The 94,098-nt window shown below is 53.2% G+C and carries 73 protein-coding genes, 11 tRNA genes, 1 rRNA gene and 1 pseudogene; 72 read left to right on the top strand and 14 right to left on the bottom strand.

Features of this window, described 5'->3' with window-relative positions; all coding sequences use genetic code 11:
* The 33 genes from AC0YNU_RS30405 to AC0YNU_RS30245 form a co-directional block, all read left to right on the top strand.
* Positions 1-109, top strand: a 23S ribosomal RNA gene (locus AC0YNU_RS30405); the annotation flags it as partial.
* 119 nt (positions 110-228) lie between these two features.
* Positions 229-304, top strand: a tRNA-Asn gene (locus tag AC0YNU_RS30400).
* A gap of 5 nt (positions 305-309) precedes the next feature.
* A tRNA-Thr gene (locus tag AC0YNU_RS30395) sits at positions 310-385 on the top strand.
* A 16-nt stretch (positions 386-401) separates the two neighbouring features.
* A tRNA-Glu gene (locus AC0YNU_RS30390) sits at positions 402-476 on the top strand.
* Between the two features lie 13 nt (positions 477-489).
* A tRNA-Val gene (locus AC0YNU_RS30385) sits at positions 490-565 on the top strand.
* Between the two features lie 10 nt (positions 566-575).
* Positions 576-651, top strand: a tRNA-Gln gene (locus AC0YNU_RS30380).
* Between the two features lie 5 nt (positions 652-656).
* A tRNA-Lys gene (locus AC0YNU_RS30375) sits at positions 657-732 on the top strand.
* Positions 733-764: 32 nt separating this feature from the next.
* Positions 765-844 (top strand) — tRNA-Leu (locus AC0YNU_RS30370).
* Between the two features lie 348 nt (positions 845-1,192).
* On the top strand, positions 1,193-2,029 hold the full coding sequence (locus AC0YNU_RS30365; RefSeq protein ID WP_475763338.1) for an ABC transporter ATP-binding protein: 837 nt from the start codon (positions 1,193-1,195) through the stop codon (positions 2,027-2,029).
* Positions 2,030-2,185: 156 nt separating this feature from the next.
* Positions 2,186-2,260 (top strand) — tRNA-Gly (locus AC0YNU_RS30360).
* A 5-nt stretch (positions 2,261-2,265) separates the two neighbouring features.
* A tRNA-Arg gene (locus tag AC0YNU_RS30355) sits at positions 2,266-2,342 on the top strand.
* A gap of 29 nt (positions 2,343-2,371) precedes the next feature.
* Positions 2,372-2,448, top strand: a tRNA-Pro gene (locus AC0YNU_RS30350).
* Between the two features lie 8 nt (positions 2,449-2,456).
* A tRNA-Gly gene (locus AC0YNU_RS30345) sits at positions 2,457-2,530 on the top strand.
* Positions 2,531-2,847: 317 nt separating this feature from the next.
* Positions 2,848-5,658, top strand: a complete 2,811-nt coding sequence (gene ppc, locus AC0YNU_RS30340) for a phosphoenolpyruvate carboxylase (protein WP_475763336.1) — start codon at positions 2,848-2,850, stop codon at positions 5,656-5,658.
* Positions 5,659-6,164: 506 nt separating this feature from the next.
* Positions 6,165-6,731: an RNA polymerase sigma factor SigW gene (gene sigW / locus AC0YNU_RS30335; RefSeq protein ID WP_475763334.1), complete on the top strand. Its 567-nt coding sequence runs from the start codon at positions 6,165-6,167 to the stop codon at positions 6,729-6,731.
* A gap of 129 nt (positions 6,732-6,860) precedes the next feature.
* Positions 6,861-7,490, top strand: coding sequence for a zf-HC2 domain-containing protein (locus AC0YNU_RS30330; protein ID WP_475763332.1), 630 nt, complete (start codon positions 6,861-6,863; stop codon positions 7,488-7,490).
* Between the two features lie 137 nt (positions 7,491-7,627).
* Entirely contained in the window at positions 7,628-8,470 is an 843-nt protein-coding gene (gene cdaA, locus AC0YNU_RS30325; RefSeq protein WP_475763330.1) for a diadenylate cyclase CdaA, read from the top strand.
* On the top strand, positions 8,463-9,941 hold the full coding sequence (locus AC0YNU_RS30320; protein ID WP_475763328.1) for a CdaR family protein: 1,479 nt from the start codon (positions 8,463-8,465) through the stop codon (positions 9,939-9,941). The genes cdaA and AC0YNU_RS30320 overlap by 8 nt, the downstream gene beginning before the upstream one ends.
* 20 nt (positions 9,942-9,961) lie before the next feature.
* A complete protein-coding gene (gene glmM, locus AC0YNU_RS30315) occupies positions 9,962-11,308 on the top strand; it encodes a phosphoglucosamine mutase (RefSeq protein WP_475763326.1) in 1,347 nt (448 codons plus the stop codon).
* 735 nt (positions 11,309-12,043) lie between these two features.
* Positions 12,044-13,876: a glutamine--fructose-6-phosphate transaminase (isomerizing) gene (glmS, locus tag AC0YNU_RS30310; protein WP_475763324.1), complete on the top strand. Its 1,833-nt coding sequence runs from the start codon at positions 12,044-12,046 to the stop codon at positions 13,874-13,876.
* A gap of 407 nt (positions 13,877-14,283) precedes the next feature.
* Positions 14,284-15,354, top strand: coding sequence for a Gfo/Idh/MocA family protein (locus AC0YNU_RS30305; RefSeq protein WP_475763322.1), 1,071 nt, complete (start codon positions 14,284-14,286; stop codon positions 15,352-15,354).
* Positions 15,355-15,366: 12 nt separating this feature from the next.
* The gene (locus AC0YNU_RS30300) at positions 15,367-16,512 is read left to right on the top strand and encodes an SGNH/GDSL hydrolase family protein (protein ID WP_475763320.1); all 1,146 of its coding nucleotides are present in this window, start codon (positions 15,367-15,369) and stop codon (positions 16,510-16,512) included.
* Complete coding sequence (locus tag AC0YNU_RS30295) at positions 16,509-18,977, top strand: hypothetical protein (protein ID WP_475763318.1); 2,469 nt, start codon at positions 16,509-16,511, stop codon at positions 18,975-18,977. The genes AC0YNU_RS30300 and AC0YNU_RS30295 overlap by 4 nt, the downstream gene beginning before the upstream one ends.
* Before the next feature lie 17 nt (positions 18,978-18,994).
* Positions 18,995-19,768: a sugar phosphate isomerase/epimerase family protein gene (locus AC0YNU_RS30290; protein WP_475763316.1), complete on the top strand. Its 774-nt coding sequence runs from the start codon at positions 18,995-18,997 to the stop codon at positions 19,766-19,768.
* Positions 19,769-19,890: 122 nt separating this feature from the next.
* Positions 19,891-22,230, top strand: a complete 2,340-nt coding sequence (locus AC0YNU_RS30285; RefSeq protein ID WP_475763314.1) for a helix-turn-helix domain-containing protein — start codon at positions 19,891-19,893, stop codon at positions 22,228-22,230.
* A gap of 179 nt (positions 22,231-22,409) precedes the next feature.
* The gene (locus AC0YNU_RS30280) at positions 22,410-23,312 is read left to right on the top strand and encodes an ABC transporter permease (protein ID WP_475763312.1); all 903 of its coding nucleotides are present in this window, start codon (positions 22,410-22,412) and stop codon (positions 23,310-23,312) included.
* A gap of 11 nt (positions 23,313-23,323) precedes the next feature.
* Positions 23,324-24,232 carry a carbohydrate ABC transporter permease gene (locus AC0YNU_RS30275; RefSeq protein ID WP_475763310.1) on the top strand — a complete coding sequence of 303 codons (909 nt, stop codon included), beginning with the start codon at positions 23,324-23,326 and terminating at the stop codon, positions 24,230-24,232.
* A 78-nt stretch (positions 24,233-24,310) separates the two neighbouring features.
* Positions 24,311-25,921, top strand: a complete 1,611-nt coding sequence (locus AC0YNU_RS30270; protein ID WP_475763308.1) for an ABC transporter substrate-binding protein — start codon at positions 24,311-24,313, stop codon at positions 25,919-25,921.
* A gap of 94 nt (positions 25,922-26,015) precedes the next feature.
* A complete protein-coding gene (locus tag AC0YNU_RS30265; protein ID WP_475763306.1) occupies positions 26,016-27,461 on the top strand; it encodes an L-arabinose isomerase family protein in 1,446 nt (481 codons plus the stop codon).
* 275 nt (positions 27,462-27,736) lie between these two features.
* Positions 27,737-28,570, top strand: coding sequence for a helix-turn-helix domain-containing protein (locus tag AC0YNU_RS30260; protein WP_475763304.1), 834 nt, complete (start codon positions 27,737-27,739; stop codon positions 28,568-28,570).
* A 126-nt stretch (positions 28,571-28,696) separates the two neighbouring features.
* Entirely contained in the window at positions 28,697-29,734 is a 1,038-nt protein-coding gene (locus AC0YNU_RS30255; RefSeq protein WP_475763302.1) for an ABC transporter substrate-binding protein, read from the top strand.
* Between the two features lie 196 nt (positions 29,735-29,930).
* Positions 29,931-30,356: a MarR family winged helix-turn-helix transcriptional regulator gene (locus AC0YNU_RS30250; RefSeq protein WP_475763300.1), complete on the top strand. Its 426-nt coding sequence runs from the start codon at positions 29,931-29,933 to the stop codon at positions 30,354-30,356.
* 87 nt (positions 30,357-30,443) lie between these two features.
* Positions 30,444-30,773 carry a DoxX family protein gene (locus tag AC0YNU_RS30245; protein WP_475763346.1) on the top strand — a complete coding sequence of 110 codons (330 nt, stop codon included), beginning with the start codon at positions 30,444-30,446 and terminating at the stop codon, positions 30,771-30,773.
* Between the two features lie 100 nt (positions 30,774-30,873).
* On the opposite strand, the gene AC0YNU_RS30240 is transcribed toward AC0YNU_RS30245, so the two are convergent.
* Genes AC0YNU_RS30240 through AC0YNU_RS30230 form a run of 3 tightly spaced genes read right to left on the bottom strand, consistent with a single transcriptional unit; the run spans position 30,874 to position 34,645 of the window.
* Complete coding sequence (locus AC0YNU_RS30240) at positions 30,874-31,962, bottom strand: GerAB/ArcD/ProY family transporter (RefSeq protein WP_475763298.1); 1,089 nt, start codon at positions 31,960-31,962, stop codon at positions 30,874-30,876.
* 38 nt (positions 31,963-32,000) lie between these two features.
* Positions 32,001-33,152: a Ger(x)C family spore germination protein gene (locus AC0YNU_RS30235; protein WP_475763296.1), complete on the bottom strand. Its 1,152-nt coding sequence runs from the start codon at positions 33,150-33,152 to the stop codon at positions 32,001-32,003.
* Between the two features lie 32 nt (positions 33,153-33,184).
* Positions 33,185-34,645 carry a spore germination protein gene (locus AC0YNU_RS30230; protein ID WP_475763294.1) on the bottom strand — a complete coding sequence of 487 codons (1,461 nt, stop codon included), beginning with the start codon at positions 34,643-34,645 and terminating at the stop codon, positions 33,185-33,187.
* A 364-nt stretch (positions 34,646-35,009) separates the two neighbouring features.
* Between AC0YNU_RS30230 and AC0YNU_RS30225 the strand changes: the two genes are divergently transcribed.
* The 4 genes from AC0YNU_RS30225 (at position 35,010) to fabF (ending at position 38,367) form a co-directional block, all read left to right on the top strand.
* Positions 35,010-35,672, top strand: coding sequence for an NAD(P)H-dependent oxidoreductase (locus AC0YNU_RS30225; protein ID WP_475763292.1), 663 nt, complete (start codon positions 35,010-35,012; stop codon positions 35,670-35,672).
* 82 nt (positions 35,673-35,754) lie between these two features.
* Complete coding sequence (locus AC0YNU_RS30220; protein WP_475763290.1) at positions 35,755-36,471, top strand: alpha/beta fold hydrolase; 717 nt, start codon at positions 35,755-35,757, stop codon at positions 36,469-36,471.
* 28 nt (positions 36,472-36,499) lie between these two features.
* Positions 36,500-36,946, top strand: coding sequence for a cupin domain-containing protein (locus AC0YNU_RS30215; protein ID WP_475763288.1), 447 nt, complete (start codon positions 36,500-36,502; stop codon positions 36,944-36,946).
* A gap of 182 nt (positions 36,947-37,128) precedes the next feature.
* Entirely contained in the window at positions 37,129-38,367 is a 1,239-nt protein-coding gene (gene fabF, locus AC0YNU_RS30210; RefSeq protein WP_475763344.1) for a beta-ketoacyl-ACP synthase II, read from the top strand.
* Positions 38,368-38,461: 94 nt separating this feature from the next.
* On the opposite strand, the gene AC0YNU_RS30205 is transcribed toward fabF, so the two are convergent.
* From AC0YNU_RS30205 to AC0YNU_RS30195, 3 genes are all read right to left on the bottom strand, one after another.
* Positions 38,462-38,989, bottom strand: a complete 528-nt coding sequence (locus tag AC0YNU_RS30205) for a nuclear transport factor 2 family protein (protein ID WP_475763286.1) — start codon at positions 38,987-38,989, stop codon at positions 38,462-38,464.
* Positions 38,990-39,022: 33 nt separating this feature from the next.
* Positions 39,023-39,661, bottom strand: a complete 639-nt coding sequence (locus AC0YNU_RS30200) for a nuclear transport factor 2 family protein (protein ID WP_475763284.1) — start codon at positions 39,659-39,661, stop codon at positions 39,023-39,025.
* A gap of 525 nt (positions 39,662-40,186) precedes the next feature.
* Positions 40,187-40,531, bottom strand: a complete 345-nt coding sequence (locus AC0YNU_RS30195) for a winged helix-turn-helix transcriptional regulator (RefSeq protein WP_475763342.1) — start codon at positions 40,529-40,531, stop codon at positions 40,187-40,189.
* A gap of 228 nt (positions 40,532-40,759) precedes the next feature.
* Here AC0YNU_RS30195 and AC0YNU_RS30190 point away from each other — a divergent pair, with 228 nt between their 5' ends.
* The 3 genes and pseudogenes from AC0YNU_RS30190 (at position 40,760) to AC0YNU_RS30180 (ending at position 43,940) form a co-directional block, all read left to right on the top strand.
* The gene (locus AC0YNU_RS30190; RefSeq protein ID WP_475763282.1) at positions 40,760-41,845 is read left to right on the top strand and encodes an NADH-dependent flavin oxidoreductase; all 1,086 of its coding nucleotides are present in this window, start codon (positions 40,760-40,762) and stop codon (positions 41,843-41,845) included.
* Positions 41,846-42,034: 189 nt separating this feature from the next.
* Positions 42,035-43,459 carry an MFS transporter gene (locus AC0YNU_RS30185; RefSeq protein ID WP_475763280.1) on the top strand — a complete coding sequence of 475 codons (1,425 nt, stop codon included), beginning with the start codon at positions 42,035-42,037 and terminating at the stop codon, positions 43,457-43,459.
* A 53-nt stretch (positions 43,460-43,512) separates the two neighbouring features.
* Positions 43,513-43,940, top strand: a pseudogene (locus AC0YNU_RS30180) (cupin domain-containing protein).
* Positions 43,941-44,128: 188 nt separating this feature from the next.
* On the opposite strand, the gene AC0YNU_RS30175 reads toward AC0YNU_RS30180, so the two are convergent.
* From AC0YNU_RS30175 to AC0YNU_RS30165, 3 genes are all read right to left on the bottom strand, one after another.
* Complete coding sequence (locus AC0YNU_RS30175) at positions 44,129-44,875, bottom strand: SDR family NAD(P)-dependent oxidoreductase (RefSeq protein WP_475763278.1); 747 nt, start codon at positions 44,873-44,875, stop codon at positions 44,129-44,131.
* 156 nt (positions 44,876-45,031) lie between these two features.
* Positions 45,032-45,523: a MarR family winged helix-turn-helix transcriptional regulator gene (locus AC0YNU_RS30170; RefSeq protein ID WP_475763276.1), complete on the bottom strand. Its 492-nt coding sequence runs from the start codon at positions 45,521-45,523 to the stop codon at positions 45,032-45,034.
* A gap of 189 nt (positions 45,524-45,712) precedes the next feature.
* Positions 45,713-47,251, bottom strand: coding sequence for a glycoside hydrolase family 31 protein (locus AC0YNU_RS30165; protein WP_475763274.1), 1,539 nt, complete (start codon positions 47,249-47,251; stop codon positions 45,713-45,715).
* A gap of 341 nt (positions 47,252-47,592) precedes the next feature.
* On the opposite strand from AC0YNU_RS30165, the gene AC0YNU_RS30160 reads away from it, so the two are divergent.
* The 7 genes from AC0YNU_RS30160 to AC0YNU_RS30130 all read left to right on the top strand — a co-directional run bounded on the left by AC0YNU_RS30160 (position 47,593) and on the right by AC0YNU_RS30130 (position 57,393).
* Positions 47,593-48,612, top strand: coding sequence for a LacI family DNA-binding transcriptional regulator (locus tag AC0YNU_RS30160; RefSeq protein ID WP_475763272.1), 1,020 nt, complete (start codon positions 47,593-47,595; stop codon positions 48,610-48,612).
* 239 nt (positions 48,613-48,851) lie between these two features.
* A complete protein-coding gene (locus AC0YNU_RS30155) occupies positions 48,852-50,378 on the top strand; it encodes an ABC transporter substrate-binding protein (protein WP_475763270.1) in 1,527 nt (508 codons plus the stop codon).
* A complete protein-coding gene (locus AC0YNU_RS30150) occupies positions 50,375-52,096 on the top strand; it encodes a sensor histidine kinase (protein ID WP_475763268.1) in 1,722 nt (573 codons plus the stop codon). Before AC0YNU_RS30155 ends, AC0YNU_RS30150 begins: the two co-directional genes overlap by 4 nt.
* An 18-nt stretch (positions 52,097-52,114) precedes the next feature.
* On the top strand, positions 52,115-53,731 hold the full coding sequence (locus AC0YNU_RS30145) for a response regulator transcription factor (RefSeq protein ID WP_475763266.1): 1,617 nt from the start codon (positions 52,115-52,117) through the stop codon (positions 53,729-53,731).
* 485 nt (positions 53,732-54,216) lie between these two features.
* Positions 54,217-55,548: an ABC transporter substrate-binding protein gene (locus AC0YNU_RS30140; RefSeq protein ID WP_475763264.1), complete on the top strand. Its 1,332-nt coding sequence runs from the start codon at positions 54,217-54,219 to the stop codon at positions 55,546-55,548.
* A 124-nt stretch (positions 55,549-55,672) separates the two neighbouring features.
* Positions 55,673-56,542 (top strand): carbohydrate ABC transporter permease, encoded by an 870-nt coding sequence (locus tag AC0YNU_RS30135; RefSeq protein ID WP_475763262.1) that lies wholly within the window; start codon positions 55,673-55,675, stop codon positions 56,540-56,542.
* A gap of 11 nt (positions 56,543-56,553) precedes the next feature.
* Positions 56,554-57,393 carry a carbohydrate ABC transporter permease gene (locus AC0YNU_RS30130; protein WP_475763260.1) on the top strand — a complete coding sequence of 280 codons (840 nt, stop codon included), beginning with the start codon at positions 56,554-56,556 and terminating at the stop codon, positions 57,391-57,393.
* 95 nt (positions 57,394-57,488) lie between these two features.
* Here the strand turns inward: AC0YNU_RS30130 and AC0YNU_RS30125 are convergent, their stop codons facing one another.
* Positions 57,489-58,139, bottom strand: coding sequence for an MOSC domain-containing protein (locus tag AC0YNU_RS30125; RefSeq protein WP_475763340.1), 651 nt, complete (start codon positions 58,137-58,139; stop codon positions 57,489-57,491).
* 227 nt (positions 58,140-58,366) lie between these two features.
* On the opposite strand from AC0YNU_RS30125, the gene pdxR reads away from it, so the two are divergent.
* The 14 genes from pdxR to AC0YNU_RS30055 all read left to right on the top strand — a co-directional run bounded on the left by pdxR (position 58,367) and on the right by AC0YNU_RS30055 (position 73,837).
* Positions 58,367-59,806 (top strand): MocR-like pyridoxine biosynthesis transcription factor PdxR, encoded by a 1,440-nt coding sequence (pdxR, locus tag AC0YNU_RS30120; RefSeq protein WP_475763258.1) that lies wholly within the window; start codon positions 58,367-58,369, stop codon positions 59,804-59,806.
* A gap of 381 nt (positions 59,807-60,187) precedes the next feature.
* Complete coding sequence (locus AC0YNU_RS30115; protein ID WP_475763256.1) at positions 60,188-61,384, top strand: epoxide hydrolase family protein; 1,197 nt, start codon at positions 60,188-60,190, stop codon at positions 61,382-61,384.
* A 129-nt stretch (positions 61,385-61,513) separates the two neighbouring features.
* Entirely contained in the window at positions 61,514-62,746 is a 1,233-nt protein-coding gene (locus AC0YNU_RS30110; protein ID WP_475763254.1) for an epoxide hydrolase family protein, read from the top strand.
* A 114-nt stretch (positions 62,747-62,860) separates the two neighbouring features.
* Positions 62,861-63,394, top strand: a complete 534-nt coding sequence (gene msrA / locus AC0YNU_RS30105; protein WP_475763252.1) for a peptide-methionine (S)-S-oxide reductase MsrA — start codon at positions 62,861-62,863, stop codon at positions 63,392-63,394.
* Positions 63,391-63,843 (top strand): peptide-methionine (R)-S-oxide reductase MsrB, encoded by a 453-nt coding sequence (gene msrB, locus AC0YNU_RS30100; RefSeq protein WP_475763250.1) that lies wholly within the window; start codon positions 63,391-63,393, stop codon positions 63,841-63,843. The genes msrA (AC0YNU_RS30105) and msrB overlap by 4 nt, the downstream gene beginning before the upstream one ends.
* 41 nt (positions 63,844-63,884) lie before the next feature.
* Positions 63,885-65,234: a dihydrolipoyl dehydrogenase family protein gene (locus AC0YNU_RS30095; RefSeq protein ID WP_475763248.1), complete on the top strand. Its 1,350-nt coding sequence runs from the start codon at positions 63,885-63,887 to the stop codon at positions 65,232-65,234.
* A 210-nt stretch (positions 65,235-65,444) separates the two neighbouring features.
* Positions 65,445-66,956 carry a spore germination protein gene (locus AC0YNU_RS30090; protein ID WP_475763246.1) on the top strand — a complete coding sequence of 504 codons (1,512 nt, stop codon included), beginning with the start codon at positions 65,445-65,447 and terminating at the stop codon, positions 66,954-66,956.
* Positions 66,953-68,056 carry a GerAB/ArcD/ProY family transporter gene (locus AC0YNU_RS30085; protein WP_475763244.1) on the top strand — a complete coding sequence of 368 codons (1,104 nt, stop codon included), beginning with the start codon at positions 66,953-66,955 and terminating at the stop codon, positions 68,054-68,056. Before AC0YNU_RS30090 ends, AC0YNU_RS30085 begins: the two co-directional genes overlap by 4 nt.
* The gene (locus AC0YNU_RS30080; RefSeq protein WP_475763242.1) at positions 68,053-69,204 is read left to right on the top strand and encodes a Ger(x)C family spore germination protein; all 1,152 of its coding nucleotides are present in this window, start codon (positions 68,053-68,055) and stop codon (positions 69,202-69,204) included. Before AC0YNU_RS30085 ends, AC0YNU_RS30080 begins: the two co-directional genes overlap by 4 nt.
* A 277-nt stretch (positions 69,205-69,481) precedes the next feature.
* Complete coding sequence (locus AC0YNU_RS30075; protein WP_475763240.1) at positions 69,482-70,732, top strand: sensor histidine kinase; 1,251 nt, start codon at positions 69,482-69,484, stop codon at positions 70,730-70,732.
* Positions 70,733-70,735: 3 nt separating this feature from the next.
* Positions 70,736-71,398, top strand: a complete 663-nt coding sequence (locus AC0YNU_RS30070) for a response regulator (protein ID WP_475763238.1) — start codon at positions 70,736-70,738, stop codon at positions 71,396-71,398.
* Positions 71,399-71,781: 383 nt separating this feature from the next.
* Entirely contained in the window at positions 71,782-72,921 is a 1,140-nt protein-coding gene (gene msrA / locus AC0YNU_RS30065; protein WP_475763236.1) for a peptide-methionine (S)-S-oxide reductase MsrA, read from the top strand.
* The gene (locus tag AC0YNU_RS30060) at positions 72,918-73,379 is read left to right on the top strand and encodes a DinB family protein (protein ID WP_475763234.1); all 462 of its coding nucleotides are present in this window, start codon (positions 72,918-72,920) and stop codon (positions 73,377-73,379) included. Before msrA (AC0YNU_RS30065) ends, AC0YNU_RS30060 begins: the two co-directional genes overlap by 4 nt.
* Positions 73,380-73,474: 95 nt before the next feature.
* Positions 73,475-73,837, top strand: a complete 363-nt coding sequence (locus AC0YNU_RS30055; RefSeq protein WP_475763232.1) for a DUF1304 domain-containing protein — start codon at positions 73,475-73,477, stop codon at positions 73,835-73,837.
* Positions 73,838-73,985: 148 nt separating this feature from the next.
* Here AC0YNU_RS30055 and AC0YNU_RS30050 read toward each other — a convergent pair whose 3' ends face one another.
* The 4 genes from AC0YNU_RS30050 to AC0YNU_RS30035 form a co-directional block, all read right to left on the bottom strand.
* Positions 73,986-75,482, bottom strand: a complete 1,497-nt coding sequence (locus AC0YNU_RS30050) for an FGGY-family carbohydrate kinase (protein WP_475763230.1) — start codon at positions 75,480-75,482, stop codon at positions 73,986-73,988.
* 10 nt (positions 75,483-75,492) lie between these two features.
* A complete protein-coding gene (locus AC0YNU_RS30045) occupies positions 75,493-76,428 on the bottom strand; it encodes a class II fructose-bisphosphate aldolase (RefSeq protein WP_475763228.1) in 936 nt (311 codons plus the stop codon).
* Entirely contained in the window at positions 76,425-77,123 is a 699-nt protein-coding gene (locus tag AC0YNU_RS30040; RefSeq protein WP_475763226.1) for a D-lyxose/D-mannose family sugar isomerase, read from the bottom strand. Before AC0YNU_RS30040 ends, AC0YNU_RS30045 begins: the two co-directional genes overlap by 4 nt.
* Positions 77,124-77,307: 184 nt before the next feature.
* The gene (locus AC0YNU_RS30035) at positions 77,308-78,324 is read right to left on the bottom strand and encodes a LacI family DNA-binding transcriptional regulator (protein ID WP_475763224.1); all 1,017 of its coding nucleotides are present in this window, start codon (positions 78,322-78,324) and stop codon (positions 77,308-77,310) included.
* Positions 78,325-78,541: 217 nt separating this feature from the next.
* On the opposite strand from AC0YNU_RS30035, the gene AC0YNU_RS30030 reads away from it, so the two are divergent.
* From AC0YNU_RS30030 to AC0YNU_RS29980, 11 genes are all read left to right on the top strand, one after another.
* Positions 78,542-80,254 carry a cache domain-containing sensor histidine kinase gene (locus tag AC0YNU_RS30030; RefSeq protein ID WP_475763222.1) on the top strand — a complete coding sequence of 571 codons (1,713 nt, stop codon included), beginning with the start codon at positions 78,542-78,544 and terminating at the stop codon, positions 80,252-80,254.
* Between the two features lie 60 nt (positions 80,255-80,314).
* Positions 80,315-81,613 carry a response regulator gene (locus tag AC0YNU_RS30025; RefSeq protein WP_475763220.1) on the top strand — a complete coding sequence of 433 codons (1,299 nt, stop codon included), beginning with the start codon at positions 80,315-80,317 and terminating at the stop codon, positions 81,611-81,613.
* 105 nt (positions 81,614-81,718) lie between these two features.
* Positions 81,719-83,467 carry an extracellular solute-binding protein gene (locus tag AC0YNU_RS30020; protein ID WP_475763218.1) on the top strand — a complete coding sequence of 583 codons (1,749 nt, stop codon included), beginning with the start codon at positions 81,719-81,721 and terminating at the stop codon, positions 83,465-83,467.
* Between the two features lie 89 nt (positions 83,468-83,556).
* Positions 83,557-84,507 (top strand): ABC transporter permease, encoded by a 951-nt coding sequence (locus AC0YNU_RS30015; protein WP_475763216.1) that lies wholly within the window; start codon positions 83,557-83,559, stop codon positions 84,505-84,507.
* 16 nt (positions 84,508-84,523) lie between these two features.
* Positions 84,524-85,414: a carbohydrate ABC transporter permease gene (locus tag AC0YNU_RS30010; RefSeq protein WP_475763214.1), complete on the top strand. Its 891-nt coding sequence runs from the start codon at positions 84,524-84,526 to the stop codon at positions 85,412-85,414.
* 52 nt (positions 85,415-85,466) lie between these two features.
* Complete coding sequence (locus tag AC0YNU_RS30005; RefSeq protein WP_475763212.1) at positions 85,467-86,582, top strand: glycosyltransferase WbsX family protein; 1,116 nt, start codon at positions 85,467-85,469, stop codon at positions 86,580-86,582.
* Between the two features lie 221 nt (positions 86,583-86,803).
* Entirely contained in the window at positions 86,804-88,540 is a 1,737-nt protein-coding gene (locus tag AC0YNU_RS30000) for a sensor histidine kinase (RefSeq protein WP_475763210.1), read from the top strand.
* A 13-nt stretch (positions 88,541-88,553) separates the two neighbouring features.
* Complete coding sequence (locus tag AC0YNU_RS29995) at positions 88,554-90,128, top strand: response regulator (RefSeq protein ID WP_475763208.1); 1,575 nt, start codon at positions 88,554-88,556, stop codon at positions 90,126-90,128.
* 156 nt (positions 90,129-90,284) lie between these two features.
* Complete coding sequence (locus tag AC0YNU_RS29990) at positions 90,285-91,205, top strand: ABC transporter permease (protein WP_475763206.1); 921 nt, start codon at positions 90,285-90,287, stop codon at positions 91,203-91,205.
* A gap of 42 nt (positions 91,206-91,247) precedes the next feature.
* Entirely contained in the window at positions 91,248-92,129 is an 882-nt protein-coding gene (locus tag AC0YNU_RS29985; RefSeq protein WP_475763204.1) for a carbohydrate ABC transporter permease, read from the top strand.
* 57 nt (positions 92,130-92,186) lie between these two features.
* Entirely contained in the window at positions 92,187-93,791 is a 1,605-nt protein-coding gene (locus AC0YNU_RS29980; RefSeq protein WP_475763202.1) for an ABC transporter substrate-binding protein, read from the top strand.
* Positions 93,792-94,098: the final 307 nt, after the last annotated feature.

The raw sequence follows: 94,098 nt of genomic DNA, 5'->3' as shown, positions 1-94,098 counted from the left end.
ATTTCCCAGTATGTAAGACCCCTTGAAGACGACGAGGTTGATAGGTTCGAGGTGGAAGCGCAGCAATGCGTGGAGCTGACGAATACTAATCGGTCGAGGGCTTATCCTAAAGGCTTTACGGAGTGAAAGCTTTACTTCGGAAGCATCGGTAATGTCAGCTAAGTAAAACCTTTCGCAAAGGTTCGTATCCAGTTTTCAGGGTGGAAGTTGCCCGAGTTTACATACCGTTCCCTGATAGCTCAGTTGGTAGAGCACTCGACTGTTAATCGAGTTGTCACAGGTTCGAGTCCTGTTCGGGGAGCCATTTTTGCTCTCATAGCTCAGTAGGTAGAGTGCATCCATGGTAAGGATGAGGTCACCGGTTCGATCCCGGTTGAGAGCTCCAGATTTTTTTTGTACAAGGCCCGTTGGTCAAGTGGTTAAGACACCTCCCTTTCACGGAGGTAACAGGGGTTCGAGTCCCCTACGGGTCACCATCTCTCTCATCCCGGAGGCTTAGCTCAGCTGGGAGAGCATCTGCCTTACAAGCAGAGGGTCGGCGGTTCGATCCCGTCAGCCTCCACCATTTTAATTAATGGGGATTAGCCAAGCGGTAAGGCAACGGACTTTGACTCCGTCATTCCCTAGGTTCGAATCCTAGATCCCCAGCCATTTTTGAGCCATTAGCTCAGTTGGTAGAGCACCTGACTTTTAATCAGGGTGTCGTAGGTTCGAGTCCTACATGGCTCACCATTTTCTTTATTGAAAATGGAACTATATAGCATGCGCGTATGGCGGAATTGGCAGACGCACCAGACTTAGGATCTGGCGGGCGACCGTGGGGGTTCAAGTCCCTCTACGCGCATTCATGGAAAGACCCTTTAAGGGTCTTTTTGTGTTTGTGTATAACTCTGTGGATAACGATGGCTGTAGCCACTGAAAGCCGCGGAAACACTGTGTTAATTACCCACAGCAGGTCTGGTGAAAAGAACAGGAATAGACATTTTTTTTGTTTTTTTTCATTAAAAAAGGTTGTATTGATTCAGTGAGTTGATGATGTAAATGTTTTTCCACATGAATAAATATATTTCTGTGTATAAGGTTCAATTTACTTGACGCATTTACTGAGAATGGTTATCATTATAGATGGATATTTTATGAGAACAGTTATCATTTAAAGCATGAGGAAGCTTAGCTTTAAGGAGTGGATGAGATGCAAGCGATGCATACGAATAATCTGAATATCGGCTACGAAGATCGGCTGATCGTTGAGGACTTGAATATAACGATTCCTAAAGGAAAAATAACCGCGCTTGTAGGTGCAAACGGATCGGGTAAATCAACGATTCTGAAAACGCTGGCAAGGCTGATGGCCCCTTCGAACGGTACGGTCATGCTGGACGGTAAATCCATTCATAAGCAATCCACGAAAGAAGTTGCGAAGCAGCTGGCGATTCTTCCTCAGAATCCTACGGCGCCTGATGGTTTGACCGTATCGGAGCTTGTTTCGTACGGACGCTTTCCTTACCAGAGGGGATTCGGCTCTCTGAATAAAGAAGACCGTTCCATCATTCAATGGGCCGTAGAGAGTACGGGGCTTGTAGAGTTCAAGGACCGTCCTATTGATCGTCTCTCAGGCGGCCAGCGGCAGCGTGCATGGATTGCAATGGCTCTTGCACAGCAAACTGACTTGCTTTTCCTTGACGAGCCTACGACGTACTTGGACATGGCACATCAGCTTGAAGTATTGGAGCTGCTCCAACAATTGAACGCAACGGCAGGCAGAACGATTATTATGGTCGTTCATGACCTGAATCATGCTTCCCGTTATGCGCAGCATATGGTTGCCATTAAGAAAGGGAAAGTCGTCAGTGTAGGCGCTCCTGATTCCGTTATGACTAAGGATGTTCTGCGCGAAGTATTCAATATCGAGACGGATATTATCCCGGATCCGCGCACCGGTGTTCCTCTGTGCTTCCCGTTCGCGCTGGCGGACAGTAAGCCGCAGCTTGTCGCAGAAACGATTCTTGAGCCTGTAAAAGTAAGCTAATTGCATTGCTATAGGTGTGAAAACGGGGCAGAAGACCATGAGCAGAGTGCTTCTCGAAAAAAGTTTAATTTTTTTCTATGAAGGGGTTGCATTCTGCTTGTGCCCATGATATATTATTACTTGTCGCGCTTGAGAAAAAGTGACTGACAATGAAATGCGGAAGTGGCTCAGCGGTAGAGCATCGCCTTGCCAAGGCGAGGGTCGCGGGTTCGATTCCCGTCTTCCGCTCCATAATTGCGCCCTTAGCTCAGCTGGATAGAGCGTTTGACTACGAATCAAAAGGCCGGGAGTTCGAATCTCTCAGGGCGCGCCATTTTCTTCTTTTAAGCAGATTATACATATCGGGACGTAGCTCAGCTTGGTAGAGCACCTGGTTTGGGACCAGGGGGTCGCATGTTCAAATCGTGTCGTCCCGACCATATCTTCTGCGGGTGTAGTTCAATGGTAGAACTTTAGCCTTCCAAGCTAATAGCGTGGGTTCGATTCCCATCACCCGCTCCATATTAACCATTCAAGCCTTGGGATTCCAAGGCTTTTTTATTTTACCTTTATTTCCTTTTCTTATGCCGGTGAAAAAGCTTCAACCGTTATTTGATTTGTAGTATGATGATGAGAGTTTAAAATCGCCGATATCGGTTAATTTGGCTTATGGTGAGGATTGCTGCAGGCAAAACTGAGGATAGGCCGTTATTATATACAAATAAGGTAGCGTATGGCATTAAAAACCGAAGATTATGCTTTTGCAGTGGTTTGCTCTGCTGACCATCGACGAAGCTTAAGATGTGGTTTCGCACCGCAAACCTTAAGGAGGATTAGGAATGTCGGAACAGGCTGGTACAACAATGACTACAAACCGACCGCAAGCAAACAACTTGCTGCGACGTGATGTTCGTTTCCTGGGGAACATTTTGGGGGACGTGCTCGTTCATCAAGGCGGTCATGAGCTGCTGGAAACCGTTGAGAAGATTCGTGAAATGAGCAAAACGCTGCGTGCGGAGTTTCTGCCTGAATTGGATGAAGAATTCAAACAGGTTATCGATGCCCTGACTCCTGCCACGCGTCATCAGGTCATTCGTGCATTCGCGATTTATTTCCAACTGGTGAACATCGCCGAGCAGAACCACCGGATTCGTCGCAAACGCGATTACGAGCGTTCTTCCGGCGAAGAAGTACAGCCAGGTTCCATCGAGAGCGCCATTCAAGTACTGAAAGATCAAGGCATCTCCGTCGATAACGTGAAAGCGATCATCGAGGATATTTCTTTGGAGCTTGTGATGACCGCACATCCTACGGAGGCTACACGTCGCGCTGTTCTGGATATTCATCAGCGCATTGCTGCTGACATGATGGAGCTTGACGATCCCACGCTCACGTTCCGCGAACGCGAGAAGCTGCGCGAGAGACTTCTGAACGTAGTGCTTACATTGTGGCAAACCGATGAGCTTCGCGACCGCAAACCGACTGTTATCGATGAAGTGCGCAACGGGATGTACTATTTTGACGAGACGTTGTTCGAAGTTCTTCCTAACGTATATGAAGAACTGGAACGCTGCTTGGACAAGTATTATCCATCCGATGATCACTGGCATGTTCCGACCTACCTTCGTTTCGGCTCGTGGATCGGCGGCGACCGTGACGGTAATCCTTCGGTAACGGCGAAGGTCACATGGGAAACGTTGAAGCTGCAGCGCGGCCTCGCGCTCGAGAAATATGAAGAGCTCTTGAAAGACGTTATGGGGCAGCTGAGCTTCAGCACGAACATCATCGATGTGTCGGAGGAACTGATCGTGTCCATCAAGAAGGACCGCGAGCAGATTGAGCTCCGCGGCGTCGATATTTGGCGCAATGAGAAGGAACCGTACCGTATCAAACTCGGTTATATGTTGGAGAAGCTGGCTAATGCGCTGGACGAATCCATGAAAGGTTCCGCGAAGCGTTATAACAGCGCGGAAGAGCTGAAAGAGGATTTGCTCGTTATTGACCGCAGCCTGCGTCATCATTTTGCCGATTATGTAGCAGATACGCTGATTCGCAAGCTGATTCGTCAAGTGGAGCTGTTCGGATTCCACCTAGCTGCGCTCGACGTTCGTCAGCATAGCAAAGAGCACGAGAACGCGATGACGGAAATTTTGGCCAACATGAATATCGTGGAAGATTACGCTTCTCTGTCTGAGGATGAGAAGATTGAATTGCTGCATAAAGTGCTGAACGATCCGCGTCCGCTCACTTCGCCGCATTTTGCTTATACCGAAGGCACGCGCGAATGCTTGGACGTCTACCATACGATCTACCGCGCGCAAGCCGAGTTTGGCGCTAATTGCATCTCCAGCTACCTGATTAGCATGACGCAGGGAGCAAGCGATATGCTGGAGGTTATGGTATTCGCCAAAGAAGTCGGCTTGTTCCGCAAAGAAGCAAACGGCAACATCACTTGCACGCTGCAAGCCGTACCGTTGTTCGAAACGATCGACGACCTTCATGAGGCACCGGGCATTATGGAAAAGCTGTTTGTCCTGCCGATTTACCGGCAAGCCGTCGAGGCTCGCGGCAATCTGCACGAGATCATGCTCGGCTACTCCGATTCCAACAAGGACGGCGGCGTCGTTACGGCGAACTGGGAGCTGCGCGTCGCACTGAACGCGATCACGAGCACAGCGAAGAAGTTCGGCGTGAAGCTGAAATTCTTCCATGGCCGTGGAGGCGCGCTTGGCCGCGGAGGCATGCCGCTTAACCGCAGTATTTTGGCACAACCGCCGCATACAGTAGGCGGAGGCATTAAGATTACGGAGCAAGGCGAAGTTTTGTCTTCGCGTTATTCCTTGAAGGGCATTGCGTACCGCAGCTTGGAGCAGGCGACTTGGGCGCTTGTGACAGCTTCGCGTTTGGCGAAGTACCCGGAGCAAGAAGAAGCCGCTACGGCGGAGTGGGAAGAGATTGCTCGCGGTATCTCGGAGACGGCGCTGACGAAATACCAAGATTTGATTTTCCGCGATCCAGACTTTATGACCTTCTTCAAGGAATCGACGCCGCTGCCTGAAGTCGGCGAGCTGAACATCGGTTCCCGTCCGGCTAAGCGCAAAGGCAGCGACCGCTTCGAAGATCTGCGCGCGATCCCATGGGTATTCGCGTGGACGCAAAGCAGATACTTGCTGCCGGCATGGTATGCAGCGGGCACGGCACTGCAGGGTTACGTTCAAGATGATGCAAAACGTTTGGACACACTGCGCGTTATGTATGAGAAGTTCCCGTTCTTTACGACGTTAATCGATAATCTGCAAATGGCGCTTGCCAAAGCAGATCTTCTGATCGCCAAGGAGTATGCGGGCATGATTGAGGATCAATCGATCCGCGATCGCATCTTCACTCAGATCGAAGAGGAGTATGCACGTACATCCTCGTTCATCTTGAAGATTACGGGGCAGGAAGAGATTTTGGATAACGTACCGGTAATCCAGGAATCGATTCGCCTGCGTAACCCGTATGTGGATCCGCTGAGCTACATGCAAGTTCAGTTGTTGAAAGAACTGCGTGAAAGCCGCGCCAAAGGCGTAGAGGACGATCTGGAGCTGCTTCGTGAAGTGCTTCTGACGATCAACGGAATTGCGGCGGGGCTTAGAAACACGGGTTGATCTGGACGATTGGTTTGCGCGGGCGCCAGACCGCGCAGCATTCGTCCGATAAGCTGATTGGTTTGCGAAAGCCGAGAGGGTTCGCAGCATTCGTCCGAAAAGGGCTGATTGGTTTGCGCGGGTGCTAAGCCGCGCAGCATTCGTTCGAAAAGGGACGATTGGTTTGCGAAACCGGGAGGTTCGCAGCATGTTGTGAATAACGATTAAAATTAAACCGGCTTCGGGATGGATAATATCCAATCCGAAGCCGGTTTTTGTTTGCAGCCAACCAGATATCCACAGTTTTTCGCGTAGTTGTGGGGAATATGTGGATAAACCTGTGGATAGTCGTTTCTGCTGCGCATTGTGAGTATGTGGATAGGCGTTCGTGATTGCATTATACAGACTATGAGTTCGCATTTTCTGCAATTGATTTCCTTTTCCGTTCTCATTCATTGCCTCCGCACGCTCATAACGGTATAATCAAAACGTCGTGTATTGGATACGGCGGGTTTGGAGGAGTCGCATTGATATCAGTAGAGGCGAGATTAGCGAGAATGGCACTGCAAGGCGATCAACGGGCGTTTGCCGAGATCGTCGAGCTTTACCAAGACAAGCTTTACCATATGGCTTACCGTATGCTGTACAACCGTCAAGAAGCAGAGGATGTCGTGCAGGACGTGTTCCTGCGTGTATATAAGAATTTGGAGCGTTACGACGAAACGATGAAATTTTCGACCTGGATTTATCGAATCGCAACGAACCTATGTATCGACCTTCTGCGCAAGCGCAAGCCTGTGTACTCACTGGACGCTGAATCGGGCGAGCATGAAGGGTTGGACGGATATGCGATGATCCCGAGCGATGACCGGACGCCTGAGAGCGAGCTGCTCCTGTCGGACACGCAGCGCATTATCCATCAAGCGATTGCAACGCTGCCAGCCAAATACAAATCGGTCATGGTACTCCGATACTTGGAGGAGCTCTCACTGCAAGAGATCGGGGACGTGCTGGAGATGCCGGTCACGACCGTGAAAACGAGGGTGCACCGCGGCCGGGAGTTTCTTCGGAAGAAGTTGGAGCATAAGCTGTAGGGAAACGGGGCTGCCGGCGATGGGCCAAAATTTGGGCAGCTGCGGATTCCATAAAAAAGTGAAACATCTACTTCATTCATACGTATCGAATACTACTGTGAAATTACAACGAAGAAAGGACTGGCTGCTATGAATTGCAACGTCGCCATCATGTTGATGCATGATTACTTGGACGACGAGCTGCCCCATCAAGATGTTGCAGGGCTTAAGGATCACCTTGCTTCCTGCCCGGCATGCCGCATCCGAATGGAACAGCTGGAACAGACGGAAGCGCTCACGCACAGGATGATGGACACGCATTTCGTCGTTACGGCCGAACAATCCTCGCAGTTGACACAGCGTATCATGTCCGCCCTGCCGGTCAAGCGCCGCAGAACAGGGACCGGCTTCGCAAGATGGGTCCGGAATCACCCTGCCGTCTCGGTTGCCGCCGTGTTCGTGCTTGTGATGTTCTCCAGTTTTCTGGCGATGTGGCAGCAGGACAGCGAGTTGGCAGTTCGGGGACCTGATTTGGCGGAAGTCGTCATCCAAGGCGATACCGTTACCGTGCCTGCGGGCGCACATATCAAAGGCGATCTAACGGTCGAAAACGGAAAAGCAAACGTACTCGGCGAAGTGGACGGGGATGTTACGGTGATCTCAGGAACGCTGTACGAAGCCTCCACTGCACATATCTCAGGAGAAGTGAAGCAGATTGACCAGGCGCTGGACTGGTTTTGGTACAAAGTTACGACTTCCATCAGCAGTTTGGCCTATTGATTTTCTGCCTCCCTCACGCGGGAGGTTTTTTTGTGGAGGAAAGAGGATTTGCAACCCCGTTTCTAGAAAATAATAAGGTTAGAATGCCGATAAAAGGATTAATGTGTGACGCACGTTAGGTCTTTGGGGGTTGACGAATGAACTACTTTGACGATATGACATGGACGGTCTTAATCAAGGATATTATCGATATTTCCGTCGTTAGCTATATTATTTATAAACTCATCATACTGGTTCGCGGCACGAAGGCCGTGCAGCTCTTCAAAGGGATAATCGTCCTCGTGGTGACGTGGGCGATCAGCACATGGTTCGACCTCTATACGCTCAAGTGGCTGATGAACCAAATGTTCACGCTCGGCGTGTTCGCGGTGCTCGTTATTTTTCAACCGGAGCTTCGCCGGGCGCTGGAGCAGCTGGGACGGGGCAAATTGTTCAGCCGCACCTCCGTGGTCGACCCGGATATCAGCGACCGGATCAATGCGATCATTAAGGCGCTGAATTACATGGCCAAACGAAAAATCGGGGCATTGATCGTTTTTGAACGGATGACGGGACTGCAGGATTATACGGAGTCCGGCATTCGGATGGAATCCATGGTCAGCTCGGAGCTGGTCATCAATATCTTCATCCCGAATACGCCGCTGCACGACGGTGCCGTCATCATCGGAGGCAACCAAATCAAGGCGGCTGGATGTTACCTGCCCTTGTCCGAGAATCCGTTCATCAGCAAGGAGCTGGGAACGCGCCACCGGGCTGCGATCGGGATTACGGAGGTGTCCGATGCCGTATCGGTCATCGTGTCGGAGGAGACGGGCCAAATCTCCCTTGCAGTCGGCGGGATGATCGTTCGCGACATTAAAGAGGAATCGCTGATTTCGAAGCTGTACGAGGAGTTGAATCCGAAGCCCAAGACGCGCGAGCGGCAAGGCGGCGTAAAGATACCTTTCTGGAAGCGGAAAGGAGGGAACGAGCATGGATAAATGGCTCAATCATCCCACGGCACTCAAAATCATTTCTCTGCTGATCGGCATTCTGATGTGGGCGGTCGTTCACTTCGATTCCGAGGAAACGCCGAATACGGTTGCGACGCTGACCGAAACGCGCGATATCGACGGGGTGCAGATCAAGCCGATCGGCATGGACGACAAGAATTACGCGCTGCGGCTGCTCGATCCCGAGGTTGTGCATTTAACGGTTCGCGGATCACGGTCTGATTTGCTGATTGCTTCGCATAACAATGATTATCAGGTTACGGTCGATCTGAGCAAGGCCAGCGAGGGCCGGATGGTGCTGCCCGTCAAGGTCAATCTGCCACGGGGACTCGAGCTCATCGAAGCGCGTCCGAGCAATGTAACGGTGGTGCTGGAACGGCTCCTGACGAAGGAGTTCGAGGTTCAAATCAATGCCGAGGGCACGCCGGGCAAAGGCTATAAGCTCGGTCAGCCGCTCGTAAAACCGAATGGACGCGTGCATGTCACGTTACCGGAGGACGAGATGAGCGAGGTGGCGTTCGTCGGCGCGACGGTGTCCGTGGATGGCGAGGAAGAAACCGTCAGCGACAAGAAATTGAAGCTCACGGCATTGGACAAGAACGGCAACGAGCTTACGGATGCCGTCATAAGTCCTAACGTCGTCGAGGTGGAAATCCCGATTACGAAGCCTTTCAAGAAGCTTCCACTGCAGGTCAGCTTCAAGGGAAGTCTGCCGGAAGGCCTGGCGGTGGCGTCGTTCAAGCAGAGCGTGGATGCGATAACGATCTATGGACCGCAGGACGTGCTCGATAAGTATGAATTTTATGACGGATTGACGATAGACTTGTCGCAATTGAAACAATCGGGTACGATGGAGCTCAATGTCGAACCCGGAAAAGATATCGCAACGGTAGATCCGGCGACGGTATCGTTCGACTTTACGATCGTATCCGCGGAAACGAAGGTGCTGCCGAAGCTGCCGGTTACGATGATCGGATTATCGGAGGGGCTGAAGGCGCAAATCACGCTTCCGGCGGATGGCCATGTCGATGCTACGGTCAGCGGCGCGCCGAACATGCTTGCGCAGATCGGCACGAAGGACGTGCAGCTGGTCGCGGATTTGAGCGGCCTAGGGCCGGGCAGCCACGTCGTGCCGCTGGCGATGCACGTGCCGCGGTTCATTGAGCAAGCGGCCGGCACGCCGCTGAGCATCACGGTCACGATTACGGATGGCACGGCACCGGCAACGACCGAGACGCCGGACGACGGCAGCCTGCCGGCGACAGGCCAGCAGGGGACCGAGCCCGATGCGGATTCAGGAGCCGGGAATGGCGGAACCAACAGCAGCAACGATTCCTCCGGCACAGCGGGAACGGGAACGGACTCCAATGCTGGCGGCGAGCAGAAGCCGAGCAACGGGGGCGGCAATGAGAGTCCGGAGACAACAAAAAACAACCAACCAGTGAACGGAAATCAATAACCAAAGGGGAACTACAAACCATGGGAAAATATTTTGGGACAGACGGTGTCCGCGGTGTTGCAAACCGCGAGCTTACGCCTGAGCTTGCTTATAAAATCGGACGCTGCGGCGGTTACGTGCTCGCCGGGCAGGCAGATAAGCCGAAAGTCGTGATTGGACTGGATACCCGGATTTCGGGACCGATGCTGGAGGCTTCGCTTATTGCGGGCCTACTCTCGATCGGCGCGAGCGTCGTACGGATCGGAGTCGTGTCGACACCGGCCGTCGCGTATCTGACGCGAGTACTGGGCGCAGATGCAGGCGTTATGATCTCCGCTTCGCATAATCCGGTTGAAGACAACGGCATTAAGTTCTTCGGCGGCGACGGCTTCAAGCTCTCCGACGAAACGGAGAACGAGATCGAGCGGTTGATGGATGCGGAAATCGACGAGCTGCCGCGGCCAGAGGGCGGCGATATCGGGACGGTAACGGTGGATGAAACAGCGAAGCGCGTCTTCATGGACTTCTTGAAGACAACGGTTTCCAACTCCTTCAGCGGGTTAAAGATCGTGCTGGACTGCGCGAACGGCTCGGCGCACAGTATTGCGCCGACGGTGTTCCGCGAGCTCGGCGCTGAAGTGATCACGGTCGGCGCTGAGCCGAACGGCCTGAATATCAACGACGGCGTCGGTTCGACACATCCGGAGTATCTGCGCGAAGAGGTTTTGAAGCATGGGGCGGATCTGGGACTTTCATTCGACGGCGACGCAGACCGACTGATCGCGATCGACGAGAACGGCGAAGAAGTCGACGGAGATTATATTCTGTGCATCTGCGGCGACGCGATGAAGCGCGCTGGGAAGCTGAAGAACGACACGGTCGTGACGACGGTCATGAGCAACATCGGTTTCTTCAAGGCCGCGCAGAAGATCGGCCTGAACACCGCGCAGACGGCCGTAGGCGACCGCTATGTCATGGAAGAAATGCGCCGTGGCGGCTTCAATCTGGGCGGGGAGCAATCCGGCCATGTTATTTTCCTGGATTATAATACAACTGGCGATGGCATCCTGACCGCGCTGCAATTGACGGACACCCTAGTGGCATCCGGTAAGAAGCTGGGCGAGCAGAAGAAGCTGATGCGCAAATATCCTCAGGTTCTGATCAACGTGCGCGTGGCGGACAAGAATGCGTATAAGAGCAATCCGGCCATTGCCGCGGTAATCGCCGACGTGGAGCGGGAGCTCGGCGACAACGGCCGCGTGCTCGTGCGTCCTTCCGGTACGGAATCGCTGGTCCGCGTCATGGCGGAAGGACCGGAGAAGGATGAGGTAGAAGCTTACGTGGCACGGATCGTGGATACGGTTCGCACGGAGATCGGCACGGAATAAGCGTAGGGTACAACAGGCAATCCTAGAGGCATGAACGTGCGCTCGGGGTTGCCTGTTCTCCTGAAGGGGATATTGGTGGATAGAATTTCAAAGATCGGCTGTAACTGCGACTGCAAGCGGTTACCTAAAGATTGGGTTGCACGTTTACGCTAAAATGCATATAGTAGGTAGTGACATTCAAGAAGGAAAGCGAGGGTTGGGGTTATTAGCATCACAAAGCGCCAGAGCTTGTGCATCTTCATGCAGCTGCTGCAGCGGTCCAATTCGGAACGGGCCATGCGGATCATTAATCGGCTGAATGAACGGCAAGCTGACGAGGTGGAGGTGTTCGGAATTTTCGGCGGGGACCTCCCGGTATTGCATTCAACCGAAAGTCGATTCTCAAATAGACCGGGCGACTGGTCTGACAAAAGATCGACAGGATGCTCCATAGGAAAAGAAAGCGAACGACGGCAACGGAAGCCGTCTGCGCTGAAACAGCAGTCAGATCGATGAAAGGCAAAACAGCTTCGAGGAGCTGTTTGTTTTCTGTTGGGTTCTGACGGTTGGATTCAAGAATGAAGATCTGTTAGGCAGCCCGCTGATTTTGAGCGTGTGCGCTGCCCTTTATATCTTATTGTCTATAACCCTTTGCGGATCGATGCCGGCGAATAGTGCGGCTTGTGCCGCCATGCTTTGACAGGTATTCAAAGGCATCCGTTGCCGACAAACATTCGATAACGGAGGTCTATTCATATGTGTGGAATTGTAGGATATATCGGTAAACGGGACTCGCAGGATATTTTGATCGAGGGCTTGAAAAAGCTGGAATACCGCGGATACGACTCCGCGGGCATCGCCGTGTTCACGAAGAACGGACTGGAAGTGCGCAAGTCGATCGGCCGCCTGGCCAACTTGGAAGAAAAGCTGGACGGTCAGCCGCTGGAAGGCTCCGTCGGCATCGGCCATACGCGCTGGGCAACGCACGGCAAGCCGTCGGACGTGAATTCGCATCCGCATACGGACAACACGCACAAGTTCTCTGTCGTTCATAACGGCATTATCGAGAACTACCTGGATCTGAAGGATGAGCTGATTGCGAAAGGCTGCCGGTTCGTATCGGAAACGGACACGGAGGTTATCTCGCATCTCGTCGCTGACGAATATGATGGCGACATCGTGAAAGCCGTACAGCGCGCGGTGAAACGGATGCGCGGCGCGTTCGCACTCGGCGTTCTGACCGAGTTTGAGCCGGACCGTCTCGTGGCGGTGCGCTTTGCCAGCCCGCTGGTTATCGGCGTCGGAAAAGGCGAGAACTTCATCGGTTCCGACATTCCGGCGATCCTGGAGCATACACGCGACGTGTATATCCTGAACGACGGTGAAATGGCGATTCTGACGAAGAACAGTGTCGAATTGATGACGATCGATGGCGGATTTATTTCCAAGGAAATATTCCATGTCGATTGGGATTTGGAAACGGCGGAAAAAGCCGGATTCGATCATTTTATGTTGAAAGAAATTTACGAGCAGCCGAAAGCCTACCGCAACACGATGATGGGACGTATTACGGATGACGGGAAATCCGTCGCGTTGAAAGAAATCGGCATGACGGCCGAGCAGATCCGTGCAATTCGCAAAGTGCATATCGTCGCTTGCGGAACGGCGTTCCACGCTGGTCTGGTCGGCAAGACGGTCATCGAGAACCTGGCCCGCATTCCGGTTGAGACGGATGTAGCGTCGGAATATCGTTACCGCTCGCCGATTATCACGCCGGATACGCTTGTGATCGTCGTCAGCCAATCGGGCGAAACCGCGGATACGCTAGCCGCGCTGCGCGAAGCAAAACGCTGCGGTGCCCGCGTGCTGGCGATCACGAACGTCGTCGGCAGCTCGGTTGCCCGCGAAGCAGACGATGTCATGATTACGCAGGCCGGTCCGGAGATCGCCGTGGCCTCGACCAAAGCGTATACGTCGCAGCTGATTGCATTTTATCTGCTCGGATTGTTCCTGGCGGAAACGATCGGCACTCGCGATGCGGCTTATGTATCGGAAGTCGTCGCGGCCATGAGCGAATTGCCGGAGCAAGTAGAGCGTATCCTGGAGAGCGCGGAAGTGTTGAAGCAGGTAGCGGAATCCCTGTCGAAGCACAATAACCTGTTCTTCATCGGCCGCGGAGTCGACTTTGCCGTCGCGCAGGAAGGCTCGCTGAAGCTGAAGGAAATTTCGTACATCCATTCCGAGGCGTATGCGGCAGGCGAGCTGAAGCATGGCACGCTGGCGCTGATCGAGGAAGGCATTCCGGTCATCTCGGTCATCACGCAGGAAGATCTCTACGAGAAAACGCTTAGCAACATTAAAGAAGTGAAGGCACGCGGCGCGCATGTTCTTGCCCTTGTTAACGAAGGCCAGGAAGAGGAAGTCGGTAAATCCGTCGACGAGCTGTTCGCGATTCCGAAGACGCTGCCTCTGCTCGCGCCGGCGCTGTCCGTTGTACCGCTGCAGCTGATTGCTTACTTCGCGTCTCTGGCTCGCGGCAATGACGTGGATAAACCGCGGAATCTTGCGAAGAGCGTGACGGTGGAATAACGGAGTTGCGCCTGAAGACAACAACCTAGTAGTGCTAAGTTAACTCGATCGCACAAAGACGGAGGCTACCGTCGTAGACGGCTGCCTCATTAGAGAAACCCATGCTTTTTTCAAAGCGATGGGTTTCTCTTTTGTTTTTAGCCGCGGTAATATAACTTTTCGAAGGCCTCCCTCGGTCTACGGAAATCCAGCTAAGCCATTCCGCCCTCTCAAGGTGGAGTGGCTTTTTGCATTTATTCGATGCATTCCGAACCCCAAAGCCGGTAATCAAAGAAATCGACGTAATTTGAAGTGTACTCTGCCGCATGCGGCAGTTAGATTTAAGTTGCCGAGGGCGGTATCCGGTCGGTCTTCTGCATGGATCAACCTGCCGTATTCGAAGGAAATCGATTAAAGGGGATCGCGAAATGACGAAGTTGAAGGTCGGTATTATCGGCGTGGGAGAGGTCGCCCAGATCATTCATTTGCCTATTCTGGCATCGCTGCCGGAGCTGTACGAGATGGTGGCGTTGTGCGATATTTCGCCGAAGCTGCTCGCGAAGATAGGTGAGAAGTACTCGGTCAAGAACTTGTATTCGAACGCCGAGCAGATGCTCGATCAGACCGAGATGGACGCGGTATTCATCCTAAACAATATGGAATACCATACCGATTGCACCGTGGCCGCGTTGCGAAGGAACGTTCACGTCTTCGTGGAGAAGCCGATGTGCGTGACCGAAGCGGAAGCCGGGGCGATTATCCGGGCGCGGAATGCTTCCAACGCTCAAGTGATGGTCGGCTATATGAGGCGCTTCGCTCCTGCTTATCTTCGGGCGCTGGAAGAAGTCCAGACGCTAGGACCCATCAATTATGCTCGCGTCAGGGATATCATAGGCCCGAACGCTTTCTTCACCGGCCAATCGGGCACGCATGTGTACCGATTCGACGATATCCCGGCCGAAGCCGCGCAAGACCGCAAGGCGAGGAATGCCCGTCTTATGAGGGAAGCGATCGGCGAGCAATCTCCCGAGACCTATGCGGCTTACGGCCTTTTGCTTGGTTTGAACAGCCACGACATCTCCGCCATGCGGGAGCTTCTCGGCGTGCCGATAGGCGTGAAGGCGGTCACTTCCTCGCGCGGAGGCAGATTCAAAACCGCCATTCTGCAGTTCGAGGGTTATGATGCCGTCTTCGAGACCGGAGTCGACCAGCAAGGACGTTTCGACGCCCATATCGAGGTTTTCGGGGAGAGCAAGTCGCTGCTTATCCAATACGATACGCCTTACTTAAGGCAGTTGCCGACAACGCTGCGGATCCGGGAGACGATCGGCGACTCGCTTGAGGAGACGATCATCCGGCCGACGTACAAGGACGCGTACACCTGCGAACTCGAGTATTTTCATGAGGTTGCAACCACGGGAATGCCTCCCAAGACGACGCCGGAGGACTACGTCCAGGATCTTCGTATATGCGCCATGATGATGGATGCCATCAAGTAAGGATGTGAAGGGATGAGCGGGGCAAACCACGGTAAAGCAACAAAGGACGATCACGAAGATAACCATTTAAGGATTGGCGGTAACTGTTTAACGGATTTAAAATGGCTGTCGGCGCTTGAAGCGCCGCTGCGCGTAACGGGTTTGCCATGGCTGGAGCGAGATGGCGTATATCGCAGGTTGCCGGTGAACCCCAGCCATTCGATTCGGCCGGAAGTGGATCGGTTAGCGAATTTTACGACCGGCGTGCAGGTCCGTTTCCGGACGGATTCAACGAAATTATACGTAAGGGCGAAGCTGGCTGCTCCGTACAGCATGTATCAGATGACGGCTACGGGTCAGTGCGGCGTGGATTGTTATATCGGAGCGATCGGGGATCAGCGGTATATCAACACCTCGCGTTTCGACTTTACCCAAGCGGAATACGAATCCGTGCTATTCGATTCCCTCCCGAGGCAGATGCGCGATATCACGCTGAACCTCCCTTTATATCAAGGTGTAAGCGAACTGCACGTCGGCACCGAGCCTTCATCGGAGATCGTGGCGTTTCCGGGATTCCCCGTGGGCAAGAAGGTGCTTCTCTACGGAACGTCGATTACGCACGGCGCGTGCGCGACCCGGCCAGGCATGGCTTATCCCAATATTCTCAGCCGCTTGTTCCCGCTCGAATTCGTGAATCTCGGCTTCTCGGGCAATGCGCAAGGGGAGCCTGAGCTCGCGCATATTATTAGCCAGATCGAAGAGCCGGGTCTGCTCATTCTGGATTACGAAGCCAATACGCCAAGCACCGAGCGGCTCCGGGAGTCTCTGCCCGAATTTATCCGCATCTATCGCCGGCGCCATCCCGAGGTTCCGATTCTCGTCATCTCGCAAATTCGATTGGCAAGAGAAGCATTCGACCACGAGCAAGCTTCCCGAAGGGAAGAGCGCAAGCGGATCCAGCGGGAAGAGGTCGGGCGGCAACGCTCCGCGGGGGACCGCAACGTGCATTTCGTCGACGGGGCGCTGCTGCTGGGCGATGATCCCCAGGATTGCACGACGGACGGCATACATCCCTCCGATCTGGGCTACGATCGCATCGCGAAGGCGCTTCGGCCGGTCATTGCGGAGCTGCTGCAAGGCATCATCGAACAAGCAACGGGAAGGGACGAAGGGAAATGAGCCAAGGGCGATCGAACGCACGACTACACCGAGTCACGTTGGAAATGAGCTTGAAGCCGTTTACGAGCATGGAGCCTTCCGCCATCGAAGCGAAATGCGAAGAAGCGATTCGGCAGTGGCTGCCGTTGATCGGCATGGCGGATAGCTGTTCGATGCTTCTATGGGTCGCGGACGGCAGCGAAATTCTGACTTGGGACGGCAACTGGGAGCGCGAGCTCGAGTGGGGGCGCTATATCGGCTTCGCGAACGAGGATAAATTCGGCCATGAGCCGAACGCCCCCCTTACCGCCAAGCTTTACCGGCCCGATGCTTGCGCGATTACTTACGCCGATCTTCGGTTCATCGTAGGGGCTTTCAAGCGAATCGCCGCCGAGAACTTCGGCATTCGAATGGAAGTTGGCGCCACGTTCGACGCCGGACCCGAATTCGCCTATTCCGATTTCAAATACAAGCTTCATCCGGAGATCAATCATGCCGAGCTCGGGGGCCAAGAAATCGCGCTGAAGGCGGATTACAACGTGATCTGCATTTGGTCGAAGCTGCGCGAAGATCGGAACGCCTACGCCGCTTATCCGGAAGGAATACCCGAAGGGACGCCGTTCGGCGAATATCTGGGCAGGCAATGCGCAAGCTTTCTTCCGGAGCTCGGCTTTGATTATATCTGGTTCTCGAACGGGTTCGGCTTTTCCTACTTCCCTTGGACGTACCTGGGAGCGAATTACGACGGGACGGCTTTGCCGCTGGCGGATTACGAGGAACTGACGGGCAGAATTCTGTCGTTCTGGGAGCACTTCAAACGGGAATGCCCGGATTTTCGCACGGAGGTGCGCGGCACGAACTTCGGGACGGGGATGGATCTGGCGAAGGACTTCATACCGCTGGCCGAGCTGTACAGAAGAAAATACATCGCGTACCCGCCGCCGAACTCGCCGTGGGGAGCGCTCAACTTCGACTTCGGTCTGGAAATCGCGTCGCACATGTCCAGAATCGCGGTTCTGCCGGGCGAGACGTATCCGTATCGCTTCTATCCGAACGATCCTTGGTTCTGGCAAAATCCGTGGTGGGATCTCTACGATCGGGAACCGCACGACATCTATTGCCCGTTGACGGTCGCTCGCATGAATAGCGAAGGCGAGCTGCAGAATCCGGGCATTATCGAGCTGCTGACGATCGATACGGAGAAGGGCGAATTAAACGCGGATTGTCCCGCGGAAGTCATTCCCCATCTTCGCCGGGCGATCCAAGACTTTCCCGATCAGACCGGTATTCTGACCTGGCTCTATCCGTTCACGGAATACAACGCGGCGGTTGCGGAATCGGCGAACGAATCGAAGACGGTCTTCTTCGAAGAGTGGTTCGTACGGAATGCGATCAATCAGGGTTTGCCTCTCAATACCGTGCTCAGCACGGATGAATTCGCGGCGATGACGACCGAAGCGAAGACCAAGCTGCGGGATACGATCGTCTTCGCCCCGGCTTCCGGGTTAACGGGCGAGAACGGTCGGCTTCTGGCCGCGTTCGTCCGGGAAGGGGGCAAGGCGATCATCTACGGGGCGGTAACCGATTCGCGGTGGCTGGAGCTGCTCAACATCCGGCAGGATCGCGGTCTCGAAGGCGAGCTGACGCTAAATCATATGATGTTGACCGACACGTTACTGGACCTGGAAGAAGAAGCTTCGACATCGAAAATATTCAAGCACGATTCCCTAATTGGAGGAGGAGCGCTTAACGAGGTTCTGAACGACAGAGACGATCGGGCCACGAAAGTATGCGCGACGGCGGCATCCGCCCGGGAAGACGAGGTTCGAATCCTCGCCTTGACCCGGGAGTTGCCGGAGTGGAACGGCGGCAAAGTCGGTTGGGTACGGGGTTCCCTGCCGTTCGAGGGAGGCACCGTTACCCAGCTTCCCGTCCGGCAAGCCGAAGCTTTCTCTGACCTCTCGCTTCTCGCCCGGCAGCTCCTCGCGGAATTCGGATACAATCTCCGTCAGACGAAGCCGGAAGAGGCGAGCAAGCCCGCTCTGTTGTTCGTCTCGCGCCGCAACAACGGGTTCATCTTCACGGGCTGCCGGCAGGATACTTCGGTATCGCTCCGCATGCGCTTCCCGGACGGAGTTCCGGTCTTTACGGGCCAGACGATCGGGGCCGGACAAGGGAACGCCGCTTATTCGTTCGATCGTACTTTCCACGACGAGTGCCGCATCTTCGTCGATCAGCAAGAGACGACGACCGTCTTCTGCCGGGAATACATGCCGGTCCCTACGGCGAGGAAGAATTCGGTTCGTTTCCTCCACGTCACAGGTTTGCGCGAGGCTACTGTGACGATATATCCGCCGCTAGCGAGTCTTGCCGCGGGAAGCGTCGAGGTCAAGGCCGATCACGTCTATCTGGACCTTCAGGGCTGCATATCAGGCGATAAATTGGTTATCCCGCATGTAAGCGGGGAGATGGAGGTTACTTGGTGATGCGAGGAGGAAGCGAATTGAGGCGCAAATTCGCCGTTCAATTATACACGCTGCGCAAGGAATGCGAGCTGGACTTTCCGGCAACGCTGAGAACGCTCGGCAGCATGGGGTGGGCCGGCGTGGAGACGGCCGGGCTTCACGGATACTCGGCGGAAGAGATCGGCGAGGTACTGGCGGAAGCGGGATTAAAGACGGCCGCCATGCATGTCTCCGTCGAGCGACTGCGAACGGATGCGCAAGGCATCAAGGAGGAAGCAAGGCTGCTCGGCACGACGCGTCTGATCTGTCCGTCGGTACCTCACGAATGGCGCAACGAACAGGGCTACGTCAAATTGCGGGAGGAACTGAACGCGGCGGCGGCGGAGATGGGTTCCGAAGGCTTCACGGTCGGCTTCCACAACCATGCGTTCGAGTTCGATACGAACGTCGGGGGCCAAGACGCTCTGAGGTATCTCATCGATCCGACGCCAGATAATGCCATACTCGCGGAAATTGATGTATACTGGTTGACGAAAGCAGGCTACGATCCGGCTTCCTTCCTGGAGCCGTACGGAGGACGAATGCCGACGATGCACCTGAAGGATATGACGGGCGACGAGCGCCGAACCTATGCCGAGATCGGCACCGGAATCATCGCATTCGAGCCTCTGCTTCTATGGGGAGAACGGAACGGCGTGGATTGGTACGTCGTGGAACAGGATCTATGCGAGGGAAACGCGCTGGACAGCGTGAGGATCAGCTTGGGCAATTTGCATGCGCTGGCCGACCGACTAGAAGCGGGAACCCGATAAGTTAAGAGAAGTTAAGAGAAGTTAATAGAAGTTAAGAGAAGTTAAGAGAAGATAAGATTGCAAGAGGGACTGGCGGATGCCAGTCTCTTCGGCATTGTTCAGGATAAGGGGAGGACGACCGCATGAAGCGATTCGGGGTCAAAGCGTATTACGTCAAAATGGTTCTCTGGATCAGCATCGCGATTCTGCTCATGATCATCGCGCTGTCGGTGGTCGTCTACCTCAACACGCAGAAGCTGCTCGTGAAGAACGAATATGCCTCCAACCAGAAGATCCTGTACCAGGTGAAATACAATATGGCGTTCATGGACGACGCGATCAGCAGCCTATGCAAGACGCTCTATCTAAACAGCGACGTGGACGCGGTGATGTACGCGAAGCAAGAGAATATGGTCGACGTGGCCAATCGGCTGAATAAGGTGACCAGTTCCATCACGTCGACCAATCCCTACATTCATTCCCTAACGATCTACAATCGCAACTTGGACCAGACTTACAACGCGGGAAGTCCCTTATTCTTCGAGGACCAGCTCGTAGACGCGCTATACAAATCGGAAAAGCAGCCGCCCCCGAAGATGAAGCCGATCTTCCGCGACATCCGGAAGCTGGTGAACAGGGAGTCCCAACCCGAGAACGTCTTCTCCTATCTGATGTACGAGACCTCCGCGGACGATCTTAAGCCCGACGGCGTTATCGTGATCAACGTCAGGGCGGAATGGCTGCTGGACAACATCCGGCAGATTAATATGATCGACAAACGCAAGGGCGACAATATCTTTCTCTTGGACCAATCCGGGGAGTATCTAGCTGACGGCTCGGCCGACAACAAGATGATGCAATGGTTGAAAGCCGATTTCTCGGCCTACAAAGCTTCGCATCCGAACGGAGATACGGACGGTTTCTTCCAGAGCAAGCACGGAGGAACCTCTTATCTGGTCACTTACTCCAGCGTCGAGAGCGCCGGAATGACCTTATTGAAGACGCAGCCGGTTCTTGAAGTGTATAGATCTATCGCGAGCCTGCGCGTGAGCATTATCATCATTACGCTGATTACCCTGCTCTTCGCCCTTATTGTCTCGATTCTCATCTCCCGCAGGATCTATCGGCCATTCGGCAACCTCGTGAACGCGGTCAGGCGAGACCGTCCGCGCGGAGCGGGGGACGACGAGACCGTCGACGAAATCTCGTATTTGAACGCCGTCTATCGGCAGTCGATGGAAGAGCTCGAGTCGTTCTATAAAGAGAAGCACGACAACAAGGATAGAATGAGGCATTATTGGCTGAGCCGGTTGCTCGACGAGCGATTCTCGATTTCGCGGGAAGAGCTTGCCGCCCTATTCAAAGAGATGAGAATTTCATTGAATCCCCGGGGTTCGCATGCGGTATGTTTGCTCCGAATCGATAATTACAAGGAATTCCTGCAAGCGTTCAACGCCAGGGATAAGGAAATGTTCCGGTTCGCCATGCTTAATATCGCAGCGGAGTCCGTGGCGAGATCGTATCCGAACGAAGGAATCGACATGAAGGAAGACCATGTGCTGCTGATCGTAAGCGTTCCGGACCAGGACGATGTCCACGAATCGAAACTCGCCGAGCTGCTCGCGGAAGCGCAGGCTAACTTCTCCCGATTGTTCAAGGTCACCTTCACGGCTTCGATCAGCGGCAAGTCCGAAGAAATGAGCGAGCTGCACGCCCTGTATAGCCAAACGTTGGATCAGTCGATGTACCGGCTTCAGCTCGGCCACGGCTCCGTCATTACCCAGGCGCGAATTCGCAAGAATGCCGAGAGCAAGAAGTCCGGCTATCCCAAAGAATTGGAAGAATGGTTCGTGGAGACGATCAAATCGGGCAACGTCGCCGCCATGAAGGAAGTGCTGGCGAATCTGTTCGGGGAAATGGAGACGCTCAATTACCACAATGCTTTGGTCTCGATCATCAGACTGGTCGATACGGCGATCGAAGCGTTGGACGAAGCGAAGATACCTCCGGCGCCCTCGCTCCAGATCGCCTCGATCGGCCGTCACATTCTGGAGAAGGAGACGATGGCCGAGATCCATCGAATCATCAGGGGCGGCTTGCAGGATTCGATCAATAAGGAGACGGCCGAGAATACGGATACGCTGAACTATTTTGTCGTAGACGCGGTCACGGAATATATTCATAAGCATTATCAGGACTTGTCCTTAAGCCTTCCTTCGATCGCGGCCATGATGAAGATATCTTCCCGCAACCTAAGCAAGATCTACAAGCAGGCGACGAATCAATCGATTCCGGATCTTATCAACGGCGTGCGGCTGACCAAGGCGGCGGAGCTCCTGATCGAGGAGGATCTAAGCGTCTACGAGGTCGTTCAGAAGGTGGGATTCACGAACGAAACGTACTTTTTCAGCCTGTTCAAGAAGAAGTTCAAGGTAACCCCGAAGGAATACGCGCTGCAAAGGAACGTGAACAAATTCATATAAGGCGTCATAGCAGAGCTTCGGCGATAACCGCCGGGCTCTGTTTTTGCGTTTAGGCTCCGATTCGAGGCGTCGGCAGCGGTTTTTTGAAGGAAACGACCGGATTTAAAATATACAGCCGCGCCGTTCGCGCCTAAAGTTGGGGTAAGACGAAACAACCGAGAAAAGGAAGTGCAGGACGCATGATCAGGATCATCAAGAAGAACGCCGGATTGTCGATGCTGGCGCTGCCGGGATTCATACTCATCATTATTTTCAATTACGTGCCGCTCTACGGGCTGCTGTTGCCCTTCAAGACGTACCGCTACAACCTTGGCATATGGAACAGCCCTTGGGTCGGGTTAGACAACTTCGGGTACCTCTTCCACGGGGACGCGCTCTATCGGGTACTGCGGAATACGATTCTCTACAACATCGCTTTCATCGCGATCGGCACGACCCTTTCGGTCATCATCGCGTTACTTCTATACGAGCTCAGCCGGCGATTCGTGAAAGCGTATCAGACGATTCTGTTCATTCCGTACTTCATCTCTTGGGTCGTGGCCGGATTCGCGTTCCGATCGCTCTTCGATATGGAATACGGCGTCATTAACCGCTTGTTGGTTTCGCTTGGCCAAGAGCCGATCATGTGGTACAGCGATCCGAAATACTGGCCTTATATTATCGTAATCGTGGCGGTGTGGAAGGGTCTGGGTTACAGCTCGGTCATCTATTACGCGGCGCTCATGGGCATCGATTCGGAATATTACGATGCCGCCAAGATCGACGGAGCCAGCAAAGCGCGTCAGGCGTTCTCGATCTCGGTGCCGATGATCAAACCGATCATTATCATGCTCGTCATCCTTCAGATCGGAAGCATCTGTTACAGCGATTTCGGATTGTTCTATAACGTAACGCTGAACTCTTCGCTGCTCTATAGGACGACGGACGTCATCGACACCTTCGTCTACCGCTCGCTGATTGACTTGGGCGATATCGGGATGGCTTCGGCGGCCGGGTTCTTCCAATCGATCGTCGGCTTCTGCCTCGTTCTCATAACGAACACGATCGTCAAGAAAATCAATCCGGAAAACTCTCTCTTCTAAGGGGCGCAACCATGAAAAATAACGCAACGACAATCGCAAAAAAACCGCTGCCCGTCGGAAAGCTGGCCATCCATCTCGTATTCGTAGCGTTGTGCATCGCCTGCGTATTCCCGTTCCTGGTCATCATCGGGACATCCGTCCAAAACGAGAACGACATCGTGAAATTCGGGTATTCCATCGTGCCGAAGCACTTCACGTGGGATGCATACCGCGTCATTCTGCACAGCCCCGGGACGTTGCTTCAATCGTACTTCGTGACGATCGCGACGACCTTGATCGGTTCGATCGTCGGCATGTGGGTGACGACCTCCTATGCGTATGCGATCTCCCGCAAGGATTATCGCTTCCGGTCCTTCCTCGCCTTCTTCGTGTTCTTCACGATGCTATTCCACGGCGGGATGGTTCCTTCCTATATTCTGATGGTCAAGTGGCTGGGCTTGAAAAACACGATGCTTGCGCTCATTCTTCCATACCTGATCAGCGGTTGGTTCGTCATGCTGATGAAGGGTTTCCTGCAGACGATTCCGGAAGCGGTCATCGAGTCGGCCAAAATCGACGGAGCCGGAGAGCTGCGAATATTCACGCGCATCGTCCTTCCGATATCGAAGCCGGCACTGGCGACGTTGGGCTTGTTCTTCGCCTTGCAGTATTGGAACGACTGGTGGCTGACTTTGCTCTACGTCGATCACGACAACCTGATGAAGCTTCAGTATTTGCTCATTCGCGTCCTGAAGAACATGGAGTACTTGAATTCGGCGGAGGCCATCGAATACGGGCTGGTGAAGCCGGGCATGCTCGTTCCTTCCCTAAGCGCGCGAATGGCGATGTGCATTCTGGCCGCCGGTCCCATGCTGCTCGTCTTCCCGCTGTTCCAGAAATATTTCGTGCAAGGCTTGACGGTCGGCTCGGTTAAAGGTTGATAATTAACACCATAAGACTTAACGGCTTATGGATGCTGATTATAGATGAAACGCAAATAAAAAAGGGAGGCAATCCAAGTGAATCGTGCAAAGAATCCGGCATCGAAGAAGTGGCTCTTGTCAGGAACGTCCGCCATGCTAGCAGCAATGGTCATCTTAAGCGGTTGCAATTCGAATTCGAATTCGAATTCGAAGAACGAGAACGCGTCTTCAGGCACGAACGGAAGTACCGAACCATCGCAAACGTCCAACGAACCATCGAAGAACGCTTCTCCGGAAGATGCCGGCAGCGAGACGAAGGATTTCGTCAAGCTTAGCTGGTACATGCCGAAGCCGATCGACAACATGAAGGATCAGGATGCGGTCGAGGCGGAAGCGAACAAGATCATCAAGGAGAAATTGAACGCCGAGCTGCACCTTAACCTCATCGACAATGCCGGCTGGGAAGACAAGATGAAGCTGATCTCCGCGGCGGGCGAGCCTTACGATATCGTCTTCACGACCTTCTCGTCCAATCGGATCAGCGACAACGTCGAGAAGGGCGCCTTGATGCCGCTGGACGACCTGCTCAAGAAGTACGGCCAGAACATTCTCGCGAAGGTCGACCCCCGCGCGTGGAAAGCCGTCACGTACAAAGGCAAGATCATGGCGATTCCGGCGCAGACGCCGTATACGCCGGGAAGCGCGCACGTCTTCAAGAAGGATACGGTCGAGAAGTACGCCTTCGATTATAAGAGCGTCAAGAACGTCAAGGATCTCGAGCCGTTCCTGGCCGAAATCAAGAAGAACGAGCCCGAGATGATTCCGCTTCTGGCGACGGCCAACGGGACGGCTTCCGGCGTTTCGTTGTTAGACTACACGACGGTTACGCCGGGTATTTCCTACAGCGAGCAAGACGGGAAGATCGTCAAGATTCTGGACGTCCCGCAGAACAAGGAAAATTACAGAACGCTAAACGATTTCTACAAGAAGGGTTACATCGCCAAGGACGCGGCCATCAAGACGGACTACCTGGCCGAGGCCAAGTCGGGCAAATACGCCGTTATGCGCGATTCGGGCGGATACACCGAAGACGGTTCGAAATCTACGGCAACTTACGGCTTCCCTACGGTTGAGACGCTGTACGGATACCCGACGATCTCGACCAACTCGATGACGGCCGCCGCTTCGGCAATCAGCGCCACCTCCAAAAATCCGGAAAGAGCGATGATGCTGCTTAACCTGATCTGGGGCGACAAGTACTTGCTGAATACGCTGGCTTACGGGGTGGAAGGCAAAAACTATACCGTCAAATCGGGCACGACGCAAGATGATAATCCGACCATCGAAGCGAAGAGCGGTTCGGAGCAAACATGGGCGATCTGGCACAACTGGCTTGGACCGTTGTGGGATCAATGGGATTCCAATTGGAACTCCACGGCCGCCCTGGAAGAGATGCGCAAAAACAACGATAACGGCAAAGCATCCGGCATACTCGGCTTCATCTTCAATCCCGAGCCGGTGAAGAACGAGATCGCGCAAGTGAGCGCCATTCAGAAGGAATCGAATCCGATTCTGACGACGGGCTCGATGCCCGATTTCGAGAACTATTACACGGACCTGCAGAAGCGGCTGGACGAAGCGGGCATGGATAAAATTCTGGCGGAAGCCCAGAAGCAATTCGACGCTTGGAAAGCGGACAACAGTTAATCCGATCGAACCGATAACGGCGGCTCTTCTACGGGTAGTAGGGCCGCCGTTTGTATTCAAACGTTCATAATTCTGTATAAAGGTGGAAGCGGAAATGAGTATAGCGGCGTTTGCAAGAGCCAAAGCCCGCATCGGCGTCATCACGGTGGGACACGAGCCGTATTGGGGACAATTCCCGGGGCTGCGGGAGGAACTGGAGGAATACGGTCGCGAGTTCGAGCGAATGCTGATCGGCTGCGACGTCGAGGTCGTGTCGGCGGGATTCGTCGATAATCTGGACCGGTCGTTCGCGGCCGCGGCCCGGCTGAGAGCGCAGGACGTCGACTTCTTATTCGTCAATCTCAGCACTTACGTTACCTCGTCATCCGCGGCGACGGCCATATTGAATCTCGGAGTCCCCACCGTGTTGGTCGCCTTGCAGCCGCTCAAACGGTTGGACTACCGGAATACGACGACCTATATGCAGTTGGCTAACGATAACATTTGCTCGCTGCCGGAGATCAGCGGCGTGCTCGTGCGTGCCGGCAAGCCCGCGGCGGGCATGATCGTGGGGACGCTCCGCGACGATCCCCGGATCGCCGGCGAGTTGAAGATGTGGTGCCAGGTGGCGAACGCTAGGCGGGCGTTCAAGTACGCTCGGATCGGATATTTGGGCCATACGTACGAAGGCATGTACGATATGAATTCCGATCCTACCGCGTTCACGGCGGCGTTCGGCTCCCACGTCCAGATGCTGGAGATGTGCGACCTCGCCAAGCTGGTGAACGATGCGAATCCGAATGAAATCGCGGACAAGATCGAAGAGATCATGAGCGTATTCACGATCGCCGATCCGTTCATCGATCCGATTACGAGACCGATCATGCAGGAGGACTTGGAATGGTCGGCCAAGGTGGCCGTCGGACTCGACAAGCTGGTCGCCGAGAACGGATTGACCGGACTTGCCTATTACTATCGCGGATTGGACAACAACGAATACGAAAGAATCGGCTCGAACATGGTGCTCGGCAATTCGCTGCTCACCGGCAAGGGAATCCCGCTCGCGGGAGAGGCGGATCTCAAGACTTGCGCGGCGATGCTGGTCATGGATCGGTTGGAGGCCGGCGGCTCCTTCGCCGAGCTACATCCGTGCGATTTCGTGGACGAGATCGTGCTCGTCGGACACGACGGTCCGCATAACGTCAAGATCAGCGACAGCCGACCGGTCATTCGGGGGTTGGATCTGTTCCATGGCAAGAGGGGCTCCGGCATCGGCGTGGAATTCAGCATTCAAGCCGGTCCGGTTACCTTGCTCGGCATTTCCCAGACCGCGGACGGCCGATACAAGATGATCGCCGCCGAAGGCGAATCGATCAAAGGCGAGATTCCGCAGACCGGCAACACGAATACGCGCTGCAGCTTCGATTGCGGCGTCGCCGACTTCATCGAGAGATGGTGCGCCGCCGGTCCGACGCATCACTTTGCGCTCGGCGTCGGTCACGTAGGCACTCAAATCAAGCGATTGTCCAAGGTGCTCGGCATGGAGCTGGAGACGGTCTGATGCTAAATGTCCCTATGCAGGAGAAGGCGAAGCAGAATAACTGCTTCGCCTTCTCTGTATTACGAGCAGCAAGACCGTATTGATTAGGGGCAGGGCGGGCCTGCACGGTGAATATGCTCTTGCGTAGCTTGATGAAATAAGCGGAAGCAATTAAGCTAAGAATGAACGAACTGCTTTTAGTCGGGACGGTCGGCAGAAGTCTTCATTTATTTGATTTTGGAAAGCGTTAGGAATGAGCTGCAACTGTCACGCAACATGTAAGGGAGGGAAGCGGCATGAAGAAAATCCATTTCGACGAATTGGCGGCGGAGTTCGTGCGCGTTCCGATCGAAGTATTCGGCGTCTATAAGACAATGCTGGAATTGGGGGAACACCGGGGACACCGTGACGAGCCTACGAAAAAATGCGCGCTGCTCATCCCTCTCGCCGGCAAAGCGATGTTCATCATCGATGGTACCACGTATATACTTGAGCCCGGCATTGTCCTCTTGGGCGGGATGAACATGCGGCTCGAAATCAACGTGCAATCGGCGGTTTTCGAATATTTTCTCGTCCACTTTCTTCCGATATCCTACGACCCGAATCTGAAGCTGCGCATGACGTCGGTCAACGAGCTGAGACTGGATATCGACCCGCCGCTCCTGCAGCTCATTCAACAATTGCAGCGCATCGCCGACGAGCCGGACAATCTGTCCATCATGGAAAAGCGGACGCTATTCTACCGGCTGGTAGGCAAGTCGCTCTCGTCCGAACGTTACGAAGTCAACAAGGACAGCTCCCAGACGATGGAGTTGGCCATGCAATATTTGCGCGACAATTACATGGAACCGGTCACGCTCGAGAGCTTGGCGGAGCGCTACGGGATGAAACCGAAATATTTCTCCCATTTATTCCGCAAATACACAGGTATTGGCCCGATTCAATACTTGATCAGCTACCGGATGAACCGCGCCAGCCAGTTGCTGGAGACGACGCTTTTCTCGGTCAGCGAAGTGGCGCGCAGCGTCGGTTACACGGATGCGTATTACTTCAGCAGGCTGTACAAGAAGCATCTAGGCCTGTCCCCGAACGCTGCCAAATCGCACGCAAGCCGAAAAAGTCCATCCTGACAACGGGAAATTGTCCATTTGCGCGATACTCTGGCGAATGCTATTCTACTCATTGACAATGATTATCGTTATCGAAACTTTGCAGAGTAGAAGGGGAAGAATCGCGCTATGATTAGAAGTATCAAAATGAAAACTATCCTATTGGTCGCGTTGATCGGGTTGATGTTCCTGCTGGGCGCTTGCTCGAATAACGATGCCTCGAACGAAGGGACGAGCCCAGCGAACGGAGCAGACGCGGAAGCGTCTCAATCGGCGGACGATTCGTCCAGCGAGCCCGCGAACGAATCCGCGAGCGCGGAAGCCGTGTTTCCGAGAACGGTAACCGATGCGAACGGAGAAGTCACGATTAAGTCGAAACCGCAAAGAGTGGCGCTCGTACATTGGGGACTCGCCGATGACCTGATTACATTCGATTTGCCCTCGATCGCGCTGGCGCTGCCGTTCACCGATAAGCAATCGGCGATCCATTCGGAGCTCTACAAGCCGTACGTCGACAAAATCGGCGAATTGAAGATCGTCGGCGAGAACACGACGGTCAACCTGGAAGCCTTACTCGCGTACGCGCCGGATTTGATCATCGCGGGAACGGACACGAACGCGGAAATTTTGGACCAGCTGCCGAAGATTGCGACGACCTACGTCATTGACGAAAAAAAGACCGACGTATGGACGGATTGGCAAGGCGTGATGACGAAATTCGGCGAGCTGCTCGGCCAAGAAGACGTGGCGGCCAAATACATCGCGGATTTCGAAGCAAAGGTGACGGCGGCGAAAGAGAAACTCGCGAACGTCAAAGGAAACGTCGCCTTCGTTCAAGTGCGGGATAAGACGGTCTGGCTGCAAGGCACGAACTATACGGGGCAATACTACGACGCGCTCGGATTGACTCCCCCTCCGGAAGCGAAAGGAGAAGGCGCGGAATTGTCGCTCGAGGGCTTAAGCAATTTGAATCCTGATCATCTGTTTCTTGGTTACTTCAACTATAGCGACAAGACGATTCCCGCTTTGACGGACGAGTGGGAAACAACCGGGGTCTGGAAGAAGCTGCAAGCGGTCGAGAATGCTCACGCGTACCCGATTAACGGTGAACTTGCTTTCGGATTCGGTCCGATCGGCAAGGCATACGGCGTCGACGAAATCGTGAAGGCGCTGGAAGAGAAATAATCGGATACAAGCAGCGCCCCTATTTTCCGCAATCGCCGCGCGAAAACAGGGGCGTTTTCGCCTTCACCTGGCCCCTTTATTGATCGATGACTCCGCAATAAGTGGCGCTCATGTATCCACGTGATGTTGACAATCGAAAGGATCGGCCTTAATATATGCTATAGCATATAAATTATTTATTTACGGGAGGGCTAATGTGGAATTATTCGATCTGACCGGATTCCTTATCCACCGAACCGATATGAAACTAACCAATTACTTCATCAGAAAACTGAAGCCCTATGCGGTCACGCCAGAACAATGGGGCATCATCAGCGTGCTTGATGGCGATCGAGCCATGACGCAGAAGGAAGTTGCGGAAGCGATCGACAGAGATCAAAGCACGGTTGTCAGGATGATAGCTTCGCTCGAAAAAAAAGATATGGTGAAGCGACTGCAAAACGACGACGACAAACGTTCCCACAACCTGTTTCTCAGCGCCAAAGGCATGCAGCTGAAAACGAGACTATTACCTATTGTAAAGGAAGCGCATAATCATTTGACCCGTCATTTAGGGCAGGATGAACTTGCGCTGCTTCACGAAACGCTTCATAAACTCTATCTGAACGTGAAGGAGGAATAGTGCTCCACGTCATATACATGCTATAGCATACAGTTTGATGCGATACTTAATTATCCAAGAAAGAGCGTGATTCCAATCGATACGTCAATGATTATTGTTCAAGCAGTATTGGGGATATTCTTTATGTTCACGGGCACCACGATCATATCCGGAAAAATGGCAAACGAGTTCAAAAAGATTGGCCTTCCGCCAATATTCAATTTGTTAACCGGCTCCATCGAAATCGTGGGGGCGATCGGGATGATTGCGGGATACTGGTTCCCGATCACGGCTGCATTATCAGGATTGCTCCTGGGTTCGACAATGCTGGTGGCCGCCTTTATGCTGATCGTGATTGCAAGAGATCCTTTTAAGAAAGCAATCCCGGCCATCCTATTGAGTATATTGTCTTATGTTACTGCTATTTATATGCTATAGCATGCAGATGTTCCGGATGGTTACAACTATAGATTGTTTATAGTTAAAGCGGTTCTGCTCCGAATATATCAAGGAAACCGAGCGATCTCGTTTCGTTGGATTATTCGGTCTTAACCGCTTTGCTTTTCACGGCCGTCACGATCCACAGGCATAACGGAATGGCGATCGCGCATACCGGAATAACGATCATTTCCCACAACTTCTGAAGCAGAAGAATGGTTGCTTCGCCAGGGATAAACATCGCGATCAGAAAGATGACCGGAGCGCTGAACCACATCAGGCGTTTCCAAGACTTGATCCGGAGCCACTGCGCCATCTCATAGCTGGTGATGAAGAGATAAAGCGAAATTTTGGCGAACACCCCGAAGATCCAAATGAAGATAACCAGGATATCCAGGTTTTGAATGAAATTCAAGATGTCTATCGAACGTACCAGCATGAAGTAGGGGAACCTGAACTCTTGAGCGACCAACGGACCGAATACCAGCAGCACCATGACCGTTGAGATCGTGAGCACGATTCCGGTAAAGAGCACGCTTGTTACCGACCTTCTCACGATATGTTTGGAACTCGATACGAACGACAGCAGGACCAGCAGCATGAACGATTCTGCCAGAAACGAGGCTGGGGATAAGGAGGCTTTCGCCATATCGGACAGGCTCACATCCCCGAGGACCGGCAGCAGATGACTCCGCTTCAGATTCCCAATATTAAGCAGAAAGCTGAGCAGCAGCGTGAGTATCGTCACGGGTCCCATGATTTCGCAGAAGCGCCCGATTCCCGTAATCGCGCTCGTTCCCGTGATATAAACGGCAGCGCCGAGCAGCAGGATCATAAGCACCCATATCGGCGTCTTGTCCAGAAGGACGAGATGGATGAAGTCCACGAAAGAACGTAGCACGTCTCCCGATAAAATAAACCACGCTACAAAATAGGGAAGAAGCACGATTTTGCCAAGCCAGGCTCCAAGGAGCTCTTGACTGTATTGGGCCAAGGTTTTGCCGGGATGCTGCATGCCGACTTTGACGATCAGATAGGTAATGACCGCACCCAAAATGCAGGATAGCAGCATGGATAGCCAAGCATCCTGCTCGGCTATTTCCACGGCAGGGGAGATCCGCAGCCAGACAGCCATGACGATCTCCGCGGTTGCAATGATCCAGAATAATTGCCAGCCCGTTATTTTCATCGCTCCCGTCCTTTCCTGTGCTCCGTGCAGAAGCAGCCTCACATCGAAGAATTCGTTTGTCCCGGATCCTGGTACCGCAGGCGTACCTCCGTCGTAATCGGAAGCTTGGCGAACGTAGCGTTCCAGTTCTTCTGCAATGACTTCCAATCTTGCGGATACTTGCGATGTACGTGCTCGCCGATACCGAGAAAATCCACCTTGTATTGCTTCTGGGCCTTATCCATCAGCCGGGCGACAGCCTGATCCGCTTCCTTGCTTAACAAGCCTTGAATGGTGCGGAGGTCCTTGGCTTTTGACGGGTCGAGCGAAGTATTGTTCTCCACGATATCCCCGATGCCATGCAGTTGGATATGGACATGCATGCCCTGCTTGTCCTTGTCTACCCTGACGTGCCTCTTAAGCGGCTTTACCCTGATGCTGATACTGCCGGCGCCTTGACTTTGAAGTGCGGTAACGGTCAGTACTCTCTGCCTTCCAGAAATCCAATTCGCGTAATACGATTCAAGCGGATTCAAAAATCCGGTCAGGCGGAGTCCCGTTTCCTTATTCAGCACGGCCGCTCCCGTATAGATGAATTTTGTGCTGGCTCGGTGAATGCTGATGGCGGGCAATAGAACGGCGCCTCCGTGCATCAATGAATCCGATAGAAATTCCCGATAATATAAAGGCTTCATTCCTAGAGCCATCTGAACGCTGCTTAGGGTCGTACTGATCAACGGATCGAAGGAGGGCTTCGTTCCAAGGACATCCTTAGCCTCCCCGTCCTTAACAATCCAAATGACCGATCGGATCTCCGACTTGGGGTTGCGGACGATCATATCCAGGTACTTGCTTATCCCTTCTCTCGCGAGTCCCTGTTCCGCCATTCGCTGGCCAATCAGAATCGTTTGGCGATGGGCATAAAACAAGGTGCGGGAGAGCTGTGCCTGCAGATTCTGACCCGCATCCATAAAATCCTTCCCATAAGCGCTCACGACCACGAAGCTGCGATTCTTGCTGTCCCCGGTATACTGCGCGCTTAGACCGGCAGGAATCGCTACCTGCGAGCTGACTTCCAGCCGTCCGTCCGCGCTCGAGTCCAGCCCGGCGGCGATAACGATCGCAAGTTGGTTCGGCTCCTTCAGGTTCCAGCAGCCGCTGGTTACGGTAGACAGCAGCAGGAAGCTAAGGACGATCAGGATCTTCTTCATCAATTCACCACCTTAACCTTCAGGTGTTTCTGTTAGCTCGTACGTTTTCTCGGCCTTCTTAGAAAGACGTTCTGCAGCTTGCTTTTCTTCGTCGGGGCAATCGGCTCCAGATAAGGTGAACCCAAGGGAGTCAGATGGATCAAATGGGAGAGGATCACGATCAATCCGAGCGCCACGCCGAACAGACCGAAAAATCCGGACAGGAGCAGCAGCGGGAACCTCAGCATTCTGAAGGGATAACCGAACCGGTAACGCGGAATGACGAAAGAGGAAATACCTGCAGCCGACACGACGATCACGATCGGCGCCGATATGATACCTGCCGCTACGGCTGCTTGACCGATGACCAAGGCGCCCACGATACTGACGAGCGGACCGATTTGCTGCGGAAGGCGAATGCCGGCTTCCCTTAAGCCTTCAAACATAAATTCCATCAAGAAGACTTCGATGACCGTCGGAAACGGGGATTGCTCCCTGAGACTCGTAATGCTGAGCATCAATTTCGGCGGCATCATCTCCGGATGATAAGTAGTCAGCGCGATATAGATGGACGGAAACAGAATGGAGAAGAACGCAAATGAATACCGGATCCACCGATTCATGGTGACATACAGAAAACGTTCGTAGTAATCGTCCGGGGCCTGAAGTCCGTCCCAGAAGGTCATGGGCACGACAAGAACGATCGGAGTGCCGTTCACGAAGACGGCGATTCTCCCTTCCAGCAGTCCGGCGGACACGACATCGGCCCGTTCGGTGCTCTGCATTTGCGGAAAAGGCGAATAGTTGGCGTCTTCGATATATTCTTCGATATAGCCGGACTCCAAGACGCTCGGGATATCGATCGCCTCGATTCTTGACCTGACTTGATCGATCAAGTCGGGAGAGGCAATGCCGTCGATATAGGAGAGAACGACCTCGGTTTTGGTCAATTTGCCGAGTTCGAACGTTTCCATCTTAAGCTTCGGGGTCGTGATAATCCGTCTTAGCATGGTCGTATTCGTCCGCAGCTGCTCGGTAAAGCTTTCGCGGGTTCCGCGAAGCGTCGCTTCCGTCGAAGGCTCATCAATGGCGCGGGTTTCGAATTGCGACACATCGGCCAGAAGGATGGAGGCTTCGCCTTCCGCCAAGAAGGCTACGCTTCCTTGAAGAATAAGATCCGCAGCTTCTTCGAACGCGGTTACTTGACTGGTCCGCAGCGCCGCAACAAGCTGCAGATCGCACATTTGGGCCAAGCTGTCCAAGGTTCGGAGTCCTTGGGGAAGTCCATCATAGATCAAGGGTCGCAAGATGCTGGACTGCACGACATCTTTATCGATCATGCCGTCGACGTATACAAGCAGAAGTTTGGCGTTATCTTGCAAGGCCACGCTGCGGAACACCACATCCGAGCAGAGCTCGAAAATGGATCTAAGCGTTTGTTCATTATCACTAAGGTTCGGACCGACTATACGAACCGGATCCTCTTGCGAGGCGAAGCTTTCATTGGACGGCATGCAATTATGGCTCCTACCACTGGAATGATTTCGTAGTTCTTGATACTATGCCCTAATGTTCGGCGCACTACACTCGATGGCTGCTGCGCTGTGTGCGGTTCCCTCTGTTACTTCCCCAAAGCTTGAATAAAAAGAGTCATTCGTCCAACGTCAGGCCGATAGCATGGCTTTACTTTTCTAAAGCATATAAAAAAAAATAGCCTTCTTATGCAAAAAATGAATACCTGTTATAGTTACCCCGAAGCGATTGAAGCCCAATATCGAATACACGAACTTGGGTGATCGGGTGTCCGCGGCTCCATTAGAACGCATGGTTATCAACAAGAAGCAACAACAAAAATTATTCACGGGGAGAATATAAATCATGAATATAGAAGCAAGAAAAACGGAATTGTTGTCCACGTTTCATTTCAGGCATGCAACGAAAGAATTCGATCCGACGAAGAAAATATCCGAGGCGGATTTTCAATTCATTCTCGAGGCCGGCCGCCTTTCGCCAAGCTCCGGAGGCAATGAGCCTTGGAAATTCATCGTCGTGCAAAGTCCGGAATTCAGAGAGGAGCTTGCGCCGCTTGTATCCGGAGCAAGTCGTTCGCTGCCTACGTCGAGCCACTTCGTGATTATTTTGGCGAGAAAAGGGCTCACTCATGATTCTTCGTACGTCATTGAACAGCAAACCCAAGTGAAGGGGATGCCTTTAGAAGTTTATCAACGCATGGAGCAAGCTTACGCGCAATTCTACAATGACCTTCATCTCGATTCCGAACGGGCGCTGCTGGACTGGTCGTCGAAGTCGACGTACTTGGCGATGGCCAATATGATGACGGCCGCGGCGCATATCGGCGTCGATTCGTGTCCGATCGAAGGCTTCGAGCTGGATGCCGTCAATGAGCTGCTCGACAAGAAAGGGCTGCTTGGAAACGGCGAATTCGGCTTGAGCGTGATGACGGCGTTCGGCTACCGGTCCAAAGAACCGGCGCGCGCTAAAACGAGACGGCCCATGGAAGAGCTCGTTCAGTTCGTGTAATACGGTGTCCTTAAGGACTCTAAAATCGTAGTGTTTCCGCGGTAGTCAGTAAGAGGGATCGACCTGGATAGGAGAGATAGTGATGCGTACGTTTGTATTGGTACACGGATCGTGGCATGGAGCATGGTGTTGGGAACGAATAGTTCCCTTGCTGGAAGAGGCAGGACACCGGGTAATTGCGATTGACTTACCTGCACACGGCACGGATCATACGCCGCTTACCGAAGTTAACTTGAAGAGTTATACGGACCGTATAGGCGCGGTATTAAAGAAAGAATCCAAGAAGGTCATTCTGCTTGGACACAGCATGGCCGGGGTAGTCATCAGCCAGATTGCGGAGTACTTCCCTGAGAAAATCGAGAAGCTTGTCTATCTGTGCGCGTTTCTTCCGGAAAATGGTCAGTCGTTGTTCGATGCGTTCGGCACCGTCGATTTAGGCGATGACGCTCCTACAGCAGTGTACATTGACGATGCCCAAACGTATATCGGTCTTCAAGATGAAGCGATCCAATCTCATTTCTTTGCCGATTGTTCCGAAGAGGACTATCGTCATGCCAAAGCAAAGCTTGTTAAAGAGCCGCTGATCCCATCGGTTACGCCTATCCTTATAACGGAAGCAAGATTCGGTTCCGTACCTCGCGTATATATCGAAGGGCTTAGGGACAGAGCCATTCCGATCAAACTGCAAAGAGCCATGCATGCCAAAACGCCATGCGAACTAGTCATTACCATGGACACCGACCACTCGCCATTCTATTCGCACGCCGAAGAATTGGCGGTTAATCTGTTGAAGCTATAATCCCACAAGCATAAAGGAGAATGACAAAATGAATAAAGCAGTCGTTAATTACGCGAAGGATCTCAAATGGTTCGACACCATGCCGGGCGAGAAGATGACCGTGCGCCTACACAGCAATCAAGTTGGAGGCGCAATGACGATCATTGAAGCGCGCGTGCCGTCTCTGATGGGCCCGCCGAAGCATATCCATAACGAACGCGAAGAAACGTTTGAAGTGCTTGAAGGCACTTTCCGATTCCAAGTCGGCGACCAGGAATTCGATGCGACTGCCGGAACAAGTGTCTGGGTTCCGCGCGGCGTGCCTCATACGTGGGCTAACGCGGGTCCTGACACGGGGCGGATGCTGTTCATCTTCACGCCGGGCGGAATCGACGATTTCTTCCCTGAAATCGGTCGCCATTCCCTCGAGGAAATTGTTCACATTGCGGCAGATAACGATACGGTGATTATCGGACCTCCGATGATGGTGAAGTAATCGAGCGATCATCTCCGGAATTGAAGAAGATTTCATACATGAACACGCTAAAAGGAGCGGGGCAGGGCGGGATGATTTCCGCTTTGTCCCGCTATTTTGTCATGGCCCAAAGTGAATGTAAATAGCGTTAATAAACGGAATGAATGGAGAACAAAGGAATGCGACATCATGAGAAGACAGAATTGGAGAGGGTCGTCGTTACGGGTATGGGCGTGATTTCGCCGCTAGGTAACTCGGTCGAGCGTTTATGGTCCGCCCTGTCAGGAGGAACGTCGGGCATTGCGGAAATTCAATCCTTTGCCGTGTCCGCGCTGAAATCAAAAATCGCCGGTATCGTTAGAAACTTCGATGCCGATGCCCTTATCGGACCTGCTGAATCCAGAAAGATGGACCGCTTCTGCCAGTTCGCATTGGCAGCCTCGGAGCAGGCAATAACCGATTCCGGATTGCCGCTGGAACGATTGAATCGAAGCCGGATCGGCGTGTACGTCGGTTCTGCTGCCGGCGGAATTCAGACGGTGCTCGAACAAGCGGCCATCAAAGAAACGCGCGGCCCGCAGCGGGTTAGCCCGGCCTTATCCGCAATGATGATTTCTAATATGGCACCGGCCCTTATCAGCATGAAATACGGAATCTACGGAGCATCGATGTCCCCGGTCACTGCGTGCTCGATCGGTAATACTGCAATTGGAGAAGCCTATCGCTCCATCCGCTATGGGATTTTGGATGCGGTAGTAGCCGGAGGCGCGGAAGCGCCGATTAACGCTTTATCCTTGGCAAGCTTCGGCAATGCGGGTGCCGTCTCTGGCCGCAATGATGAACCGGCTCGAGCTAGTCGTCCATTCGACGCGCAAAGAGATGGGTTCGTCATGGCGGAAGGCGCCGGGATCTTGGTCCTTGAATCCCTTACTCAAGCCTTGCAAAGAGGAGCTCGCATTCATGCAGAAGTCATTGGCTATGGCACCTCCTCCGATGCTCATCATATGGTCATGCCGCATCCCGAAGGCAGCGGCGCCTATCATGCCATGAAGATGGCGATACAGGAAGCGGGCATCAAGCTTGACGAGGTCGACGTGATTAGCGCTCACGCTACGAGCACGAAAGTCGGCGACCGCATAGAAACGCTTGCGATAAAGAAACTATTCGGAGCCATTGCCGATCGTATACCGATAACCGCGAATAAGTCGATGACCGGTCATTTGCTGGGCGCCTCCAGCGCATTGGAAGCAATCGCCCTGGTCAAGACGCTTCAGCATAACATCATTCCACCGACGATCAACCAAGATCATCAAGATCCGAATTGCGATTTGGACTATGTGCCTAATCAAGCAAGGGAAACGAACGTGAGCATCGGTTTATCTAATTCTTTCGGGTTTGGCGGACATAATGCCGTGATCGCCCTGAAGTCCTACGAGGTATAAGTTATCGCGTTGGAGCCATGCAAAATACCCCTTTAGCGCTCGATTGGAGCGTCTAAAGGGGTATTTTTTCATTGCTTTTTTTATAGCAGCCGAATTAGTTTCCGGTTACGGGTTGTCCGGTAACGGGATCCGTGTTCGGATCCCAGTTCTGAAGAGGATCCATGCGGAACCGCGTTAGATCCGTGCTGCTGATTTTCCAAGCGCCATTCACTTTCGTATACGTCTCGCGGTATTGGCCGTACCCGTGATGCCCCGGATAAGCGTCCTTCGCGTCAGGGAAAGTCAACAAATCATCCATGGCCCAAATACCCTTGGCGTGACCCTTGTCGACGATCTCGATCTCGGGCATATAGCCATGGTGAACCGTCGGCGCTTGACCTACAAGATCCCCGATCAACTTCCCGTAAGCCGTCGCCCCGCCTTTGGAATAATCCACGCCCTGCGAAATAATAGTGGCATCCGATGTGAACAGATCTCCGAAATCGGTCCATTTCTTCTCGTCGACAAAGCGGAAATAACGGGCTTTCAGTTGTTTGATTTGCTCGATGTCTTCCAAGCGCTGATATTTCTCTTCAAGCTCTGCGATTTTAGCTGCTAGCTGTTGATCCGTGGTGACTGACATACGATCACGTCCTTTATTTAGTTGTTTATACCTTTACTTTGTGGTTACGGGTTGTCCAGTGACAGGATCTGTACTCGGATCCCAGTTCTTCAGCGGGTCCATGCGGAATCGCGTTAGTTCCGTGCTGCTGATTTTCCAGACGCCATTCACTTTTTTGTACGTTTCGTGGTATTGGCCGTACCCGTGATGTCCCGGATAGGCGCCCTTCGCGTCAGGGAAGGTCAACAAATCCTCCATCGCCCAAATCCCTTTGGCGTTCTCCTTGTCGATCATCTCAATCTCGGGCATATAGCCGTGGTGAACCGTCGGCGCTTTACCCACAAGATCCCCGATCATCTTCCCGTAAGCCGCTCCCCCGCCTTTGGAATAGTCCACGCCTTCGGAAACGATTTTGGCATCCGACGTAAACAGCTCTCCGAACTCCGTCCATTTTTTCTCATCGACAAAACGGAAATAACGGGCTTTTAATTGTTTGATTTGCTCGATATCTTCCAAGCGCCGATAGTTGGCTTCAAGCTCGGTGAGGTTGGCTATCTGCTGCGCCTGAACGCTTTGCTCTGTCTGAGCACCTTGCTTGGTCTCGTTAGTTTGCTCCGAGCATCCCGAGAGTACAGCCGTTAGAACGACTACGCCCAAAATAACGCCGATTAATAAATTCTTGTTCTTCATCATATAGGATCATGTCCTTTGCAAGAGTTTTTGTTTATTCATGATGTTCCTAATCTGCCGCTAACAAACGTGTGCCTTCAGAAGTTACTCGCCGGGGCAATCGCTCCCCAGTGTATCATTCCAACTAACGGATATGATTTATGCGTCCATTGTGCGCTCCCTACATGGGTGAAAACCTCTTCTCGTTTGGGATGGTAATTGTGCTTCAATTGCCTCGGGGTCAACTATAACAGGGAATCGCATTCTTCATAAGAACGCACTTTTTTTAAATATGCTTTAGAAAACTAAACCGGAAAGTCGACTTTACTTTTTTAAAGCATATTTAAAATAATAGCCTTCTTACGAAAGGTAAGAAGGCCTGTTATAGTTGATCCCGAAGCAAGTGAGGGCTCAATTCTAATTTCAATGAAAAGAGGTTTGCATATGTAGGTTAACAACATCAATCCATTTCCTTTATCATAACTCGCCACCGGATGGATTCACTTGTTACTGGGAACCCGAACCCATCCCTATGCACGAGCTGCTTCATTACCCTTCAACGAGATGGGGTTCAACGAGTTGAGGCTCAACGGGAGATTCCCATTCGGTTTTCCAACGATTGATTTCCGTAAACACGCTCGAGAAGGATTCTCCCTTCTCCGTAATTGAATATTCGACTGTCACGGGAACGGTGGGAAATACTTGGCGTTTGATCATTTGATGTTCTTCCAAGTTCCGCAAGGTATCCGTTAACCCTTTCGTATTCACGTTACCCAAATTTCTTCGCAACTGATTAAAACGCTGAGGCTCCTTTAGAAGCTCTGTTATGACTAGAAAAGTCCATTTTCCTGAAAGAAATTGCAGCACTTCGGAAATCGATTCAATGCAAGGCATATCGAACTTCGAACATTTCAATGTTATCGACTCGCTTTCTTTTATAGCATTGGACTAAAAAGTAAACTAACTAAGATTAAGTATATGAAATAACGTTTTTAATGTCACTGGTAGTACTAACCTAATGCGTTCCTTTCCGTTCCCTATTCAAAAGGCGCATTTGCTTTGCAAGCTGTCAGAGATCCTAGTCGCGAACTTATTCCGTATTTATTAATGGAGGAATTAGAAATGAAAAAAGCTTACCAATCCATGTTCGAACCGCTATTGCTGCAAAGCGGCAAAGAATTGAAGAACAGAATCGTCATGTCGCCGATGGGCCATTTGGGATCGCTGCCCGGCGGGTTTACGTCTCAGGAAGAATTGGCTTACTACAATAGTAGGGTTAAAGATGTCGGGATGGTGATTACCTCGGCTACGACGATCAAAGAAGGCAATCATTATCCGGGCCTGCCGGCCGCGGAGACCGACGAACATATTCCCGGTCTGCGAAAACTCAGCGCCGTCTTGAAATCCCACGGAGCCGCTGCGGTGATGCAACTCTTGCATGAGGGAGCAAATGGCGCGGAGGAGGCGCCCAGCGTCGTAGCGGCCGATAATTCCCAATACCCGCTGCCGCGCGAGTTATCCGCTGCCGAAATTGAAGCTATCATCAAGAAGTTCGGCGATGCAGCAAGACGAGCTATCGATGCAGGTTTCGACGGAGTCGAAATTCATGGCGCGAACGGATTCCTGGTGCAGCAGTTTACTTCCCCTCATTACAATCGTCGTACGGACGAATGGGGAGGTACGCCCGAGAAACGATTGGCCTTCCCGCTCGCCGTTATTCGCGAAGTCAAAAAAGCGGCGGCAGAAAGCGGAAAGCCGTTTATCATCGGATACCGAATCTCTCCGGAGGAAGCAGAAGCGAACGGATTGACGATGGGGGATACCATACGCAACGTGGATGTGCTTGCAGATCAGGGACTGGACTACATCCACGTTTCCCTCCATCAGTTCTGGTCGAAGCCGCGCAGGGGCACGGACGATACCCGGTCCCGGATGGAAATTCTTAAAGATGTCGTCGGCGATCGCACGGTCCTTATCGGCGTAGGCGAAATCAAAACGCCGGATGACGCCGCCAAGGCGTTGTCCACCGGCGTAGAGCTTCTTGCGATCGCTAGAGGATTGCTTTTGGATCCGCGATGGGTTCAAAAGGTACGCGAGGGCAATGAAGACCTCATCAAGAAGGACTTATACCGCAGCGACCGGCAAGATTTGCAGCTTCCCAATGCCTTATGGGAAATGATTGAACATTTCATCCCGTTTGCGGATTAACCCTAGCGTTCAACAAGTTGAGGACGATTTATTATGGATGTATCTTGCGCAAAATCGTTTCAGGGCATTCCCGTATCATGCAGCCGATCCTAAGATCGGCTGCGCAATTAGCATGATCAAGGTTAAACAGGACGAGCGGACGTATCGTTCCTCGTATTCATCATAGATAACTATAGGAGTGGAGAAATAGTGAGTGATCGTATATCGAAAGCGAATATGTTGTTGCTGATCATTGTTTGTTTTGCCCAGTTTATCGAGGTTATGAACGGTTCGACCGTAACGGTCGCGCTGCCCTCCATTCAGACGGCGCTTCACATGCAGGCGAACGATTTGCAATGGATCGTCACTTCTTACGTGCTGACGTTCGCTTGTTTTCTGATGATCGGAGGACGGGCAAGCGATTTGCTTGGAAGAAAACGCGTATTAATCATTGGTTTGGCGATCTTCGCGGTATCCTCGCTGGCGGGCGCCTTGGCGACTGGTCCGGTCTGGCTGATTGCCAGCAGGGCGATCCAAGGAATCGGGGCGGCCCTTTCCATTCCCGCGGCGATGTCGCTCATCAGCAACAATTTCCCGGTCGGACCGCAGCGCAACAAAGCATTCGGGATTTTCGGCGCCTTAGGTTCGGCGGGAGCGGCGGGCGGATCGATCGTCGGCGGTTTGCTAACGGATTCGGCGGGCTGGAGATCGTTGTTCTATCTGAACGTGCCGCTTGGCATCCTGCTCATCGTCGGGTTAATGTTCGTCAAAGTAAGCCCTGCCGTTAAAGGCGAAAAGCAATCCATCGACTGGTTCGGATTGATTTCCGTGCTGGCTGGCATTTTCGTTCTGGTCTATGGCATCTCGATGCCGGATGTCGACGGCAGTTGGTCGGCTGCGAAGATTACGCTGTTGATTATCGGAGTATTGTTGGTGGGCTTGTTCATCGTGGTCGAGAAATACGCCAAGAATCCGTTAATGCCGCTTCGGTTGTTCAAGTTTCGCTCGCTCGTCACGTCCAATATCATCGGGTTCCTGATGTATTCTTATTTGACCGGCTTCATGTATTTCTCGACGCTGTATTTCCATGAGCTTGGTTATTCGTCTTTGGCTACCGGCATGGCTTTCTTGCCGCTCGGTTTGGCCTCGATCGTCGTCACGCAAATCACGCCTTTCTTCATGCGTAAGTTCGGAGCGAAGAGGCTCCTGATCATCACGCAGTCGATCAACGCGATCGGAATGTTCTGGTTAAGCAATATGGATATGGACAAAAGCTACGTCTCCTTTATTCTCCCGGCCTTTATCGTGCTCGGGTTGTCGGTCGGCGCGTCCTTTACAGCCGTTATCGCCGGCTCCGTGCAGGACGTAAATCCCGAAGAGCACGGCATTGCCGGCGGTATCGTGAACACGTTCCTGCAGCTCGGGGGGAGCTTGGGCTTATCCATCTTGGCGACCATCGCGACGACGGTTACCGCTTCGGCTGTTCGTGAATCTGCAAACCAGGCCATGTTATCGGGCTTCCATACGGCATTAATCGTAAGCGGATGTTTTGCGATCGCCGCGTTGCTTCTTGCTTTCGTGAACGGCGGCAAGAGCGAGGTTGCCGATGCCGTTCCTCAAGAAATGCATGTTTAATAGCCGATTCTGCCGCTCAACGCTTCAATACGCAGAAGGGAGAAGGAATACGCATGGCACAAATTCGAATTCGCACTACGAATGCGCGCATTGAGGCTGAAGAGCAAGTGGCTGCTTTCCTGCACAAGCAGGCCGTCTTGTACGAGCGCTGGGATACGGCCAAGCTGCCTGACGAACTTAAAGAAAAGTTATTGCTGAGCGACCTGGAGAAGCAGCAAGTTCTCGCCGTCGTCATTACCGTATCTGAAACAAAGCCGAATCCAGACGAACTGCTTCAGCCATTCGAAGCGGTGCATACGCACTCCGAAAGCGAAATTCGCTCAATTACGGCCGGCAAAGGGATTGTGATGATAAAAGGTTCGGAAGATGTCGGCTCCTTCGACGTGGAGCTTGAAGCCGGCGACGTGATTTCCATTCCGGAATCGCAACCGCATTCCTTCACGCTGATGGAAACCGTAAAATCGTTGCGGCCCGCCACTAAACCGAGGCTGAGGGTTGATTTGCTTCTCCATGCCGCGATCCAGAGTTCGTGAACGACATAGCAAAGGGAAGCGGGACAGAGCCATAAATGGGATAAAGCAAGAAACGGGACAGAGCAAAAAACGGGACAGAGCAGGAAGCTGCTCTGTCCCGCTTTTAATAATGAAGGGATTAAGGAAAAGGAAGGCGTCAAGCGATCGTAAGTCCGCCGTCCACCGGAATGATTTGCCCCGTGATCCAGCTTGCTTCGGGATCGGCCAAATGAGCGATCCAGCGTGCCACGTCGTCCGGAATCCCTCTGCGACCGAGCGGGATGGCTTGAACCTCCTGCTCCTTGACCGCAGCAATCTGTTCGTCGGAGAGTCCCATGCGTTCGCGGAGAAAGTCCGACTCGACCGGTCCGGATGCGACCGCGTTCACGCGAATGCCCTTCGGGGCGAGCTCGAGCGCCCAGCAGCGCGTCAGCTGTTCCACGGCTGCCTTGCTTGCCGAATATAGGGACAATCCTGCACCCGCCTTGCTTCCGAACGTACTGGAGATGTTGATGATCGTGCCTTTGGTCTCCTCCAGATACGGAAGGGCGGCAGCGGCAAGCAGCGTAGGCGCGGTGACATTCACGGCGAAAATATCGTTGATCGCTTGCGCGCTCGCCGTCGCGAGCGGCTGGATCACGCCGCTGCCCGCATTGTTGACGACGATATCGAGGCGTCCCCATCGCTCGATGGCCGCGGCGACCGTCCGGGCAGCCGCCTCCGGATCGGCCGCATCCGCAGTGAAGCCTTCGATGTTCGGATGGCTTGCGGCGATCTGATCCAGCACGTTGGTTCTGCGTCCGGTAATCAGCACTTTCGTTCCCTTGGAGGCGAGCAGTCGAGCCGCGGCCAGTCCGATACCGGCGCCGCCGCCCGTGATAATGGCAACTTTGTCTTTGTACATGAGTAAATTACATCTCCTTTGGCGTTTACAGGATAAGTTTCCTATTGAATGATAGTTGTAGTTTAGTTGGTATATTATTTAATTAGTTAATTAACAATTAATTGATTAACAAAAGGACAGATAACGCCCTTTCGTGAAAGGGCATAGGACAGATGACTAAAACAACTTTTTCAACAATCCCTTCAGCTGTTCCTGCTCCTGAACGGTAAGCTTCGCGCCGACGTTTCGCGCGATCGTCTGCTCATAGACCGGCCAAACATCGGCAATCAGTTGATGGCCTTCGGGCGTTAAACGGACCAGAATTCTTCTCCTGTTCGTGGGATCGAATTCCCGTTGGATCCGGCCAGCTTTCTCCAACGTATTCAACAAGTTGCTAATATTCGCTCTTGTTACCGCAAGGTCGTCGCTGAGTTCGGAAGGAAGCATCGCTCTGTTCCCGGAGCGCAGCGCCACCAGCAGGCACCACCGGCCGAGCGTCAGATCGAAGCTTGCCAGCTGCTCTTCTAACTGTTGGACCAGATGATGGTTGGTCTTGTACAGGGTCAGAAAAACATCGACCGACATGACGGGTTGTTCGAATGGATTCCAATTCTCGATACCAATTCCTCCTCGGGCATAAGGCATTGAAGCTGCAAATGGTGCAGTCATTGTAGGGCTGATCCAAACAGTTAATTAATTAACTATTCGAAGATTAACAGTATAGCTGAATCTTGTCAAGCGCTTGACTCGAGTTGCAGGGGAGGGCGAGGTTGGAAATGTAAACCGCTCGCTCACCGCGCACGCCTGAAAAAAAGAGCGATCGGCAGCTCCCCAGGGCAGCGATCGCTCGATTTGTTGTTATACGCGCTTGCGAAACCAAGGCAGGCGAGCAAGCGGCGCGTCGATGTCCGCTTCGGCCGGGCCGACGATTTCGCTTCCGTCGTCTCCGATCCAACGGCCTTCGGGGAAATGCACGATGCGCGACGTTTGCCCTTTCTCGAGCACCGGCGCGACCAAGATCCGATCTCCCAGCATGAATTGGTCTTGGATTGTCGCATAGCCCCGATGCGGATAAGAGAACTCCATGCTTCTCAAGATAGGCCGACCGTCTGCCGCGGACTGCCGCGCAAGCTCCAATAGCTCCGAACCGAGCGTCGTTCTAAGCCGGACGGCATCCAAACACCACGCAAGCTCGGCATCCCGCAGAACGCGCCAAGGCGCCATCGAGAATTGCATGACGGGGAACAAGGCCGAGCATTGGACATACCGAATGAACAATTCGCTGTCAAAATGGAAATCGGGCGAGTTAATGTCCCCGTCCATCCCGCCGCCGATCATGTCCGGACAATTATAGGCGTATCCGAGCAGGCCTTGGGCGATGGCATTCGGAATGAGTCCCGATAATCCGTATCGGTCCCACGAGTGGTGCTTGTCCCGCTGACGCTGGATGAGCGGCTGTCCGCCGAGCTTCCAGCACATTCGAAGCTCGCTTAACGGATAGCCGATGCCGAGCCTGGCGTAGGCTTCGCAATCTTCCATGATGCTCATCGGCCGGCTCCATGCGACCGGCCGAAGGACATCGTCCGCGTCCGGGAGAATCGGCTCGCCGGCATCCAGCTTGAAGCCGTCTACGCCATACCGGTCGATTAGCCGATCCAATTGCTGCTTAAACCAGGCCGCACCCGATTCTTTCGTATAATCGACCACGGCGCTGTATCCATTCCACCAACGCCGGATCAACGGGCTGCCGTCGATGCTTTTCATCAGATTATCGTCCGCGATCAGTTTCTTGTATTCCGTGCAATCGGCGCTCACATAGGGACATACCCAAAGCATGACCTTGAATCCCATCGCGTGGAGCTGATCGACCATGGCCTTCGGATCGGGAAAACGGAACTTATCGAAGTCCCACATGCCGTAATCCCTCATCCAGTTATCGTCGATGATCAGAATTCCGGGAGGCATGCCATTCTCGAGAATCGATTGGGCGTAGCGGATGATTTTGTCCTGCGTAGGCGCATAGAACATTTCAACCCACGTGCAGTACTGCGGAGCCAGAAAGGCGAGCGGGTCCGGCATGAGGCCGGATGGCGGGAAATGGACGCTGCTGGCATGAAGATAGGCGCCTTGCAGCGTCTCGTGACCTTCCTCGACCGACACGTGGCCGTCCGCGCGAACAATCGTCAGTTCCCGATCGTCGATGCGGAAGGCGAACGGTTCTTCGCTCCAAATGTATCGCCCTTGATTGGACACCAATAACGGCGCTGCCTGATTGTCATCCGTTATTCGGAGGTCCCGAACGTAGGGCGCATCTCCATAGGGCATGCAGACGCCGTCGTTGATCGCGCCGCCCCACCAGTATTCGCCGGGTAACAACTTCAGTTGAATCTTATGCATGACGTACCTCTCCTTATGAATGTTGAGCCTTCGGGGAAGGAATCCATTCCGATTGATTACCATTATGCAGAGTCGTCCGTCTCTTGCAAATACGATCTTAAGTATGGGGCCGCGATCTTAAAAATGGGGCATGAATGAGACAAAAAGTTTCATCCATGACGAAGCGGAGGCCGTAATCGTGGACCCGGCGAATCAGTTGAATCACAGGCAGAACCGCTTATTATCCGTTGCGGCCTCGATCTCGCGTCATTCTTAGCGCGCAAGCGTAAATTCCGTTTGACTCCTTTTTGCGCAAATTTTAGAATAAGAATAACGGTTACGGAGGAAGGGGAGCCACGCGCTTGAAATTGAAGGAAATCGCCGCCAAGGCGAACGTCTCGATCAGTACCGTCTCCCGTATCATTAACAACCAAGGGAATTTCAGCGAGGATACGCGGCGCAAAGTGATGGAAATCGCCAAAGAATATTTGAAGCCGGGCGCTTCGCCCGCCAAGATCGGCGGACTTTCGTACACCATTGCCGTATTCGTGCCGGAGGTCCACGATTTCGTCGACAACGATCCAGCCTCCTCGGCGGATCTCAGCCATTTGAAAGAGGAATTCGAAGCGTGCGGGCACCGATTCCTGCTGGCGACCCATTCGCGCGGGGCCCTGACATCCGGCTCCGCCCATCGACTGCTGAACGACAACAAGGTGGACGCCGCGATCGTATTCGATTCTTTCGTCGAAGATTGGCTTGTCGACGAGTTGATCGACAAAGGGATTCCGTATTTGGTAACGAACGGCAGAAGGTACGACCGCGTTCAAAACTATATCGATTACGATAATCGCAAGGGCGCGTACGAGGTGATACGCTACTTGCACCGCCTCGGCCACCGCATGATCGGTTTGATCGCGGGTCCGGATGACCATCTGGTCAGCCAAAATCGATTGGACGGCTGCAAGGACGCCTTTCGGGACCTTGGCCTCGCATGGAACGATCATAACGTCCGGGCAGGCGCGTTCGACCCGTCGCACGGCTACCAAGCGACCAAGGAACTGATCGGACAGCGGAGCGGGATTACCGCGTTGTTCGCGTTCAACGACATGATGGCCTTCGGCGCCATGAAGGCGTTGTCCGAATTGAAGCTGAAGATCCCCAAGGACATTTCGCTGGCCGGATTCGACGATCTCAAGCTGTCCGAGTATATGACGCCGCCCCTTACGACGGTCAGACGATTCCGTTACGATATCAGCGGACTGATCGTCAACATGCTGACGGAGCTCATCACGAACCACACGATAGCGGAAGTCAACATCAGCTTGAAGACGGAGCTGATCGAGCGCAAGTCCTGCGCTCCCGCGCACGTCAAAGGATCATAAATGAACGGCGGTATCCCGCGAAGAAAACCGGCCATGGCGCGGTTTTCTTTTTTTATTAAATAGTTGTCGCTTTTCTTAAATTCTCGGCATCGCGGACGGCTTCCCGATATGACAAAATAGGAGGGAAACGCTTCTTCTTCCGTCATCTCGGGCTTGGCTATTAGGTCCCGAGGTTCATTAATGCGGGAAGCCGTGGTATCTTGAAGTTGTCGATCGGCAATCGGGGAGGCATACATAAGATGCATAGGATAAATCGAGTTGTCGCGTTAGTGTTGATGCTCGCAATGGTTGCGCTAACCTCGGCCTGCCAAGGCGAGGCTGGCGAAGAAACCTCCGACGACGGGGCCACCGCGAGCCTGCCGCAGCCCTACGTGACGTTAAGAATGATCATGCCCGGCGACGAGTCGGCGCGCATGCGGGAATTCGTCGATAACGAGCTGAACGCGCGGTTGAAGAGCGAACTGAACATGAAGCTCGAATTGACGTACATCCCTTGGTCGGACTATCAATCCAAGCTCGAACTCGCGCTGTCCACGGGCGAAGACTACGACCTGTTCTGGTACGGGACGCCGTTCGTGTCGGAATACAAGGCGAAGAACTACATCCAGCCGCTGGACTCGCTCCTCCATACGTACGGACAGGATTTGACGGACAACATTCCGGCGGATAACTTTAAGCAGGACGAGATGGACGGCAAGCTGTGGGCGATTCCGTCCCAGGCGTTTACGTCCGCGGGGAAATTCACGTCGGTGATGGTTCGCCAGGATCTGCTGGAGTCGGTCGGCATGAAGAGCATTCAAACGATCGATGATTTGGAAGCGTTTTACTCCCTCATGCACGCCGTGGATCCGAGCTATTACGGGTACTTGGAATCCGACCGGGGCCAAGACGTGCTGTGGCGGGAGCTGTCGGATCAGCCGCTCTCTTTCCTGGACGAGAATCAGATGTTCGCCGTGAACGAGGATACCGGGGAGCTCGTGGATTATCTGGAGTCCGATCTCTACAAGAAAGTCGTGGAGGTCCGGAAAAGATGGGTGGATATCGGGCTGATCGACAAACGGCTCGTCGGCAATTTGGCCGCAAACATCGATCAGGAAGACGCGGGCAAGCTGCTGTTCAGGGTCGGCGCGGTCTCCCGGGCCATGGAAAACCTGCAAACGGTACAGACCGCGGACGCCAATGCCAAGCTTCGAGAATATTACTTGTCGCCGGACAAGCCCAAATACATCGTGGCGCCTTCCAACGAAGCGTACATGATCCCGAGGAACGCCCTTCACCCGGAACGCGCTATGCAATTCATGAATTGGATCCTACAGAGCAGCGAGCACTACAACTTCATCATTTACGGCGTGGAAGGCAAGGATTACCGCATCGAGAACGGAAAAATCCAGCTGCTGACGAACGATCAGTTCATGTACGAGTGGATGTGGCGGAACAAAAATTATTTCATGGCGACGACCAACGTCGACGACTCCGTCGTGCGGGATATGATGCACAACGACGATAACGCGAAGATCTCCCGCATATTCGGCTTCCATTTCAATCAAGAGCCGGTGAAGAACGAATACGCCAAGGTGCTTGCGGTATACAACGAGAAGTTCGTTCCCATCAACATGGGCATCGTCAGCTACGACAAGCAATTTCAAGGCGCGATGGGCGCGCTGAAGAAAGCCGGATATAGGAAGGTTTGGGATGAGCTGCAGCGGCAGTATCAGGCTTTTCGGGCCGGCGAGACCTCCCGCGCGGATCAGGAGGAACCAGGGTGAAATCCAGCATATTCACGAACATGGTCATCGCGCTGCTGCTGCTGCTGACGCCGATCATTGCGCTGTACGCGTATTCGAACCGTACGAGCTCCAGCGTACTGACGGGAGAACTCGTAAAGGCGAAGCGCACGCAGGTCGAGACGTTCGTCGGACAGCTCGTCCAAATGTTCGGCCAATTCGATTCGTATCAAAAGATGCTGTATGAAAGCACGGAGGTTCGCAATTTAGCGTATCCGGACTTGCTGGGCGACGATCTGCTCCACTTTCGCACCTTGAAAACCGTGTCCGAAGAAATCAATCGGCTGGCGGGTTACGGGGGGAGGAAGGGCATCATCGCGGTCGTCTACCCGAAGACGGGGATGGTGATCAAGAGCAATTCCAGCCTCGGCGCCATGCCCGCCGTTCTTCCGGACAAGGACGGGTTTTGGAGCTATCAGGCGAATCCGAAGGGCGATGCCTACTTCATCGAAACGATATCCAATCCCGCCAAGAATACCAAGGAAGAAGAAGCGGACTTGACGGTCGTCGCGAAGGTGGACGTGGGCGAGATCAAGAGCGATCTGTCCGAGATGAAGAGCAACGGGCTGGAGGATCCTTTTCTCTACAAGCCAGGCTATTCTCCGATCTATAACTATACGGCGAATCAGGCTTTGATACAGGAAATGCTGCCCAAGCTGAATCTCGACGGCACGGAAGGGAGCTTCGAGCCGCTGCTCATTCACGCGAGCGACGGCTCCTATCAGGTACACGCGGATCTGGTGAAGCCGCTGGGCTGGTATCTGGTGGACTACGTGCCGATCGGGACCATTATGGCGCCGATCAAGCGAAACCAGATGACGTTCTACGCGATCAGCGGCATGATGCTGTTCATGGCGTGCATGCTCGGCTTTATACTATACCGGAGCATCCGCATTCCGTTCCGCAAGCTGATGCAGGGCATGAACTTTATCGAGAAGGGCATCTATACGAGCCGAATGAAGGATCCGCCGAAAGGGGAATTCCGTTATTTATATCAGCGGTTCAACTCCATGGCCGCGAGAATCGAAGAGCTGATCGAGGACGTGCTGAAGGAGCAGATCCGGACGAAGGAAGCGAACGTCAAGCAGCTGCAGTCGCAGATCAATCCGCATTTCCTCTACAACACGCTGGCGTACATCAAAAGCATGGTAGAGCTCGGCGAGAAGGAAGCGGCCGTGTCGATGACGATGAATTTAAGCAAGTATTACCGCTATTCGACCAAGCTCGGCAGGAGCCTGGCGACCGTTCAGGAAGAGCTGGACCTCATCGTGAACTACTTGGACATTCACCGCATGCTGACGGACGATTTCGAGTACGAGATCGATATCGATCCGGTCATGCTGGAGATGAAGATCCCGCGTTTGCTGCTGCAGCCTTTGGTCGAGAACGTAATCGTTCACGCGTTCAGGAAGCCCGTACAGTACGGGGCCGTCCGCATCCGGGGAAGACTGGAGGCGTCCGGCGTCGCGCGGATCTCGGTCGAGGACAACGGACCCGGTATGGCGCCGGCGCAATTGGAGGCGCTCCAAGCGAAGATTCGCAATGCGCCGAGCGATCAGATCGATTCCGGCTTGCAGAACGTTCATCAGCGGCTGATGCTGCTATTCGGCAAGAGCTCGGGGCTGTCCTTCGGCGTATCCGAATGGGGCGGAGCGTGCGCGGAATTGGTGTGGCACGTACCGGATAACGAACCGCAATGACGTAGAGGGGGCAGGGGCATGTACGAAATATTGATCGTGGACGACCATACGCATTTGGTGGACAGCTTGGCGAACGCCCTGCCTTGGGCCGACATGGGCATCTCGGCCGTGCATAAAGCGTATTCCGGGGAAGAGGCGCTGGAGCTGCTGCAATACCACGGCATCGATCTGATCGTAACCGACATTCAGATGACGGGGATCAGCGGGCTCGAACTGGTGTCCGTCGTGAAGGAGAAATGGACCAAGATCAAGTCGATCATTCTGACGGGGCACGATGAATTCCACTATGCGCAAGAAGCGATTCGGCAGGGTATCTGCAATTATTTGCTGAAGCCCGTCTCGAACGAAGAGCTTGAAAGCACGGTTCGCGCTTTGATCGGGGAGCTGCAGAGGGATGGGGAAGCGCTGGTCAATCAGCAGAAGCTGGCTTATTTGTTCCGGGAAAGCCTGCCGAAGCTCCGGGAGTCGCTGCTGCGGGAGCTGCTCGCGGGCAAGATGCCGCCGTTGTCCCAGCTTCGCGATAAGCTGAAGTTATACGAGCTGCCGTTCGATGAGGCGAACCCGTTCATCATGCTGTGCATGCGCATTGAAGAAGACTTCGCCGGTACCGACCTATACAGCGTGTCGTTGCTTGAATATGCCCTTACGAACATCGCGGACGAGATTTTCTCGCCGCGTTACGAGATTTGGCATTGTACGGACGACTACGATTACGTGGTCTTCCTGATTCGCCCGAAGCAGCCTTCCGAGAGCTCCGAGAAGGAATGGATGGAGGAAGCGGAGAGACAGGCGCGTCTGGTGCAGCATCAGATCAAGCGGTTCCTCAAGATCAAGGTTTCGCTCGTGATGAGCAATTGGAGCGCGTTCCCGCGCGAGGTGCCCGCGGTGTATCATCATTCGCTCTCCTTGTTTACGGACTATATCGGATTCCAGACGGAGAGCTTCTTCCATGACCTGCAGGAACGGAGCGTCGAAGAGATCCGCCCGCTGTCCGAGCTGTACGCGAGCCCTTCGTTCATGCAGCTGCTGGAGGTCGAACAGTGGGGCGACGCGGAGTCCAAGATGAAGCGGGTATTCGAGGAACTCGAGCGGCGGGAAAACAAGACGAGGGAGCATGTATTCGAGGCGTACGTCACGATCGTGCAAGCCTACTCTTATTACGTGCACAAGAAAGGGAAACGGTTCTACGACATCTACGGCCGCGAAGCCGAAAGAATGCTGAAGCTCGATGCCGGCTGGAGTATCGAGCCGCTTCGGGAGTGGTCGTTTCAAACGTTGCAGCAGTTGAAAACGTACAGCGGGAGCCTGTCCAACCGATTCCGCAACGATTTGATCAACCGCGTCGTCCGGTTCGTCAACGAGCAGGTCAAGGACGTGACGCTTCAGTCGGCGGCGGATCACGTTCATCTGCATCCGGTCTACGTCTCCAATTTATTCAAGACCGAGACGGGAGACAACTTCTCGAACTACGTCCTGCGCGTTCGAATGGATATGGCGCTGCAGCTGTTGAAACAGAAGGATGTCAAAATCAATCGGATCGCGCAGGAGGTCGGCTATCAGAAGCCGCAATACTTCATCAAGCTATTCAAAACCCATTACGGCATGACGCCGCAAGAGTATAAAAACAGTCTGTAATAACCGTAACGGAATTCAGCCCCGGCCTGGGGCAAGCTGCTGCGAAGAACGAGAGCTTCGCAAATCAACGGCCACGCTTTTGGCGCGGACGGGAGACTTCGGCCTCGAGAGCCATCGGCTGCTTCTCGAACGAAGCTTCCGCCGACGTCAACGAGACTTCCTCCTCCGGCAATTCCCCGCGAATTTCTTGATTCGTTCCCTCACGCGATGCCACTTCCCTCGACACTGCTTTTCAGTATAACGCGGACGCAAAAATTTGCGCATAAATCGATGCGATCTTCAGAAAAAAGAGGTACACCTCATTAAACGTTAAGGAATCGAATCTTAATATCCGGGCTTCAATCTTAAGAATGAGGCATTTCACCCTTTCATATCGTGCTTTATGATGGAATCACAGGGGATACCTGGTGAGGCGATATAAGAAAAAATGTGCGCAAATTTTTTCTTAGCATTGTCAGTTCATTATGATATGAGGGGGAAATACAGTGTTATTTCGCAAAAAAGCTTGGATTCCCGCAATGAGCCTGACCCTGGTCACGGCATTGGCTCTTACAGGCTGCGGCAGCAACGATTCGAATAACGATAAAGCGGCAAGCACGACGGACAACGCTTCCGGCAGCAATACCGCCAACGCGTCCAAAAAGGACGTCACGCTGACGTATACGATTTGGGATCAGCTGCAGCAGCCGGCCATGGAAGCGATCGGCAAAGAATTCACCGCCGAGAACCCCAACATCAAAGTCAAAGTGGAAGTCATCCCTTGGAACGATTACTGGACGAAAATGTCCGCGGCTGCTCCAGCCGGCACCTTGCCGGACGTGTTCTGGATGCACAGCGGCCAGTTCGTGAAATACGCGTCCGGCAAGTTCCTCGAGCCCATTACCGACCGGGTGAAGAACGGGGAAATCAACCTGGACGACTATGCGGCGAACCTGGGTTCCATCTATCAGCTTGACGGCGAAAACTACGCGATTCCGAAAGACTTCGATACGATCGGCCTTGCCTACAACAAAGAGCTGTTCGATCAAGCGGGCGTTCCGTACCCGGACGACACGTGGGACTACGCGAAACTGGCGGAAGTGGCCAAAAAATTGAGCCAGCCGGATAAAGGCATCTACGGCTTCGCGGCCAAGATGGATACGCAAGGCGGCTACTGGAACGACATGCTCGCGAACGGCGGTTTCATTCTATCCGCGGACGGCACGAAATCCGGTTACGACGATCCGGCATCCATCGAAGCGCTCAAGGCGCGCTACCAAATGATTCTCGATAAAGCTTCCCCGACCCATCAGCAAATGACGGATACCGACTCCACGGAGATGTTCAAATCCGGCAAGCTCGCCATGATCTTCGAAGGCGACTGGAGAACGGCCGACATCGATGCCAGCGACATCATCAAAGGCAAATGGAACTGGGCTCCGCTGCCGAAGGGCAAAGCGAAACGCGGCGACATCATCAACGGTCTGGGCAACACGATGTCGGCGAAGGGCAAACACAAAGACGAAGCGTGGCTGTTCCTGAAATTCCTCGGTTCCCAAAAAGCGGCTGAAATCACGGCGCAAATGGGTGCGGCGATCCCGGCATTCAAAGATACGCAAGCGGCATGGGTGAAATCGAAGCCTGAGCTGAACCTGCAAGTGTTCATCGACCAAGCCGCGGACGCAACGCCGTATCCGGCAGGCACGAAAGCTTACCCGGTCTGGTTCCCGAAAGAATCGGAAATCATGGCGCAAGCATGGGGCGGCAAAATCTCCATCGAAGACGGCGCCAAGCAAGTGGCGGAGATGATGAACAAGGCAATCGAGGAGAACAAGTAAAGCTTTCGAGGAGAACAAGCAAGGCTTTCGAGGAGAACAAGCAAGGCAACCGCAACAGTCATTGGAAGGGTTTTGAAGGCATTCCGGAGCCGGAATGCCTTCGATGAATAATAGGAGGTAGGCCATGAATTCGAGAAGCAGGTATGTATGGGCATATGTGATGATTGCACCTACCTTGCTCGGTACGGTCTTATTCTGGAGCTGGCCGGCCGTATATTCCATCTATCTGAGCTTTCTGAAATCCGAGGATTTCGGAATGGTCAATCATTGGGTCGGCTTGGCGAACTACGAAAAGCTGTTCAAGGACAAAGAGTTCTGGAAAAACCTGCGGAATACGTTGTATTACATGATTCTGTTCGTACCGCTCACGCTCGTGTTTTCCACCTTCTTCGCCGTGCTGCTCAATGCGAAAATCCGCGGTTTATCCGCTTATCGCGTCATCTTCTTCTTGCCCCAGGTGACGATGCCCGCGGCGGCGGCCATGGTATGGGTCGTGCTGTTCGCCCGTGATTACGGCTTCATCAACTATCTGCTCGGCACGCACGTGGCCTGGATTTCGGATACGAGGTTTGCGATGTTCGCGCTCGTCATCGTTGGCGTGTGGGGGGCCATCGGTCTGAACATGCTGCTGATTCTTGCCGGCCTGCAAGGGATACCGAAAGCGCTGTACGAGGCGGCCGAAATCGACGGTGCCGTTCGGTTCCGCAAGTTCCGCTATATCACGCTGCCGCTTCTGACGCCGACGTTGTTTTTCACGACCATCGTGCTCATGATCGGCGCTACGCAGGTGTTCGATTCGATTTATTTGTTGATCGGCAAGACGAACGTCGCATTGCCCGAGGTGCGTTCCCTCGTGTACGCCTATTATCAAAATTCTTTCGTCTATTACGATCAGAATTACGGAGCGGCGATCGTCGACATGCTGCTCGTCATCAATTTGATTTTGACAGGCCTGCAGTTTGCGTTTCAGAAAAAATGGGTGACCTACGACTGAGGGGGAAGAGCATGGAGAATCGCCGTCAAGCCGTTGACCGCAACTACAATTGGATCATCCACGTGGTGCTGATCGCGGCATCCGTCGTCATGATCATCCCCTTCGGCTGGATGATTCTGACTTCGTTCAAAACCGTAACGGAAGCGACGCAAATTCCGGTCAAGATTTTCCCGTCCCATCCGGATTTCAGCAGCTACGCCAAGGCGTTCGAGAAAACGGACTTTAAGCATTACTACTTGAACACGGCCTTCACGGCATTAATGAAGACGGTATTTCCCGTTTTGTTCAGCTCGATGGCCGCTTACGCGTTCGCGAGAATCCGATTCCCGGGGAGAACCTTGCTGTTCTTCATCATTATTTCCGTCATGATGGTGCCGAATCCGGTGTTTTATACGCCGCAATACTTGCTCATGAGCAAATGGGGCTTGGTCAATTCGGTAACGGCCCTGTGGATCTGCGCGCTGGTCAGTCCGTTCGCCACGTTCATGCTGCGGCAGTTTTTCCTGGGCATATCCAAAGAGCTGGAGGAAGCCGCGATCCTGGACGGATGCAATCCGTTCCAGACGTTCCGGTATATCATGCTGCCATTGGTGAAATCCGCTTTGGTCGCGATCGTCATCATCCAGCTGCTCTGGTCCTGGAACGAACTGCAATGGCCGCTGATCATCAACAGCTCGCCCGATAAGCTCACGTTGTCTTCCGGGCTTGCCACGCTCGTGTCGATGTTCAGCACGAATTATCCGATCTTGATGGCCGGGGCGTTAATGGCCGTCATTCCGATGATCGCCCTGTTCTTTATCTTCCAGAAGAAGTTCATCGAAGGCGTCGCTTTCAGCGCGCATAAAGGATAATCGAGCCTGAATGCAGAGCATTCTATTGCTCGATATATAGAAAGTCAGTCCCGAGGACGGTATTACCGACGGGGCTGGCTTTTTTCGTTCGGGAATTAGGTCTGCTCAGTACCTGTGATGCGCTCGCTGCTATCGTTATTGACCCCAATCAGTCGTTTCTCCAGCGTGCTTCTCCAGCTCGCGGACAATTCCTGCACGCGCAACAGGTTCTCTGTATCGGGAAGATTCTTGTCATGATGCATGACCTGATTGGCGAATGCCACCGATATCGCTAACGGATGCGGGCGTAATAGAATCAGCTTGTCGTCGCAATGAACCCTTCCCTGCTGAAGCACGCGGAAATAATAACCCGTAAACCCTGTTTCCTGGACCTTCAAGGGCATCCCGGGAGATTGATAACGGGCGGCTAACTTGAAACATGGCTGCCTCGGTTGACTGATCTGTACGATGGCGCTGCCGAGCTGGAAGATATCTCCGATGCAAACGTCCTGTTCCAATAAGCCGCGAATCGTCAGATTTTCACCGAAGGCGCCGAACGGCAACGCTCTCCCCAGTTCTTCTTCCCAGAACGGATAGTGCTCATAGCCGTATGCGCAAACAGCTTTGTCTTTGCCTCCATGATGCTTCAGATCGGCTTGTCCGTCTCCTTCGAACCGTTCCCAGTACAAATCCACCGCCTCATGGACGGACGTTTTGAAAATACCGGTAGCCACTTCTTTTTGTTTAAATGGCATGAGCGTCGGCATTCCGACGTTGAGTGAAACCAATTGTCCGTGTTTCAATCGATTAACCTCCTTAATGATGCAATGTAAGTAGCGGCGCGCTGACAGAACGTTCAGGACAGCGTCGTACGGAATAGGGAAATTATTGCATGCAAACAATAGGAGATGGCGTAACGGTACGATTTTCCGATAGGCATGTTGATCATTCGGCTTCTTCTGCCAAAACCAATCCAGAAATGCAGGTGTATCCCATGTTGAACGTGAACCGCAATGATACAAAACCGATCTGGCAGCAATTGCTGGACCAAGCCATCGTTCATATTTCAAACGGTCATTGGCCGCCGGGCGAGAAGTTGATTCCGTCACGCGAATTAGCGAAGCAGCTTAACGTTTCACGCTCCACGATACAGCTCGTATACGATGAATTGCTCGCCCGAGGATATATCATTACATCAAGGCGAGGAGGCACGCGGGTCAGTTCATTCTCGGCCAAAGAACCCGATACCCCAAATCCTTGGGTGCCCGAGGGCCCTCCGCTTCCATCGGTCCCGCTTATTCATTCTTCTTCCGCTCAATTACGGAATTGGCTCAAAGGCGAGAAAGCAAGCGAAGTGAAGATTGATTTTAGCCCGCACGAGCCTCATCTGGATCACCTATTCCAGAAGTACTGGCGGCAAACCTATCTTCAGGTGTCTACCTGCATGGACAATTGCGATTGGACATACGGAGATTCGTATGGGTATTTACCATTGCGCGAGCAAATAAAGCGGTATTTGTCGCTCGAACGCGGCATTCATGTTCAAACCGACCAAATTCTGTTGACTTCAGGCTCGCATCAGAGCATTGATCTCATCGCGCAATCCCTGCTTCATGCAGGAGATACGGTCACGGTAGAAGATCCGGGATTCCCGGCTTCGTGGATGGTCATGAATTATCGCCGCATGAATGTCATCCCCATACCTGTCGACGAGTATGGTCTTGTCGTTGATCGTATTCCTTCGGACTCCAAATTGACGTTCGTAACTCCCTCTCACCAGTGCGCGGTCGGCGTCGTGTTGTCGGAGCCGCGAAGGCAGCAGTTGCTGCAATTGGCTGCGAAGAATCGGAGTTGGATTATAGAGGACGACTACGACAGCGAATATCGTTATCGCGGAGAACCGTTGCCGACGCTATTTAGCCAGGCGCCAAACAATACGTTATATATGATGAGCTTCTCCAAAATGATCGCACCCGGTCTCCGTATATCGGCGCTCGTGGGATCTGCTCAAGCTATCGCGCAGATCGCTCGCTTGCAAGAGTTGGTCTACCGTCATGTTCCGATTATGGAGACGGCGACGCTGACTCGGTTTATTGAACAAGGTCATTTCATGCGGCATATGCGAAGAGTACGGAACGTGTATAGACGAAGGCACGAATGTATTACAAAAGCAATTGCAGCTAGCGGTTTGACCAAATGTCTGACGGTCACTTCAATCGATACCGGATCGCATCTCCTGCTGGAAGCCGATCCATTGCTTGACGAAAGAGAAATCACCTCGGAGATGTTGAATAGAGGGGTTCGCGTTTATCCGCTGAGCTCGTACTGTATAGCCAGCACCCGAAGGGGCTGGGTACTGGGCTTTGCGAATGTCGATGAGAGGTCGATCGAAGAGGGAATTGCCCATCTTGCGGACGTCATCGTACGGCGATAGCTGCCCGCATGCGCAAGCCTCCGTCCGAGAACTATAGCAACCAATGGCATGAGTGTACACGTCCATACTGCCCCTGTTATTGCAATCCATATTTCGAACCTGCTATTCGCTATCGACCGATGCTCGTTACTTCCTGCGATTTCGGTCTATTTATAGCGAATTTCAGTCTGCTTAGGGAAGTTATTCCAATTAGGCTATTTCCATGATTCTAATAATCTCTCCTATATTTAGAAGTTGACAGCTGCAGTTTCGGCATTGTAAGCTTCGTCCCTGTGGTACCGATCAGAGCTTAGCGTTGCAGGGTTCCTTGGCGGCGACGCGTTTTGGGCGCCATCCGGTCGATCCATGAAAATCTAAATATGGAATAAGAGGGAGCAAGAAATGACGCAACAAACTAGCAATCCAAGCACCATTCGTCCGTTTCACGTCAACGTGCCGGAAGAAGAACTAACCGAACTGCGCAATCGCATCAACGCGACAAGATGGCCCGAGAAGGAAACCGTCTCGGATCAATCGCAAGGTACGCAGCTCGCGACGATTCAGGAACTAGCCCGTTATTGGGCGAACGAGTACGACTGGCGCAAGATCGAGGCGAAGATGAACGCCGTGCCGAATTTCATGACCGAGATCGACGGGCTGGACATTCACTTCATTCACGTTCGTTCGAAACACGAGAACGCGATGCCCATGCTCATTGCGCATGGATGGCCGGGGTCGATTATCGAGCAAATGAAGCTGATCGAGCCGCTTATCAATCCGACGGAGCATGGCGGAAGCGAATCGGATGCCTTCCATGTCGTGATTCCTTCCATGCCCGGTTACGGGTTCTCGGGCAAGCCGAGCACGACCGGCTGGAATCCGACACGCATCGCAAGCGCTTATGGCGAGCTGATGGCTCGTCTCGGCTATGAGAAGTATGTCGCGCAGGGCGGCGACTGGGGTTCGATCGTCGTGAACTTTATGGGTATTCAGGAGCCCAAAGGATTGCTCGGTATCCACACCAACATGCCTGAAGTGATTCCGCCTGAAGTGGATGCGGCGATCTGGTCCGGCAACCCGCTGCCGGCCGATCTCTCGGACGAAGAGAGGAAAGCGTGCGAGCAGGTTCGCGAGAATAAATTCTATTACGCCTTCTTCATGGCCACGCGTCCGCAGACGCTGACCGGTCTTGTGGATTCGCCTGTCGGTTTGGCAGCCTTTATGATCGATCACGACTGGAAGAGTCATGCCCTGATCGCGAGAGCTTTTGCCGGAGTCCAAGAAGGATTGACGCGCGACGACGTGCTCGACAACATCTCGCTCTTCTGGTTTACGAAATCGGCGATTTCCGCGGCTCGTCTCTACTGGGAGAACGGGAATGCCGGCACTTCCTTCTTCGCCGTCAAAGGCGTCAAGCTGCCGGTAGCCGTCAGCGTATTCCCGGACGAGATGTATGAAGCGCCGAAGAGCTGGACGGAGAAGGCTTATCCGAATCTAATCCACTACAACAAACTTCCTAAAGGCGGTCACTTCGCGGCTTGGGAACAGCCAGCGTTGATGATTGCAGAACTCCGCACGGCATTCAAGTCGCTGCGTTAACCAGCACTAGCTAAAATTCGCTCGTCGAAAATAAGGGGATTGTCAACGACGCAGGCTCGTAGCGCCCGCTTATTTATTGACTGATAAATAAATTAAAAACGAAAATAGGAATCAAGAGGAGACCAAAAAATGACGCAACAAACGACGCAGCAAACGACACAACAAACAACGCAACAAATTAGCAATCCAAGCACCATTCGTCCGTTTCACGTTAACGTACCGGAAGAAGAACTAACCGAACTGCGCAATCGCATCAACGCGACAAGATGGCCCGAGAAGGAAACCGTCTCGGATCAATCGCAGGGCACGCAGCTCGCGACGATTCAGGAGCTGGCCCGTTATTGGGCGAACGAGTACGACTGGCGCAAGATCGAGGCGAAGATGAACGCCGTGCCGAATTTCATGACCGAGATCGACGGGCTGGACATTCACTTCATTCACGTTCGTTCGAAACACGAGAACGCGATGCCCATGCTCATAGCGCATGGATGGCCGGGCTCGATTATCGAGCAAATGAAGCTGATCGAGCCGCTGGTCAATCCGACGGAGCATGGCGGAAGCGAATCGGATGCCTTCCATGTCGTGATTCCCTCCATGCCCGGTTACGGGTTCTCGGGCAAACCGAGCGCGACCGGCTGGAATCCGACACGCATCGCAAGCGCTTATGGCGAGCTGATGGCTCGTCTCGGCTATGAGAAGTATGTCGCGCAGGGCGGCGACTGGGGTTCGATCGTCGTGAACTTTATGGGTATTCAGGAGCCTAAAGGATTGCTCGGCATTCACACCAACATGCCTGAAGTGATCCCGCCTGAAGTGGATGCGGCGATCTGGTCCGGCAGCCCGCTGCCTTCCGATCTCTCGGACGAAGAGAGGAAAGCGTGCGAGCAGGTTCGCGAGAATAAATTCTATTACGCCTTCTTCATGGCCACGCGTCCGCAGACGCTGACCGGTCTCGTGGATTCGCCTGTCGGTTTGGCAGCCTTTATGATCGACCACGACTGGAAGAGTCACGCCCTGATCGCGAGAGCTTTTGCCGGAGTCCAAGAAGGATTGACGCGCGACGACGTGCTCGACAACGTCTCGCTCTTCTGGTTTACGAAATCGGCGATTTCCGCGGCTCGTCTCTACTGGGAGAACGGGAATGCCGGCACTTCCTTCTTCGTCGTCAAAGGCGTCAAGATTCCGGTTGCCGTCAGCGTATTCCCGGACGAGATGTATGAAGCGCCGAAGAGCTGGGCGGAGAAGGCTTACCCGAATCTGATCCACTACAACAGACTTCCTAAAGGCGGTCACTTCGCGGCCTGGGAACAGCCGGCGTTGATGATTGCAGAACTCCGCACGGCATTCAAGTCGCTGCGTTAACCATTATTCCTGCTCGAATGTCACTGACGGCCTAATCCAGGCCGTCTAGTGCGGGCGGGAGGTATTTGACGAAGCATATGGCGCTTATATCTCTAAGTATAGGAGGGGTTTCAAATGAGAGCAGCGACGACTGAAAATGAAAGCTCGATGACGCCATCCGAAATCGCCGTGTTTGCGGGCGGTTGCTTTTGGCGCATGGAAGAGTCGTTTCGAAAGCTTGCCGGCGTCTCGACTGTCTATACCGGTTATACGGGCGGACAGATGAAAAATCCGAATTATAAAGAAGTCGTGACCGGAGTTACGGATCATCTCGAATCGGTCGAAGTTCATTATGATCCGAGTGTGATAACGTACGGCGAGTTGCTCCGGAACTTCTGGCGGAACGTCGATCCTACGGATGGGGGCGGCCTATTCGCCGATCATGGCAGCAATCATCAGTCCGCCATTTTTTACACGAGCAAGCAGCAAAAAGAGTTGGCTGAAGCATCCCGCAGAGAACTGGAAACATCCAAACGCTTCGATAAACCCGTCTTAACGAAGATCGCTGCTTCAACGACCTTCTACAAAGCCGAGGACGAACACCAGAATTACTACAAAAAATTCCGTTTGGCTGCTTTCCTCAAAACAGCTTGGAGGTTGAAGAAATGAAAAACACGTCCATGCAGGGCTTTAACGGAGATTTCGACAAGGAACAGAAGCTGAAGACGCTGACGAAACGCCAGTATAACGTAACCCAGAAGGGCATCGACGAGCCGCCGTTCGATAACGAATACTGGGATAACAAGGAAGAGGGCATTTACGTGGATATTGTTTCGGGGGAGCCGTTGTTTAGCTCGAAGGACAAGTATGATGCGAATACCGGCTGGCCTAGTTTCGCCAAACCTATGGGCAACGTCGTCCTCAAGAGCAATGGATTCTTTGCGGGGGCCGAAGCCAGAAGCCGGCATGCCGATTCGTTTCTGGGCCATGCGTTCAATGACGGACCCAAGCCGATGGGACTTCGGTTCTGCATGAACTCCGCAGCCATGGAATTCATTCCGAAAGCCGATCTGGAGAAAAGAGGCTATGGCGCTTTTGCCTGGCAATTCAGCGAATAGATGAAGTTGTTCAACATGCATGACGAGAAGGAGCGCCTCTATTGAAAAGCTATAATCTCATTGTCATTGGCGGCGGATCCGGTGGACTGGCCGTGGCGGAAGATGCAGCGGGCTTCGGGGTGAAGGTGGCATTGATCGAGAAAAAACTTGAATCCCGATACGGGGAAGTTTATCGCGGCGTTCGAGCTGCAATCCATGCGATTCACCCTGATGACAGCATGGCACGGCTTCGGGATATGGGCGTGGACGTATTTCAAGGACACGGTCAATTCTTGAGCAAACACCACATCGAGATTAGTGGCGGCGAAGTGCTTTACGGCAAACGTATCATCATTGCCACGGGATCCCGAACTGCGATACCGGCAATCGACGGTTTGCACGATGTGGATTTCTTGACCCATGAAAGCGTGTTGGACATGCAAGCATTGCCGGAAAGTTTAGTTGTCGTCGGGGCTGGGCCTGCCGGTTTGGAAATCGCGCAAGCTTTCGCCCGTTTGGGTGCCGACGTGACCGTACTCGAGAAGAGTTCGCAGCTATTAAGCAAGGAAGACGCGGATCTCGTTCCCTACGTGCAAGCCGCGTTGGAAAAGGAAATGTCGCTTCTGTTCGATACGCGCCTGAGCAGAGTTGAACCTTTGCCTGATGGGAGCAAGCGATTATATATCGAGCGCGGCGGGGAACAGCTCCAATTGGAGGCGCGAGCCATATTCTTTGCGACCGGCCGCAGGCCGAATACGGATCGTCTTGGACTTTCGAACATCGGCATGGACATGGACAATGACCAGATCAAGGTGAAGAAGACATTACAGACCAGCATTCCGCATATCTACGCAATCGGAGATGTCGTGAAGTCGTTTCCGTTCACCCACGCTGCAGGGGCGGAAGGAAAGATCGTCGTCGCAAACGCCGCTTTCGGCCTGAAACGAAAAGTAAGCTCTTCTAACGTTCCGCGAGTCACGCGCACGGATCCGGAAATCTTTCACCTCGGCATGACGGAGGAAGAAGCCCGCAAGCATGCCGGGGATAAAATCAAGATCTACAAGGTGACCTTAGATCAAGTAGAGCGATTTATAACGGATCGGAAGACGGAAGGCATCGTGAAAGTGATTACGGATCGAAAAGGAAGGATTTTGGGCGCGCATGCCGTCGGGAGCGAAGCGGGGGAATGGATGCAGCAAGCCGCATTTATGAAGCACTTTGGCCATAAGCTGCAGGACATATTGCAGGTAGTCCATCCATACCCTGCCCGCACCGAAGCGTTAATGAAAACGGCCGATCCCTATTGGCGCGAGAAATTGTGTCAAGGCGGTATCGTCAAGCGGTTCTTGAGGGCATACGTGAAATGGTTTCAGGAGTATGGAGAGCACGTAGATTACTACTACCATTGGTAGGGAGAAATAAACATGCACATACAGTCCCGATAGAAGTCGGGGCTGTATTTAGTGTTTTCGCAGGAAAGCGGTCGTGGGTTATTTTTACATAAATCGGATGAAGAATGAACATAACTAAAGTACTCAAATATAGGGTGAGTGGGCGAAGCGGCTTAATAAGCGCGCAGCGCGCAGGCAATTGTTAGAAGAGTCAAGGGGGCATTGGCATCTATGTCTTTGAACGAAGAGCAAAAGGTTTGTCTCAAGGACGAGCTGAAGGATGCATTCCGCGACGATGCTGATTTCATTTCAAGAGATATACCCGTTTTGAACGGGATAGCCGAAGTAAATGTGAATTACATCGAGAATCTGATCGAAAACGAAATGATTAATAAATATGTTATCGAAAGACTGCAGGACCGAAACTCGGAGGAAAGAGAACCGACTTCGGCCGAGTTCATGGATGTTATGAAATCGAGAATCATTTCGGTAGCGAATGTGTATGGTTCGGAACAAAAGGATGAGCTTGTACAAGCTATCCTTACCGGTCATGTTGTCCTAACAAGCAAAGATACGGATTCTGCGCTGATCGTCCCCTTGCTGAAGCGCGAAATAGGCGAAAAATCGGAAGCCGAGCCCTCCCTTCAGAGCGGAAATGAAGCCTTTACGGCAGATTTAAATAAAAATATGAACCTGTTAAGAATGAGATTGCCTTCCCCGAACTTCATGTTCAAACAGATGGAGATCGGAAGGACTTCCCATACGAAAGTTAGAGTCGTTTGGCTTAAGAACGCAGCCGATCCGCAAATGATCGAAGAAATATGCAGGAGATTGGATCGGATCGACATCGATATTCTCCATTCGATATCCATGATTACGGAACTCATCGAAGATAGTCCGTTATCGATTTGGCCTCAACATAAGATGACCGAACGGCTTGATGTCACAATTGCTAATATAGCCGAGGGACGCGCGGCAATCCTGTGCGATAGCTTCTCCTTTGCCATCGTCGTGCCTTTAATGATCTTACAGGAATTTCAGACGCCCGACGATTATTCGCAAAAATGGTTATTCAGCTCGATCATGAGAGTCATGAGGCTCTGCGCTTTTTTTCTATCCTCGATATTGTCGTCCCTGTATGTTTCGTTCGTGACCTATAATCATTCCATCATGCCCCCGGCTTTAGCCATTCGCATATCCGAAGGAAGAAGCGAGGTCCCTTTCCCCTCCGTCATCGAGGTGCTGCTCATGACCTTCATGATCGATTTGCTTAAAGAAGTAGGCTTGAGACTGCCGAAAGGTTTGGGTCAGAGCATCGGTTTCCTCGGGGCTGTCGTGATCGGTCAGTCGGCTGTGGATGCGGGTTATGTAAGCCCCGTCGTGATCATCATCGTAGCGGTCTCCGGCGTCTCGAGCTTCGCGCTGCCGTCGATAAATCTGATCAATATGTCGAGAGTAACCAACTACTTCTTGATTGTATTGGCGTCCGTTTTAGGGATATTCGGCGTCGTGATCGGCATTCTTTACCTGCACTGGAGATTGGTCGGCATTCGCTCGTTCGGCGTATCGATATCCCACCCTCTGGATGTCGGCAAAGTCACTTGGATGAAGGATCTCTTGATTAGGGCGCCCATGTGGATGTTGAGAACCCGCCCCGGCGTATTGTCCGACAATGAACATGCGATGGGGGATCGTACCACAAAGCCAGGTCGCAACAAACAAAGGGGAGATCAGGGAACATGATGCAAAAGCAAAAGATTTCGAGTCTGCAGGCGATATATCTTACTTTTGCGAGCGCTTATGGCGGCGTGTTTTTCTATCATTCCTATATCATCCGTTTGGCTGGGAGAAGCGCGTGGATTGCGGAGTTCGCCAGCGGATTTATCAATATTGCCTTTGCCCTATGGGTATTGAGCGTTGCCAAGAGGTATCCGGGGAAAAACATCTTCCAAATTCTAAAGATGCTCGGCGGAAAATGGATCAATGCGATTTTTGTGATCCCTTACGTCGGATTAAACATCGTCATGTCGGCATTGCTGTTAATGATGTGCGGAGGACTGGTGAAAACCTTTATATTGCACAATACGCCGATGTGGGTACCCATGTTTCTCATGCTGTTTTTGTCCTTCTTGATCGCAGGCAGCGGCATAGAAGTTTTAGCCAGGCTAAGCTCGTCTTTGGAGATTATCGTGCTCAGCATACTGTTCTTCACGCTTATGATCGGTTTGATCACCCAGTTCGATTCTTCGAACGTCCTCCCTATCGTGGACAGCGATGCTCCCTCTTTTCTAACGGCTGTATTGCTGGCTGGAGGAGGTCATTCCGAATTTATATTATTCCTGTTCATTATGGTTGAATCTTTGAATCGACCCGGGAAGCAGATGCGTTCATTTACGGTAGGTTTACTGGTATCCGTCGTAGCAATGCCGGGAATCGTAGCCTTTTTATTCACGGCCGCGCTCTCCCCGGAAGAGGCGTCCAGAATTTCTTTTGCAGGCGTAAATATCGCTTCTTCCATCACGATCGGGAAGTTCATTCAAGGATTGGAAATTTTCATATTAATTACGTATGTCGTGATCACCATCCTGAAGCTGTCCGGAAATTTCTATAGCAGCTGGGTAGCGTCGGAATCCGTTATAAAAAGAAGTTCCAAGATTCTGTTCGTCTTCATTACGTTGGCGACATTTATCTTAACGTTGAATATACGCTCGTTTAATGAAGCCTTTTACGATTACATCCTGGTCATTCAATACTGCGTCTATCCCTTTTACATCCTTGCGCTGAGTACGGTATCCATCCTGATCGTGGCAAAAGGAAAAAAGGCGGTATCAAGGGAAATATGAAGTATTGGACATATCTACGATTCATGCTAAGCATTGTCATTTTGACCGGTTGCGCCGGCTGCTGGGATTACATGGAGTATGAAGGCATGGCATTGGTGCGTACAATCGGTATCGATGTCGATAAGAACGGGAACTTTCTGTTGGCCTATGAAATCATAAGCGCCCAAAAAGAAGGCAAGGAAGGAGGAAAGTCCAAGAATGTCGTTCAAGGAACAGGGAAAACATTGCCGGAAGTCTTCGATAACCTGCAATCCATGGTGCCGGAAGAACTGTTCTTAGGCTATGCGACAACGGTCATTATTAGCGAAGATGCGGCAAATCAACAATTGAAGAATATCATGGATTATTTATTTATTACGCCGAATATAAGAGAGTCCGCTTTTTTGGCTATAACCAAAGAGAAGCCGGTAGCTATGATGAATATGTCTACGGGTAAAACCGGGCAGTTGGTCGGGGAAGCGCTGGTGGATTTTTTTAAAGTTTCCAATCGCGTCGGCATTTCATATCCGGTCAGGCTAAGGGAATTTATTAAATTACTGATGACAGAAGGCATAGAGCCCGTCGCCCCGGTCATAAAAAGCTATGGAGACGGGAAACTCAAGGTGTCGGATATGGTCGTTTTTAAAGGCTTTAAGTTGGTCGGCGCGCTCGATGGGAATGAAAGCAAAGCATTGGGACGAATCGCAAATAAAAAAGCGCAAGAAATGTCATCCGTTTCCATCATGGCACCTCATTCGGGAGCTTCTGTATTCGCCGTATTCAGGCTCGATTACAAGAAATCGAAAATAAAAATCAAGGCTGGTCACGAGATGCCGGAAGTCTTCCTTTCAACGAGCGCCGATGCCACGATGGTTCAATTCGGCGGCGATGTCGGACCGATTACGCAGGAGATTCTCCATGCATGCGAGAAGGATCTGGAGGACAAGGTGAAGAAAGAACTTGAAGCTACCATATCGAAAGCCCAGAAAGAATTTAGATCCGATTTTCTTGGGATTGGGCTTAAGTTCTATCAACAGCATCGGAAAGAATGGAAAGCGAAATTTAAGCCGAAATGGGATGAGGTTTTTCCGGAAATCCCTTTCCACGTCAACGTCAAAATAAAAATACTCAATTCAGGAACCAAGGTGATTCCGATAAGCGAACAATAGTCCGATCTGCTCGGGAACCAGCCGCCGGCTTTGGCGGCTTTTTCGCGTGCGCGGAACTTCTCGACAGGTCCCGCCGGCTGCTTTTGACCCGCTACCGTATCGGCAGCGGGTTTTGTTGTATACTGGGTACATGAAATTGGCGATAGGCGCGAACGTTTGATTTTGCGAAAACCGTCATGGTAAGTTAAAGGCGGCATTCTTTATATGGAGGCATCGGGGCGAGCGAGGCGCTGCGTCATAAGACGGAACGGAATACGAGCAAAGGATCAGGATACCCATGGAAAGAAACCGAGCACCTATACATCCGCCCGCTGCTGCGCAAGAAACCGAAGGCAGATGGAGTCCCTTCGTCTGGAAGCTGCTTTTTTTGTCGAAATTCGCGTTCGATCTTGCGCTGACGGGTATTTTTTATTTTGAACATTCGATCGCGATTTTTTGGAGACTTAGCTTCGTGGTCTTCTCGTTAGCGGCGTTCCTGTTCGTCAATGTCGTCTATTTCAACTTGAAGAAGCGGCGAAATTGGCTGTTTCACCTGCTCATCATCGATTTCCTGGTGTCGGCCTCGTACGGTTACGTGTATATCGGCGGGAATTTTCCGAATCATCTCTTTATCGGCATTACGGCTCTGGCGATCTTCATGTTCGTGAAGAGGACCCGAACGCTCATTCTGACTTGTTTGCTGCTGCTGGTCCTTTACTTGGTCACGATGGGGAGTATCGATTGGTACGTATACCGGGACTTTGACGAAGTCAGTTATTTTACGACCGGCTCGTTTATCGTCTTCGCGGGCATCGTGAGCGCATTGATCAATTTCTATCGGGGCGCGCGTCAACATACGATGCAGTTGTACGCGGAGTTGATGACGTCCCATGCGCGGCTGCAGGAGTACGCCCTCCAAACGGAGGAGTGGGGAGCAGCCAAGGAGCGGGTGAGGATCGCGCGGGACATTCATGACAACGTCGGCCATAAACTGACGGCTTTGCTCGTTCAGATGCAGGCGGCGCGCAAGCTGGGCAAGGTGGATGCGGAGCGCAGCGCGCAAACCTACGCGGAGTGCGAGCAATTAATCCGCGCTTCGCTGCAAGACATTCGGCTGTCGGTACGGGCGATCCGGGATGAACCGGTCATGTCCGCTTCCTTGGGAGATCGGCTGGAGCAGCTGGCCCGGGAGTTCAGCAAATGGGCGGAGGTGCAGACGACCCTCGAGGTGGACGGAACGCCCGTCGCGCTGCCGGGCGAGCTTCAGATGACCGCGTATCGCATCGTGCAGGAATCGCTGACGAATGCCCAGAAGCACGGACATGCCAAGAAGGCGGCGATTCTGCTTGCCTATTCCGATCGCGGATTTTCGCTGTGCATCCGCAATGACGGCGAGGTGCCCGCGGCGTTGAAGCCGGGGTTCGGTATTATTAATTTGCAAGAACGAGTAAGAGAGTGGAACGGGGAAGTGCATGTCGGGGCGGATCGGCGAACGGGGTTTGCCGTTGAAGTCAATTTCCCGTACTCCGCGGCGGAAATGGAGCGGTAAGCAATGAGGATTCTAATCGTTGACGATCAACGGCTCATGCGCGAGGGGCTCGCGACCATCATCGGCTTGGAAGCGGATATGGAAGTCATCGGAACGGCAGTGGACGGAAGAGATGCCTACTCCCAAGCGCTCGAGAAGCGGCCGGACGTGGTGCTGATGGACATTCGCATGCCGGGGATGGACGGCGTGGAAGGAGCCGAGCTGATACTGAGGCATGTGCCGGACGCGAAAGTGCTGATTCTGACCACGTTCGATGACGCGGAGTTGATCTTGCAAGTGTTGGAGAAAGGCGTCCATGGCTATCTATTGAAGGATCTGCCGGCGGAGGCGATCGTAAGCGCGATCCATACGGTATACAACGGAGGCACCGTGCTCCAACCCGAAATAACGGACGTGCTGATGAGGGAAATGAAGAAGATGTCGGAGTGGAATCCGGATAAGGCTCGCCTTATAAGCGTTGAAGCGCCTGAAGGATTAACGACGTTAACCGAGCGGGAGAGAGAAATACTCGCCTTATTGGGGCAAGGATTCAACAACAAGGATATCGCGGAGTCGTTGTCGATTACGGAAGGCACGGCGAAGAACCACGTTTCCAATCTGATCGCAAAGCTTGGGCTGCGCGACAGAACGCAGGCCGCGTTGTTCGCGGTTCGTCATTCCATATGAGGTTCGTCTTCCGGATGAGGTTCATCTGATGCAGCAGGCATTACTTTTGGCATAGGGCATGATTTTGATCATGACCAATGACCAGACGTGATGCCTTTTTTTGCGTGAACTCATGACGTTCACTACGTTTGCCCTTCGGCGTTCTTTGTTAAGATCAAGAAGCAAGGAAACGAGGAGGACGCGCACCGCAAGCCTCCGGCAAGGCCAAATCGCAAAAGGAGAGTGGACGTGATGACGGAGAACAAAACAAGCTTCAGGCTGCGACTCATGGTGGTATCTCTGCTCGCTGTGCTGGTGGTTGGATCTTTCTTTGAAATCAATTGCTTCTTGAACTATTAAGTGCGCATGCGCATGTTGGATTGATCCCGCGGAGGTGAAGGGTTATGAAAATAAATCTGAAACGATTCGCGCTGCCCGTCGGTTTGGCGGCCGTGATCTTGGTGTTCGCGTATGCCCCGTCTCATGAGCGCGGTACCGCGGAAGCGTCGGGATTGCGGAATCAGCTTGACCGAATCGCCGACGAGAACTACGAGACCGCGATATTTGCCGGAGGCTGCTTTTGGAGCGAGGAAGAGCCTTTCGAGCGGTTGGACGGCGTCTTGAGCGTCGTCACGGGGTATACGGGCGGACATACGACCGATCCCACTTACGGCAAAGTGTCTACCGGCAAGACGGGACATCTCGAAGCCGTGCAGGTGCGGTACGATCCGGATCGGATTACGTACGACGAGCTGCTCCAGGTGTTCTGGCGAAACACGGATCCGACCGACGCGAAGGGCCAATTCAGCGACCGCGGCACGGAGTATCGTTCGGCCATCTTCTACGGCAGCCCTGAGCAGCAAGCTTCGGCGGAAGCGTCCAAATCGGCGCTGGCCGCGCAAGGCAGGTTCGCCAAACCGCTCGTGACGGGCATTTTGCCCGCTGCCGCGTTCTATAAAGCCGAGGAGGAGCACCAGAATTTCTACAAGACGAATCCTGCCGGATTCCAAAGCAACCTGATCGGCTCCGGCCGGGATGCCTATCTGGATCGCGTATGGGGAGATGATCGCGTCGTGAAGGGACTTGAAAGCCGATATGCGGATATCGATAAAGCGGCAAGACTGAAATCGCTGACGGAGCTTCAGTACGACGTCACGCAGAACAGCCGGGACGAGCAGCCGTATCGCAACGAGTACTGGGACAACAAGGAAGAAGGCATTTACGTGGATATCGTGTCCGGCGAGCCGTTATTCAGCTCGAAGGACCAATTCGACGCAGGCACGGGCTGGGCGAGCTTTACGAGGCCGCTTGCGCCGAGCAACATCGTGTATCGCGAGGTCGGCGGCGTATTCTCGTCCACGACCCAGGTCAGAAGCAAGTATGCGGATTCCTTCCTCGGCGATGTGTATAACGACGGACCCGAGCCGACGGGATTGCGGTTCTGCACGAATTCCGCGTCGCTGCGGTTTATTCCCCAAGATCAGCTCGAACAACAAGGCTACGGCGATTATGCCAAAACCTTTCAGGAGGATGGAAACCGATGAGAAACGAATTCGTATTCGAGCTGCTGGACAGCCGTCTTGACGTACTGCTTCAATTGTTCGGGGAATGCCCGGAAGACAAACGCCGCGTGATCCCCCAAGGCTTCAACAACCATCTCCATTGGCATGTCGGGCATGTGCTCACGGTAACCGAGTTCCATGTGTTCGCCCTCTCGGATCAACCGAAGGTTCTTCCGGAACGGTATCAGGCATTATTCGCGTACGGCACGAAGCCCGCGGATTGGCAGGAGGAGCCGCCGGCGTGGGAGCTCTTGATCGCGCAGCTGCATGAACAGCGATTCTTGATCCGCGAGTCCTTGAAGGACAAGCTGGACCTGCCCGTGAAGCCGAACTTCCTCAAAGCCGAAACGGTCGACGAGCTGATCGTCTCGACGGTCCTGCACATGCTTAACCATGTGGGCGTCGTCTCCGCGATGCTGAAGGTTTTGAAATCGTCCTAAGGCCTTATTGCAAGGGTTTGTTCGCGCCAGGAATAGTGTGGTAGAGTGAAGCGAACGGACCGATAAGGAAGCTAGGCGATGGGAGTTAATGAGCTATGATAGCAGCAGCGGTTTTAGTTGGAATTGTCGCGTTGGAGCACTTGTATATTCTGATCATGGAGATGTTCTTATGGACCGCTCCCCGCACCATGAAACGGTTTGGGACGTCCGCCGACTTCGCGCGGGAATCCAAATCGCTTGCCGCCAACCAAGGCTTATACAACGGGTTCTTGGCGGCCGGCCTCGTATGGGGATTGGTGCACCCGCATTCCGGCACGGGCTACCAGATTCAGGCGTTTTTCCTCGTCTGCGTGGTCATCGCCGCCCTCTTCGGGGGATTGACCGCGCAGCGATCCATCCTCTACATCCAGGGGGTTCCTGCTGTGGCGGCGCTGATCGCCGTCATGATCGCTTGGTAACGAGCCGGCGACAAGGTTCTGCTCCAATGCACGCGAAGAAACGGCAGCCATATCGGCTGCCGTTTCTTCGCGTTCGTTGTTCAATAAAACCGCCGAAAGAGGAGCATGATCGCATTCGCTTTGCTGAGCGTGTGAGGGATCGTTTCGGCTACAGGATTCCTCTAAAAGCCGGGTACAGCTGCTTATATCGCCCGAACTTCTCCGCGTAGATCTTCCTTCTCGCCGCATCGGGATAAAACTCGCGTTTCACATGTGCGAATTGGCTGAGGGCATCTTCGTAGGAGACGAATAAGCCGGCTGCTTTCCCGGCCAGCATCGCGACGCCGAGCGTGCCGGCTTCGGACACGTGCAAGGACGACACTTTCGTGCCCATCATGTCCGCCTTTAGCTGCAAATAAGGATCGGAATTGGCCAGACCGCCGACGGCGCGCAGCTCCGTTATGCGGATACCGGCTTGTTCCAACCGCTCGACGTTGACCATGATCTCGAAGGTGATTCCTTCGAGAATCGCTTTGATGATGTCGGCCGGCGAGGTAGAGAGATCCAGGCCGACAATGGCGCCTTTGGCTTCCACATCCATATAGGGCGTAGCCGCTCCGGCAAAATGGGGGAGCACCATAAGCGGCGAAGGCGCTTCGGTCGCATGGGCGATCATGAGCTCGTAGGCGTTGCGCCCCGTCTGTTCGGCTTCTTGCCTGAACTGCTGCCCGAAGCTGTCGCGATACCATTTCAGCAAGCTGCCGCTCGTGAACACGAAGCCGTAAGTGACGTATTTGTCCGGAATGACGTGAGGCACGCAGGCAAAATTGTTTTGCGCCATGGCAGGCGTTAGGATCGGCCGGTCGAAGACAGGGGTAATGCACTCCGTCGTGCCGAGTCCGTCGACCGCGACGCCTTCGGAGATGACGCCGGCGCCGAGCGCGGCGCAGGTCTGGTCATGGCCGCCGACAACGAGCCGCACATCCGCGGGGAGTCCTAGCTCTTCCGCGATCCGAGGGTGGATTCTTCCGATGTCCGTGCCCGCCTGAACGGGCTGACCGAACAGCTCGCGGTTGACTTCGGCAGCTTGCAGAATGTCGTCCGACCACGCTTTGCGCGTAATATCGAACGCCATCGTCCGAGAGGCCAAGGAATAATCCGTATACGCGCCTCCGCCTAATTGGAAGAGGATGAAATCGGAGAAAAACAGGAATTTCCATGTTCGGGCGTACAGCTCCGGCTCGTTCCGTCGCAGCCACATGATCTTGCAGATCGAGTACATGGGATGCGCGGTGAGGCCGGTGATGCGATGAATGGTTTCCGCGCCAAGCGCGTCGACCAGCCGCTCTGACTCTTGCCGGCCTCGGATATCCGTATACGTCATGCTGTTGGCCAAGACTTCGCCGTCGCGACCGAGCGGAACGACGGCCTCGCCGAGCGAGCTGATGCCCAGTGCCGCGATAGGCTCTCCCGCGTAGTCGGAGACTGCTTCGGCAATGGCTTCTTTCGTGCGGGCCCAAACTTCGCGCGGGTCCAACTCCTGAAAGCCGGGTTTCGGAGCTAACGTCGAGTAGGCTCTAGCTGCTTGACGGACCGGGTTGCCGGCGCGATCGACGATCGTCGCCTTGCAGCCCGAGGAGCCGATGTCCAATCCGAGAACGCTCATCTTCGCCCTCCTAGGGATACCACATCTTCAAATAATCGCGAACGATCGTCCTCATGGTCTCGAATACGATTTGCTGTCGTGCCGACGTCGTGAAATACCGGATGTCGCTTCCGACTTTGTCCGCATGCCGGCTCAGATGCGCAAACAACGCCTTGGAAGCTTCGCGTTCCAGCAGCGTCCACACGTTTACTTTGCAAATGCCGTCCGAAAACAGATTCGCCATGTCCGCCCCGCGAACGGAGGACCCGCCGTGCAGGACGAGCTTGGTGCCGATCCGCTCCTTGATCGCGCGGGCGTAATCGCCCCGGTATTGCAGCATGCTGGCGCTGGCGCGGTGCTCGGTCCCCAAGTTAGCGACAATCGTATCGACGCCGGTAGCCTTGTAGTATCGCTCCGCCTTGTCCGGCGAAGTAAGCGCCAAGCCTTCGTCATGACCGGATTCGCCGATTTCGTCACATGCGCCTTCTACCAACAGGTGATGGCCGTAGCTATTGACGAATGCTGCCGTCGCTCGCATGTTGTCGTCCAGCGGCAGCTTCGAGGCATCGTACATGATCGAGGAGAATGGCGAGAGATCCCATTGGAGCAAGCCGTCGTCCGTGCCATGGAGGATATGATCCAAGTGGACAAGGACGCGAAGCGCCTCGTAAGGACCGCCGGGGCCGGCGAGTATCTTCAGCTCTTCCAGAAATAGCTTCAGCCCGACGTCCCACCTTCGGGTATGCGAGTAATAGACGGCTTGAGGTCTGTCCTCGTATAAGGCCGTAATGCCGATCATAATCGGAACGTTAGGCATGCCGATCTCGTCGCCATGTTCCTTCGCTGCCGCGAGAATCGCTTCCGTCGTGGTCAAATTCTCGCTATTGAAGCAGGGCAGCACCCACTTGCGCTGCTCCGCCTCCCGATAAACGTCAAGCACATGTTCTCTGCCTGCAACGAGGGTCATGTCGCTCTCTCCGATCGGCTTCCCGAAGGATATTCGTTATAAAGCAAGAAGAGCGGCGGAGTATCCTCCTCTATGGTGGGAAAACGGCCAACAGGGTCGAGGAACCGATTGTCGACGCGATCGTCGTTGACGGTGGAAACTTCCGTGAGGAGAATTTTCCCCGTACTGCGTTCTCCCCAAAACTTATGGTACAGACCCGTCTGAAGCGTGATGCTCTCCCCCGGCGTCAAGCGGACCGTTGCGCCTGCGGGGAGCCGAAACTTACGTCCGTCCATGCACACCTCGACCATCGTATTGGCCAGCTGTTCATCCACTGTGGAGTTATACAGCTGCACAAGCAAGTTACCTCCGCCGCGGTTGATGATGTCCTCCATTTTGCTCCAATGGAAGTGGAACGGCGTTACTTGTTCTTCTTCGACGATCAGCAGCTTCTCGGCATAAGGCTTCTTGGGCCCGGTGCCATTCAGGCTGCCGTTGCGGATCGTGAACATGAGCAGCCCGACCTTGTCATAGTCGCCGCTGCCGAAGTCCGTTATGTCCCAGCCGAGCATATGGTCGCGTATTTCATCGTATTCCTCTCCTTTATCGTGCCATTCCTCGGCGTTCCAAAAGGCGAAAGGGGGCAGCTTGAATTGCTTGTCGTCAAGAAATGCGACGGTATCTCTCATGATTTGGTTCAGCTCGGAACGTTTCATGATTTACCTCCTTCATTAAGAATTAAAGCGCTTTAAATATTAGGTAACCCCGGAACGTAAAATGAGTTCATCCACTACAATTCCATCCTACAACCGGCGTTTTATCGTGTCTACTATTTTTATTAAAGCGCTTTAAACTTAGGCGAAGGATTGCCCTCATTCTTGCCTTTGGAATGAGATGTCCTTATTTGTTTCCTGCCGTTGAAGCTCTGATGACCAGCTCAGGCTTTAATTTCATCGCAACTGGCGATGCGGGATGCTCCCCGGATAAGGAAAGCAGCAAAGATTCGAAAGCGAGCCGGCACAATTCTCCGATCGGTTGGCGCACGGTCGTAAGCGGAACTTCCGCGATGGAGGAAAAGATGACGTCATCGTAGCCGGCGACGGCGATGTCCCCGGGAACATGCAGACCGCTCTCCCGAACGGCGCGCAATACGCCAAGCGCCATGATGTCGTTCACGGCCACGATCGCCTGCGGTCTGTCATCGGCTGCGAGGATGATTTTCGTCGTTTCGTAGGCTTCGTGGAAATCGAACTTGGAGCACCGCACCAATTGGGCATATTCATGCGAGATCCCTTGCTGCGTATAGGCACCGTAGAAACCGATTTCTCTTTCTTTCGTCATGGGGACGTCTTCTTGTCCGCACAGCAGCGCGATGCGCGAATAGCCCGACGCGAGGAGATGCTCGGTAAGCTGGAAGGAGCCGTCCATCAGGTTTGTCATGACATAAGGAGCGGGCACATCGTAATGAGAACCGAGGTAAATGAGCGGGACTGCGCTCGATTGCACGGTTTCTTTGTAGGCGGCGGAAGTCTCGTAGACGTGAATAGGGGAGACGAGGATGCCTTCCACCCTCATCTCGGTCAGGCGGCGAATGGAGTCTTCTTCTTCCTGCAAGGAATAGTCGGAGAAACCGAGAATCAGATGGCGGCCGCTCTTCCGGACGAGGTCTTCCACGATTTGCGTGAGCTTCGAGTAGAACGGGTTCTCGACTTCCGGTACGATCAGGCCGATCGTCGTGCTCTTCATCATGGCGAGACCGCGCGCGAAGAAGTTCGGGGTATAGCCTGTCGCCTTGGCGGCTTCGACGACTTTTTTCTTCGTCTTCGGGCTGACGCCCGGCCGGTCGTTCAACGCGAGCGAGACGGTTGCTTCGGAGATCCCCAGTTGTTTGGCCAAATCGGATATTGTAACTTTCATAACGTTCTCCATTCCTGGCGCTTTCCTATTAGGATATAGGCTCATGCGGCAATGATCAAGTCGCGGCGGCGTTTTCCTCGCTAACGGCGGGCAATGGGAAGTGCGCCTTCACCATCGAGGCAGCAGGTTCAAACTTGGGATGTGTTTTTTCGACAACTTATGGCTTAATAAGGATGGGAAACATTTACGACAGGGAAGGGGATGCCCATTGAAGGCAATGAGCTTTTGGCGTAGATCGATATTTGTGCGGCTTGTTCTTACCTTTCTGATTATTATGGTGCCGCTCTATGGCATCGGGATTAGCATGTACAAGTGGGGCGTAACCGCGATCAAGAGAGAAATCCTCAATACGAAGGCAGCGCAGATGTCCTATTATCTCGATAAGCTCGAGCAGGAGATTCAGCGGCTCAAGCTGGTCCAGTCGGATACGCTCTACAATGACGATATTAATCGGCTGGCCAACAGCGATCCGTTCATGGACAATTACGAACGCGGCTATTATTTAAACAAGCTGCAGCAGCGGCTGAGCGCGATCAAGAACGGCAGCAATTACATCGAAAATGTAATCGCATACATTCCGTTGATCGGGCGGACGGTTCCCTCGGAAGGCAGCATCGGGGACTTCCAGAGCACGGATTTGCAACGGATGACAGCCTTCGATAACACGACGCCTTCCCAGTTGATTTACAGCGAGCAGCAGCTCGTTCTTAACGCGTACTTCCCGCCCAACTATAGCAAGAAGAGCCTGCAGCCTCTATACGCGGTGCAAATCAAGCTATCCCTCCCCCAGTTCAAGCAATCTCTGCAGCAATTCAATCTAAACGAGAATAGCGGCTCCTTCCTTATGGATGCCCGAAAGCAGCTGTTGATCTCGGACAACCAGGTCACGCCGACGCAGGAACGGATCCGTTCGCTCGTGGGCACCTCCGACAGCGGCAGCGGTTCGATTACGATGAAAGGAGAGCATTACCTCTACATTTACCACCCTTCCACGTACCTCGGCCTTACATTGGTCAGCTATATTCCGGAGAGCGCGCTGTTCGCCGGACTCGGAAAATACGAATTCTCGTTCTGGCTTCTCTCGATTGCCGTACTCTTGATTATTATTCTATTCTCGCTGGCGATTCTTCGCTTTATCCGGATGCCGCTGCACACCTTGATGAGAGGGTTCAAACGGCTTGAAAACGGCGAGATGGATTTCACCATCGGCCATCGATTCGAAGACGAGTTCGGGTTTATCTACGATCGCTTCAATTCGATGCTGGGGCGGCTGCGCTCGCTGATCGACCAGAACTACAAGCAGACCATCATGGTGCAGCGGGCGGAGCTGAAGCAGCTGCAGACGCAGATCAACCCGCATTTTCTCTATAACAGCTTCTTTATCCTGTACACGATGACCAGACGGGGCGAGTATGAGCAGTTAATGAAATTCCAGCTGCAGCTGGGCGAATATTTTCAGTTCGTCACGCGAAATGCTTCCGACGAGGTGACGCTGGAGCAGGAAGTGAGCCATGCGCGAACCTATTGCGACATCCAGTCCATCCGATTCTCCAACCGCATCCGGGTGGAGTTCGAGGAGCTGCCGCCGGCCTATGCCTACGAGAAGGTGCCCCGATTGATTTTGCAGCCCATTCTGGAGAATGCCTTCGAGCACGGCCTGGAGAATTTGGAGGAGAACGGGCTGCTGCAAGTGCGGTTTGCCCCGGAGCAGGACGGATTGCGGATCGAAGTCGCGAACAACGGCGCGCCGATGACGGACGAGCAGCTCCGCGATTTCGAATCCGACCGGGAATCGAGCGAAGAGGCGGAGGTCACGGGCTTGATCAATATTCACCGGCGGATCAGGCTGCTTCTCGGCCAAGGGAGCGGGGTCAGCCTTGCAAGCGGGGAGTTCGGCGTCGTCGTGACGCTTCGACTGGCAGCCCTCTGAACGAAACCATCTGATTGAAACCCTCTGAACGAAACCATCTAATTGAAGAAGGAGAATCCAATGTATACACTTCTGATTGTCGATGATGAACCAATTATAGCGGACGGCTTATATGATGAATTCAAGGAATGCGGTCAATGGGAGTTGGACGTGCATCGCGTCTATTCGGGGAAAGCGGCGCTCGAGCTGCTAGGACGGATGAAAGTCGATCTAATTATTTCGGACATTCGCATGCCCGGCCTGGATGGAATCGGATTGCTTCACCACGTGAAGAACAGCTGGCCTTCCTGCCGCGTGATCTTCCTGACCGGATACAAGGAGTTCGACTATGCGCACCGCGCCATGGAATACGGAGCAGTCCGCTATATTCTGAAGACGGAAGGATACGGCAAAGTGATGGAGGCCGTGGAGCAGACCGTATCGGAGATCGAGCGGTCGCTTCGAGCCGAAGCGCTGATGGCCGAGGCGCAGCAAAGGCTTCAAGCATGGAACGAGATGATGCTGCAGGACTTGCTGGCCGTCGCGCTGAGCGGAGAGATGGAGGCCGGTCCCGAGATTGCCGAGGAGCTGATGCGGCTCGGCATGCCGCTTCGTCCCGATGACCCCATCTGGATGGTCGTTTGTCGCTTCGATACGCCATTCCCGCCGGTTCCGTCCGGATATATAGCCAGGAAGGCATCGGTCGAGACGATCCGTCTTATCGCCGAGCAGTATTTCTCGCCGCTCGTGGAAAGCGTCATGACCGCTTCCGGCTCCAATCTGATGGCTTGGCTCCTGCAGGTGAAGCCGTCAAGCGACGGGGCTGGAATTTCCGGCCAGCGAGACGAGCAGATCGGACTGTTCATCCGCGAGACGCTCGAGACCGTTCAGCGGGCAGCCAAGGAAACGACGGGACGGACGGTTTCGTTTGCCGTCCGCACGGAGACGCTGCAATGGGCGCAGCTGGCCGACGTTCATCAATCGCTCGCGCTCCTGCTGGATTCCCGGTTCGGCGCAGGGACGGAGATGCTTCGTACCGACAAGCAGGAGGCGCGGTCCCAGGATATCGTCTCCAAAGTCAAAGCGTATATCGACGCGCATCTTCACGACGATATTTCGCTTGTGCGGCTGGCGGATCTGGTTCATTTCAATCCGACCTATCTGTCGCGTTTCTTCAAGCAGCAGACGGGTCTGAACCTCTCCGAATTCATCCAGACGGTCCGGCTGGACCGGGCCAAGCAGCTGCTGGGCGACTCCGAGAACCGCATCAACGATATCGCGGCTTCGCTCGGATACGGTTCCGCGTCGAACTTTGCGCGTTCCTTCAAGAAGCTGACGGGTCTCGCCCCGCAGGAATTCAGAGACGCCTTCTGCAGGTAAACAAATGAATCGGGCGTAAAGAAATGATGGTATGAAAGCGCTTCAACAATTTCTATAATGAAAACACAGCGGCCACTGTAAATAATTGATAAAAGGGGAACATGCATGGAAAAGAAAGCTTTGCGTTCGAAAGCATCCCTATTTTCTGTCCTGGCGACAGCGATTCTCGTTCTATCGGCCTGCGGCGACAACAACGCTGCTACGAACAATGCCAATGATAATGCAACGAAAGCAAGCGATACTTCAAACGATACTTCGAATGCTAACAAAGGGGAAACAACCGAAGCAGCCGGCTCGAATACGGAAGACACGAAGGGGATCTATAATCCCCCGATTACGGTGACATCGGTCATGGGCTTAAGCGACCAGGTGCAGAAGGCCGTCACCATCAAGCCGGATGTTGTCGACGATAACATATGGACGCGCAGCTACGAGAAGGAATTAGGCATCAAGGTCAAATACCTATGGACGGTTCCGGGCGTGCAAATGGAACAAAAAATGAACGTGGCGATTTCCGCTAATGATTTGCCGGACATTATCCCTGCTAACGCGCGTCAATTCAAGATGCTGGTCGACAGCGGCGTAGCCATGGATCTGACGAAGCTGTTCGAAGAGAACGCCTCCGACTTCACGAAGCAAATGATGGACGCCGACAAATCAATCGGGCTGACTCAGGCTACCGTGGATGGCAAACTGATGGGTCTCCCGGCAGTGAACGGAGCGATCGACGGCGCATCGATGATTTGGATCCGGGCGGATTGGCTGAAGAATCTCGGATTGGAAGCGCCGAAGTCCATGGACGATGTCATGAAAATCGCAGAGATGTTCACGAAGAACGACCCGGATCAGAACGGCGCCGACGATACTTACGGTTTGGGACTCGTGAAGGATCTGTTCGGCGGATTTGCCGGACTTGACGGGTTCTTCGAAGGCAATCACGCCTATGCGAACGGCTGGATCGACGACGGAGCGGGCAATCTCGTGTTCGGCGGCATTCAGCCGGAAGTCAAGAACGCGCTCGCCAAAGTGGCGGAGATGTACAAGAACGGTTATATCGACAAGGAGTTCTCCGTCAAGGATTCCGCGAAGGTCGCCGAGTCGGTAACGGCCGGCAAGGTCGGCATGCAATTCGGCCAGCACTGGAATCCGTTCTATCCGCTGCAGGATTCGAAGAATAAGGATCCGAAAGCCGACTGGCAGGCGTTCCCGATCGTCTCCGTCGACGGCGAGGCTGCCAAGCCGATGATTAACGGTTCGGCAGGTACATTCTACGTCGTGAACAAAAATATGAAAAATCCGGAAGCGGCGATCAAGCTGTACAACTATTTCTACGCCAAGGACCCTGCGCTCAGCCCGGATTTTGATCCCATCTATCACGGCAAGAATGGGGAGCAGGAAACAAAGCCGGATCAGAACTTCTCTCTGGCCACGATGACGTCGTTCTACCCGCAGCAGAACCTGTTCATCCATCAGAACGTGAACAAGTACTTCAATGACAAGGATCAATCGGTGAAGGAGAACTACTGGGTCAAGGATAACGTGGAACAGATCGAGCAGTACAAAGCCGGCGACAATAAGCTTTGGAGCGCCTTCGCGTGGTCGGGTCCCGAGAACAGCGCGTTCAATGTCATCGACTTCTACGAGAAGGGCAGCCTGTTCATGCAGAACGGTTATATCAAAGCCGATACGGAGTCGGCAACGCAGAAGGGCGCGACGCTTAGCCAAATGCGCGCCGAGACGTTCACCAAAATCATCATGGGCAAGGCATCGGTCGACGAGTTCGATGCTTACGTGACGAAATGGAAGAAGCTCGGCGGGGACGACATCACCAAGGAAGTTAACGCAGCTAAGTAAGGCAACGACACACGAGCCGGTTGGATGGATGAAGCGATCTCTAGCGATCCTTCAACCGGCTATTAATTCGAACAAGGAGTGTAAGGGGAATGGCGATTAAACAAAGCGCTGCCCGAACCGGCGGTTCTACCAAACGCGCGCGCGCCGCAGCGAAACTCAAGCAGCAGCTTCCGATGCATCTCATGCTGCTTCCCTGCATCGTGCTCGTCGCGATCTTCAGCTACTATCCGATGGCCGGTATTCTGATCGCATTTCAGAACTATAATCCGACGAAAGGGTTCTTTCACTCGAAATTCGTCGGCCTCGAGAACTTTGACTATGTCTATGCTATGCCGGAGACGATGCAGGTGCTGTGGAATACGATCTTTATCGCTTTAATGAAAATCGTGTTCGGGCTGATCGTCCCTGTCGTATTTGCGATATTGCTGGATATGGTTCGCCGCAGCTTCGTGAAGCGGTCCATTCAGACGCTCATTTATATTCCGCATTTTTTGTCCTGGGTCATCCTGTCGGGCATCCTGATCGATATTTTGTCCCCGACCGACGGCATCATCAGTTTCATGCTGAAAGGACTGGGGCTCGAACCGGTGTTCTTCCTGGCCAACGAGAAACTGTTTCCTTATATCCTGGTCGTTACGGATGTCTGGAAGGAGTTCGGCTACGGAACGATTATTTATCTGGCGGCGATCACCTCCATTAACACCATTCTCTACGAGGCGGCGATCATGGACGGCGCGAACCGGTTCCGCCAAGTATGGCATGTCACCATTCCGGGCATCATGCCCATCGTCGTGCTGATGGCGACGCTCAGTCTAGGCAATGTGCTGAACGCGGGCTTCGAGCAAGTGTTCAACTTGTACAGTCCGGTCGTATACAAGACCGGCGATATCCTGGATACGTTCGTGTACCGGATCGGATTGCTGAACAGCCAATATGGCGTCGCTACGGCGGTGGGGCTGTTCAAGTCGGTCGTTTCGTTTATCTTCATCGTCACGGGCTACAAGCTTGCCTCCAAATTCGCAGGCTATCGAATTTTCTGACAAAGGGGCGGACATCATGCATCACCGATCGTTTGGCGGCAAAATATTCGAAGGCTTCAATTACGTCTTCCTCGTCGCCTGTGCGCTGCTATGTATTTTTCCGATTATCCACGTGTTCGCCGTTTCCTTCAGCAGCAGTACGGCTGCGGCTGCCGGACAGGTAACGCTGTGGCCGGTCGACATGAACCTGAGCTCGTACAAATACGCGCTGAACAATCCGCAGTTTCTCACCTCCTTCCTGGTGACGTTGAAGCGGGTCGCGCTCGGCGTGTCCGTCAATATGCTGTTAACGATATTCGCGGCCTATCCGCTGTCCAAGGAACGCGGCGATCTGTTTGGGCGAAACGTGTATTCGTGGTACCTGTTCATCACGATCATTTTCAGCGGCGGCCTTATTCCCTGGTACATGACGGTCAATCAGCTTGGCCTGATGGACTCCGTGTGGGCACTCATTCTGCCGGGCGCGCTCCCGGTATTCAACGTCCTCATTCTGCTTAACTTCTTCCGCCAGCTCCCGAAGGAAATCGGCGAATCGGCCTTCATCGACGGAGCGGGCCATTGGGCCATTCTGGGCCGGATCTATCTGCCGCTCTCCAAGCCGGCGCTCGCGACCTTGGTGCTCTTCACCTGCGTCGGGCACTGGAATTCCTGGTTCGACGGACTGATTCTGATGAGCTCGCCGCATCATTACCCGCTGCAATCCTATCTGCAGACCATCATCGTCAATCGCGATATGTCGCTGTTCACGACCGCTTCGCAGGAAGAACTCAAAGCGTTGTCGCAGGTGTCCGACCGCACGTTGAAATCCGCGCAGATTTTCATCGCGGCCGCGCCGATTTTGGCAGTGTATCCGTTCCTGCAGAAGTATTTCATGAAAGGGATTGTCATGGGCAGCGTGAAGGGGTAATCTCAATTTGGAAATCATTGCATCTCGTACGCATAGATCGGGAGGGCTTCGGATGAAGAATGCGAATCACTATGATGTAGCGGCGTATGTCTGGCCGGCTTATACGGGCGACGAACCGAGAACCAGGATGTTCTGGCCGGAAGGCATCGGGGAGTGGCAGTCCGTCAAGAACGCGGTGAAGAAGTTTCCGGAACACGAATGGCCGAGGAAGCCGCTGTGGGGTTATGTGAATGAAGCCGATCCTTACGTCATGGAAATGCAGATCGACGCTGCTGCGGACCACGGCGTCAATGTGTTCATCTATGACTGGTACTGGTACGACAGGCGTCCTTTCTTGGAGCAATGTTTGAATAACGGATATTTAAAGGCGCGAAATAACGACAGGGTTAAATTTTACTTGATGTGGGCGAATCACAACGTTAATCATACGTGGGATATTCGGCTTTCGCATATGGAGGATACGATCATTTGGGATGCATCGGTCGATCGCCCAGAATTCGAACGTATTGCCAACCGGTTGATCACCGAATACTTCAAGCATCCTTCCTACTATACGATCGACGACAAGCCCGTCTTTATGATTTATGATCTGGCTAATCTGATGAAGGGTCTGGGAGGAGCCGCCGCAACGAGGGAAGCGCTCGATTGGTTCCGTGGCCGGGCGGCGGAGGAAGGGCTTCCCGGACTTCATCTGCAACTGACGATGTGGAGCGAGATGAACTTCAATCTGAGCGGCGTCGACGGCGGCACGGAGGCCACGACCAGCGAGGTGGTCGAGCTGCTGGGCTTCGACAGCATGTCCCACTATCAGTTCGTGCATTTTGCCAATATCGATCGCGACTATGACGAGATTATGAAGGACGTCGTCCAGGAATGGGAGCGCATCGACCAAACCTATGACATTCCTTATTATCCGCATATATCGATCGGCTGGGACAACAATCCGAGATTTCAGCAATTCCGTCCGGGCATCGTGAAGAAGAACACGCCGGAGCAGGTGCGACAAGCGCTTCAGCTGGCCAAGGAATATGCAGACAAGCATCCGGGACAGCGTCCGCTCATCACCGTCAACAGCTGGAACGAATGGACGGAAACCAGTTACCTTCAACCGGACGACCTGTATGGATACGGTTATCTGGAGGCCGTGAAGCAAACCTTCAAGGAATAACGGCGAGATGAACGAGCTCTTTTTCCCGTACGGTAAATAAATGACCATGCTGTAAATGGCTTGCGCGTAGCGGCTCCGAGGGAATCCGATCCCTCGGGCCTTTTTGCGTTGACGGCGGTATTTCCAAATCCAAGCGCTAGTAACCGCTTTCATCTCATTGTAGAATGGATGAGACGAGCGAACTGCCGCTATTCCAAACACGGACGCAAGGGAGAATGCGCATGGACAGGTTCCAGCCGAATAGAAAGTATATCCCGTTTACATACAAGATGATGATTCCGTATCTCGTTCTTGTCCTGCTGACGGATATGCTGGTTGGCTATATTGCATACACGATGCTCATTCAATCCAGGACGGAGATGGCGGAGACGAATATTCGGACCGCGTTGAAGCAGACCATGAGCAACATCAATTATCAGACCGACGAGATCGAGCGCATGACCAACTCGCTGTTTCTCAATACGACCTTTCAGAACGCGCTTCAGTTCCGGGGGCAGCCCTTGGAGAACATGCTCAAGATGAGGGACGATATCGTTCCTTATATGAAGGCTCCGCTGCAGCTGTACGGAAACAGGCTGAGATTGGTGCTGTATACGCTCAATGAGACCATGCTTGATATTACCGGCGATGATATGTCGGAGCCTATCGGCAGAAGCGATTATTACGTACTGTCCGAACAGTCGATCGAAGGGCAGGATTGGTTTACGTCCATCATCGCCAACAACAAAGACAGCGTGTGGCTTCAAGCGGACACCGATCGCGAGCTGAGCAATATCTCTTATGTTCGGAAGCTTGTCTCTTCCAACGCGGGACCTGCCGTTATCGGGTATATTCGCGTCACGGCGAGATTCGACGAGCTGTTCGGGAATTTCAGTTCGTTTCCGATCGAACAGGGCATCGACCTTCGTCTGATCGACAGGGCTTCGGGGGTGAAGATGTACGAACAGGGCAAGGTGGACGAGCATGCGAAGCAAGGTTCGTACTTGATCATAAGCGAAAACCTTCCGTTATCCGATTATGTCATCGAAGTCAGGGTACCGCACACGTATTTGTACAAGGACGCGAGCAGGATGCAGAACGCCATTTCGGCCGTATGCGGCATCAGCTTCCTGGTCATGGCGATCATCGGTTTCCTGGTCGCCCGCCTATCCGGCAAGAAGATCAAGCGTATCGTCTATTTGGTCCGGTCGTTTCAGGAAGGGAATTTCTATAAACGGATCGGGTTTTCCGGGAACGACGAGTTTGTCTACATCTCCAATACGTTCAACCAGATGGCCACGAGCATCCAGGAACTGATCCGCAACGTCTACGAGCAGGGCATTCAGAAGAAACAGGCGGAGCTGGATGTGCTACAAGCCCAGATCAGTCCGCATTTCCTGTACAATACGCTGTCGACCATCGGCAGTTTGGCCAATATGGGGGAAGCCGAGAAGGTGACGAACATGGTGCAGGGCCTTGCGAAATTTTACCGGCTGACCCTGAACGAAGGACAGGTATACATCTCGCTCGAGAACGAGCTGGAGCAGGTGAAGATGTATTTGGAGATCCAGCGGGTCAAATACGCGGACGCCTTCGAGGTGCATTACGATATCGATCCCGAGATTCTGCATGTCCCCATCATCAAGCTGATCCTGCAGCCGTTCGTCGAGAATATATTCAAGCACGCCTGGTTCGGGGAGACGATCGCGATCATTATTACGGGCAGGCGCTTCGGCGACCGCATCGAGCTCAAAGTGATCGATAACGGAATCGGCATGCGCCCGGAAACGATACGAAATATGCGGCTAAGCACGTTCCGTTCGGACGGCTACGGACTGAAGAACGTCGAAGAACGAATCAAGCTGCGATACGGCCATGATTTCGGCATTCAGATCGGCAGTCATTTCGGCGCGGGCACGACCGTTCAAATCATACTGCCGGTCGACAACGAGGAGATTCGTGAAGTTCAAGGCGCGTAGGGGGGATATAGGCATGGAGATTAACGTTCTGTTAGTGGACGACGAAATGGTCGATTTGGAATGGCTGAGACGCCGCGTGGCGGGCAGCGAGCATTTGCCTTTGCATAGCGTGAGAACGGCAACGAGCGGATTTGCCGCATTGAAAATGTTGGAGCAGCATCCGATCGATATCATTCTCTCCGATATCCGAATGCCGATCATGACGGGCATGGAATTCGCGCGGAAAGCGAAGGAGATCAATCCCGAGGTCCATATCCTGTTTATTAGCGGACTCCAGGATTTTCATTATGCCCAGGAGGCGATTCAGCTGAATGCGTCGGGATATTTGCTCAAGCCCGTCAATAACGAGGAGCTGAATCGGATGCTGACCGAGCTCTGCGCCAAGATCGAACAAGAGCGCAAACAGCATATCTCCTTGTCGGAGACGCTCACGCTCGTCAATCAAGAGCTGCTGCTGCGCTGGTTTAACGAGGCCGCTCCGGGACATGTCGAGAAGCACATTCACGGTTACCTTGCGCCGTATCTGCAGAGCGGTTCGGCGGTTGCCGTTATCGAGATCGACGACATGGCGTGGAGGCTCCAGTCTTGGACGGAAGAAGAGCAGCGTACATGGACCGCCGGCGCCAATCGGTTTATTCGGACGTTTGTCCAGGATAACAATGGAGGCATGGTCATCGCTGCCTACGACTACCGTTTTGTCATCTTGGCTGCCGTTCAGGAACAGCATTTCGCGGCCTTGCTGGAGGAGCTGATCGGCGCTTTCCGGCGAGAGTTCTCCTTTTCGATTACGATCGGAAGCGGGATGTACACGACCGAGCTCGACAAGCTGCACGACTCCTACCGCCAGGCGCAAGCAGCATTGAGCATTAAGTGGATCGTCGGGAAAAATCGGCTTATTCAGGATGCCTCCGAGTGGCATCCCCAAGAAAAAATCGCATCGGACGTCGAGGAAATCGTCGACAGGATGCTTAAAGCGATGCTCGACTATGACCTGACCACCATCGACGATTGCTTGCTGCAGCTGTTCGCGGGGCACGGCCTGCTCTCCCGGAAGAACGACATCTACGAGATCATCATTCGAATTACTTCGAAGCTGCATGCGGATCTGCGGCAGATGAACGAGCATTTGTACGAAATCTTGAATTGGGATTCCCATCAACCGTTCGTGCTGTTCCAGTTCGAAACGATGCACGATATCCTCTCGTGGCTGAGAAGAAGGTTCTTCGAACTGTCGGAGCTGCTCTACCTGAAGCGGCAGCGTCAGAAGCGGAAGCTGATCGATGCGATTACGGAATACGTGAAAGAACGATTGGAGCAGAAAATAACGCTGAACGAAATCGCCGCGCATTTCGATTTTACGCCCAACTATCTCGGCCAGCTGTTCAAGGCCGAGACGAACAGCCTGTTCAGCGACTTTCTCAATGAGTTGCGCATGAAGCGGGTGTGCGAGCTGCTCGGGGATCCGACGAAGAAGGTATACGAGATCGCGGAGCAAGCCGGTTACAAGAACATTATTTATTTCAATCGGCAGTTCAAGCAGCATCTGGGCATGTCCCCCGGCGAATATCGGAAGCGAAACAAGATTTGATCATTTGTTCCTGGAGCTCATGTTCTGAACGGAGAACATGGGCTTTTTATTTTGAGCGAATCGTTGAATTAGTATTATGTTTAGTTGAATCGCTGAATTACCCCGCCGCAGCCCTCCTTTTATAATGAAAGCTATAGAGAAGAGAGGCGATCATAGATGAATAGACATCCGTTTTGGAACGATTTGAAAAGGTATAGGGTCATCCTGCTCATGCTGACGCCCGCGGTCCTGTTTTATGTCCTGTTCGCTTATATCCCGATGGCCGGCATTATTATCGCGTTCAAGCATTACGACTACGCCGGGGGCATATTCGGAAGCGCTTGGAACGGGCTGGACAACTTCCGTTTTTTCTTTGAGTCGGGGGATGCCTGGCGCGTGACGCGTAATACGGCGTTGTACAATATCGCGTTTATCGTCGTGAATAACGCGCTGCAGATCGCGGCGGCGATCGTCTTGTTCGAGGTCGGCGGCAAGTGGTTCCGCAAAATCGCCCAATCGGCGATGTTTCTCCCATACTTCATCTCTTGGGTCGTCGTCGGCGCGATTGCCTATAACCTCTTGAATTACGATATCGGCACCGTGAACGCGCTGCTTCGGGGCATCGGGCTCGAGCCGATCGATATTTACAATACGCCTGCCTACTGGCCGTATATTCTGGTTCTCGTCTCCGCATGGAAAGGTCTCGGCTACGGAACGGTCATGTATTTGGCTGCCATCACGGGGATCGATACCGAGATGTACGAAGCGGCCGAGATCGACGGCGCGAACATTTTCCAACGCGTTGCGAAAGTGACGATTCCGAATCTTTATCCGACGGTGATCATTTTGGTGCTGCTGGCGGTCGGGAACATTTTCCGCGGCGACTTCGGGATGTTCTATAACATGATCGGCAATAACGGTCTGTTATTCTCGGCGACGGACGTCATCGACACCTTCGTGTTCCGGTCGCTGATTACGTCGAACGATATCGGCATGTCGGCCGCGGCCGGGATGTTCCAGTCCGTGCTTGGCTTCGCGACGATCATGGTCGTGAACTACTCGGTTCGCAAATACGACAAGGACCGCGCATTGTTTTAAAGCCCGCAAGGATGAAGGAGTTTTCATAATGGAGGTCACGGTATGAAGCAGCTCGATCGTAAACTGTTCGCGGGAATCGGCTATGTGTATCTCGTTTTGCTCGCGATTCTATGTGTATTGCCCTTTGTGCTCGTCGTATCGTCGTCCCTTACGGAAGAAACGAAGATCACGTTGGACGGCTATCAATTCCTGCCGACCGCGTTTTCCACGGAAGCCTACAGCATTTTGTTCAAGTATCCCGATGAGATGATTCACGCGTATATAGTGACCATAGGCGTTACCGTAACCGGCACGCTGCTCGGCTTGTTTCTGACCTCGATGACCGCTTATGCGTTGTCTCGCAAAGATTTCAAGTGGCGCAATCAATTTTCGTTCTTCTTCTTCTTTACGACCCTGTTCAGCGGCGGTTTGGTTCCGTGGTATCTGCTGATCGTTAATTACCTTAATCTCAAAGACACCCCGATGGCCTTGGTGATACCGATGGTGCTGAACGTCTTCTATATCATTGTCATGAAGTCGTTCATGGGCAGCATTCCGGAAGCGATCGTGGAATCGGCCAAAATCGACGGCGCCGGCGATTTCCTGATCTATGCCCGCCTCATCCTGCCGCTCTCCAAGCCGGCGCTGGCGACGATCGGATTGTTTCTTGCCCTGGCCTACTGGAACGATTGGTATAATGCGCTGCTATTCGTATCCGACGATAAGCTGATGCCGCTCCAATACTACTTGTATAAAATGCTGGGCAACATGGACGGCATGCGAAAAGCGATGATGGGCGCGGGGGCGGTCGTAACGACGTCAATTCCGACCGAGAGCTTGAAGATGGCGATGACGGTCGTGGCAACCGGTCCGATTCTGCTGGCGTATCCGTTCGTTCAGCGATACTTCGTGCAAGGATTGACGATCGGCGCCGTGAAAGGGTGAACCCGGGGCAGCCCGGTTTATCGATAAACATTCCATTACCTAGGGGGAAGGCTCGAAATGCTGAAGAGAAACAGATGGATGATGATGCTTACGCTCGCGTTAACCTTCGTCATGATTTTGAGCGCATGCGGCAATAGCGGCAACAAGAATGCCAATGCGCCTGCTAATGCTGCAGACAATGCAACGAAGACGGACAACGAAGGAAACGACGCCGCTAACATCGGGAACGCCTCAGGCGACGCGGACGCTGGCCTCGACACTTCCAAAGAAGTGAAGCTGAAAATGGTCTTCGTTGGGCCGAAACCTGTAGACTATGATTCCGTCTTCGCTGAAATCAATAAGAAGCTGAAAGAAAAAATCAATGCGACGGTCGAAGGCGAGTTCCTGGACTGGTCGGAGTGGGCGCAGAAATATCCGCTCAAGCTAGCGGCCGATGAAGATTTCGATTTGATCTACTCGGCGAACTGGGCCGGCTACAACGACCAGGCGCTGAAAGGCGGATTCCTGGAATTGACGGACGAGATGCTCGCCAAATACATGCCGAAAACATGGGCGGCCATGCCGAAAGTGAGCTGGGATCAAGCGAAAGTCAGCGGCAAGCTGTACATGGTTCCGCAAAATAACGGCGAATCCGTAGAGAAGCTCATTCTGTATCGCGAGGACTTGCGCAAGAAATACAATCTTCCTGCCATAGACAGTCCTGAAGCGTATGCGACTTATTTGAAAACGATCGCGCAAAACGAGAAAGGCATTACGCCTTTCACTCCGGAAACGGGGGATTGGAAGTATCACAACCTGGACCGCGTCTTGCTGAAGCAGCAGAACGAGTGGAATATGTTCGACCTCGACCTTCCGTTTGCTTTCAAATTGACGGATACGCAGGGGAAAGTGTTTAACGTCTACCAAACGCAGGAGTTCAAGGACCTGCTCGTCTACTATAAAGATCTTGCCGATAACAATGCCTGGTCCAAGAACGTGCTGAACAGCAAAAACGACCATCAGGCGGACTTCAAAGCCGGCAAAACGGCATCGATTACGCACAACAACGGAACGCTGGGCGCGCTTATGGCATTGATGCGCCAAGAGAACTCTCCTTATGAAGTCGCGCTGGCCGACATTAACCAAGGCAAGAAAAAGTCGGTCGCGATCTCGACGCAGAACGGTACGTCGATTCATGCGAATTCCAAGAACGTGGAGCGATCCATGATGTTTATCGATCTCATGCAAAACGATAAAGAGCTGCACGATCTGATGATGTACGGCATTAGCGGCGTTCACTATGAGCCGGTCGGCGACGACAAGTATAAAGCGCTCGACAAGAATCCGAACTTCACGGGCTTCTCGAACTGGAACTTCAACTCGCCGTTGAATCTTCAGAACGAAGCATTCCCGACGGAAGCTTCCGATCTGGCGAAGGGCTGGGAAGCGAACGTGTACCACTATCCGCTCGAAACGTTCGTCTTCGACAACAGCAAGGTGAAAACGGAAATTGCCAACGTCGGCAACGTGATGCTCCGTTATGCAATTCCGCTCGAGTACGGCGTCATCAAAGATATCGATAAAGGCCTGGTAGATTTGAATAAGCAGCTGCAAGCGGCTGGCGTCGACAAGATTCAGACCGAATTGCAAACGCAAATCGATGCTTTCCTGGCAAAGCAGTAACAACAGCGGCAAGCTTTCCGGATATCCGGGAAGCTTGCTTTTTGATTTAGAAGCGGGGAGGAGGGTTGATAATAGAAGGGTCAGAGGATGGAGATGTCAAATTTTACAACTTGCAAGTCTATTCGCCAACATGGTATATTCTAATTCCGGCCGAGACGGACACGTCGAAACGGTGATCGAAATCGAAACAAGCCCGAAAATAAAGCTTGCCAAACGGTTTTGAAATATGATATATTCTAATTCCGGCCGAGAGGCTGGTTGGAAAAAGAAACAAATTTGTTCCTTGAAAACTGAACAATGAGCGACC

This window comes from Paenibacillus sp. J31P316 (assembly GCF_056269105.1).
This window is presented reverse-complemented; position numbering and strand designations above follow the sequence as displayed.

Excerpts from the sequence above, each read along its gene's own strand:
- AC0YNU_RS30010 (WP_475763214.1), top strand. The coding sequence starts at position 84,524 with ATGCATCACCGATCGTTTGGCGGCAAAATATTCGAAGGCTTCAATTAC.
- cdaA (WP_475763330.1), top strand. The coding sequence starts at position 7,628 with ATGAACTACTTTGACGATATGACATGGACGGTCTTAATCAAGGATATT.
- AC0YNU_RS30085 (WP_475763244.1), top strand. The coding sequence starts at position 66,953 with ATGATGCAAAAGCAAAAGATTTCGAGTCTGCAGGCGATATATCTTACT.
- AC0YNU_RS30000 (WP_475763210.1), top strand. The coding sequence starts at position 86,804 with ATGGACAGGTTCCAGCCGAATAGAAAGTATATCCCGTTTACATACAAG.
- AC0YNU_RS30035 (WP_475763224.1), bottom strand. The coding sequence starts at position 78,324 with ATGAAAGTTACAATATCCGATTTGGCCAAACAACTGGGGATCTCCGAA.
- AC0YNU_RS30240 (WP_475763298.1), bottom strand. The coding sequence starts at position 31,962 with ATGAAAATAACGGGCTGGCAATTATTCTGGATCATTGCAACCGCGGAG.
- AC0YNU_RS30115 (WP_475763256.1), top strand. The coding sequence starts at position 60,188 with ATGACGCAACAAACTAGCAATCCAAGCACCATTCGTCCGTTTCACGTC.
- AC0YNU_RS30195 (WP_475763342.1), bottom strand. The coding sequence starts at position 40,531 with ATGCCTTGCATTGAATCGATTTCCGAAGTGCTGCAATTTCTTTCAGGA.
- AC0YNU_RS30155 (WP_475763270.1), top strand. The coding sequence starts at position 48,852 with ATGCATAGGATAAATCGAGTTGTCGCGTTAGTGTTGATGCTCGCAATG.
- AC0YNU_RS30190 (WP_475763282.1), top strand. The coding sequence starts at position 40,760 with ATGAAAAAAGCTTACCAATCCATGTTCGAACCGCTATTGCTGCAAAGC.
- AC0YNU_RS30255 (WP_475763302.1), top strand. The coding sequence starts at position 28,697 with ATGAAAACTATCCTATTGGTCGCGTTGATCGGGTTGATGTTCCTGCTG.
- AC0YNU_RS30145 (WP_475763266.1), top strand. The coding sequence starts at position 52,115 with ATGTACGAAATATTGATCGTGGACGACCATACGCATTTGGTGGACAGC.
- AC0YNU_RS30295 (WP_475763318.1), top strand. The coding sequence starts at position 16,509 with ATGAGCCAAGGGCGATCGAACGCACGACTACACCGAGTCACGTTGGAA.
- ppc (WP_475763336.1), top strand. The coding sequence starts at position 2,848 with ATGTCGGAACAGGCTGGTACAACAATGACTACAAACCGACCGCAAGCA.
- AC0YNU_RS30130 (WP_475763260.1), top strand. The coding sequence starts at position 56,554 with ATGGAGAATCGCCGTCAAGCCGTTGACCGCAACTACAATTGGATCATC.
- msrA (WP_475763252.1), top strand. The coding sequence starts at position 62,861 with ATGAGAGCAGCGACGACTGAAAATGAAAGCTCGATGACGCCATCCGAA.
- AC0YNU_RS30200 (WP_475763284.1), bottom strand. The coding sequence starts at position 39,661 with ATGATGAAGAACAAGAATTTATTAATCGGCGTTATTTTGGGCGTAGTC.
- AC0YNU_RS30235 (WP_475763296.1), bottom strand. The coding sequence starts at position 33,152 with ATGAAGAAGATCCTGATCGTCCTTAGCTTCCTGCTGCTGTCTACCGTA.
- glmM (WP_475763326.1), top strand. The coding sequence starts at position 9,962 with ATGGGAAAATATTTTGGGACAGACGGTGTCCGCGGTGTTGCAAACCGC.
- AC0YNU_RS30015 (WP_475763216.1), top strand. The coding sequence starts at position 83,557 with ATGGCGATTAAACAAAGCGCTGCCCGAACCGGCGGTTCTACCAAACGC.
- AC0YNU_RS30175 (WP_475763278.1), bottom strand. The coding sequence starts at position 44,875 with ATGTACAAAGACAAAGTTGCCATTATCACGGGCGGCGGCGCCGGTATC.
- AC0YNU_RS30135 (WP_475763262.1), top strand. The coding sequence starts at position 55,673 with ATGAATTCGAGAAGCAGGTATGTATGGGCATATGTGATGATTGCACCT.
- AC0YNU_RS30245 (WP_475763346.1), top strand. The coding sequence starts at position 30,444 with ATGATTATTGTTCAAGCAGTATTGGGGATATTCTTTATGTTCACGGGC.
- AC0YNU_RS30225 (WP_475763292.1), top strand. The coding sequence starts at position 35,010 with ATGAATATAGAAGCAAGAAAAACGGAATTGTTGTCCACGTTTCATTTC.
- AC0YNU_RS30025 (WP_475763220.1), top strand. The coding sequence starts at position 80,315 with ATGTATACACTTCTGATTGTCGATGATGAACCAATTATAGCGGACGGC.
- AC0YNU_RS30090 (WP_475763246.1), top strand. The coding sequence starts at position 65,445 with ATGTCTTTGAACGAAGAGCAAAAGGTTTGTCTCAAGGACGAGCTGAAG.
- AC0YNU_RS30060 (WP_475763234.1), top strand. The coding sequence starts at position 72,918 with ATGAGAAACGAATTCGTATTCGAGCTGCTGGACAGCCGTCTTGACGTA.
- glmS (WP_475763324.1), top strand. The coding sequence starts at position 12,044 with ATGTGTGGAATTGTAGGATATATCGGTAAACGGGACTCGCAGGATATT.
- AC0YNU_RS30075 (WP_475763240.1), top strand. The coding sequence starts at position 69,482 with ATGGAAAGAAACCGAGCACCTATACATCCGCCCGCTGCTGCGCAAGAA.
- AC0YNU_RS30275 (WP_475763310.1), top strand. The coding sequence starts at position 23,324 with ATGAAAAATAACGCAACGACAATCGCAAAAAAACCGCTGCCCGTCGGA.
- AC0YNU_RS30050 (WP_475763230.1), bottom strand. The coding sequence starts at position 75,482 with ATGAGCGTTCTCGGATTGGACATCGGCTCCTCGGGCTGCAAGGCGACG.
- AC0YNU_RS30230 (WP_475763294.1), bottom strand. The coding sequence starts at position 34,645 with ATGCCGTCCAATGAAAGCTTCGCCTCGCAAGAGGATCCGGTTCGTATA.
- AC0YNU_RS29985 (WP_475763204.1), top strand. The coding sequence starts at position 91,248 with ATGAAGCAGCTCGATCGTAAACTGTTCGCGGGAATCGGCTATGTGTAT.
- AC0YNU_RS30365 (WP_475763338.1), top strand. The coding sequence starts at position 1,193 with ATGCAAGCGATGCATACGAATAATCTGAATATCGGCTACGAAGATCGG.
- AC0YNU_RS30320 (WP_475763328.1), top strand. The coding sequence starts at position 8,463 with ATGGATAAATGGCTCAATCATCCCACGGCACTCAAAATCATTTCTCTG.
- AC0YNU_RS30300 (WP_475763320.1), top strand. The coding sequence starts at position 15,367 with ATGAGCGGGGCAAACCACGGTAAAGCAACAAAGGACGATCACGAAGAT.
- AC0YNU_RS30040 (WP_475763226.1), bottom strand. The coding sequence starts at position 77,123 with ATGAAACGTTCCGAGCTGAACCAAATCATGAGAGATACCGTCGCATTT.
- AC0YNU_RS29980 (WP_475763202.1), top strand. The coding sequence starts at position 92,187 with ATGCTGAAGAGAAACAGATGGATGATGATGCTTACGCTCGCGTTAACC.
- AC0YNU_RS30080 (WP_475763242.1), top strand. The coding sequence starts at position 68,053 with ATGAAGTATTGGACATATCTACGATTCATGCTAAGCATTGTCATTTTG.
- pdxR (WP_475763258.1), top strand. The coding sequence starts at position 58,367 with ATGTTGAACGTGAACCGCAATGATACAAAACCGATCTGGCAGCAATTG.
- AC0YNU_RS30265 (WP_475763306.1), top strand. The coding sequence starts at position 26,016 with ATGAGTATAGCGGCGTTTGCAAGAGCCAAAGCCCGCATCGGCGTCATC.
- AC0YNU_RS30280 (WP_475763312.1), top strand. The coding sequence starts at position 22,410 with ATGATCAGGATCATCAAGAAGAACGCCGGATTGTCGATGCTGGCGCTG.
- AC0YNU_RS30005 (WP_475763212.1), top strand. The coding sequence starts at position 85,467 with ATGAAGAATGCGAATCACTATGATGTAGCGGCGTATGTCTGGCCGGCT.
- AC0YNU_RS30285 (WP_475763314.1), top strand. The coding sequence starts at position 19,891 with ATGAAGCGATTCGGGGTCAAAGCGTATTACGTCAAAATGGTTCTCTGG.
- AC0YNU_RS30260 (WP_475763304.1), top strand. The coding sequence starts at position 27,737 with ATGAAGAAAATCCATTTCGACGAATTGGCGGCGGAGTTCGTGCGCGTT.
- AC0YNU_RS30170 (WP_475763276.1), bottom strand. The coding sequence starts at position 45,523 with ATGACTGCACCATTTGCAGCTTCAATGCCTTATGCCCGAGGAGGAATT.
- AC0YNU_RS30220 (WP_475763290.1), top strand. The coding sequence starts at position 35,755 with ATGCGTACGTTTGTATTGGTACACGGATCGTGGCATGGAGCATGGTGT.
- AC0YNU_RS30305 (WP_475763322.1), top strand. The coding sequence starts at position 14,284 with ATGACGAAGTTGAAGGTCGGTATTATCGGCGTGGGAGAGGTCGCCCAG.
- AC0YNU_RS30020 (WP_475763218.1), top strand. The coding sequence starts at position 81,719 with ATGGAAAAGAAAGCTTTGCGTTCGAAAGCATCCCTATTTTCTGTCCTG.
- AC0YNU_RS29995 (WP_475763208.1), top strand. The coding sequence starts at position 88,554 with ATGGAGATTAACGTTCTGTTAGTGGACGACGAAATGGTCGATTTGGAA.
- AC0YNU_RS30165 (WP_475763274.1), bottom strand. The coding sequence starts at position 47,251 with ATGCATAAGATTCAACTGAAGTTGTTACCCGGCGAATACTGGTGGGGC.
- msrA (WP_475763236.1), top strand. The coding sequence starts at position 71,782 with ATGAAAATAAATCTGAAACGATTCGCGCTGCCCGTCGGTTTGGCGGCC.
- AC0YNU_RS30125 (WP_475763340.1), bottom strand. The coding sequence starts at position 58,139 with ATGCCGACGCTCATGCCATTTAAACAAAAAGAAGTGGCTACCGGTATT.
- AC0YNU_RS30030 (WP_475763222.1), top strand. The coding sequence starts at position 78,542 with ATGAGCTTTTGGCGTAGATCGATATTTGTGCGGCTTGTTCTTACCTTT.
- AC0YNU_RS30055 (WP_475763232.1), top strand. The coding sequence starts at position 73,475 with ATGATAGCAGCAGCGGTTTTAGTTGGAATTGTCGCGTTGGAGCACTTG.
- msrB (WP_475763250.1), top strand. The coding sequence starts at position 63,391 with ATGAAAAACACGTCCATGCAGGGCTTTAACGGAGATTTCGACAAGGAA.
- AC0YNU_RS30215 (WP_475763288.1), top strand. The coding sequence starts at position 36,500 with ATGAATAAAGCAGTCGTTAATTACGCGAAGGATCTCAAATGGTTCGAC.
- AC0YNU_RS30110 (WP_475763254.1), top strand. The coding sequence starts at position 61,514 with ATGACGCAACAAACGACGCAGCAAACGACACAACAAACAACGCAACAA.
- AC0YNU_RS30205 (WP_475763286.1), bottom strand. The coding sequence starts at position 38,989 with ATGTCAGTCACCACGGATCAACAGCTAGCAGCTAAAATCGCAGAGCTT.
- AC0YNU_RS30070 (WP_475763238.1), top strand. The coding sequence starts at position 70,736 with ATGAGGATTCTAATCGTTGACGATCAACGGCTCATGCGCGAGGGGCTC.
- AC0YNU_RS30045 (WP_475763228.1), bottom strand. The coding sequence starts at position 76,428 with ATGACCCTCGTTGCAGGCAGAGAACATGTGCTTGACGTTTATCGGGAG.
- AC0YNU_RS29990 (WP_475763206.1), top strand. The coding sequence starts at position 90,285 with ATGAATAGACATCCGTTTTGGAACGATTTGAAAAGGTATAGGGTCATC.
- AC0YNU_RS30330 (WP_475763332.1), top strand. The coding sequence starts at position 6,861 with ATGAATTGCAACGTCGCCATCATGTTGATGCATGATTACTTGGACGAC.